This is a genomic window from Corynebacterium sp. Marseille-P8863 (assembly GCF_946902955.1).
In the GTDB taxonomy this organism is placed as follows: Bacteria; Actinomycetota; Actinomycetes; order Mycobacteriales; family Mycobacteriaceae; genus Corynebacterium; species Corynebacterium gottingense.
Window position 1 is genome coordinate 57672 of the sequence record NZ_CAMPQC010000005.1, and the last position, 113177, is coordinate 170848.

The 113177-nt window shown below is 65.8% G+C and carries 108 protein-coding genes and 2 pseudogenes (2 of these 110 cut by a window edge); 72 read left to right on the forward strand and 38 right to left on the reverse strand.

Annotated elements, in window-relative coordinates; all coding sequences use genetic code 11:
• On the forward strand, nt 1-994 hold the end of the coding sequence (locus tag OVO38_RS05150; protein WP_267207917.1) for a hypothetical protein. It extends 3038 nt beyond the left edge of the window; 994 of the gene's 4032 nt are visible here — the last part of the coding sequence; its start codon lies off the left edge, out of view; it ends in the stop codon at nt 992-994.
• 27 nt (nt 995-1021) lie between these two features.
• Here the strand turns inward: OVO38_RS05150 and OVO38_RS05155 are convergent, their stop codons facing one another.
• Complete coding sequence (locus tag OVO38_RS05155) at nt 1022-3334, reverse strand: acyltransferase family protein (RefSeq protein WP_267207918.1); 2313 nt, start codon at nt 3332-3334, stop codon at nt 1022-1024.
• A 357-nt stretch (nt 3335-3691) separates the two neighbouring features.
• Here OVO38_RS05155 and rpsP point away from each other — a divergent pair, with 357 nt between their 5' ends.
• From rpsP to xerA, 12 genes are all read left to right on the forward strand, one after another.
• A complete protein-coding gene (rpsP, locus tag OVO38_RS05160; protein WP_267207919.1) occupies nt 3692-4189 on the forward strand; it encodes a 30S ribosomal protein S16 in 498 nt (165 codons plus the stop codon).
• 162 nt (nt 4190-4351) lie between these two features.
• Nucleotides 4352-4852, forward strand: coding sequence for a ribosome maturation factor RimM (rimM, locus tag OVO38_RS05165; protein ID WP_095547199.1), 501 nt, complete (start codon nt 4352-4354; stop codon nt 4850-4852).
• Nucleotides 4845-6056, forward strand: a complete 1212-nt coding sequence (trmD, locus tag OVO38_RS05170) for a tRNA (guanosine(37)-N1)-methyltransferase TrmD (protein WP_267207920.1) — start codon at nt 4845-4847, stop codon at nt 6054-6056. The genes rimM and trmD overlap by 8 nt, the downstream gene beginning before the upstream one ends.
• Nucleotides 6053-8353: a Tex family protein gene (locus OVO38_RS05175; RefSeq protein ID WP_267207921.1), complete on the forward strand. Its 2301-nt coding sequence runs from the start codon at nt 6053-6055 to the stop codon at nt 8351-8353. The genes trmD and OVO38_RS05175 overlap by 4 nt, the downstream gene beginning before the upstream one ends.
• A 113-nt stretch (nt 8354-8466) precedes the next feature.
• Nucleotides 8467-8814, forward strand: a complete 348-nt coding sequence (gene rplS, locus OVO38_RS05180) for a 50S ribosomal protein L19 (protein ID WP_095277476.1) — start codon at nt 8467-8469, stop codon at nt 8812-8814.
• A gap of 292 nt (nt 8815-9106) precedes the next feature.
• Nucleotides 9107-9796: a signal peptidase I gene (gene lepB, locus OVO38_RS05185; RefSeq protein ID WP_095277473.1), complete on the forward strand. Its 690-nt coding sequence runs from the start codon at nt 9107-9109 to the stop codon at nt 9794-9796.
• Between the two features lie 15 nt (nt 9797-9811).
• The gene (locus tag OVO38_RS05190) at nt 9812-10468 is read left to right on the forward strand and encodes a ribonuclease HII (protein WP_095534816.1); all 657 of its coding nucleotides are present in this window, start codon (nt 9812-9814) and stop codon (nt 10466-10468) included.
• The gene (locus tag OVO38_RS05195) at nt 10465-10773 is read left to right on the forward strand and encodes a DUF2469 domain-containing protein (RefSeq protein ID WP_095277469.1); all 309 of its coding nucleotides are present in this window, start codon (nt 10465-10467) and stop codon (nt 10771-10773) included. Before OVO38_RS05190 ends, OVO38_RS05195 begins: the two co-directional genes overlap by 4 nt.
• Before the next feature lie 199 nt (nt 10774-10972).
• Nucleotides 10973-11398 carry a YraN family protein gene (locus tag OVO38_RS05200; RefSeq protein ID WP_095277467.1) on the forward strand — a complete coding sequence of 142 codons (426 nt, stop codon included), beginning with the start codon at nt 10973-10975 and terminating at the stop codon, nt 11396-11398.
• Complete coding sequence (locus OVO38_RS05205) at nt 11385-12929, forward strand: YifB family Mg chelatase-like AAA ATPase (RefSeq protein ID WP_122086496.1); 1545 nt, start codon at nt 11385-11387, stop codon at nt 12927-12929. The genes OVO38_RS05200 and OVO38_RS05205 overlap by 14 nt, the downstream gene beginning before the upstream one ends.
• On the forward strand, nt 12926-14119 hold the full coding sequence (locus OVO38_RS05210) for a DNA-processing protein DprA (RefSeq protein WP_267207922.1): 1194 nt from the start codon (nt 12926-12928) through the stop codon (nt 14117-14119). The genes OVO38_RS05205 and OVO38_RS05210 overlap by 4 nt, the downstream gene beginning before the upstream one ends.
• 11 nt (nt 14120-14130) lie before the next feature.
• Entirely contained in the window at nt 14131-15030 is a 900-nt protein-coding gene (gene xerA / locus OVO38_RS05215) for a site-specific tyrosine recombinase/integron integrase (protein ID WP_267207923.1), read from the forward strand.
• A 20-nt stretch (nt 15031-15050) separates the two neighbouring features.
• On the opposite strand, the gene OVO38_RS05220 is transcribed toward xerA, so the two are convergent.
• A complete protein-coding gene (locus tag OVO38_RS05220) occupies nt 15051-15560 on the reverse strand; it encodes a M23 family metallopeptidase (protein WP_267207924.1) in 510 nt (169 codons plus the stop codon).
• A gap of 294 nt (nt 15561-15854) precedes the next feature.
• Here OVO38_RS05220 and rpsB point away from each other — a divergent pair, with 294 nt between their 5' ends.
• The 3 genes from rpsB (at nt 15855) to pyrH (ending at nt 18818) form a co-directional block, all read left to right on the forward strand.
• On the forward strand, nt 15855-16814 hold the full coding sequence (gene rpsB / locus OVO38_RS05225; protein ID WP_095534810.1) for a 30S ribosomal protein S2: 960 nt from the start codon (nt 15855-15857) through the stop codon (nt 16812-16814).
• A 259-nt stretch (nt 16815-17073) separates the two neighbouring features.
• Complete coding sequence (gene tsf / locus OVO38_RS05230) at nt 17074-17892, forward strand: translation elongation factor Ts (RefSeq protein WP_095536760.1); 819 nt, start codon at nt 17074-17076, stop codon at nt 17890-17892.
• Nucleotides 17893-18134: 242 nt separating this feature from the next.
• Nucleotides 18135-18818, forward strand: a complete 684-nt coding sequence (gene pyrH / locus OVO38_RS05235) for a UMP kinase (protein ID WP_222428211.1) — start codon at nt 18135-18137, stop codon at nt 18816-18818.
• 192 nt (nt 18819-19010) lie between these two features.
• On the opposite strand, the gene OVO38_RS05240 is transcribed toward pyrH, so the two are convergent.
• Nucleotides 19011-20132: an amidase family protein gene (locus OVO38_RS05240; RefSeq protein WP_267207925.1), complete on the reverse strand. Its 1122-nt coding sequence runs from the start codon at nt 20130-20132 to the stop codon at nt 19011-19013.
• A 71-nt stretch (nt 20133-20203) separates the two neighbouring features.
• Here OVO38_RS05240 and frr point away from each other — a divergent pair, with 71 nt between their 5' ends.
• The 3 genes from frr (at nt 20204) to rlmN (ending at nt 22965) form a co-directional block, all read left to right on the forward strand.
• Nucleotides 20204-20761, forward strand: coding sequence for a ribosome recycling factor (gene frr / locus OVO38_RS05245; RefSeq protein ID WP_095277445.1), 558 nt, complete (start codon nt 20204-20206; stop codon nt 20759-20761).
• A 206-nt stretch (nt 20762-20967) separates the two neighbouring features.
• A complete protein-coding gene (locus OVO38_RS05250; protein WP_243389124.1) occupies nt 20968-21792 on the forward strand; it encodes a phosphatidate cytidylyltransferase in 825 nt (274 codons plus the stop codon).
• A 69-nt stretch (nt 21793-21861) separates the two neighbouring features.
• Complete coding sequence (rlmN, locus tag OVO38_RS05255; protein ID WP_095277440.1) at nt 21862-22965, forward strand: 23S rRNA (adenine(2503)-C(2))-methyltransferase RlmN; 1104 nt, start codon at nt 21862-21864, stop codon at nt 22963-22965.
• A 113-nt stretch (nt 22966-23078) separates the two neighbouring features.
• On the opposite strand, the gene OVO38_RS05260 is transcribed toward rlmN, so the two are convergent.
• Nucleotides 23079-23645 carry a DUF2631 domain-containing protein gene (locus OVO38_RS05260; RefSeq protein ID WP_267207926.1) on the reverse strand — a complete coding sequence of 189 codons (567 nt, stop codon included), beginning with the start codon at nt 23643-23645 and terminating at the stop codon, nt 23079-23081.
• A 229-nt stretch (nt 23646-23874) separates the two neighbouring features.
• Between OVO38_RS05260 and dxr the strand changes: the two genes are divergently transcribed.
• The 5 genes from dxr (at nt 23875) to map (ending at nt 30278) form a co-directional block, all read left to right on the forward strand.
• A complete protein-coding gene (gene dxr / locus OVO38_RS05265) occupies nt 23875-25041 on the forward strand; it encodes a 1-deoxy-D-xylulose-5-phosphate reductoisomerase (RefSeq protein ID WP_267207927.1) in 1167 nt (388 codons plus the stop codon).
• Nucleotides 25042-25053: 12 nt separating this feature from the next.
• Nucleotides 25054-26262 (forward strand): M50 family metallopeptidase, encoded by a 1209-nt coding sequence (locus tag OVO38_RS05270; RefSeq protein ID WP_267207928.1) that lies wholly within the window; start codon nt 25054-25056, stop codon nt 26260-26262.
• A gap of 29 nt (nt 26263-26291) precedes the next feature.
• A complete protein-coding gene (ispG, locus tag OVO38_RS05275) occupies nt 26292-27452 on the forward strand; it encodes a flavodoxin-dependent (E)-4-hydroxy-3-methylbut-2-enyl-diphosphate synthase (protein ID WP_095277430.1) in 1161 nt (386 codons plus the stop codon).
• A gap of 62 nt (nt 27453-27514) precedes the next feature.
• On the forward strand, nt 27515-29326 hold the full coding sequence (locus tag OVO38_RS05280; protein WP_267207929.1) for a penicillin-binding transpeptidase domain-containing protein: 1812 nt from the start codon (nt 27515-27517) through the stop codon (nt 29324-29326).
• A gap of 52 nt (nt 29327-29378) precedes the next feature.
• Nucleotides 29379-30278, forward strand: coding sequence for a type I methionyl aminopeptidase (map, locus tag OVO38_RS05285; protein ID WP_095536754.1), 900 nt, complete (start codon nt 29379-29381; stop codon nt 30276-30278).
• A 268-nt stretch (nt 30279-30546) separates the two neighbouring features.
• On the opposite strand, the gene OVO38_RS05290 is transcribed toward map, so the two are convergent.
• The 4 genes from OVO38_RS05290 to OVO38_RS05305 form a co-directional block, all read right to left on the reverse strand.
• On the reverse strand, nt 30547-31008 hold the full coding sequence (locus tag OVO38_RS05290; protein ID WP_095553980.1) for a hypothetical protein: 462 nt from the start codon (nt 31006-31008) through the stop codon (nt 30547-30549).
• A gap of 54 nt (nt 31009-31062) precedes the next feature.
• Complete coding sequence (locus OVO38_RS05295) at nt 31063-31431, reverse strand: hypothetical protein (RefSeq protein WP_095553981.1); 369 nt, start codon at nt 31429-31431, stop codon at nt 31063-31065.
• 326 nt (nt 31432-31757) lie between these two features.
• Complete coding sequence (gene mtr, locus OVO38_RS05300) at nt 31758-33179, reverse strand: mycothione reductase (RefSeq protein ID WP_267207930.1); 1422 nt, start codon at nt 33177-33179, stop codon at nt 31758-31760.
• A gap of 73 nt (nt 33180-33252) precedes the next feature.
• Nucleotides 33253-34311: an alpha/beta hydrolase gene (locus tag OVO38_RS05305; RefSeq protein ID WP_240510470.1), complete on the reverse strand. Its 1059-nt coding sequence runs from the start codon at nt 34309-34311 to the stop codon at nt 33253-33255.
• 196 nt (nt 34312-34507) lie between these two features.
• Between OVO38_RS05305 and mqo the strand changes: the two genes are divergently transcribed.
• Nucleotides 34508-36010: a malate dehydrogenase (quinone) gene (mqo, locus tag OVO38_RS05310; protein ID WP_095547180.1), complete on the forward strand. Its 1503-nt coding sequence runs from the start codon at nt 34508-34510 to the stop codon at nt 36008-36010.
• A gap of 32 nt (nt 36011-36042) precedes the next feature.
• Here mqo and OVO38_RS05315 read toward each other — a convergent pair whose 3' ends face one another.
• Entirely contained in the window at nt 36043-37296 is a 1254-nt protein-coding gene (locus tag OVO38_RS05315; RefSeq protein ID WP_095547179.1) for a protein adenylyltransferase SelO family protein, read from the reverse strand.
• 24 nt (nt 37297-37320) lie between these two features.
• Here OVO38_RS05315 and cobA point away from each other — a divergent pair, with 24 nt between their 5' ends.
• The 4 genes and pseudogenes from cobA to OVO38_RS05335 all read left to right on the forward strand — a co-directional run.
• Nucleotides 37321-38061 (forward strand): uroporphyrinogen-III C-methyltransferase, encoded by a 741-nt coding sequence (cobA, locus tag OVO38_RS05320; protein WP_122086585.1) that lies wholly within the window; start codon nt 37321-37323, stop codon nt 38059-38061.
• Nucleotides 38045-39007 carry a class I SAM-dependent methyltransferase gene (locus OVO38_RS05325; protein WP_122086587.1) on the forward strand — a complete coding sequence of 321 codons (963 nt, stop codon included), beginning with the start codon at nt 38045-38047 and terminating at the stop codon, nt 39005-39007. The genes cobA and OVO38_RS05325 overlap by 17 nt, the downstream gene beginning before the upstream one ends.
• A 47-nt stretch (nt 39008-39054) precedes the next feature.
• Nucleotides 39055-39306, forward strand: coding sequence for a type II toxin-antitoxin system Phd/YefM family antitoxin (locus OVO38_RS05330; RefSeq protein WP_095553987.1), 252 nt, complete (start codon nt 39055-39057; stop codon nt 39304-39306).
• Between the two features lie 27 nt (nt 39307-39333).
• Nucleotides 39334-39561: pseudogene (locus OVO38_RS05335) on the forward strand (Txe/YoeB family addiction module toxin); the annotation flags it as partial.
• Here the strand turns inward: OVO38_RS05335 and OVO38_RS05340 are convergent.
• From OVO38_RS05340 to OVO38_RS05365, 6 genes and pseudogenes are all read right to left on the reverse strand, one after another.
• Nucleotides 39533-40297, reverse strand: a complete 765-nt coding sequence (locus OVO38_RS05340) for an NAD-dependent deacylase (RefSeq protein WP_267207931.1) — start codon at nt 40295-40297, stop codon at nt 39533-39535. The pseudogene OVO38_RS05335 and the gene OVO38_RS05340 overlap by 29 nt on opposite strands.
• Before the next feature lie 4 nt (nt 40298-40301).
• Nucleotides 40302-40919, reverse strand: coding sequence for a thermonuclease family protein (locus OVO38_RS05345; protein ID WP_095545880.1), 618 nt, complete (start codon nt 40917-40919; stop codon nt 40302-40304).
• Between the two features lie 11 nt (nt 40920-40930).
• Nucleotides 40931-41659, reverse strand: coding sequence for a DUF1648 domain-containing protein (locus OVO38_RS05350; RefSeq protein WP_095545879.1), 729 nt, complete (start codon nt 41657-41659; stop codon nt 40931-40933).
• Between the two features lie 306 nt (nt 41660-41965).
• Nucleotides 41966-42951: pseudogene (locus OVO38_RS05355) on the reverse strand (IS481 family transposase).
• The gene (locus OVO38_RS05360; RefSeq protein WP_095545878.1) at nt 42948-44192 is read right to left on the reverse strand and encodes an MFS transporter; all 1245 of its coding nucleotides are present in this window, start codon (nt 44190-44192) and stop codon (nt 42948-42950) included. The pseudogene OVO38_RS05355 and the gene OVO38_RS05360 overlap by 4 nt, the downstream one beginning before the upstream one ends.
• Nucleotides 44189-45841 carry an ATP-binding cassette domain-containing protein gene (locus OVO38_RS05365; RefSeq protein WP_095545877.1) on the reverse strand — a complete coding sequence of 551 codons (1653 nt, stop codon included), beginning with the start codon at nt 45839-45841 and terminating at the stop codon, nt 44189-44191. The genes OVO38_RS05360 and OVO38_RS05365 overlap by 4 nt, the downstream gene beginning before the upstream one ends.
• Before the next feature lie 345 nt (nt 45842-46186).
• Between OVO38_RS05365 and OVO38_RS05370 the strand changes: the two genes are divergently transcribed.
• Both OVO38_RS05370 and OVO38_RS05375 read left to right on the forward strand, forming a co-directional pair.
• The gene (locus OVO38_RS05370) at nt 46187-46699 is read left to right on the forward strand and encodes a hypothetical protein (protein ID WP_095545876.1); all 513 of its coding nucleotides are present in this window, start codon (nt 46187-46189) and stop codon (nt 46697-46699) included.
• 124 nt (nt 46700-46823) lie between these two features.
• Nucleotides 46824-47114: a hypothetical protein gene (locus OVO38_RS05375; protein ID WP_267207932.1), complete on the forward strand. Its 291-nt coding sequence runs from the start codon at nt 46824-46826 to the stop codon at nt 47112-47114.
• Here the strand turns inward: OVO38_RS05375 and OVO38_RS05380 are convergent.
• Nucleotides 47098-47799: a YaaA family protein gene (locus OVO38_RS05380; RefSeq protein WP_267207933.1), complete on the reverse strand. Its 702-nt coding sequence runs from the start codon at nt 47797-47799 to the stop codon at nt 47098-47100. The genes OVO38_RS05375 and OVO38_RS05380 overlap by 17 nt on opposite strands.
• Before the next feature lie 31 nt (nt 47800-47830).
• Between OVO38_RS05380 and OVO38_RS05385 the strand changes: the two genes are divergently transcribed.
• On the forward strand, nt 47831-49621 hold the full coding sequence (locus OVO38_RS05385) for a proline--tRNA ligase (RefSeq protein WP_267207934.1): 1791 nt from the start codon (nt 47831-47833) through the stop codon (nt 49619-49621).
• A gap of 44 nt (nt 49622-49665) precedes the next feature.
• Here the strand turns inward: OVO38_RS05385 and OVO38_RS05390 are convergent, their stop codons facing one another.
• Entirely contained in the window at nt 49666-50502 is an 837-nt protein-coding gene (locus OVO38_RS05390; protein WP_267207935.1) for a hypothetical protein, read from the reverse strand.
• Nucleotides 50503-50533: 31 nt separating this feature from the next.
• Between OVO38_RS05390 and rimP the strand changes: the two genes are divergently transcribed.
• The 9 genes from rimP (at nt 50534) to OVO38_RS05435 (ending at nt 60124) form a co-directional block, all read left to right on the forward strand.
• Nucleotides 50534-51076, forward strand: coding sequence for a ribosome maturation factor RimP (gene rimP / locus OVO38_RS05395; protein ID WP_095555199.1), 543 nt, complete (start codon nt 50534-50536; stop codon nt 51074-51076).
• A 39-nt stretch (nt 51077-51115) separates the two neighbouring features.
• Nucleotides 51116-52132 carry a transcription termination factor NusA gene (gene nusA, locus OVO38_RS05400; protein ID WP_267207936.1) on the forward strand — a complete coding sequence of 339 codons (1017 nt, stop codon included), beginning with the start codon at nt 51116-51118 and terminating at the stop codon, nt 52130-52132.
• Nucleotides 52133-52341: 209 nt separating this feature from the next.
• Entirely contained in the window at nt 52342-52656 is a 315-nt protein-coding gene (locus OVO38_RS05405) for a YlxR family protein (protein ID WP_267207937.1), read from the forward strand.
• A gap of 121 nt (nt 52657-52777) precedes the next feature.
• Nucleotides 52778-55696 (forward strand): translation initiation factor IF-2, encoded by a 2919-nt coding sequence (gene infB, locus OVO38_RS05410; protein ID WP_267207938.1) that lies wholly within the window; start codon nt 52778-52780, stop codon nt 55694-55696.
• 132 nt (nt 55697-55828) lie between these two features.
• Nucleotides 55829-56278 carry a 30S ribosome-binding factor RbfA gene (rbfA, locus tag OVO38_RS05415; RefSeq protein WP_095545868.1) on the forward strand — a complete coding sequence of 150 codons (450 nt, stop codon included), beginning with the start codon at nt 55829-55831 and terminating at the stop codon, nt 56276-56278.
• Nucleotides 56278-57321 (forward strand): DHH family phosphoesterase, encoded by a 1044-nt coding sequence (locus tag OVO38_RS05420; protein ID WP_239214717.1) that lies wholly within the window; start codon nt 56278-56280, stop codon nt 57319-57321. The genes rbfA and OVO38_RS05420 overlap by 1 nt, the downstream gene beginning before the upstream one ends.
• A gap of 20 nt (nt 57322-57341) precedes the next feature.
• Complete coding sequence (locus OVO38_RS05425) at nt 57342-58673, forward strand: MATE family efflux transporter (protein WP_267207971.1); 1332 nt, start codon at nt 57342-57344, stop codon at nt 58671-58673.
• Entirely contained in the window at nt 58670-59470 is an 801-nt protein-coding gene (locus OVO38_RS05430; protein WP_267207939.1) for a metallophosphoesterase family protein, read from the forward strand. Before OVO38_RS05425 ends, OVO38_RS05430 begins: the two co-directional genes overlap by 4 nt.
• A complete protein-coding gene (locus OVO38_RS05435) occupies nt 59471-60124 on the forward strand; it encodes a 4'-phosphopantetheinyl transferase family protein (RefSeq protein ID WP_267207940.1) in 654 nt (217 codons plus the stop codon).
• 5 nt (nt 60125-60129) lie between these two features.
• Here the strand turns inward: OVO38_RS05435 and truB are convergent, their stop codons facing one another.
• The gene (gene truB, locus OVO38_RS05440) at nt 60130-61026 is read right to left on the reverse strand and encodes a tRNA pseudouridine(55) synthase TruB (protein ID WP_095545864.1); all 897 of its coding nucleotides are present in this window, start codon (nt 61024-61026) and stop codon (nt 60130-60132) included.
• A 30-nt stretch (nt 61027-61056) separates the two neighbouring features.
• Here truB and OVO38_RS05445 point away from each other — a divergent pair, with 30 nt between their 5' ends.
• The 4 genes from OVO38_RS05445 (at nt 61057) to OVO38_RS05460 (ending at nt 65999) form a co-directional block, all read left to right on the forward strand.
• Nucleotides 61057-62031, forward strand: coding sequence for a bifunctional riboflavin kinase/FAD synthetase (locus OVO38_RS05445; RefSeq protein ID WP_267207941.1), 975 nt, complete (start codon nt 61057-61059; stop codon nt 62029-62031).
• A gap of 51 nt (nt 62032-62082) precedes the next feature.
• Nucleotides 62083-63060: a nucleoside hydrolase gene (locus OVO38_RS05450; RefSeq protein ID WP_267207942.1), complete on the forward strand. Its 978-nt coding sequence runs from the start codon at nt 62083-62085 to the stop codon at nt 63058-63060.
• Between the two features lie 148 nt (nt 63061-63208).
• The gene (rpsO, locus tag OVO38_RS05455; protein ID WP_095277357.1) at nt 63209-63478 is read left to right on the forward strand and encodes a 30S ribosomal protein S15; all 270 of its coding nucleotides are present in this window, start codon (nt 63209-63211) and stop codon (nt 63476-63478) included.
• 205 nt (nt 63479-63683) lie between these two features.
• Nucleotides 63684-65999 carry a polyribonucleotide nucleotidyltransferase gene (locus OVO38_RS05460; protein WP_095554293.1) on the forward strand — a complete coding sequence of 772 codons (2316 nt, stop codon included), beginning with the start codon at nt 63684-63686 and terminating at the stop codon, nt 65997-65999.
• A gap of 86 nt (nt 66000-66085) precedes the next feature.
• Here the strand turns inward: OVO38_RS05460 and OVO38_RS05465 are convergent, their stop codons facing one another.
• Both OVO38_RS05465 and OVO38_RS05470 read right to left on the reverse strand, forming a co-directional pair.
• The gene (locus tag OVO38_RS05465) at nt 66086-67669 is read right to left on the reverse strand and encodes a succinic semialdehyde dehydrogenase (RefSeq protein WP_267207943.1); all 1584 of its coding nucleotides are present in this window, start codon (nt 67667-67669) and stop codon (nt 66086-66088) included.
• A gap of 21 nt (nt 67670-67690) precedes the next feature.
• Nucleotides 67691-68731 (reverse strand): oxygenase MpaB family protein, encoded by a 1041-nt coding sequence (locus OVO38_RS05470; protein ID WP_267207944.1) that lies wholly within the window; start codon nt 68729-68731, stop codon nt 67691-67693.
• A 427-nt stretch (nt 68732-69158) separates the two neighbouring features.
• Here OVO38_RS05470 and OVO38_RS05475 point away from each other — a divergent pair, with 427 nt between their 5' ends.
• Both OVO38_RS05475 and OVO38_RS05480 read left to right on the forward strand, forming a co-directional pair.
• Nucleotides 69159-69746, forward strand: a complete 588-nt coding sequence (locus OVO38_RS05475) for a DUF6230 family protein (protein WP_095277348.1) — start codon at nt 69159-69161, stop codon at nt 69744-69746.
• Complete coding sequence (locus OVO38_RS05480; protein WP_267207945.1) at nt 69727-71124, forward strand: DUF6114 domain-containing protein; 1398 nt, start codon at nt 69727-69729, stop codon at nt 71122-71124. The genes OVO38_RS05475 and OVO38_RS05480 overlap by 20 nt, the downstream gene beginning before the upstream one ends.
• A gap of 275 nt (nt 71125-71399) precedes the next feature.
• Here OVO38_RS05480 and OVO38_RS05485 read toward each other — a convergent pair whose 3' ends face one another.
• From OVO38_RS05485 to OVO38_RS05500, 4 genes are all read right to left on the reverse strand, one after another.
• Complete coding sequence (locus OVO38_RS05485) at nt 71400-72329, reverse strand: oxygenase MpaB family protein (protein WP_095534775.1); 930 nt, start codon at nt 72327-72329, stop codon at nt 71400-71402.
• A 20-nt stretch (nt 72330-72349) separates the two neighbouring features.
• Entirely contained in the window at nt 72350-73138 is a 789-nt protein-coding gene (locus OVO38_RS05490) for an NAD(P)-binding protein (RefSeq protein WP_267207946.1), read from the reverse strand.
• 223 nt (nt 73139-73361) lie between these two features.
• Nucleotides 73362-74099, reverse strand: a complete 738-nt coding sequence (locus tag OVO38_RS05495) for a hypothetical protein (protein ID WP_267207947.1) — start codon at nt 74097-74099, stop codon at nt 73362-73364.
• Nucleotides 74100-74138: 39 nt separating this feature from the next.
• Nucleotides 74139-74855, reverse strand: coding sequence for a hypothetical protein (locus OVO38_RS05500; protein WP_267207948.1), 717 nt, complete (start codon nt 74853-74855; stop codon nt 74139-74141).
• A 309-nt stretch (nt 74856-75164) separates the two neighbouring features.
• Here OVO38_RS05500 and dapB point away from each other — a divergent pair, with 309 nt between their 5' ends.
• The 9 genes from dapB (at nt 75165) to OVO38_RS05545 (ending at nt 86341) form a co-directional block, all read left to right on the forward strand.
• Nucleotides 75165-75920, forward strand: a complete 756-nt coding sequence (gene dapB, locus OVO38_RS05505; protein WP_095545855.1) for a 4-hydroxy-tetrahydrodipicolinate reductase — start codon at nt 75165-75167, stop codon at nt 75918-75920.
• A gap of 4 nt (nt 75921-75924) precedes the next feature.
• On the forward strand, nt 75925-76677 hold the full coding sequence (gene thyX / locus OVO38_RS05510) for an FAD-dependent thymidylate synthase (protein ID WP_267207949.1): 753 nt from the start codon (nt 75925-75927) through the stop codon (nt 76675-76677).
• 63 nt (nt 76678-76740) lie between these two features.
• Nucleotides 76741-77649 carry a 4-hydroxy-tetrahydrodipicolinate synthase gene (gene dapA, locus OVO38_RS05515; protein ID WP_095536845.1) on the forward strand — a complete coding sequence of 303 codons (909 nt, stop codon included), beginning with the start codon at nt 76741-76743 and terminating at the stop codon, nt 77647-77649.
• A 2-nt stretch (nt 77650-77651) separates the two neighbouring features.
• Nucleotides 77652-79727, forward strand: coding sequence for a ribonuclease J (locus OVO38_RS05520; protein WP_323746824.1), 2076 nt, complete (start codon nt 77652-77654; stop codon nt 79725-79727).
• A 93-nt stretch (nt 79728-79820) separates the two neighbouring features.
• The gene (locus OVO38_RS05525; RefSeq protein WP_095554283.1) at nt 79821-80264 is read left to right on the forward strand and encodes a hypothetical protein; all 444 of its coding nucleotides are present in this window, start codon (nt 79821-79823) and stop codon (nt 80262-80264) included.
• A gap of 21 nt (nt 80265-80285) precedes the next feature.
• Nucleotides 80286-80918, forward strand: a complete 633-nt coding sequence (locus OVO38_RS05530; RefSeq protein WP_095536844.1) for a TIGR03085 family metal-binding protein — start codon at nt 80286-80288, stop codon at nt 80916-80918.
• A gap of 220 nt (nt 80919-81138) precedes the next feature.
• Nucleotides 81139-84381: a DNA translocase FtsK gene (locus OVO38_RS05535; RefSeq protein ID WP_416358574.1), complete on the forward strand. Its 3243-nt coding sequence runs from the start codon at nt 81139-81141 to the stop codon at nt 84379-84381.
• Nucleotides 84382-84984, forward strand: coding sequence for a DJ-1/PfpI family protein (locus OVO38_RS05540; RefSeq protein ID WP_267207951.1), 603 nt, complete (start codon nt 84382-84384; stop codon nt 84982-84984).
• A 184-nt stretch (nt 84985-85168) separates the two neighbouring features.
• On the forward strand, nt 85169-86341 hold the full coding sequence (locus OVO38_RS05545; RefSeq protein ID WP_095554280.1) for a TerC family protein: 1173 nt from the start codon (nt 85169-85171) through the stop codon (nt 86339-86341).
• Between the two features lie 32 nt (nt 86342-86373).
• Here OVO38_RS05545 and OVO38_RS05550 read toward each other — a convergent pair whose 3' ends face one another.
• Complete coding sequence (locus tag OVO38_RS05550; RefSeq protein WP_267207952.1) at nt 86374-86667, reverse strand: YciI family protein; 294 nt, start codon at nt 86665-86667, stop codon at nt 86374-86376.
• Nucleotides 86668-86713: 46 nt separating this feature from the next.
• On the opposite strand from OVO38_RS05550, the gene pgsA reads away from it, so the two are divergent.
• The 4 genes from pgsA (at nt 86714) to OVO38_RS05570 (ending at nt 89054) form a co-directional block, all read left to right on the forward strand.
• Nucleotides 86714-87253 carry a CDP-diacylglycerol--glycerol-3-phosphate 3-phosphatidyltransferase gene (gene pgsA, locus OVO38_RS05555; protein ID WP_267207953.1) on the forward strand — a complete coding sequence of 180 codons (540 nt, stop codon included), beginning with the start codon at nt 86714-86716 and terminating at the stop codon, nt 87251-87253.
• Nucleotides 87243-87737, forward strand: coding sequence for a CinA family protein (locus OVO38_RS05560; RefSeq protein ID WP_267207954.1), 495 nt, complete (start codon nt 87243-87245; stop codon nt 87735-87737). Before pgsA ends, OVO38_RS05560 begins: the two co-directional genes overlap by 11 nt.
• 8 nt (nt 87738-87745) lie before the next feature.
• Nucleotides 87746-88126 carry a helix-turn-helix domain-containing protein gene (locus OVO38_RS05565; RefSeq protein ID WP_095547147.1) on the forward strand — a complete coding sequence of 127 codons (381 nt, stop codon included), beginning with the start codon at nt 87746-87748 and terminating at the stop codon, nt 88124-88126.
• A 70-nt stretch (nt 88127-88196) separates the two neighbouring features.
• Nucleotides 88197-89054, forward strand: coding sequence for a PspA/IM30 family protein (locus tag OVO38_RS05570; RefSeq protein ID WP_267207955.1), 858 nt, complete (start codon nt 88197-88199; stop codon nt 89052-89054).
• 56 nt (nt 89055-89110) lie between these two features.
• Here OVO38_RS05570 and OVO38_RS05575 read toward each other — a convergent pair whose 3' ends face one another.
• The 3 genes from OVO38_RS05575 to OVO38_RS05585 are packed head-to-tail and all read right to left on the reverse strand — an operon-like array spanning nt 89111 to nt 91004.
• Nucleotides 89111-89722 (reverse strand): energy-coupling factor transporter transmembrane component T family protein, encoded by a 612-nt coding sequence (locus OVO38_RS05575; protein WP_186439377.1) that lies wholly within the window; start codon nt 89720-89722, stop codon nt 89111-89113.
• Nucleotides 89722-90411 carry an energy-coupling factor ABC transporter ATP-binding protein gene (locus OVO38_RS05580; protein ID WP_267207956.1) on the reverse strand — a complete coding sequence of 230 codons (690 nt, stop codon included), beginning with the start codon at nt 90409-90411 and terminating at the stop codon, nt 89722-89724. Before OVO38_RS05580 ends, OVO38_RS05575 begins: the two co-directional genes overlap by 1 nt.
• Entirely contained in the window at nt 90411-91004 is a 594-nt protein-coding gene (locus OVO38_RS05585; RefSeq protein WP_267207957.1) for a biotin transporter BioY, read from the reverse strand. Before OVO38_RS05585 ends, OVO38_RS05580 begins: the two co-directional genes overlap by 1 nt.
• 74 nt (nt 91005-91078) lie before the next feature.
• Here OVO38_RS05585 and OVO38_RS05590 point away from each other — a divergent pair, with 74 nt between their 5' ends.
• The 3 genes from OVO38_RS05590 to recX all read left to right on the forward strand — a co-directional run bounded on the left by OVO38_RS05590 (nt 91079) and on the right by recX (nt 93318).
• The gene (locus OVO38_RS05590) at nt 91079-91294 is read left to right on the forward strand and encodes a DUF3046 domain-containing protein (RefSeq protein ID WP_095545843.1); all 216 of its coding nucleotides are present in this window, start codon (nt 91079-91081) and stop codon (nt 91292-91294) included.
• A gap of 246 nt (nt 91295-91540) precedes the next feature.
• A complete protein-coding gene (gene recA, locus OVO38_RS05595) occupies nt 91541-92695 on the forward strand; it encodes a recombinase RecA (protein ID WP_144717189.1) in 1155 nt (384 codons plus the stop codon).
• Nucleotides 92695-93318 (forward strand): recombination regulator RecX, encoded by a 624-nt coding sequence (gene recX, locus OVO38_RS05600; RefSeq protein WP_267207958.1) that lies wholly within the window; start codon nt 92695-92697, stop codon nt 93316-93318. Before recA ends, recX begins: the two co-directional genes overlap by 1 nt.
• A 39-nt stretch (nt 93319-93357) precedes the next feature.
• Here recX and OVO38_RS05605 read toward each other — a convergent pair whose 3' ends face one another.
• The 4 genes from OVO38_RS05605 to gluA all read right to left on the reverse strand — a co-directional run bounded on the left by OVO38_RS05605 (nt 93358) and on the right by gluA (nt 96708).
• Nucleotides 93358-94296 carry an amino acid ABC transporter permease gene (locus tag OVO38_RS05605; protein WP_267207959.1) on the reverse strand — a complete coding sequence of 313 codons (939 nt, stop codon included), beginning with the start codon at nt 94294-94296 and terminating at the stop codon, nt 93358-93360.
• Nucleotides 94296-94982: a glutamate ABC transporter permease GluC gene (gene gluC / locus OVO38_RS05610; RefSeq protein WP_144717191.1), complete on the reverse strand. Its 687-nt coding sequence runs from the start codon at nt 94980-94982 to the stop codon at nt 94296-94298. Before gluC ends, OVO38_RS05605 begins: the two co-directional genes overlap by 1 nt.
• A gap of 72 nt (nt 94983-95054) precedes the next feature.
• Entirely contained in the window at nt 95055-95930 is an 876-nt protein-coding gene (locus OVO38_RS05615; RefSeq protein ID WP_267207960.1) for a glutamate ABC transporter substrate-binding protein, read from the reverse strand.
• Nucleotides 95931-95979: 49 nt separating this feature from the next.
• Nucleotides 95980-96708 (reverse strand): glutamate ABC transporter ATP-binding protein GluA, encoded by a 729-nt coding sequence (gene gluA, locus OVO38_RS05620; protein WP_165765484.1) that lies wholly within the window; start codon nt 96706-96708, stop codon nt 95980-95982.
• Between the two features lie 135 nt (nt 96709-96843).
• Between gluA and miaB the strand changes: the two genes are divergently transcribed.
• The 3 genes from miaB (at nt 96844) to OVO38_RS05635 (ending at nt 99454) form a co-directional block, all read left to right on the forward strand.
• The gene (gene miaB / locus OVO38_RS05625; protein ID WP_154878377.1) at nt 96844-98451 is read left to right on the forward strand and encodes a tRNA (N6-isopentenyl adenosine(37)-C2)-methylthiotransferase MiaB; all 1608 of its coding nucleotides are present in this window, start codon (nt 96844-96846) and stop codon (nt 98449-98451) included.
• Nucleotides 98452-98496: 45 nt separating this feature from the next.
• Nucleotides 98497-99198: a hypothetical protein gene (locus OVO38_RS05630; protein ID WP_243389120.1), complete on the forward strand. Its 702-nt coding sequence runs from the start codon at nt 98497-98499 to the stop codon at nt 99196-99198.
• A 91-nt stretch (nt 99199-99289) separates the two neighbouring features.
• The gene (locus OVO38_RS05635; protein WP_095277275.1) at nt 99290-99454 is read left to right on the forward strand and encodes a glycerol dehydrogenase; all 165 of its coding nucleotides are present in this window, start codon (nt 99290-99292) and stop codon (nt 99452-99454) included.
• Here the strand turns inward: OVO38_RS05635 and OVO38_RS05640 are convergent.
• Nucleotides 99451-100572 (reverse strand): GNAT family N-acetyltransferase, encoded by a 1122-nt coding sequence (locus OVO38_RS05640; protein ID WP_267207961.1) that lies wholly within the window; start codon nt 100570-100572, stop codon nt 99451-99453. The two genes, OVO38_RS05635 and OVO38_RS05640, sit on opposite strands and share 4 nt — an antisense overlap.
• Entirely contained in the window at nt 100572-101981 is a 1410-nt protein-coding gene (locus OVO38_RS05645; RefSeq protein ID WP_198947166.1) for a DUF349 domain-containing protein, read from the reverse strand. Before OVO38_RS05645 ends, OVO38_RS05640 begins: the two co-directional genes overlap by 1 nt.
• A 195-nt stretch (nt 101982-102176) precedes the next feature.
• Between OVO38_RS05645 and OVO38_RS05650 the strand changes: the two genes are divergently transcribed.
• From OVO38_RS05650 to OVO38_RS05665, 4 genes are read left to right on the forward strand one after another with little or no spacing between them, the layout of a single operon-like run.
• Complete coding sequence (locus tag OVO38_RS05650; protein WP_267207962.1) at nt 102177-102824, forward strand: hypothetical protein; 648 nt, start codon at nt 102177-102179, stop codon at nt 102822-102824.
• Nucleotides 102821-103759 (forward strand): tRNA (adenosine(37)-N6)-dimethylallyltransferase MiaA, encoded by a 939-nt coding sequence (gene miaA / locus OVO38_RS05655; RefSeq protein WP_095554270.1) that lies wholly within the window; start codon nt 102821-102823, stop codon nt 103757-103759. The genes OVO38_RS05650 and miaA overlap by 4 nt, the downstream gene beginning before the upstream one ends.
• A complete protein-coding gene (dapF, locus tag OVO38_RS05660) occupies nt 103756-104622 on the forward strand; it encodes a diaminopimelate epimerase (RefSeq protein WP_267207963.1) in 867 nt (288 codons plus the stop codon). Before miaA ends, dapF begins: the two co-directional genes overlap by 4 nt.
• Nucleotides 104623-104644: 22 nt before the next feature.
• A complete protein-coding gene (locus OVO38_RS05665) occupies nt 104645-105721 on the forward strand; it encodes a hypothetical protein (RefSeq protein WP_267207964.1) in 1077 nt (358 codons plus the stop codon).
• Between the two features lie 612 nt (nt 105722-106333).
• Here the strand turns inward: OVO38_RS05665 and OVO38_RS05670 are convergent.
• A complete protein-coding gene (locus OVO38_RS05670) occupies nt 106334-107125 on the reverse strand; it encodes a hypothetical protein (protein WP_095536698.1) in 792 nt (263 codons plus the stop codon).
• A 196-nt stretch (nt 107126-107321) separates the two neighbouring features.
• Between OVO38_RS05670 and hflX the strand changes: the two genes are divergently transcribed.
• A complete protein-coding gene (gene hflX / locus OVO38_RS05675) occupies nt 107322-108854 on the forward strand; it encodes a GTPase HflX (RefSeq protein ID WP_267207965.1) in 1533 nt (510 codons plus the stop codon).
• 62 nt (nt 108855-108916) lie between these two features.
• The gene (locus OVO38_RS05680) at nt 108917-110194 is read left to right on the forward strand and encodes a uracil-xanthine permease family protein (RefSeq protein WP_267207966.1); all 1278 of its coding nucleotides are present in this window, start codon (nt 108917-108919) and stop codon (nt 110192-110194) included.
• Between the two features lie 95 nt (nt 110195-110289).
• Here OVO38_RS05680 and OVO38_RS05685 read toward each other — a convergent pair whose 3' ends face one another.
• The 3 genes from OVO38_RS05685 to OVO38_RS05695 all read right to left on the reverse strand — a co-directional run.
• On the reverse strand, nt 110290-110559 hold the full coding sequence (locus OVO38_RS05685) for an HPr family phosphocarrier protein (protein WP_095547130.1): 270 nt from the start codon (nt 110557-110559) through the stop codon (nt 110290-110292).
• A 70-nt stretch (nt 110560-110629) separates the two neighbouring features.
• On the reverse strand, nt 110630-112768 hold the full coding sequence (locus OVO38_RS05690; RefSeq protein ID WP_267207967.1) for a PTS fructose transporter subunit IIABC: 2139 nt from the start codon (nt 112766-112768) through the stop codon (nt 110630-110632).
• Between the two features lie 39 nt (nt 112769-112807).
• On the reverse strand, nt 112808-113177 hold the end of the coding sequence (locus OVO38_RS05695) for a 1-phosphofructokinase family hexose kinase (RefSeq protein ID WP_267207968.1). It continues 596 nt past the right edge of the window; only the last 370 of its 966 coding nucleotides appear in the window; its start codon lies beyond the right edge, outside the window; it ends in the stop codon at nt 112808-112810.

Consider the following 113177-nt stretch of genomic DNA (forward strand, 5'->3'; position numbering starts at 1 on the left):
ATGGACCGATGCATCGGTCCGGCACTTCCACCGGATGCACGCGGACACCGCCGAGGACGCACCCGCCGAGCTCAAGGCCTTCTTCTCCGAGCTGCAGCAAGCACATTCTGCACCCGGTGCGATCCGCGGGCGCGCCGGCAACGAGGTCGGGCTTCGCGCGATGACGCGTGCGTGGGTGCCCAAGGCCGCGCTCGACGGAGTCCTCGCGGACATCGTGCGCCTTGCGCCCCAGTATGGGGTCTCGGTCGTGCTCAACGGGGCGCACGTCTTCTACAACGCCACCGGAGGCGAGGAGACGCCGTTCAGCGGATTGACGCTCGGCGCGAACAACACGATCGTCCAGTTCTGGGTCGACGCCACCGTTCCCGCGTTCGCGCAGGGGTTGCAGCTTTTGTCCCGCGCGGACGAGCTCGTGGTCGCGGCCAGCATCACGCTCGACTCGGGCCGTGCGGAGCCAGACCTGCAGTACTACTGGCTCACCATCCGTGAGGCCCCGGGCGGCTATTCGGCCACGTACGAAATCCCAGGCAGCATTGTGTACTCGGTCGAGGGACTCGCGGAACCGGACGTGCTGCACCTCTACGCCACAATGGCGCGGTCGCCGGCTGCGGTGGTCGAAGCGGCCCAGTGGCACAGTGCCACGCGGGCACCGGATGCGCCTTCCCGCTTCCAGATGCAGTCAAACCTCTTCGAGCCCGTGTCTCTCGACCCGGATAACCTGGACGCGCTGCGCCGGGTGGAGTTGCCCACAAAGGGCGACTTCATCCAGGTAATGGATTCCGCGGTGGAGGGCGACTACGTCCTGGTGATCAATGACTGCGGCGCGCTTCGCAGCCGGTTCGTGGTCGGGTGGGGCCACGACTTCGGGCAGATTGAGAACTTCCAGCGCAAGACGAGCAGCCTCGCCGAGGCCCTCGCGCTCGCCGAGCATTACGTTGCGGGCGATCGCCAGGCGTTTGTGGCGCTCGGGTGGAAGCGTCGCAAAGTGCGCTAACGTCCCGAGCGGGCTGCTTATCGACGCCTACTCGCGTCCCAGCATCGGCACCTCCGGTGCCTCCCCGTCGCCGGCGGGGACGTGCGCGTTCGGATCGGGGAACAGCGGCGGGATGACGTACTCCGTGGGTGGCGCGCCTGCTACTCCCTCGCCGTCTTGCCCCGGCTCGGGCTGCGTGTAGGTGATGTCCAGCGTGTCAAAGACTCGGCGCAGCTCCTGCCACACCAGCGGCGTCAGCGTGGCCATGTACGCGTTCGAAATGTGGTTCTGGTCGCGGTAGACGTACACATTGCCGATCTGGGGGCGGCACAGTTCGGCGTCGCAGAACCACCCGGCGGTGTCCACACTGAACTGGTTGCGCGAGCCGTCGAGGTACTCGGCAGCCGGGTCGACGGGGGCGTAGACGTCCTTGGTGGCCATGGAGCACTCTTCCTCGGTGTGACCACTGACAACGCAGATGTTCGGGTCCATGATCTCCCCGAAAATGTCGAAGATCCACGGATTGTCGCGGAATCCCAAGAAGGGAAGGTTGTTGGCGGCGAGCTCGTCCCATAGGTTGAGGTAGGAGTCCGGGACATGGTCCACGGACACCGTCACGTCTCCCGCGTGGCCTTCCGGGCGCGTCGAGGTGGAGACCACCAGATCCGGGTCCAGGTTGACAATTTCGTTGAACGCGTTGACGCTCCACTCCTGGCAGACCTGGGAGACGAGCTCGCCGCTCTCCGCGGCGTCCAGGATGAGCGGGCACGTCTGACGGACGTACGGGATCACCTTGAACCCGTGTTCCTTGCCCAGGCGGTCAAGGGGGATCACGTACGGCTCGATGTGGGAGCCGCCCACCATGACCACCGTCGTGTTCGCCTCCGGGTCGCCGTACACGCAGTCAGGGCGCGGCATGGTGTCCGCGTCCTGGTTCTGGAACACCATGCAGCCGTCGGTACCGGCGGGCGGGTAGACACCGGCGATGAGGTTCGGGTCCGGCTGCGGGGGCACGTCTGGAACGTTCACTCCCGCCAGGGCCAAGGCGCCGGGGTAAAAGGTTTCATTGAGCGGCTTTTCCGCTTCCTCGACCTTCTGGTTCCACAGCGGTTGGATTGTAAAAGTAGCGGCGACTAAGCAAGTGACAACCACGCCTCCGACGGCGCGGGCCGCACCGGCGGGGGTGCGGAGTGACCTGCGGGCGTCGAGAAGCGGAGTGTCCGTGGCGGTCGGGCGCTTCCGGTGCTGGCGGAGTGGCTCTTCAAGCAGCTCGTGGGTGACGTGCGCGAGGGCGAGGGACACGATGATGACGATCGTGCCCACCCAGGCCGGCGGGGTGCCAAAGCCGCCGATGACGGTGACGATGATGAGCAGTGGCCAGTGCCAGAGGTACAGCGAGTAGGCGATGCCACCCAGCCAGGTCATCGGCTTGGACGCGAGGACCGCGGAAATCGGGTTGTCGTTGCCGCTGAGGATCACCAGCGCGGCGCCTACGAGGGGGAGCAGCGCGACCGGGCCCGGGAACGCGAGCGAATTGGCAACCACGGCGCCCGTAATCGTGATGCACACGACGCCAAGCGCCGACGTCAACCAGGCGATGCGTTGCGGGAAGAAGCGCGAACGCGGGACGAACGCGAGGAGCGCGCCGAGCGAGAGCTCCCAGGCGCGGGAGAACGTGGAGTAGTAGTTCGCGCCGGTGCCGATAAACCCGAAGCGGGACGCCCACGCGAAGGAGGCGACGGTGATGAGCGCGAGCACGATCACGGCGCCGCGGCGGGCGAGCGTGCGTGGCAGCTTGCACTTGGTAATCAAGACAGCGACGAGCGTGCCGAAGAGGATGCCAAAGAGATAGAACTGGCCCTGGACCGCCATGGACCACAAATGCTGCAGTGGCGACGTGTCCTGGCTGGCGGCCGCGTAGTCCGCGTCCTGCGCCATGAGCTCCCAGTTCTGGTAGTAGAGCATCGACGCGGTGAACTGGGCCGCGAGCTCGTCGCTCATGAGCTCCGGGGTGAGGTAATGCACCGCGATAAGCACCGCCAGAATGACGACGACGAGCGCAGGGACCAACCTACGAATGGTTCGCCAGAGCGGCCACCATGGATTGAGGTTGGGGTTCGGGCGCAGTGCGTAGCGCAGCTGGCCGCCCAGGAAGAAGTAGCCGGAGAGCAGGAGGAACACGTCCACGCCGCCGGATACGCGGCCGACGAAGACGTGGAAGAGCACGACGAGCGCAATTGCGTATCCGCGAAGGCCGTCGATGTCCACGCGGTAGGACGAGGGGCGCGGGCGGGGGTGCGCGCCAGGAGACTGCTGCGCCTGCCGCGCCGTAAGTGACTGCTGCGCCGTTCCTTCGCCCATAAGCCCGTAAAACCCCTACAACATCATGAAAATTTTGGTACTATCCGGTTCAATTCGCTGAAGACATTACCGGCTCAACTGCCCGATTTGAAAAAACTTGGCCCCGTTGGGCGTGGTACTTCGTTTTGGTGTATGTGACTCAACCGGGTAATGTAAGTGGGGTTGCCTGGTGGTTTGCCGCCCCAGGGGACAGCACAATCTGCGTACGCGCCGGACCCGTCTGGTCCGCGCCCCGGAAGGTCGGGAGCGCGGCGGTCGGCCGGCCAGTCACGCGCAGGGTAAAGAAGAAGGGTTGAACCGGCTCGCCGACAAGTGGCGGGTGTCTGCACTGCCCAGTGACCGAAAAGGAAGTTTTTCATGGCTGTCAAGATCAAGCTGCAGCGTGTGGGTAAGATCCGCAACGCACAGTACCGTGTTGTCATCGCTGACTCCCGCACCCGTCGTGACGGGCGCGTCATCGAGAACATCGGCATCTACCACCCGAAGGAAGAGCCGTCGCTCATCCGCATCGACTCCGAGCGTGCTCAGTACTGGCTGGGCGTCGGCGCGCAGCCGACCGAGCCGGTCCTCGCTCTGCTGAAGGTCACCGGTGACTGGCAGAAGCACAAGGGCGAAGAGGGCGCCGAGGGCACCCTGAAGGTCGCTCCGGAGAAGAAGACCAAGCTCGAGCTGTTCAACGAGGCGCTCGAAGAGGCCAACAACGGCCCGACCGCCGAGGCCATCACCGAGAAGCGCAAGAAGGCGAAGGAAGAGGAGGAAGCCAAGGCTGCTGCCGAGGCTGAGGCCGCTGCCGCCGCCGAGGCTGCGGAGAAGGCTGAATCCGAGGAGAAGGCTGAGGAGTCCGAGGAGAACTAAGCGTCTCTCGCATTGCATGAGCCCCCGCGGCGCCACCTGGCGCGCGGGGGTTTGTTCGTTGCAGTGGGGCAGTGTTGACGCGCGCTCGGTGCTCCGGTGAGGGCGTTGGTGCGCAAACCGGCGACTCTGGTCCACTGAACGCCCGTGTTAGGCTTGCTGATTATGCAGCTCAACATAGGAAAGGTCGTGAAATCCCACGGCATCAAAGGCGAGGTCGCCGTCGAGGTCACGACGGATGATCCGGATGTGCACTTCGCCGTCGGTGAGTCCCTCACCGGCAAGCAGGCCGGGAAGGAACAGCAACTCACCGTCAAGACGATGCGCCCGCACCAGAAGCGGCTCCTGGTCAGCTTCGAGGAGATCCCCGACCGCACCGCTGCCGACAGCCTGCGTGGCATGAAGTTTTACGCCGAACCGCTCGAACACGATGCGGACGAAGACGGCTACTACGACCACGAGCTCACTGGTCTTGAAGTCCGCATGGGCGGAGCGCGTATTGGCGAGGTCACCGGCATCATGGACACTCCGAACCGCAAGATCCTCGAAGTGGACTACCAGGGCAGAGAAGTGCTCATCCCCTTCGTCATGGACATCGTCCCGGAGGTGGACCTGGAGCAGGGCTACCTGACCATCACCCCGCCGGAGGGGCTGCTCGATGTCTAGCCACATCCCGCAGCTGCGCCTGGACGTCATCACCATTTTCCCCGAATACCTGGAACCGCTGCGCCACGCGCTGTTGGGCAAGGCCATCGAGCAAGGAATCCTGCAGATCGGCGTGCACAATCTGCGCGACTGGGGGCAGGGAAATCACAAGTCCGTGGACGCCCCGCCACTTGGCGGAGGCCCCGGCATGGTGATGAAGCCGGACGTGTGGGGGGCGGCGCTCGACGCGGTCGCCGCGGGCACCTCCAATACGGATGAGCTCACGACCGCGGCGACGCACAGGAACGATAAGGCGCGCCACGACCAGCGAAACGACGTCGCCCCGCGGCCGTACGACGCGCGCGACGTCCGCGACGGCGAGGACCCGGACGCCCCGCTGCTGCTCGTGCCCACCCCGGCGGGCACGCCGTTTTCGCAGGCGGATGCCCAGGCGTGGTCGCGCGAGCGCCACATCGTTGTCGCGTGCGGGCGCTACGAGGGCATCGACCAGCGCGTCTTCGAGGACGCAGCAACGCGTTACCGCGTTCGCGAGGTGTCCATCGGAGACTACGTGCTCATCGGTGGCGAGGTCGCCACGCTTGTGATCGCGGAAGCGGTCACCCGGCTCATCCCGGGCGTGCTGGGCAACACCCAGAGCCACGAGGACGACAGCTTCTCCGACGGGCTGCTCGAGGCCCCCAGCTATACCAAGCCGCGCAGCTGGCGCGGGATCGATGCCCCAGAGGTGCTCTTTTCCGGCGATCACGGCAAGGTGGAGCGGTGGCGTCGGCAAGCATCGCTCGCCCGCACGCAGGCGATACGCCCGGACCTTGTCGCCCAAGCCCGCGCGCGCGACGAGCTCACCGACGAGGACACCTTTTACCTCGATTCCCGCCCAGTGATCACCGGCCTCGATGTCCTCCTCGACCCCCGCAGCTGGTCCAAGGTGCGAAAGCGTTTGCGCCGCGAGCTCGCCAAAGCCGGTTACCGCATTGACGACGCCACGCTCACCGAGCGCTCGGGCCCCGTCTGCTTCGAGCCGTCGATGCTCGAGCAGGTCTACGAGCAGGAGCACGGTCGCGCGCCCGCCGAGCCGCTGTGCCAGCTTGAGATCACCGGGCGCACCACGCTGAGTAACGCCGAGGCGACCAAGGCTGTGGTGGCCGCGCTGCCGCGGGGTACCCAGTGGGTGGGCACGACCCGGTCGCTAGACTCACACGAATGACATCTCTCGCAGCGACCATCGCGACAGAACTCAACGTACAACCATCCCAGGTCGAGGCGGCGCTGAAGCTGCTGGCTGAGGGCAACACGGTCCCGTTCATTGCCCGCTACCGCAAGGAGGCCACGGGCGGTCTCGACGACGCTCAACTGCGCCACATCGAGGAACGTCACACGTACCTCGTGGAGCTCGAGGAGCGCAAGCAGGCAGTCATCGAGGCGATCGAGGAGCAGGGCAAGCTCACCGACGAGCTCAAACGCGCCATCCTCGATGCCGACACAAAGGCCCGCGTGGAGGACCTCTACCTCCCGTATAAGAAGCGAAGGAAGACGAAGGCGGACATTGCGCGCGAGGCAGGCCTCGAAGCACTTGAGCAGCAGCTTATCGACGACCCCACCGCCGACCCCGCAACCCTGGCCGAGAAGTTCCTCTGCGAGGGGTTCGAGGACACCAAGTCCGCACTTGACGGGGCCCGCGCCATTTTGGTGGACAGGTTTGCCACCGACGCCGACTTGGTCGGCGAGGTCCGAGAGCGGCTCTACACCACGGGAACGATGCGCTCATCGGTCGTCGAGGGCAAGGAAGCAGAAGGCGCGAAGTTCAAGGACTACTTCGAGTTCAACGAGCCTTTCGAGTCCCTGCCTTCGCACCGCATCCTGGCGCTGCTGCGCGGCGAGAACGAGGGCGTGCTCACGCTCGACCTGGATGCGGGCGACGAGTCTGTCTACGAGGGCATGATCGCCGATCGCTTCGACCTGCCGGTCAAAGACAGCGAGTGGCTGGCTAAGGCCGTGAAGTGGGGCTGGCGCACGAAGCTGCAAGTTTCCGCGAACCTGGATACCCGCGTGCGCTTAAAGGAGAAGGCTGAGGAGGGCGCGCTCGAGATCTTCAAGACGAACCTGCGCGACGTCCTGCTGGCTGCCCCGGCGGGTCAGCGCTCCACCCTCGCCCTGGACCCGGGGTATCGCAACGGCGTGAAGTGCGCGGTCATCGACGGCACCGGCAAGGTCCTGGATACCACGATCGTCTACCCGCACCAGCCGCAGAACCAGTGGCAGCAGGCGGTGCAGGCCCTGTCCACGCTGTGCGCGCAGCACGGCGTGGAGCTCATCGCGGTAGGCAACGGCACCGCGAGCCGCGAGTCCGAAAAGCTCGCCGGCGAGGTCGCGGATCTTATCGCCCAGGCGGGCGGGCAGCGCCCAACCCCGGTGGTGGTCTCGGAGTCAGGCGCGTCCGTCTACTCTGCGAGCCCGATCGCCGCCGAGGAGTTCCCGGACATGGACGTTTCCCTGCGCTCGGCGGTTTCCATCGCGCGCCGCCTGCAGGACCCGCTCGCGGAGCTGGTGAAGGTCGACCCGAAGTCCATCGGCGTGGGCCAGTACCAACACGACGTGAACCAGGCTGCCCTCGCCCGCACGCTGGACGCGGTAGTCGAGGACGCGGTGAACTCGGTCGGCGTGGATCTCAACACGGCATCCGCACCGCTGCTCGAGCGCGTGGCAGGCGTGAGCGCCACCATTGCGAAGAACATCGTGGCCTACCGTGACGAGCACGGCTCCTTCACCTCGCGCAAGGAGCTTGGCAAGGTCCCGCGCCTGGGCCCGAAGGCGTTCGAGCAGTCCGCTGGCTTCCTGCGCGTGCAGGGCGCAGCGAACCCTCTCGACGCGTCGGCGGTGCACCCCGAGGCGTACCCCGTAGTTGAGCGGATCGCCGCGGCGACGGGGCTGGACACCAAGGGGCTCATCGGCAACAGCGCGGTGCTGACCAAGCTCAAGCCCGCCGACTTCGCCGACGAGACCTTCGGCGTGCCCACCGTGACCGACATCATCGCCGAGCTGGACAAGCCGGGCCGCGACCCGCGCCCGGAGTTCAAGACGGCCACGTTTAAGGAAGGTGTGAACAAGGTCAGCGACTTGACCCCCGGCATGATCCTCGAGGGCACCGTCACCAACGTCGCGGCGTTTGGCGCGTTCGTTGACGTCGGCGTGCACCAGGACGGCCTGGTCCACGTCTCCGCGATGAGCAAGCAGTTCGTCTCGGACCCGCACGACGTGGTGCGCTCCGGCGAGGTGGTCAAGGTGAAGGTCATGGAGGTTGACGTTGAGCGTCAGCGCATCGGCCTGAGCTTGAGGCTTGACGACGAACCCGGGCAGGGCCCCAAGCGCGGCGGCGGCAAGCCCGCCGGAAAGCCCGGCGGGAAGCAGCGGCGCGGTGGGAAGGGGCGCGGTGGCGTCGATAAGCGAGGGGCCCAAGGCGGGTCGATGGCGGACGCGCTGAAGCGAGCGGGATTTGGTAAATGACCCGGGCTTATGTAAGCTTTCTCGAGTTGTTGTAGGCGACATGAACCAGCCGAGCGCCCGTTTGGGAGAAGCCGCTAGGGTCCTCTGTCCTTAAACGTAAAGGATTGCTTCATATGAGCAACGGCATTATTGATCTTGTAGACGCAGGTCAGCTGCGCGATGACATCCCGGACTTCCGCGCCGGCGACACGCTTGACGTGCACGTGAAGGTGATCGAGGGTTCGGTGACCCGTACCCAGGTCTTCACTGGCTTCGTTGTGCGTCGCCAGGGTGGCGGCATCCGCGAGACCTTCACCGTGCGTAAGGTCTCCTTCGGTATCGGCGTTGAGCGTACCTTCCCGGTGCACTCTCCGAACATCGAGAAGATCGAGGTCGTCCGCAAGGGTGACGTTCGCCGTGCGAAGCTGTACTACATGCGCGATCTGCGCGGTAAGGCAGCCCGCATCAAGGAGCGTCGCTAGTTTGCGGCACCGGCGCCCCGCCCACCGACACGATTCGGTGGGCGGGGCGTTTTTGTATGTCCGGAGGACCGGCGCTGCTAGAGTATGCGAGGTGACGAACGTGAATGGACCAGTAAGCGGCTCGAACCCAGGCAGGGGAGAGTCGGAGTACCCGCGTGACACGACGGTGCCCTCTGTGCCGGCCGGTTCAGGCGCGCGCGCCGGGGCGGAAGACCGTGCCGCTCAGGGGAAGGCGGGCAAGCCAGGGAAGTCTGGCTCGTCGGATTCGCCGGAATCCTCGGAGTCGAAGGAGATGCCGTGGTACGTGGAAATCCCCATGGTCATCGTGCTGACGCTCGTGTTCATCTTCCTCATCCAGACCTTCATCGGGCGCCTGTACGTGATCCCGTCTGGGTCGATGGAGCCCACCCTGCACGGCGAGAACGGGTCGGGGGACCGCATCTTCGTGGAGAAGCTCACCTACGCCTTTGACGACCCGGAGCCCGGCGACGTGATCGTCTTCAAGGGTACGGACTCGTGGAACACCGGGTTTGAGACCAACCGCTCCGACAACCCGGTGATCCGCGGCGTGCAGGAAGTTGGCTCGTGGGTGGGCCTCGTGCCTAAGGATGAGAACACGCTGGTCAAGCGAATCATCGCCGAGGGCGGGCAGACGGTGTCCTGCCAGGAGGGCGACCCGGCTGTCATGGTGGACGGCCAGCCGATCCAGCAGGACTACATCATGACGCCCTCGTACTACCCGGTGGACCCGTCGACCGGCTCCGACGCGTGCGGTGGACAGTACTTTGGCCCGCTCGAAGTGCCGGAAGACCACTACTTCATGATGGGCGACAACCGCACGAATTCTTCCGACTCTCGCTACCACATGGGCGACGGCGAAGAGGGGACGATTCCGCGTGAGAACATCCGCGGCAAGGTCCTCGGCATCGTCTTCCCGCTGAACCGTTTCGGCGGCGTGGAGAGCCCGGACATCCAGCAGTAGGCTGGTTCGCTGTCGATGGCTCGTGTCCGCAGGCTCAAACAGCTGCGCACCTACGAGGTAGCGCTGGACAACGCCGGGCTGGGCCCGGTAGCTGGTGTGGACGAAGCAGGACGGGGTGCCTGCTTTGGCCCGATTACGATCGCCGCGTGCGTGCTCCCGACGAGCCCGGTAAAGGAGCTCGAGGGCCTGACCGACTCGAAGCGGCTCACGGCGCGCCGCCGCGAGTTGCTCTTCGACCCCATTCGAGAGTGCAGCTTGGCGTACGGGATCGTGCATATCTCGGCTAAGGAGATTGACCACCGCGGCATCCAGGCCGCCAACCTGGACGGCGCGCGCCGCGCCGTAGCCCAACTAGAGATCCAGCCTGGCTACGTGCTCATGGACGGCTTCCGCGTGCCCGGTATGCCGGCCGCGCAACTTCCCGTGATCGGAGGGGACGCCGCGGCTCGGTGCATTGCGGCGGCGAGCATCCTGGCCAAGGTGAGTCGCGATCGGCTCATTACGCAAATGGCGCAGCAGTACCCCGGCTACGGGCTGGAGGGACACAAGGGCTACGGCACGAAGGCGCACATGGATGCGGTGCGCCGCCACGGCGCGACCCCGGAACACCGCTATAGTTATGCAAACGTCAAGCAGGCGATCGAGTGTTACGAAAAAGGGGTGCTTGCATGAGCGCTGAGGAACTGGACAACTACGAGTCTGAGGTGGAGCTGTCGCTGTACCGGGAGTACCGCGACGTAGCCAGCCAGTTCTCCTACGTGGTGGAAACGGACCGCCGTTTCTACCTGGCCAACGCGGTCGAGCTGATCCCACACACCGAGGGCAAAGACGTGTACTACGAGGTCCGCATGTCCGACTGCTGGGTGTGGGATATGTACCGCGCCGTGCGTTTCGTGCGCTACGTCCGCGTCATCACCTACAAGGACGTCAACATTGAGGAGCTGGACAAGCCCGACCTGACCTTCCCAGACCGCTAAACACCACGGTTTCCCGCTTCCTTCATCGGGGGCGACGACCGCGAAGCAACACCGGTGGCGCAGTATCCTGCGCCACTTTTTTCGTTTGTGATGGAACCGCGGCCCCTTTTCCGGAGTCTAACTAAGTACGGGGTTTTACACCCGCACTGAAAGCAACGAACGTTCAGACACAGTAAGACACGGACTCTCAGGAGGGGCCATGCACCATCACACATCACACCACGACCCGCACCAGCGATCCGGGCCGCCGATCGGCCTGAATGACCAGTACGAGCTGGGATATGCGGGGGAGGCGGGCGCGATCGCGTGGTACGAGGAGCTGGGCTACCAGCTGCTCGCGCACCGCGCCCGCGTGAAGGCGGGTGAAATTGACGCGGTGCTTCGCGCGCCGGACGGGACCATCGTGTTCCTTGAGGTCAAAACGCGCCGCGGCACAGCGTTCGGCGCGGCGGAGTCGGTCACACCCCGCAAGCTCGCCACGATGCGGCGCTGCGCCGGGCAGTGGCTGAGCCAGCACCACCTGCCCGAGGCACGGTGGGCGCGCTTCGACGTGGTTGAGGCGGTCTTTGACGGCACCCAGCTGCACTTCCACCGCTTCGAGGGGGTCGAAGATGGCGCTTGCTAGCACCCAAACCGCGACGGTTGAGGGCGTCGTCGCCCACCCGGTCACCGTGGAGGCCAACGTCGGCCCCGGTCTACCCGGCGTCCACATGGTCGGGCTTGGCGACGCCGCCGTGAAGGAATCCCGCGAGCGCATCCGCACCGCTGTCGCCAACGCCTCGCTGCCGTGGCCGCGCACCAAGATCATGGTCTCGCTCTCGCCCGCGCACCTGCCCAAAGCCGGATCGCATTTCGACCTGCCCGTCGCCCTGGCGGTACTGGGCAGTATGGACCCGCGCACCCAGCGCACCATCGGACGCACCCTCTTCCTCGGTGAGCTCGCCCTCGACGGCACCTTGCGCCGGGTCGAAGCGATCCTGCCGATGCTTCTGCAAGCACGCAGCCGCACCGACATCGACACGATCGTCGTCCCCACGGCCAACGCCGATGAGGCGGCACTCATCGCCGATCCCCGCACGTTCACCGCCGATTCGCTCACGCACGTGTGGAGCTGGCTTCTCGACGCCACGCCGCTCCACCCCGTCGCCCCCGTTGCCCCCGGCACCTCAGCGCGCTCGGGGAGCGGGGCGGCTGCGCTCGACTTCGCGGACATCGCCGGCCAGGTCCTTGAGCGGCGGGCGATGGAAGTCGCCGCCGCCGGTGGCCACCACCTGATGATGGTGGGCCCGCCCGGGTCCGGGAAGTCGATGCTGGCGGAGCGGCTGCCGTCGATTATGCCCCCGCTCACCGACGCCGAACGGATCGAATGCACGGCGCTGCACCAGGCCGCGGGTATCGCCAAAGGCGCGCTTGTGCAGGAGCGGCCGTTTATCGCGCCGCACCCGTCGTTGACCAAGGCGGCGTTGCTGGGCGGCGGGGCGCACATCCCGCTGCCGGGAGCGGTGAGCCAGGCTCACCGCGGCGTGCTTTTCCTCGACGAAGCCTCCGAGATCCCCGCCCGCGTTCTGGACGCGCTGCGCATTCCGCTGGAGCAGCGGGAGGTGCAGCTCCAGCGCGGGCGCCGGACCGTGCGGTACCCGGCCGCTTTCCAGCTGATCCTGGCTGCGAACCCGTGCCCCTGCGGCGGGGAGGCAACGCGGTGCCGCTGCACACCGGGGGAGCGGGCGCGGCACCTCGCCAACATCTCCGGCCCGCTGCGCGACAGGCTGGACCTGTACGTGCGCACGACAGCGCAATCGGCGGTGCTCAGCCCGGAGGACGCCGAGCCGTCCGCCGTTATCGCCGACCGCGTCGCCGCGGCGCGGGAACGCGCAGCCAGCCGCTGGGCTCAGGCTGGGGTCGGTGGGGAGGAGGCCGCGACCAATGGCGCGGTGGCGTCGACACTGATCCGGAGGCACTACCCGGCCGATGAGACCGGCATGATCTTCCTCTCCAACAAACTCGGGCACGGCGAGCTGACGCAGCGTGGCGTGGACAAGGTGCTCAAGCTGGCGTGGACGCTCGCCGACCTCGAGGCTGCCGACACGCCTGACATCGACCACGTCGCGCGGGCGGCGGAGATGCACGCGCCCGCGCCAGAAGAGGAGGCAGCATGACACCCAGCAACCTTGAGTCCTGGGCCTACCTCTCCCGAGTAATTGAGGGCCCCTCCCGCCACCTCCAGGAGATGCTGCGCGCCGGCCGCGATGCCGACGAGATCGCCCGCGGCATCCGCACCCGGGCGAGCTGGCTCGGCCCACTGGCTGGCACGACGGAGCGCCGGTACGACTGGGACCGCCCGGTCGCGGACCTGGAGACAGCGCACGAGCACGGCTACCGCTTGCTCACCCCGGAACACGCGGGGTGGCCGAGCGAGCGCATCGAGGAGTCCTTTGTCGCGGGGGCATTGCACAGCCGGGAGAACATGGACTTCGCCATTGCGGACGGGTCGGCCCCGCACACCCTGTGGGTGCGCGGTGCGACCGACCTGGCGGCACTGTTCGCGCAGTCGGTGGCCTTTGTGGGCACGCGAGCGTCGAGTAGCTATGGGCATCAAGCCACGCAGGACCTCGTGGGCTCGGTGGCCAAGCAGCGCTACACCGTTGTCTCTGGCGGGGCAATCGGCATCGACACAGTGGCGCACGAGACCGCGCTCGCGGCGGGCGCGCCGACCATCGCGGTGGCCGCCTGCGGGCCCGGGGTGGTGTACCCGAAGCGCAACGAAAAGCTCTTCCGGCGCATCGTCGCCGCGGGAGGCGCGCTGGTGACGGAATACCCGCCGGGCGTGACGCCGGATCGGCACCGCTTTCTCACGCGCAACCGGCTCGTCGCCGGACTGACGCAGGGCAGCGTGGTGGTCGAGGCGGCGTTTCGCTCCGGCGCGCTGAACACGCTGAAGTGGGCGCGCTACTACAACCGGCAGGCAATGGCGGTGCCGGGGTCAATACTCGGGCCCAACTCGCTCGGCACTAACCTGGCCATCCGCGCCGGGAACGCCACGATGGTGCTCAGCGGAGACCAGATCCACGAGCAGTGCGGTCACATTGGCCAGATTGACGCGGAGGGGCAGCTGGAGATGCAGTTTCAGGCAGACCCGATCCAGCAGCTCAGCCACAACGAACTCCGCGTGTTTGATGCCACCCCGCCCGCCGCCTCAGCGGGGCGCGACGCCGAGCGCATCGCCGCCGACGCCGGGTTGAGCACGGGTCTCACCGTCCACCTCCTCATGGAACTCGAGCGACGCGGCCTGGTCCAGCGTGAGCGCAGGCAGTGGTCCCGCGCGGTGCGCAGCAAGGAGAGTGCGTAAACTCCTGGGGCATGAGTGACTTCAGCGCCGAGTCGCAGTTTCTTGCCGCCGTCGCGGACTTTGCGGACTACGCCCGCGACGTGCGCAACCGTTCCAGCAACACCGTGAAGGCCTACGAGGCGGACCTGCGCAGCCTGTCCAGCTACGTCACCACCTTGGACCAATTCACGCTGGAGACGTTGCGCACCTGGCTTGCCGACGCCTCCCGCGCCGGCAAAGCACGCTCCACTCTCGCCCGGCGGACCGCCACCGCCCGCAGCTTCTCCACGTGGGCGACCAAACAGGGGTTGCTCCCTCGCGACGTCGCGGCGCGCCTGGTCACCTCCCAATCCCAGCGGCCCCTGCCCACGGTGGTGAGCGCCACGCGCGCTGGCGACCTCGTCGAGGCCGACACAACCGACGACGCGCACCCCGCCGAGGCGCTACGCGACCACGCCATCCTCGAATTGCTCTACGCCACCGGCATCCGCGTCGGCGAACTCACCGGCTTGAACACCGCGGACGTCGACTTCGCCCGACAGACGGCAAAGGTCACTGGTAAGGGCAACAAGCAGCGCACCGTGCCCTTTGGCGAGCGGGCCAGCCTGGCCGTGCAGGACTGGCTCGAGCAGGGCCGCGGAGAGCTTGCCGCCGACACCGACGCCCTCTTCGTGGGCAGCCGCGGCGGGCGGATTGACCAGCGTCAGGTCCGGCGCATCGTCGAGCGGGCTGCCGAGCGCGCCGGGATCGCGGACGTCTCACCCCACACGCTTCGCCACACCGCGGCCACCCACATCCTGGAGGGCGGCGCGGACCTGCGTGTGGTGCAGGAGATGCTGGGGCACTCAAGCCTGCAGACCACGCAGATCTACACCCACGTCTCCGCCCAACGGCTGCGCAAGGTCTACGAGCAGGCGCATCCACGGGCGTAGGGGGTTGGCTTCGGGTTGGTTTAGCGGACGGGTTTGAGCCGGATCAACGGGGCCGAGAGGAGCGAAAGCGGGTCAATGTAGCGCTCCTTACCCACGATCGCGCCCCAATGCAGGCCGTCGTGCCGGTTGGGCGCGTTGGCGGGGGAGTAGGCGAGCGCGCCGATGATGTCGCCCTCGCCGACGGGGTCCCCCTTGCGTAGCTCGGTGCGTACGGGTTGGTAGGTTGTGCGGATTCCATCCGCGTGGGCGATGGAGACGACGGGTGTGCCGGCAATCGTGCCCACGTAGTGGACCGTGCCGTCGCCGGCGGCCAGGACGGGATCGCCGGGGCGGGCGGCAAGGTCGACGCCGCGATGGCCGGGCTGCCAGTTCTTCTTCGGGATGTTTGCGGGGCGGGTCACGCGGGAAGCGTGCGCGGTGCCGGTGGTGGGGTCCACCCACGCGAGGGTCGGCGGGCAGGAGATGAGGAGCGCGAGGGTGGCGAGGATGAGGGCGGTGAGGGGTGGGCGCGGCGTCGTGAAGCGATACATGACTCAGTTACATCACAACAAACGGTGCAAAGGAACCCTAAACGAAAAATCTGTGGATAGGTGCTGGGGGTTATCCACAACCGCGCAGCGCAATTAGGATTTTGCGCCTGAGGTGCGTATACTCACTCGGGCAGTCCGCGCCTTGCGTGAGGCTGACTCCGCGCGCCGACAAACGCCAGCCGAGCAACGGTCCCTTGAAAGGGCGCGAGGCGGGCACGGTGCCAGGGTGTGGGATAAAAACCCGCACGTTTGACCAGTATTAACCGAACTATTTTCTCCAAAGGAGACATTCCCATGGCAGTCGTAACCATGCGCGAACTCCTCGACGCAGGTGTGCACTTCGGCCACCAGACGCGTCGTTGGAACCCGAAGATGCGTCGCTTCATCTTCACCGATCGCAACGGCATCTACGTTATCGACCTGCAGCAGACGCTGACCTACATCGACGAGGCATACGAGTTTGTCAAGGAGACCGTTGCGCACGGCGGCACCCTCCTGTTCGTCGGTACCAAGAAGCAGGCACAGGAGCCGATCCAGGAAGAGGCAGAGCGCGTCGGTATGCCGTACGTGACCCACCGCTGGCTCGGTGGCATGCTCACCAACTTCCAGACCGTGTCCAAGCGAATCGCCCGCATGAAGGAACTGCAGGCGATGGACGCAGCCGAGGACGGCTACGCCGGCCGCGGTAAGAAGGAAATCCTCATGCTCACTCGCGAGCGCACCAAGCTCGAGCGCGTCCTCGGCGGCATCTCTGAGATGACCAAGACGCCGTCCGCGCTGTGGATTGTGGATACCAACAAGGAGCACATCGCCGTCAACGAGGCGCAGAAGCTGCGTATCCCCGTTGTCGCTGTGCTGGACACCAACTGTGATCCGGACCTGGTTGACTTCCCGATCCCGGGCAACGACGACGCCATCGGCGCCGTGAAGCTGCTCACCCACATCGTGGGCGAGGCAGTCGTGGCCGGTAAGCAGCAGCGCGAGGAGCGCCAGCTGGCAGCCGCCCGCGACGCAGCAGGCGACAATGACGCCAAGCTGCAGGCCGAGGCATCCGAGGCTGCTGCGAACGCAGCGTCCTCCGACGATGTCTCCGCTGCCGACGCGGCCAAGGCCGCCGCTGCCGCCGAGGCAGCAACGCCGCAGGAGGTCGCACCGGTTGAACAGCCGCACGCAGTGCGCGCCGCTGAGCAGGCAGCCGAGGCTGAGAAGGCCGAGAAGGCTGAGCAGGAGGAGAACTCCGAGAAGGAGTCCTAAGCCGAATCGGCAACCCCCTGACACATGCACCCCGCGTCTTCGGTTCACGTCCGCCCCACTTCACTGGGCCGGGACGCGAGCGAAGCGCGGGGTGTAGTGCATCCAAGGGCTGCTAGCATTTCCTAGCGTGCCGACTCACGCAAAGTCGGCTACCCTTTACACGATTACTTATCACAGCCAATTTTGGTTGCTTGTGGGCGCGTGGGCGCCGATAAGCTGCCCAAAATTGCACAAACCTTACGAGGAGGATCGCCCCAACATGGCGAACTACACTGCAGCAGACGTGAAGAAGCTCCGCGAGATCACCGGCTCCGGCATGATGGACTGCAAGAAGGCACTCCAGGAGACCGACGGCGACTTTGAGAAGGCCGTTGAGAACCTGCGCATTAAGGGCGCAAAGGACGTGGGCAAGCGCGCTGAGCGCAACGCCCTCGAGGGCCTCGTTGCAGTTTCCGGCAACACCATCGTGGAGATCAACGCAGAGACCGACTTCGTGGCCAAGAACCAGGAGTTCAAGGACCTCGCCGCTAAGATCGCCGACGCCGCTGCCGCTGTGAAGGCGAACTCCCAGGAGGAGCTGGCAAACGCTGACGTCGACGGCCAGACCGCGCACGAGGCGCTGCAGGTCCTGTCCGCAAAGATCGGAGAGAAGCTCGAGCTGCGCCGCGCCGCAACCGTCGAGGGCGACAACGTTGCGAAGTACCTGCACCAGCGCTCCGCGGACCTGCCGCCGGCCGTGGGCGTGCTCGTTGCCTACACCGGTGACAACGAGGAGGCCGCTCACCAGGTCGCTCTGCAGATCGCCGCGATGAAGGCTCGCTTCCTCAAGCAGGAGGACATCCCGGCCGAGGTCGTGGAGAAGGAGCGCGCGGTGCAGGAGGAGATCACCCGCAACGAGGGCAAGCCCGAGGCTGCCATCGAGAAGATCGTCCAGGGTCGCATGGGCGGCTTCTACAAGGACGTCGTGCTGCTGGACCAGCCGTCCCTCGCAGACTCCAAGAAGACCGTGAAGCAGTTCACGGAGGAGAGCGGCATCGAGATCACCGACTTCGTGCGCTTCGAGGTCGGCCAGGCGTAAGCAATCTGCTTATCGACGATGCCGTGAGCCCCGTCGAGCCTGTTCCGCTCTAGCGCCCTGCCCCCGGGAAACCGGGGCGGGGCGCTTTCGCGTTCTTTGCAGTGCATTTACCTGGTTACGGGGGAACTGGTTAGAATCGGGGGCGAATACGCAAGCTTTCGATTCACCACCCGGCATTTGTGCATAAGGAGTGTCACACCGTGACTGATTTCGCCCTCAACCGCAACGGATTCAAACGCGTCATGCTCAAGCTTGGCGGTGAGATGTTCGGCGGCGGCAAGGTCGGCATCGACCCGGACGTGGTGGACAGCGTCGCTTCCCAGATCGCCGAGGTGGCCAAGGCGGGCACCGAGGTCGCCGTGGTCATTGGCGGCGGCAACTTCTTCCGCGGAGCGGAGCTGCAGAAGCGCGGCCTGGACCGTGCGCGTTCTGACTACATGGGCATGCTCGGCACCGTCATGAACTGCCTGGCCCTGCAGGACTTCTTGCAGCAGAAGGGCGTGGACTGCCGCGTGCAGACCTCCATCAACATGGCGCAGATCGCTGAGCCGTACCTGCCGCTGCGCGCCGCCCGCCACCTGGAGAAGGGCCGCGTGGTCATCTTTGGCGCCGGCATGGGCATGCCGTACTTCTCCACCGACACCACCGCTGCGCAGCGCGCGCTGGAGATCGGGTGTGAGGTCCTGCTGATGGCCAAGGGTGTCGACGGCGTCTACGACGATGACCCGCGCACCAACCCGGACGCCAACCTGCTCACTGAGATCTCGCCGCGCGAGGTGCTTGAGCAGGGCCTCAAGGTGGCGGATGCCACCGCGTTCTCCCTCTGCATGGACAACAACATGCCGATCCTGGTGTTTAACCTGCTCAAGGAGGGCAACATCGCCCGCGCCGTTGCCGGTGAGCAGATTGGGACCTTGGTGGCCTAGGCGTCTTCTCGGTTTGGGAGTGTGCCCCGGCGGTGTTGACCGCCGGGGCTTCCTTGTTTCCGGGGCGTGTGACAGATTTCCGCAGAAACGATTTACCCAGACCGTCCCACCTGGGGAATTGTCGGCCAGGGCTCGGCGGCCGGGGAAATTTTACGCACTCTCGTCATGTGCGCGCCGCCCCAGGATCACCACTTACCCCTCGCGCCCCAGGAGCCCGTCCACCTGCCAGGCGAGGTTGAGCAGCTCCGTCGCGTTGACGGCGGGGCGCGCCGCGCTCCCGAGTACACCCAGGTGGATGCCTCCGATCGCGATCGCGGCGCTGCCGGTGACGTTGAACACCGAGCACCACGGCGACCAGACCGTCTGCTGGTAGAAGCTCTCCTCGGGAGACAAGGACGGGAAGTACCCCAATCGCGGCGGGTCGAAGGCCAGGGTGGGAGAGAGGACTACGTCGACGTCCCACTGCTGGGCAAGCAGATGCGGGAGCACGTCCAGGTGCTCGCGGACGCCGCGCATCTGGGCGCGGGTGACGCGCGCCCCCTCCTGTGTGAGCCACTGGAGGTACTCGCTGTCCAGCGGGTCAACGCTGGTGAAGGAGCGCTTAATGCGGCGGGAGAAGTGCGCGAAGGTGTCGCCCGCCTGGGCGTAGGCGCGCAACGGGACGACGTCGTGGTGGAGGGAGAGCGCCCCCGCCAGCTGGTCCACCGCGTCCGCGCGGGTGGGTGAGAGATGGGAGGGGGCGAGGAGGGCGTCGAGAAGCACCCCGACCCGCAAGCGTCGCGGATGCGTGGGGCGCATGCCGTAGATGGTGCATTGGTCGGCGACGGTGCGGGTAAGGAAGCCGTGCGCCGCGACGCGGGGCGAGGCGGGCTTGAAGCCGACGATGTCGCACGCCGCGGCGGGCACACGCAGCGAACCGCCCGCGTCCGTTCCGTGCGCCGCGCGGACTTGGCCCTCCGCCACCGCAACCGCGGCACCGGTGGAGGAGCCGCCAGGGGTGCGGCCGGGGAACGCTGGGGACTCGAGCACCGGGACGCCGGGGCGCTCGGCGTAACAGGTGGCGCCCAGCTCGGAGGTGAGTGTTTTGCCGGGGATGGTCGCGCCGGCGTCGAGAAGCATGGGCACGATGGCGTCCGTGCGGCGCGCCACGTAGCTGCGGGCGGGGTTGCCGTTGGTGGTGGGCCAGCCGGCGACGTCAACGGAGTCCTTTACCGGGATGTCCCAGCCCGCGAGTCTGGTGCGGGACGGAGCGGCAGCGGCGTCGACGGGCGGGGGCGCCAGGGGAGCGCGGAAGGAGAACGCCGATTGCTGCATGGCAACAGTGTAGGCGGGGCGAGCGCTGGTAGATTAGTGGGGAACGTTAACGAGCAAAAGGTAGGTAAACCATGATTGATGATGTCCTGTTGGACGCAGAAGAGCGCATGACTTCCTCGGTGGAGCACACCCGCGAGGAGCTGGTCACCATCCGTACCGGCCGCGCCAACCCCGCAATGTTCAACGGCGTCATGGCGGAGTTCTACGGTGCGCCGACCCCGATCAACCAGATGGCCACCATCTCCGTGCCGGAGCCGCGCATGCTGCTGATCAAGCCCTACGACATGTCTACCCTCCAGGAGATTGAGAACGCGATCCGCAACTCCGACCTGGGCGTGAACCCGACCGATGACGGCCAGGTCATCCGCGTCACGGTGCCGCAGCTCACCGAGGAGCGCCGCAAGGACCTGGTCAAGCACGCGAAGCAGAAGGGCGAGGAAGGCAAGATTGCCATCCGCAACGTCCGCCGCCAGGGCATGGACCAGCTGAAGAAGATCCAGAAGGACGGCGACGCCGGCGAGGACGAGGTCAAGACCGCCGAGCAGTCCCTGGACAAGACCACGCAGGGCTACGTCGCGCAGATTGATGAGCTGGTGCAGCGCAAGGAAGACGAGCTGATGGAGGTCTAACCTCCCGCACAGTCGCGCAACTATCCGCCAATTGAGGCACGCCGTGGACATCGCGCCGTGGCGCCGGACGAGACCGAAGCGAGGAGCCAGTGCAACCACACCGCAACGAGCAGAGCGATCTTGACAACCGGAGGGTTGCGGAGAGGTCCAGGTGGCCGTCGTTAAGGCTCAAGGCGCCCACGCCGAAGAACAATGCGGGGCGCGACCTGACCGCTGCGATCACGACAGCGGTGGTGCTCGGCTCGCTGGTAATCGGTGCGCTGTTGGTGGGCCCGTTGGCCTGGTACCCGCTTGTTGCCGTGGCGGTGGCGCTGGCCATGTGGGAAGTGCTCACGCGCCTGCGCGAAGCCGGGTACCAGCAGCCGCGCACGCTCCTGGTCATCCTGGGGCAGATCATGCTGTGGGCCTCTGCCACGTACGAGACGGCCGGCCTGGTCACGGGGTTCGCGTTCACGGTCCTCTTCCTCATGTTCTACCGGCTGTTCCCCAACGGCCGCCACGCCAAGCCCGAGAACTACCTGCGCGATACCGGTGTGGGCATCTTCGTCCTCGTCTGGATCCCGCTCTTCGGGAGTTTCGCCGCGATGATCTCGCTTATCGACGAAGGCGCCCTCCCCGCCAGCCGCTTCATCGCCGCATTCATGCTCTGCGTCGTAGCCAACGACGTCGGCGGCTACGCCGCGGGCGTCATGTTCGGCTCGCACCCGATGGCGCCCGCGATCAGCCCAAACAAGTCGTGGGAGGGCTTCGCCGGCTCCGTGGTGTTTGGCGTGCTCACCGGCATAGCCGTGGTGCACTTCCTCATCCAGGGACCCTGGTGGATGGGCGTGGTGTGGGGCGTTGCGCTCGTCCTCTGCGCCACCATGGGCGACCTCGTGGAGAGCCAGTTCAAGCGCGAGCTGGGAATCAAGGACATGTCGAACTTGCTTCCCGGCCACGGCGGGCTGATGGACCGCTTGGACGGGATGCTGCCCGCCGCCAGCGCGACCTACATGCTGCTCAACGCCGCGGCGATCATGAACCCGCTGTAGCGGCCCTGGCAGCGAACGGGCCGCGTAGATTAGTCAAGACGCGGGTTACGTGCCAAAATAGGGCACACTATGAGCGACGTACCCAAGATCCAACTCCTTTCCCCGAAGCGCGGCATGCCGCCGAAGCACTTTGCGGACCTGACCAAAGAGGAACGCGTCGAGGCCCTCAAGGAGCTCGGGCTGCCGAAGTTCCGCGCGGACCAGATCGCGCGCCACTACTACGGCAAGTTTGAGGCGGACCCGCTGACCATGACGGACCTCCCCGAGGCCCAGCGCCAGCTGGTCAAGGACGCGCTGTTCCCAACCCTGCTCAACCCCGTGCGCACCGTGGAAACCGACGAGGGCGACACCACCAAGACCTTGTGGCGCCTGCACGACGGGATCCTGCTGGAGTCCGTGCTCATGCGCTACCCGGACCGCGCCACGCTGTGCATTTCCTCCCAGGCCGGCTGCGGCATGGCGTGTCCGTTCTGCGCCACCGGCCAGGGCGGTCTGGACCGCAACCTGTCCACCGCGGAGATTGTTGACCAGGTCCGCGCCGCCGCCGCGATGATGGCGGCGGAGGGCTCGCGCCTGTCCAACATCGTCTTCATGGGCATGGGCGAGCCGCTGGCCAACTACAACCGCCTGCTCTCCGCAGTCCGCCAGATCACCCAGCCCAGCCCGGATGGGTTTGGCATCTCGCAGCGCAACATCACCATCTCCACCGTCGGGCTCGCGCCGCAGATCCGTCGCCTCGCCGACGAGGGCCTCTCCGTCACTCTCGCCGTGTCGCTGCACACGCCTGACGACGAGCTGCGTGACACCCTCGTGCCCATCAACAATCGCTTCGCCGTCTCCGAGGTGCTTGACGCCGCGTCGTACTACGCGGATCAGACCGGTCGCCGCGTCTCCATCGAGTACGCGCTGATTCGGGACATCAACGACCAGGACTTCCGCGCGGACATGTTGGGCAAGAAGCTGCACAACGCGCTCGGGTCCCGCGTCCACGTGAACCTGATCCCGTTGAACCCGACGCCGGGTTCCAAGTGGGACGCGTCCCCGCGCGACCGGCAGGACGAGTTTGTCCGCCGAGTGATCGCCCAGGGCGTTACCTGTACCGTGCGCGACACGAAGGGCCAGGAGATCGCCGCAGCCTGCGGCCAGCTCGCTGCCGACGAGCAGGCTGGGTAGGCCGGGTCCGCACGTGTGCGGGCGGCGAATACGCTAGGAGGCTGACCGCCCGCAATCCGAGCATAAAAGGGGCCGATCCCGTCTCCCGGGATCGGCCCTTTGCCTTGTTGCGGCTACTGCGCGGCGTGCTTGCCGCGCGGGGTGACCTCGACAACCTCGACGTCGTGGTCCGCGCGGTTCACGTGGACGGCGCCGTCCTTGCGCACGGATGCGGAGCCGGCCGCGGTGGCGTGGCGGTCACCGGCGGCAACGGCCTGCTGCGGTACGCGCAGGTGCTGGATGCGGGCCGGGTCGATGTTCAGGGCGCGCAGCTGACGCTCGTCCAGGTTGGCGTACGCGCCGGACAGGGTCTTCTGGTCGTAGCACCAGTCCGGTTCGACGTGGCCCTGCGGCTTGTTGTGGGCGGTGACGGTGCGCTTCTGGTTCAGCTTCGGCTGCGTCGCGTGCAGGATCAGACCCAGGGCGATGAGGACGGCAATGGCGATGAGCCAGATGGTCTCAACGTGGCCCTTGTGGTTACCAAAGTTGTAGGCGATGAGCACCAGAACGGACACCCAACCGGCGGCCTGGATCGTGCCGCGGCTCTGCTCGCTCCAACCGAAGCGTGCAGACGGGACGTCTGCCTCGGAAACGCCGTTGTACACCTCAGGTGCCTTTTCGTTCGCGTGGGCCACTGCCATACTCCTTCAAGTCAGCGCTAAATGCTTCGGCCCGCGCCCTTCCGCAGTGCGCTTTGCGCAGCGCAAACGGAATCGCAGCCGGAGCAGGAAACAATTCTGTGGACTATATTGTCATACTTCCGTGGCAATCGGTGACTTTGTACCCCTAATAGGTGCAAACTTTCGTCCGATCTGCCCGCCGTCGGTCCACCCGTCGAGCGGCCGCACCGGGGCGTGCAACAATGGCGGGGTGAAACGAATTGTCATTCTCGGCTCAACCGGATCAATTGGCACCCAGGCGTGCGAGGTTATTCAGGACAACCGCGACGCCTTCCAGGTGGTCGGCATCGCCGCCGGCGGACGCGACCCGCAGGCGATCATCACGCAGGCGAAGGCGTTTGGGCTCCAGCCCGGCCAAGTCGCTGTCCAGCGCGAGGACGCCGCGGCGCAGGTCGGTCGGGCCCTCGGCGGCGCCGTGCTGACCGGTGAGGACGCGGCCCGGCAGCTCACCGAATCACAAGCCGCGGACGTGGTGCTCAACGCGCTTGTTGGGGCGGCGGGGTTGGCGTCGACAATCGCTGCCCTGCGCAGCGACGCCGTGCTGGCGTTGGCAAACAAGGAATCGCTCGTGGCCGGCGGCCAGGTCGTGCTGCGGGAGGCGAAGCCGGGCGCGCTGGTGCCGGTGGATTCGGAGCACTCCGCGATGGCGCAGGCACTGCGCGCGGGCCGCCGAGACGAGGTCGCCCGTTTCGTGCTCACAGCATCCGGCGGCCCGTTCCGCGGCCAGACTCGCGAGCAGATGTGGGGCGTCACGCCGGAACAGGCCGTCACCCACCCCACCTGGTCGATGGGCACGATGAACACGATCAATTCCGCAACCATGGTGAACAAAGGGCTCGAGCTCATCGAGGCGTCCCTGCTCTTTGACGTGGAGCCATCGCTTATCGACGTCACCGTCCACCCCCAATCCATCGTCCACTCCATGGTCACCTTCATCGACGGCGCGACGATCGCGCAAGCCTCGCCGCCGTCGATGAAGATGCCGATCGCGCACGCCCTCGCGTGGCCCGGCCGCGTCGCGGGCGCGCAGCCCTCGCTGGACTTCACAACCGCGTCGGAGTGGACCTTCGAGCCGCTGAACAACGAGGCGTTCCCGGCAGTGGAGCTTGCGCGCCAGGTGGCGAGCGCCGGCGACCCGTACCCGGCGATCTACAACGCCGCGAACGAGGTGGCCGTCGACGCGTTCTTTGATGGGAGGATCCGCTTCCCGCAGATCGTGGACACGATCGACGCCGTGCTTGACGCCGCGGGCAGCTATGCGCACACCCCGACGAGCGTCGAGGAGATCCTCGAGGTGGATGCGCAGGCTCGCCGGAGCGCGGCGGAAACCGCGGACGCGCTTGCGCGCAAACAGTAAGAGGGAACGCCCATGGGCATCATTGGTGTCGTCCTGTTTGCGCTCGGCATTGCTGTGTCGATTGCGCTTCATGAGGCGGGGCATATGGCGGTGGCCCGCGGCTTCGGAATGCGCGTGCGCCGCTACTTCATCGGTTTCGGGCCGACGGTGTGGTCGGTCACCCGCGGGCACACTGAGTACGGCGTAGCCGCCCTGCCGTTCGGCGGCTTTTGCGACATCGCCGGCATGACCGCGCAGGACGAGCTAGCCCCGGACGAGGCCCCGCTGGCCATGTACAAAAAGCCGTGGTGGCAGCGTGTGGCGGTGATGGCCGGCGGCATCGTAATGAACCTGTTCATCGGCGTCATCATCACCTACTTCGTGGCCGTTCTCGCCGCCATCCCGAACCCGTACGCGGATCGCACGCCCACGGTGGGTGAGCTGTCGTGCACCTCCGACCAGATCGACGCGGAGACACTCGCCCCGTGTGAGGGCGACGGCCCCGCCGCGCAAGCCGGCCTCCGCCCGGGGGACAAGCTGCTGGCTGTCAACGGCCAGGACATCGTCGCGTTTACGGAAGTGCGCGATTACGTCATGGAGCGACCCGGCGAAACGGTGGCGCTTGACGTCCTCCGCGACGGCACGGAGCTGACCGTCGACGTGCCCGTTGCGCGCGTGACGCGCATCGACCCCGCCAGTGGGCAGGAGTTTGACGCGGGCGCGATCGGTGTGACGAGTGCGCCGGTCGCGGACGCGATGCGCCAGTTCGGGCCGATTGAGGCGGTCCCGGCGACCGCGAAATTTACCGGTCAAATGTTGCACGCAACCGTCGATGGCATTCTCGCGTTCCCGAGCAAGATCCCGGGCGTCGTGGCATCCATCTTCGGCGCGGAGCGCGACGTCAACGGCCCAGTCAGCGTGATCGGCGCCTCCCGCGCTGGCGGTGAGCTGGTCCAGCAGGACCTGTGGTCCATGTTCTGGATGATGTTGGCCAGCATGAACTTCTTCCTCGCCCTGTTTAACCTCGTGCCGCTGCCTCCGCTGGACGGCGGGCACATCGCGGTGGTGCTGTATGAAAAGGTGCGCGACCTCGTCCGCAGGCTGCGCGGGCTCGGACCCGGCGGTCCGGCGGACTACGAGAAGCTGATGCCAGTGACGTACGCCATGGCTGCGGCGCTGCTTGTGGTGGGGCTCTTCGTCATGGCCGCGGACGTGGTGAACCCGATCCGCCTCGCTGGCTGAGCTTGCGTGCGGTGCTAGAGTTGGGCACTATGAATCTCCCCATCGGATTAGGTATTCCTGAAGGCCCGCCACCGACCCTGGCGGAGCGACGCAAGACCCGCCAGCTGATGGTGGGGAACGTGGGCGTGGGCTCCGAGCACCCGATCTCGGTGCAGTCCATGACCACGACGAAGACGCACGACATTAACGCGACGCTGCAGCAGATCGCGCAGCTGACCACCACCGGTTGTGACATCGTCCGCGTGGCGTGCCCGAAGACGGTGGACGCGGACGCGCTGCCGGCCATTGCGGCGAAGTCCCCGATCCCGGTGATCGCGGACATCCACTTCCAGCCCAAGTACATTTTCGCCGCCATTGATGCCGGTTGCGCTGCGGTCCGCGTGAACCCGGGCAACATCAAGGAGTTCGACGGCCGTGTGAAGGAGGTGGCGAAGGCGGCGGGCGAGGCCGGGATTCCGATCCGCATCGGTGTCAACGGCGGTTCGCTGGACAAGCGCCTGCTGGAGAAGTACGGCAAGGCCACCCCGGAGGCGCTCGTCGAGTCGGCGATTTACGAGGCCGGCCTGTTCGAGGAGTACGGCTTCGGCGACATCGCCATCTCTGTCAAGCACTCCGACCCGGTGCTGATGGTAGAGGCGTACCGTCAGCTGGCGGAGAAGACCGATTACCCGCTGCACCTCGGCGTGACCGAGGCAGGCCCGAAGTTCATGGGCACCATCAAGTCCTCCGTCGCGTTCGGCGCGCTGCTCTCGCAGGGCATCGGCGACACCATTCGTGTGTCCCTCTCCGCCGACCCGGTGGAGGAGATCAAGGTGGGCGACCAGATCCTGCAGTCGCTCAACCTGCGCCCCCGTAAGCTGGAGATCGTGTCCTGCCCGTCGTGCGGCCGCGCGCAGGTGGACGTGTACAAGCTTGCCGAGGAGGTCACCGCGGGTCTGGAGAACCTGGAGTACCCGCTGCGCGTCGCCGTGATGGGGTGCGTTGTCAACGGTCCGGGTGAGGCTCGCGACGCCGACCTGGGCGTCGCCTCCGGCAACGGCAAGGGCCAGATCTTTGTCAAGGGCGAGGTCGTGGAGACCGTCCCCGAGGCCGACATCGTGGAGACCCTGATCCGCCACGCGAACCGAATCGCGGAGGAAGAGGGCATGGAGAAGGGCGACGGCGGCGCCGAGGTCAAGGTCACTAACTAGACCGAAGCTTGCTGTGAGCGTGGCAGCGTCGGGCGAGTGCCCGGCGCTGCTATTTTTATCCCATGCAACGACTCCTCGCCCTGCTCACGGGCGCGGCTGTACTTACCACCGCGCTCGCCGCATGCACCCCGCGCCCCAACGATGCGCAACCCGTGGCGCAGGAGATGCTCGAAGCGATCGCGTCCCGCGAGGTGGGGGAGCTCGATGCGCTTGTCGACGACCCCTCGACCGCCGCCACCTCCATCAACGAGAATTGGGACGGCCTCCAGGCCGAGGCGCTCGACGCCCGGATAACCAGCGTGAGCCAGACAGAAAACCTCGCCACGGCCAACTACTCCATGAACTGGAAGCTGCCCCGCGGCCGCGAGCTCAACTACGACGGCCAGATGACGCTCACGCAGTCGGGTGAGAACTGGCAGGTGCGTTGGCAGCCGAGCGTCCTTCACCCGCGCCTTGGCGCCAACCAGCACCTGGAGCTGCGCTCGATCACGCCGAAGGAGGCGAGCGTCGTGTCTGCCGACGGCGTCGAGCTCCTGCGCCCCGGCGTTGCCTACCGCCTTTTGGTGGACAAGGACGCGATCGGCTCCGTGCCCGACACCGCGTTCAAGATCTCTCAGGCCCTCGCCGCGGGCCACGAGGCGGATCGCGCGGTGCCGCTTCGCGACGCCGGCGAGCTCACCAACGAACTCGAAGGCGCAGGTGGCGTCTACTCCGCCGCCATGATCCCCCAGGCCGCGAAGGGGGTCGTGGAGCACGAGCTCAACGGCATCCCTGGGGTGCGGCTGAACGAAGAGGCGTCGATGGTCAACGCCGACCCCGCGTTCGCCCCGGACATCATGGCGCGGGTCGGCCAGCTGGTCCGCGACGACCTTGAGGGCGACGCGGGTTGGAACGTGAGCGTGGTGAACGAGAACGGGGCGGCCTACGAGGAGCTGGAGCGCGAAGACGCCGCGCCTGCGCCCGCCGTGCACATCAGCCTGGACCACCGGGTGCAGCAGGCAGCCGAGTCTGCGCTGGAGCCGGTTGCGGGCCAGCAGGCGACGATCGTGGCTATCCGCCCGTCCACCGGCGGCATCCTGGCTGTGGCTCAGACCCCCGCTGCCGACGCGGACGGTAACGTCGCGACGATGGGGCAGTACCCGCCGGGTTCGACGTTCAAGATCATTACTGCGGCCGCGGGGATGGAGCGGCAGGGTCTGAATCCCGGTTCAACGGTTCCGTGCCCGGGCACGATGAACCTGTTCGGGAGGACCGTTACCAACTACGCCGGGTTCAGCCTGGGCAACGTCTCGTTGGAGTCCGCGTTCGCGCACTCCTGTAACACCTCGTTTGCCGATATTTCGACCCAGCTTGCCCCCGGAGAGCTGCAGGAGACGGGCAAGCAGTTCGGGCTCGGGCTGGACATGAACATTCCGGGGCTGGACACCATCACTGGGTCGATCCCCGAGGGCGAGGAGCCGTTGGACCGTACCGAGTCCGGCTACGGCCAGGGCTTGGATCTGGCGAGCCCCTTCGGCATGGCTCTGGTTGCGGCCACGGCTGCGCACGGGCAGATGCCGGTCCCGTTCCTCATCCAGGGGAAGGAAACGGAAGTGGACGGCCAGGTGGGCCCGATGGCTCCGGAAGTCGCCGCTCAGCTACAGCAGATGATGGCGGCCGTGACGGCCCCGGGCGGTACGGCGACGGGGATGACCGCCGGCGGGGATATACGCGGGAAGACCGGTGAGGCGGAGATTAACGGCGGCTCACACTCCTGGTTCGCCGGGTACAGGGCCGATGATGACATCGCCTTTGCCACCCTCATCGTGCTTGGCGGAGGCTCCGAAGCGGCGGTCGCGGTGACCGACCGGATGCTGCACAACCTCAACCCGTAACGCGGGTCGGCGCGAATCGGGGTTTGCGCACTTGGGGACTACCATGGGGCGCATGAGTGCAAGAGGAAAGTTGAAGCCAGGAAAGCAGACACCGATCCGCAAGGTGCCCAAGGACATCGAGCGTCCGGAGTACGCGTGGAAGGACGACGTTCAGGAGAACGTGGGCGAGCCGCTCGTGCAGACGGCTGAGACTGTGGAGCGTATGCGCGAGGCGTCGAAAATTGCGGCGAACGCGCTTGCTGTGGCTGGCGCGGCGGTGGAGCCTGGGGTGACTACCGATGAGATCGACCGGATTGCGCACGAGTTCATGTGTGACCACGGCGCGTACCCGTCGACGCTGGGGTACCGCGGGTTTACCAAGTCCTGCTGCGTGTCGCTGAATGAGATCGTGTGCCACGGGATTCCGGATACGACGGTGATTGAGGAAGGCGACATCGTTAACATCGATGTCACGGCGTACAAGAACGGAGTGCACGGGGATACGAATGCGACCTTCCTCGCTGGTGAGGTGTCGCAGGAACACCGGGACCTGGTCGAGCGTACGTACAAGGCGACGATGCGCGGCATCAAGGCGGCAAAGCCTGGCCGCGAGATCAACGTGATCGGCCGCGTGATCGAGTCCTACGCGCAGCGCTTCGGCTACAACGTGGTCACGGACTTTACCGGTCACGGTGTGGGCACTACCTTCCACAACGGTCTGGTTGTGCTGCACTACGACTCCGATACGTACCGTGATGTGCTGGAGCCGGGAATGACGCTCACCGTGGAGCCGATGATCAACCTCGGAGGGCTCGAATACGACATCTGGGACGACGGCTGGACGGTGCAGAACCGAGACGGGGAATTCACGGCGCAGTTCGAGCACACCCTGGTGATCACCGACGACGGCAACGAGATCCTCACCATCCCGGACGAGCAGTACGCCGCCGGTCAGCTCATGCTGGGGAGCTAGGTTGGTTCTTCTCCGTGGCCGCGTCTTGATCTTGACGGCGCGGCTTTGCACATGGCGCTAGCTCCATGTGGTCGGCGGGGAACACCACGACCTGGGGTTTCCTCCGCGGTAGTTCGTACTTGGAGCTAGCGCCATGCACGGGAGCGGACAAAACGTTCGTGTTCCAGGCAGCTGAGACAACCCCCCCAAAGCACACGAAAAAACCTCCCGCACCGAGACGGTGGGGAGGTAATTCTATGCTAGGACCCGAGGCCCTGAGCAGTGCTTCTTACAGCTTGATCAGGCCGTTGTAGGAAGCGAAGTTGAAGCCTGCGATGACCAGGCCAACGAGAGCGCCGATCGCGGAGACGATGGTGCCGTCGATCCAGATGCGAGCCCACTGCGGGAGAGCCTCGGCGTTCTTCTCCTTGCCGAATGCGTCAACGCCGTAGAACGGCTTATCCGCATCGTTGACGTAGTGGGAGGAACCCTTGCCGTTGAAGAGGCCCTCGGTGCCGTCGGAGATGGACTCGTTGAAGGACTTGTCGCCCTCGCGGCCGTCGAAGCCCTTGAATGCGACGGAGTTGTCCTTGTTCTCGGTCTCGGCCTTCGGGCGGACGGCCGGCTTTACGTAGGAAGCCTCGGTGGTCGCCGGGGTCTCCGTGGTCTCAGCGGAGGCGACAGCGACGCCACCGAAAGCGACGGTCAGTGCGGTTGCGGAAGCAACTGCTGCGGTGCGGAAGTTACGCATTGATGTTCCTTCTTTCGAGAAAGTCGTTAGTTGTTGTGTGCGGAATTCCGCGACTTACATGTTCGGGAGGCCGTGGACAACGAAGTTGTAGGCTGGGCCGACAACCAGGCCGACCAGTGCGGAGACAGCGGCGAAGATGGTCGTGGCGTAGAAAGCCTTTGCCCAACCCGGCTGCTCGCCGAAGCCGGTCTTGTCGGAGCCGAAGATGGCCTCGCCGTCGGCGCCAATAGCGTTGCCGTCCTTGTCGTAGGCGTCGAGGGAAGCGCCGATCTTGGTGGAAGCGGACGGCTTCTGGGCGTCTGCCGGGGTCTGGTTGTTGGTCTCCGGGGCGGCAGTCTCTTCAGCTGCGGCAATGGTGGTGGAGCCGAAAGCCAGGGCGACTGCGGTTGCGCCTGCGAGGGCTGCCTTACGGAAATTACGCATGAAACGAAATCCTTCTCTGATAGTACTTGCAAGACGTCCGGGGATTAACGGAGAAAATCCAGGGGCCAAAGCTCCTAGGACCGAATGACAAGCCCGATGGACTCGGATCCCGGTGTCGAAAAACCACACTAATGGATAGACGGCATGAATGCACAAGTGAACCGCGAAAAAATTTCAAGAAACGTGAAAATGGGGCCTCTCGTATCGTGGCTTTTGGGGTTCCTGTTACACAACCATTATCTGACGTGGGTTTTTGCTGCTCGATTCTATGTTTTCCTGGAAAAGTGTTACATCCCCCACAACGGGGGTGGACGAACGGTCTAAAATTAGTAAAAGTCCAGGTCGAGGCCCAAAAGCGCATTCTCCACCACTTCCGGCAACGCCGGGTGGATCCAGTACTGGCGGCGCGGAATTTCACGCAAGTCCAGGTCAAACGCCATGATGGTGACCAATTGCTGGATCAGGGTGGAGGCCTGCGGTCCGATGAGGTGAGCTCCCAGGAGTTTGCCAGACTGGCGGTCGGCGACGAGCTTCACCACACCGGTCGTGTCCTCGAGTGCCCAGCCGTAGGCCACATCGCCGTAATTCTGGACCTTGACGGTGACCTCGTGTCCGGCGTCGCGAGCTTCCCGCTCGGTCAGGCCCACCGACGCGATCTGCGGGTGCGTGAACACGGCGTAAGGTACGTGCTGGTGCGGCATCGGCACGAAGTCGTCGGAACCCTTCATCGCTGCAATGACGTTGTGGGTCACCGCGCGCTGCTCCGCGTTGGCCACGTGCTTGAGCTGGTACGGGGAAGAGGCATCGCCGAGAGCCCAGACGCCGTCGGCGGTGGTTCGGCCGTACTCGTCAACCGCGATGCGCCCGTCCTCGCGGACCTCGACGCCACCGGCGGCGGCGTCGAGTCGGTCACCGTTGGGCACACGCCCGGTGGCGATGAGGAGGGCCTCGGAGGTGATGGCGGTGGCGTCGTCAAGCGTGAGCTCCACCGAGTGCTCGTCGCCGCGTGCGGACGTGACGGTACGGCCGATGTGGGTGGTGAAGCGCTCGGTGGCAAGTGCGTTGAAGCGCTCGTGGATGTCGGCGTCGAGCGCGCGCATGAGCGGCGAGCGATTCACGATGGTCACCTCGCAGCCAAGCGCGTCAAAGATGTGCGCGAACTCCATGGCGATGAAGCCACCGCCCACGATCGTGAGCGACTTCGGCAGCTCCGGCAGGCGCATGATGTCCTCGTTCGTGTGGAACGGCACGCCCTCGGCCCACTCGGGGATGAACGGACGCGCGCCGACGGCCAGGATGATTGTGTCGGCGCTGATTCGCTTCTCTGCGCCCCCTTGCCCCGTCACCAACGTCTTCGGCCCCACGAACCGTGCGTGCATGTCGTACACGGTCACGTTCGGGCACTCGTCGCCGCGTCGGTATGCTTCGCCGCCGGCCGCGATCTGGTCCACGCGATCCCCGAAGACGCGCTGCTGGATGGCCTTCCAGTCGGCACCGCGATATTCCAGATCCACGTTGAGGCGATCGGCCTCGCGGGCCTGGAGTGCAGTATCGGCGGCAAGGACGAACATCTTCGTCGGAATGCAGCCGACGTTGAGGCAGGTGCCACCAAACGTGCCCTCTTCCACGATGGCGACTTTTTTGTCGTCGAAGTCCGGCGTGAGCACGCTGTTGCCGGAGCCGGCGCCGACGATGATGAGGTCATAGTGCTCGGTGTGCTCGGTGTGCTCGGTGTGCTGATCGGTCATGCGATGACTCCTCTATATATACGTCTATGTTGAGTTTGGGACAATTGGGATTTGAGAGGCGTTTTGGGGCGGCTTAGCGGTGCGGCAGCTCGTCCAACCAGGAGGTACACGCCTTGAACGCGGACTCGCGAGCGTATTTCCCGGACAGGAAGACGTCGTGACGCGCCCCGTCGATGGTGGCGATCACGCAGTCCTGAGCAAGGTGCGGCGCCCACGTGCGGATCTGGTCGACGTCCAGCACCGTATCGGCAGTGTCCGCGGCGGGGGAGTACTCCTTGCCCAGGTAGGAGTGGGAGGAAACAAGGGTGAGCAGCGGGACTCCGGTATCCACGTCGTCGGCGTGGATCCGCTCCTGGCCGTCCACAATCGCCTTGAGCCAGCCCGCGTACTTCGTGTGCCCGCCTAACGGCTTCCACTTCGTATTGAAGTCCCACTCGCCGTTGTGGTCCACGTGCAGCGACTCGCCGTAGGTGGAGAGGGACCCTCCCGGCAAAGGCACGCGCGGGAGCACGCCGCCGCCCACCTTGAGGACCGGCTTGACCGTCTTGACCAGCAGGGGAGAGAACTGCATGTCAATCCATGGGCTGTTGAGTATCAGGCCCGCCAGCCGCGCGTGGTCTGCGGGTCGCTCCCGGCGCAGCCAGTCCGCCCACAGCGAGGTGATCAGCCCGCCGGCGGAGTGTGCGAGGGGGACGACCTTCGCGCCCTGGCCGCGCTCGCCGACGATGACGTGCAGCGCGTCCGTGAGCTCGGGGAAGTAGTTGGCAAGGTCCTCGGTGTAGTGCCAGTACTCGCCGTTCTGCCGCGAGCGCCCGCACCTGCGCAGGTCGATGGCGTAAAAGGCGTACCCGGCGGCGGTGAATTCCTCGGCGACGTGAGTCTGGAAGAAGTAGTCGCTCATCCCGTGTACCCAGAGGATCGCGGGTTTTGTCGGATCAACCGCGTCCGCATTGAGGCTCGTTCGCACAATGGTGGCGCGCGTGCCCTTCCCGGTATCAGGGTCCTTGCCCTGCGGGAGGAACGCGGATTCAAATCCGTCACCGAGCACGTCGGGGTACCAGTCGGGGCTCATGCTTGTCGACGTCACGCCGTCCCAAGCGCCTGCGGGGGTGTTCTCCGGGGTCTTTGTCATGTCACTGATCCTAGCGAAGGGGGTGGGGTGCACGGTGGCGTCGAGAAGCGTGAAAGCCGTGCCACGCAGGCCAAACATCGTACCATTATCCGGGGGTATGGGTGGACAATGGCGGAGGCAACTGGCGTATTGTGGATGGGTGACGTGAAGGCGAGGTGCACTCGCAATGAATACACAGTGAATGAGGGAAATCACGATGTCTGATACAGCAGCCAACCGCTACGACGATGAGGTGGACGTCCTCCTCATCGGCACCGGTATCATGTCCGCGACACTCGGCGCTATGCTCCGCCAGCTCGAGCCAAACTGGACCCAGGTGATCTACGAGCGCCTCGAGGGGCCTGCGCAGGAGTCCTCCTACGCGCTGAACAACGCCGGCACCGGCCACTCCGCGCTGTGCGAGCTGAACTACACGCCGGAGAAGAACGGCCGCATCGACGTCTCCAAGGCGATGGCGATTAATGAGAAGTTCCAGGTCTCCCGCCAGTTCTGGTCCCACCAGATCGAGCACGGCGTGCTGGGCGATCCGAGCGAGTTCATCAACCCGGTCCCGCACGTCTCCTTCGCGCAGGGCGACGACCAGATTGACTACCTGCGTCGCCGCTACGACGCGCTATCTGCAAACCACATGTTCCCCAACATGCAGTTCACCGACGACCAGGACGTGTTCGCCGAGAAACTGCCGCTGATGGCCAAGGGCCGCGACTTTGATGCCGAGCCCGTCGCGATCTCCTGGACCGACGCGGGTACGGACATCAACTACGGCGCGCTGTGCAACCAGTTCTTCGACGCAGCCACCCAGGCGGGCACCGAAATCCGCTACGGTCACGAGGTGACCAACCTCAAGCGCGAGGGCAACTTCTGGAAGGTCACCGTGCGCAACGTGCACACGGGTGACAAGAAGGTCACCCGCGCGCGCTTCGTCTTCGTCGGCGCGGGCGGATACGCCCTGGACCTGCTGCGCAAGGCGGGCGTGCCCGAGGTCCGCGGCTACGCCGGCTTCCCCATCTCTGGCATGTGGCTGCGCACCACCAACCAGGAGCTCGTCGCCCAGCACAAGGCAAAGGTCTACGGCAAGGCGAAGGTCGGTGCCCCGCCGATGTCCGTGCCGCACCTGGACCTGCGCGTCATTGACGGCGAGGAGTCTCTGCTCTTCGGCCCGTACGGCGGCTGGACCCCGAAGTTCCTGAAGAAGGGCTCGTACCTGGACCTGTTCAAGTCCATCCGCCCGGACAACATCCCGTCCTACCTGGGCGTTGCGGCCACCAACTTCGGCCTGGTCAAGTACCTGGTGGAGGAGGTCTTCCGCGACTTCGACGGCAAGATGGACGTCCTGCACGAGTACTACCCGGAGGCCGACCCGAAGGACTGGGAGGTCGTCGTCGCGGGCCAGCGCGTGCAGGTGATCAAGCCCGCGCCGGCACCATCCTTCGGCTCCCTCGAGTTCGGCACGGCGCTGGTCAACGACCAGTCCGGCTCCATCGCCGGCATCCTCGGTGCGTCCCCGGGCGCATCCATCACCCCGTCCGCGATGCTCGAGCTGCTCGAGCGCTGCTTCGGTGAGCGGATGATCGAGTGGCGCGAGGAGCTCCACGAGATGTTCCCCACCTACGGCAAGTCCCTCAAGGACAACAAGGAGGCCTACGACAAGCAGTGGGCCTGGACCGAGAAGACGCTGAAGCTCGAGGACAAGAAGTAGTCACCCCACCGGCGTGACCCGGCCGGGGCCGTTTACGTACCGCAGAAGGTACGGAACGGCCCCGGCTTTTCCGGTTGGGCCATCCACTCCTCGCCGGCATCAGGGTTGTAAGGGTCTGTCACTGCGGCAAGCAAGGCGAGGTAGGCGCCGAAGTCGCCGTCGCGCTCCGCGGCGTTGATTGCGTCCTGGAGCATGTGGTTGCGCGGGATATAGATAGGCCCAGGGTAGGGGGAGCCATCGGGGGCGTCGCCATACTCAAACGCGCTGGGCCCGCCGAAGACCATCCCGATTTTTCGGTTAAAGGTGGTGATGTCTTCGGCCAGCGCCAGCTCGTCTGCTACATCACCCACGTAGGTATTCCATGCTGCGTCCCAACGAGTCTGCATCGTGGACAGGAGCTCCTGTGCGCGCTCCTGGCCGAGCTCTGGTAGCAGCGTTTCCGCCAGGCGGACCATGTTCCAGGCCAGGATGCTGGGTTGGTTGCCAAATGCGTAGCGCCGCTGCGCATCGATAGAGGAGAAGGTTGCTGCGCCGTCGAAGCGCTGCGTAAACGCGCACGGCCCGTAGTCGATGGTTTCGCCGGAGAGCGCGACGTTGTCCGTATTCATGACGCCGTGGACAAAGCCGACGGACATCCAACGGCTGACCAGGTCCACCTGCTTATGGATGACCGTGTCCAGTAAGCGTTCGGGGCCATCGAACCCGGCAGCAGCGATGACATCCGCGACGAGGTCGCGCGACTTCTGCGCCGCGTACTGCAGCGACCCGACACGCAGGTGCGAGGACGCGGTGCGCACCACAATGCCCGCGGGTACCTGGCCTTGTTGGCGTACGACTTTCTCTCCGGTGCGGATCACTGCGAGCGCGCGTGTGGTTTTTATGCCGATGGCGTGCATGAATTCGCTGACGAGGTACTCACGGAGCATGGGGCCGATGGCGCCGAGCCCGTCGGAGCCCGGGCGGGAGAACGGGGTGAGCCCGGAGCCCTTGAGCTGTATCTCGCGGCCGTTAATGTCGCCGAGGAGCATCGCGCGACCGTCGCCAAGCACTGGCACGAACTGGCCGAACTGATGGCCCGAGTATGCGGTGGCGTGTCCGCCCGCGGAGCCTGCGAGCCACGCGACGCCGTCGTCACTGCGCAGCCACTCGGGGTCGAGGCCGAGCTGGCGCGCGTGAGGTTCGTTGAGCACAATGAGTTCCGCGTCCGGAAAGTGGGTCCCTGGGACGGGCACTGCCATGTCCGGCAGCGCGTCGGCGAATGTGTGGGCAAGCGTGGGCTGTTCCATGGCCCCAGCCTAGACTAGGGGCCCATGAGCATCGGAGAAGTCACACTCGTCGGAGGGGGCCCGGGCGAATGGGACCTCCTGACCATCCGCGGCCTGCGCGCGCTCGAAGCCGCCGACGTGATCCTCACCGATCATCTCGGCCCCGCCAGCCAGCTTGAGGAGTTCCTGGACGTGTCGAGCAAGGAGCTTATCGACGTCTCCAAGCTCCCCTACGGCAAACAGGTCGCCCAGGAACGTACCAATGAACTGCTGGTGGAACACGCGCTGGCGGGCAAGCGCGTCGTTCGCCTGAAAGGCGGGGACCCGTACGTGTTTGGCCGCGGTTTCGAGGAGCTGCAGGTGTGCGCGGCCGCCGGGGTGCCGTGCCGAGTGGTGCCGGGCGTGACCAGCGCGATCTCAGTACCCGCAGCCGCGGGTGTGCCCGTGACCCAGCGCGGGGTGACGCACTCCTTCACGGTGGTTTCCGGGCACCTCGCGCCGTCGAACCCGAAGTCGCTGGTGGATTGGGAGGCGCTCGCGCGGGTTGGCGGGTCCATCTGCGTGATCATGGGCGTGCGCCACGTCCGCGAAATCGCCGCGGCGCTGGTGGGCGCGGGGCTTCCCCCTTCGACGCCGGCGGTGGCCGTGCAGGAAGGTGAGACTGCCTCGCAGCGCGTCGTGCGCGCAACCGCGTCGACGCTGGCTGATGCGATGGAGTCCGAGGGGATCGCCTCGCCCGCCGTGTACGTGATTGGGGAGGTCGCTGGTCTTGCGAGCGCTGGATAGCCTGATCTGGGACACGGCGCTTGCCGATTGTGCGCCGGATACGTTGCTTATCTGCCACGACCCGACCTTGGATCTGACGCGTCAGGCCGTGCAGGTGGGCGCGCGCGTGGTGTTTCTGGACCCGGACTATGCGCGCAGCCAGGCCGCGTCGGCGCTCGGCGCGGAGATTGCTCGCGACGTGCGGTTGGACGAGCTGCTCGCCGGCCTGGGTTCCGGTGCCGACGTCGCGGTCGGGCTCGGCGAGATGCCGAAGTCCCTGGCCCGCCTGGGCTACCTCGCCCGCAGCATCGCAGGCGCAGGTTTCGCCGAGGCGCGCCTGGTTCTCGGGGCGAACAACAAGCACCTTTCTCGCGGCATGAACTCGGTGCTGGCAGATTCCTTCAATGACGTCCACGGATCGCGGGGGCGCGGCAAGTTCCGGTGCCTGGTGGCGTCGGGGGCGCGCGAGGTCACGTACGAGCCAGTTTCGCAGCGGGGGTTGGTAGCCATCGGCGGCGTCTTCTCCGGCGCCAAGCCGGACCGCGGCGGCGAGCTGCTGCGCTCGTGCCTGCCCGACGCGCCTGGTCGCCTGCTGGACCTCGGTTGCGGCAACGGCTCGGTGAGCAGGGGTTTCGAGGGCGCGGTCGCCACAGATTCTGACGCAGACGCGGTCCTTTCTGCCCGCGCCATCGGCCTAGAGGCCACCTGGGACGACGCCGGCTCGCAGCTGCCGGACGCGTCCTTCGACACCATTGCGCTCAACCCGCCGTTCCACGCGGGCACGACCATCGACGCCACCCTCATCCAGCACCTCCTCGACGCCGGCGCGCGCCTGCTCGCCCCCGGCGGCGATCTGTACGTGGTGCACAACTCGCACCTGCGCTACCGCGGGGAGGTGGAGCGCCGTTTCGGCGAGGTGGAGCAGGTCGCTCGCGACGCGACGTTTACTGTGCTGCGGGCTCGGTAGGGCGATTCAAGGTACCGTAACGTGGTACAACAAGCTGGAGGTGGAAAATGTCTATCAGTGCTTCGGAAGCGCGCCGAACCCTGTTCCCTCTCATTGAGAAGGTGAACCAAGACCGGGACGCGGTCGAGATCGTTTCCCGCAGCGGTAACGCGGTGCTGATGTCCGCGGAGGACTATTCCTCCTGGGTGGAGACCGCGTATCTCTTCCGCTCTCCAGCGAACGCGCGTCGGCTCTTGGAATCCAACGAACAGGCGCGTAGTGGTCAAGCCGTCGCGCATGACATCGACCTGGATGCATGAATGCAGCTCGCCTGAACGCCATACACTTGGGAGGATTACCTCGACTGGCAGCAGAAGGATCGGAAGATCCTGAAACGGGTGAATCAACTGCTCAAAGACATGATGCGTGATCCATTCGAGGGGATTGGTTAGCCGGAGCCGCTGAAATACGGTATTTCCGGAGCGTGGTCACGTCGCATCACCGAAGAGCATCGATTGGTCTACGTCCTTGAAGGCGAAACGCTCATTATTCTGCAAGCCCGGTATCACTACTAATCCGCCCTTCCAAGATCTGCGGCAGCGCCTCCGCCGCCGTCGCCGGCACGACCACGCTGGCCAGGTGCGACAGGTCCGTCGGCTGCGGGGTGACCTCCACGATCGGGATCTCGCGCGCGTGCGCCATCAGCGGCAGTCCCGCGGCGGGGTAGACCACGCCAGAGGTGCCGACGATCAGCAGCGCATCCGCAGTCTTCATGCGCCGCTCCGCCTCGGCCCACTCGTCCTGCGGCAGCGCTTCGCCGAACCAGACCACGCCCGGGCGCACGAGCCCGCCGCACACCGGGCACTCCGGCGGCGCGATGTGCTCGATCGGCTCCTCCGGCAGCGCGATCGGCTCCTCGTACGGGGTGTCGCAGTCGGTGCAACGGAAGGCGAATAGCGAGCCGTGTAGGTGCACGACATCCTCGCTACCTGCTCGTTCGTGCAGGTTGTCGATGTTCTGCGTCGTCACCGTCATGCCCCGCGCCGCCGCAATTGCCCGGTGCCCGGCGTTCGGCTCGGCGCGCTGCGACAGCTGAGCCCGCCAGAGGTACCAGGCGTACATCGTCTCCGGGTCGTCGTGCCATGCGCTTATCGACGCCATCGCCACCGGATCCACACGCTCCCACACCCCAGTTACCGCATCCCGGTACGTGGCGATGCCACTGTCGGCGCTCATGCCGGCGCCGGTGAAGACTTCGACGTGGTTGGCTGCTGTGAGGATCTCGTGGGCGTCGATAAGCATTTGCTCCATGGCCCTAGTCTAGGCTGTCGATGAACTCCAGAGCCTGGCCTTTGTACGTGAAGTTGGGGGTGGCGTTGACAGCGTCGCGCATCACGTCGCGGTAAAACGCCTGGTGCCGCGGATCCTCTTCGTGGAGCTCGTACGCGCGACGGGCCGTATCGGTGGGGAGCAAGCACTCGGTCGGCACCGCGTGCATGCCGAGGTGGGCGCTGCGGGCGCGGGCCTGGGCGGACTCCATGCGCGTGGTGTAGGCGTGATTCGGCTCGTAGGTGACTGCGCGAGCCAAGCCCTCGGCGGCGAGCTGCTCGTTGACGAATATCTCGCCGGCGAAGACAGCGGCAAGCTCGCGGCCGTAGCGGTCCTGGCGCTCCTCGTCGTGCTCGAGGCGCACGCGGGTGCCCGGTGGGGCGAGCTCGGTAAGGCGGTCCGTGGCCTTCTGGTAGAGGCACTCACCCCGTTCAGGAGTGTCGATGTTGAGCAGGCGGACGCGCACGGTCTCCCCGTCGCGGTCGACGTCGAGGGTGTCGCCGTCGACGATCTTGGTCACCGTCGGCTGGTCCTGTCCGGGAAACTGGCAGGCAGTCAGGACAGCGACGGCGAGGACCGTGGCGATGAGGCGGAGCGGGCGCATAGCAGTCTCGCTTACATGACGGCGGCGAAGACGATGCAGGCCACTATGGATGCCGCGAGCGCGATGCCCATCCGCCACAGGTAGCGGCGACTCCGCTCGTGCGCGGTGTTGATCTGGAGCTTGCTTGGGTTGGTGGGGAATACCGCGACCGGTGCCGGATCCTGCGGTTCGCTATAGACGCCCATGCCGCCGGCGTAGCGGAAGTGCTCGTTGCGGGTCTGCTCGTCTTGGTCTGTCGGGAGTGCTTCGACCTGCTTGCTGGCACTGACAGTAAACGCGATGGCGAGCACCACGACGCCGATGGTGAACACGATCCAGACTGCGGGGAGCAGCCAGTTGAACGGCGTGAGGCCGGCTGACGAAAGCGCGCTCAGGCACGTGCACACCGCCATGCCGAAGATGGTTTGGGAGACGAAGGTGGCCGTCTTATCGGTGAGTAGTTCGACACGTGCCGCGTTGGCCTCCGAAAACGGGACCGGGGAAGTGCTCGGTACATCCGTGGTGCGACGAACCATGGCGTGCGGCGGTACGCAGCAGGCAATAGCAACGGACACAGCCGCGCCAATCCACACCAGGGCGGTTGCGCCAAGGAAGGATTTCGGCGTGTAACCGTCCGCGTTGCCGGAGCCATCGAAGTGCACCGGGATCGGATCCGGAACGGTGTCCCATCGCAGCAATACGTACGCCAGCGTGGCGAGGTAGAAAAACGCGGTGGCCGCGTAGTAGTGGCGAGGTTGCATGGGGCGAGCGTAGCAGAGGAATCGGTGGAGGCTGACAGACGGAGCTAGCTCCGTATGTGGGGTGCGGGTTTGGAAAACCCCTGGTGGTGGGTCGGTGTGTCGGGCAGATGGCGCTAGCTCCGTTTGTGGAGAGCCGCGGCCAAAACGCCTGGCGCGGGTTGGCGGTTCAGCTAAACGGAGCTAGCTCCGTTTGCACGATGCCGCCACCAAAACGCCTGGTCGTGAGTTGATGGTTTGGCTAAATGGAGCTAGCGCCATTTGTAGACCGCCGCGGCTAAAACCACAGGTCGCGGTTCGGTGTGTCGGCTAGATGTACTGCTCGGGGACGTTGAGCAATCGTGAGAACGGCGGCTGGTTGTCGCAGGCCGTGTGCGGGCGGTGCTGGTTGTACTGGTGCAGCCAATCCGGCAGGGCGTCGCGTCGTTCTTGCTCGCTGGTGTAGCAGCGGGCGTAGGCCCACCCGTCGGCCATGGTCCGGTGGAAGCGCTCTACCTCGCCGTTGGTCTGCGGCCGGTACGGGCGCGTCCGCTTCGGGGTGATCGAGAGGGCCTCGCGGGTGTCCCGCCATAGGTGCGAGCGATAGGCGCCACCGTTGTCGGACAGCACCCGCTCCACGGCGACGCCGCGATCGGCAAACCACGCCACAGCCCGATGCAGGACCCCGACCGCGGTGACGGCGGTCTCGTCGGCGTGGAACTCGGTGTACGTGACGCGGGAGTGGTCGTCAATGACGGTGTGCACGAACGCGTACCCGAGCCTGGGGTTGTGCCCCTTGCTCTTCGGCTTACCCGGTGTCGCCGTTCGGTTGTGGTCGCCCTGGCGGCGGCCGACGTAGCGCCAGCCGCCGCCGCCGGGGATGTTCCCGAGCTTCTTCACGTTCACGTGGACCAGGGAGCCGGGGTGGGGGTGTTCGTACCGGCGGATCGGTTCGCCAGTCTCGCGGTCCACGTAGGAGAGCCGGTTCAGTCGGGCACCGGCCAAGATGCGGTGGACGGTCGAGGGCGCGATGCCGAGTCGGGCGGCGAGCTGCACGGGCCCTCACGCAGCCGTATCCGCAGGCTGACGCACCGCTTCGTCGTCGCCTTGTCCGTCTTGTTCGGTGAGGTCTTCGGTCGGGACGAGCGATCCTGCATCGACTCGCCGGCGCGATAGCGGTCGACCCACCTCTTCACGGTCGGCCAGGAGACCTGGAAGCGGGCGGCGACTTCGCTGATGGGCCAACCGTCGTCGACGACGAGCTGGGTCACCTTGAACCGATGGCGAGGTGTCAGGGTGGCGTTGGCGTGCATCACTCCTCACCTGCTGCGACGGGCGTCGTCCGCGGCGTTCGGAGTTGCCCCAGGACTGCAAGGAGGATCGTCGTGGCGAGCGGCACGAGTCCGGCGGCGATGAACAAGCTGGCAGCGGCGATGTGTCGGCTGAGGAGTCCGGTGAGTGCGATGGACAGTGGCATGAAGGCGATGGAGATGAAGAAGTCGAGGCTGGCGACTCGGCCGAGCATCTCCAGCGGTACGTGTTCCTGCAGGACCGTGCCCCAGATGACCATCCCGACTCCGATCGACGCACCGTAGACCGCGAGTCCGGCGCTGATGATCCACGGATTGTTGGTGAGCGCGGGGATGGCCAGTGGAAGGCAGCCGAGTGCCCATGCGCTGACCATTACGGGCAGGAAGTGTGAGGGGGTGGGCCATGAGCCGGCGACGAGGGAACCCACCAGACCGCCGACGCCCAGAGCTCCGAGGACGACTCCGTACACAGCCGGACCGTTGTCATGGGTCGAGCGTATGAGCGCGGGCAGGAGAACATCCAGCGGGCCGGTCACGGCCAGGCCCATGGCGGCCGCCAACAGCACGCTGGAGCGAACCCAGCGCGTGCGGGCGACGTAGCCGAACCCGTCGAGCAGATCCCGCAGCGCAGAGGTGGCCGGAGCTTCGGCGTCGGTCTCGGCTGAGCAAGGGGCAGGAAGCCGCAGGGCGGCGATCAGGGCGAGTCCGAGCGCGCCGGCGATGAGGTACCCGCCCGCGGCGGGCACGCTCGCGCCGATGACGGCACCGACGACGCCGGGGGCGAGGGTCTGTCCTACCAGCGGCCGGGTGGTCCCTTCGAGCCCGTTGACGGCCATCAGGTCGTCGCTTCCCACGAGGACGGGCACGAGCGCGGTGTAGGCCGGGAAGAAGAAGGCGGTCGAGACGCCGATGACGAACGCGGACACTGCCAGCATCCAGAAAGTGGCCGCGTCGAAGATGGCGGCGGTGGAGGTCGTCGTCGAGGCGGCGAGGTTGACAGTGAGGACGCCGACGATGATGGACTTCTTGGCGACGCGATCCGCAAGTACCCCGGCGGGCAAGGATCCTGCGAGCAGGCCGATGCCGCTCCACGCCACGACACTCGACAAAGTGGCCGCCGTGGCGCCCAGGTCGAGGGTCTGCATGGCTAAGTAGAGGGCCCAGGCGCCCTGGGCGAAGACGGTGAGCACCATCGCTGCAAACAGCGGTCGGTAGCCGGGGACGGACAAGGGGCGAAGGGGGTTCATGGCAGGTCCTTTGGGGCAAGGCTGAGGTGGGGCCAGTCAGTGAGGTCGTTGAGCATCTGCCGGTCGTGCGTGGCGACGATCGTGGCGCAGGAGGTACGCAGGAGCTCGGTGGTGATGTCGTCGACGAGGCTCGATGACAGATGGTTGGTGGGCTCGTCCAGGAGCAACAAGTCCGGGTCCACCGCCAGGCACATGGCCAGATGGAGACGGCGTTGTTGCCCTTGCGACAGGTGCCCCACGAGTGTGCGGGTTGCCGCGGGCTCAAGCAGCCCGAGTGAGCCGAGGGAGGGTGCCTGTGATCGGCGGCCCTGCGTGGCCAGGTACGTCTCGTAGACCACGTGTGCGGGGAGGGCGTCGTCCCAGTCAGGGACCTCTTGAGACAACAGGGCGACGCGCACCCTCGGGTTCACCCGCAGCTGACCTGTACTTGGGGCCAGTCGCCGACCGAGAAGCCCCAACAGTGTGGACTTCCCAGCACCGTTCGGCCCGGTGACCACCAACCGGTCTCCACCGCTGATGTCCACCGAGACCGGGGTGGTCAACTGGCCAGTCACGGTGAGCATGGAGCCGTTGACGATGTTCTGACCGGTCCGCGCTGTCGATATGGGCCATGCCAACCGCAGCGGTGGCTCTGGCACGTCGATCTGATGACGCTCCAGGTCCACGATGCGGCGGTTGAAAGCCTGGACCACCCCGGCAGCGCGCGTGGCCCGTTGGTGCTTGCCCGTTCCCTTGTCGGGTCGCCAACCGCCTTGCGACAGGCGGGAGCGTGCGTCGGCGGCGGCGCGGGTCAGTTCCTGATGCCGGGCGACCTGGGCGGCATGGTCTTGCTCCCAGGCGGCCCGTTCTCGTTGCCGCCCTTCGATCCAGCCCTCGTAACCGCCCGCGTAGGTGCGCGGAAGGCCATCGCGGGTCGGGTCGAGGTCCAGGAAGCTGGTCGCCACATCGCGCAGCAGGGCGCGGTCGTGGCTGACTAAGGCCAGGCCACCGGGGTGGTCCCGCAGGCGCTCAGTCAGGAAGGACAGCCCTGCAGCGTCCAGGTGGTTGGTGGGCTCATCCAGCAGCAACAGGTCAGGGGACGATCCGAGGGCGACCGCCAGCCGTACCCGGTACCGCTGGCCGACCGACAAGGTCGACAGGACCCGATCGCGGTCGCTACAGGCGTTCAGGCCCGCCAGGGCGATGTCAACACGGCGGTCTGCATCCCAGGCTTCCAGTCGCGTGGCCGCCTCGAGTGCGGCGGAATAGGCGTCGGCCGCGTCATCGCCCGCGGCCAGCGCCGCGGTAGCCACGTCGAGGGCCTGCAGTGCGGCTCTGGATTGGGTGGTCGCCTCGGCAATGAGGTCACCGACCGTGCGATCGCCCTCGGTGGCCATGTCCTGCTTGACCAGGACGAGGGAACCCACCCGGGTCACCACTCCCGAGTCTGGTTTCAAGATCCCCGCCAGTATATGGAGCAAGGTGGTCTTGCCCCGGCCGTTGTCGCCGACGATCGCCAGTCGCGACCCGGTGGAGACGGTGACGTCAGTCTCCCTCAGCAGCGGCCTGTCGCCGAGTGTCAGGTGGAGTGATTCAGCGCGGATGTGTGCAGCGGGCCCTTGGGATGTCCCGATCCAGGCACATGACTTTAAAGGTTCTGTGGTTGGCATTGCGTACTCTCAGCTCGTCATGGAGCCGGGCACCACGAAGCGGCCGCCCGGCAGATGGACAGGACGGCAGACGAGAGGTCATAAGGGGTCCCGCCGCCGTCAGCGGACGGAACGCAGCTTCATCGAGGCGATTCCTGAGTACATGCGGCTGAGCATACAGAGCCCGGGCGATGCCACGCAAGTCAACTAACGTCCCCGGTCAGTACAGCCGGATGGCGCTAGCTCCGTTTGCAGGACGCCGCGACCAAAACGCCTGGTCGCGAGTCGGCGGCGCAGCCAGATGGAGCTAGCGCCATTTGCAGCGCACCGAAACACACAACCCCAAACCGATAGACGAAATAAGCGATGTCTGCTAAAAACAACAGTATGGATTCGGGGAGGAAGCAAGAGCTGGCGAACAAGCTCATGGACAGAAAGTGCGAACAAGATTGGCTCGCGTACCGCAGGTGCCCGGCTGCGTTTCGTAAGGTCTCAACGCGTTTTTTCATCAATGTGGCTGAATGGAAGCAGCTGCGCTATCACGAAAAACGATGGCTGGCGGCTTACGCGGTCGGTTGTACTGTGCCGAAAGCCGTGTTGTCCGGGCGATCGGCGGCGCGCATTCTCGGTATCTGGGTGATTGCGACGACGCCGGAACAAGTAGAGCTGGTATCGCAGCGAGGGAAGGCACCTTCTCGGAAGCAGTGGCCGTCGGGCGTGGTGTACCGGGATAGGTCGCCAGGAAATGCTGCACCTCGCAGCTTCGATCGTCTCCGCACGACGGACCTGATGACAACCGTGTTCGAGATCGCCCTGCGCCACGGCTTCGCAGAAGGGCTCGTTGCGATGGACTGGCTGCTCCGCGAGGGGAGGCCGTAGCCGGGCTGGGCCCTTTCCGCGGCATCGGGACGCTGCACCGCGTTATCGTGCACGCGGTTGATAAATCGCTGTCGCCGTACGAGTCCTATGCCCGCGCGCTCCTGGTGCAGGCGGGCTTCGGCAGTTGGCAGGTCAACGCGCGCATCGCGGTTCCCCAAAAATCTACTTCGTGGACTTGCTGCGTGGCCGCCTCGTCGTCGAGACCGTTGGGGCGCAGAAATACGACGGGACCACCTTCGCCCCGACCGACACGGCGATCCGCGAGGAACGGGAGCGCGAGAAGCACCTACAGAACGCCGGCTACCTGGTGGTGCGCGTCTCCCCCGAGCAGCTGCGTGAGAACGCCTCAGCGTTCCTCGCCACCGTCACCCGCATGCTCGAGCTCGCGGAACTGTATGTCACACGACCAGCGTGACCACGGCACCGTTGACCTCCGCGGTCATGCCGGCGGCGTCGGCAACGTGGGCGACGTCGTCGGGGGAGGTGACGGTGGTGTCGTGAAGCGCGAGGGCTCGGGCGAGCTCGCCCTTGTACTGCTTGTTGAAGTGGCTGACCACCTTGCGCGACCCGTCGGGCTGCACGGATTCGACGCGCACTGTGGCAGCGCCGGGAACGGGGCCGAGCTTCTGGTACGTGCCGGAGCGGAGGTCGACAACGAAGGGGAAGTCTGCGAGGACGTCGGTAATCGCGGTGCCCCAGCGCGACTTCAGCGTGGCGCCGCCGAGTCGGGCGTCGCCGGAGAGCCGGTAACGGGGGATCATATCGCCAGCGCGCACGACGCCAAAGAGCGCGGAGCCCACCGCCAAGCGCTCCAGGCAGGGGGTGGGGAGAGTGGGGGCGGACAGGGCGTCGAAAAGCACGCCCGTGTAGCGGAAGATGGCAGGCATCACAGGAGCCTGCGCCAACCCCAGGTTTTCCTCCGCCTCCGCGCGCTTCGACGCGGGGATTTTCAGCTCGGCCATCATCTCCTCGACCGGGAGCGCCGCGAGGTCGCGAATGAGGCCGGTGCGAATTGGGTCGAGCGCCGGAAAGGACACGCTCATCGGCGCATCCTGGCCGCCGGGCGCCTTGGTCTCTGAAGGCGGGAGGACGATAAGCATGGCTCACAACCTTAGCGCTAGGATAAGCGCCATGATTACACGCCTCTCTCAGCTGTTCCTGCGCACCCTGCGCGAAGACCCCGCCGACGCCGAAGTCCCCAGCCACAAGCTGCTCGTTCGCGCCGGCTACATCCGCCGTGCCGCGCCGGGCGTGTACTCGTGGCTGCCGCTGGGCCTGCGCACGATGCGCAAGATCGAAGGCGTCGTGCGAGAGGAAATGGACGCGATGGGCGGCCAGGAGCTGCTCTTCCCCGCGCTGCTGCCGAAGGAGCCCTACGAAGCGACCAACCGCTGGGACGAGTACGGCGACGATCTGTTCCGCCTCAAGGACCGCAAGGGCGCCGACATGCTGCTCGGACCCACGCACGAGGAAATGTTCACGCAGACGGTCAAGGACCTGTACTCCAGCTACAAGGACTTCCCGGTCACGCTGTACCAGATCCAGACCAAGTACCGCGATGAGGCGCGTCCGCGCGCCGGCATCCTGCGCGGCCGCGAGTTTGTGATGAAGGACAGCTACTCCTTCGACATGTCGGACGAGGGCCTGGACGCGTCGTACGCGAAGCACCGCGCGACCTACCAGCGCATCTTCGGCCGAGTGGGCATCCGCTACGAAATCTGTAAGGCCACCTCCGGCGCGATGGGCGGCTCGGCGTCCGAGGAGTTCCTCGCGTACAGCGAAAACGGCGAGGACACCTTCGTCGTCTCCTCCGAGGGCGACTACGCCGCAAACGTGGAGGCCGTCATCACGGTCCCGCCGGCCGCGACCCCGATCGAGGGCCAGCCGGAGGCGAAGGAGTACGACACCCCGGCCGCCGAGACCATCGACGCGCTCGTCGAGTGGGCCAACAAGGAGCAGGTGCTTATCGACGGCGCGCCCACCCAAGCTTCTGACACCCTCAAGTGCATGATGATCAAGGTCGACGACCCCCGCGCGGTGGACGAGGACGGCAACAAGGTCGGCCCGCAGCTCACCGGCGTCCTGCTGCCCGGTGACCGCGAGCTGGATGAGAAGCGCCTGGAGGCAGCCCTCGAGCCGGCAACCTTCGAGCTGGCCAGCGACGAAGACTTCAAGAACTCCGATTTCCTGGTCAAGGGCTACGTCGGCCCGCGCGCGCTGCAGGCCAACGGGGTGCGCGTGCTCGCGGACCCGCGCGTGGTCGAGGGGTCCAGCTGGATCACCGGCGCGGACGCCCCGCAGAAGCACGTGGTGGGCCTGGTCGCCGGCCGCGACTTCACCGTCGACGCCTTCGTCGAGGCCGCCGAGGTCCGCGAGGGCGACCCGGCGCCGGAGGGCAACGGCACCGTGCGGCTGGCGCGCGGCATCGAGCTGGGCCACATCTTCCAGCTGGGCCGCAAGTACACCGAGGCCATGGACGTCCAGATCCTGGACGAGAACGGCAAGCGCGCCGTGCCGACCATGGGCTCCTACGGCATCGGCGTGTCCCGCATGATGGCGGTCGTGGCCGAACAGCGCCACGACGACAAGGGCTTGGTCTGGCCGGTCGCGATCGCGCCGTACCAGGTACACGTGGCAGTGGCCAACAAGGATAAGGCCGCGCTCGAGGCCGGCGATCAGATCGCCGCGGAGCTCTCGGACGCGGGCCTCGAGGTGCTTTTCGACGATCGCCCCAAGGTCTCCCCGGGCGTGAAGTTCAAGGACGCCGAGCTCCTGGGCATGCCGTTCATTGTGATCCTGGGCCGCGCGTTCGCCGACGGCAACGTGGAGCTGCGCATCCGCGGCGGCGAAACCCTCGAGGTGCCGGCCGGCGAGATCGTGGCGAAGGTCCGCGAGCTGGTCGCGGAGCAGCTGGCGCAGTAGCGCCCTCCGGGCGTGGCTGCCCCGCGGGCGCCGCGCGCCTGCGGCTACGCCCCCTGCGCCTCCGCGGCGAGCTGAATAGACAGGCGGCGGAACTGGGGGCTCTCGGCGTTGGCGGCGGTGGCGCGCCACTGATCCACAAGCGCCTGCTGCTGGGTCTGCGTGTAGGCGCCGGCGGAGGCGACGTCGGCAGGCGCCGGGACGCCCTCGAATGCGTAGCCCGGGGCGGCCTCCGGGACGTCGCCGCTGGGCTCGAGCGCGGTGACGAGGGCGCGCACACGCTCGTCGGAGGCGTCGCGCAGCGCCTCGAGGCGCTGGTCAAGCGCGTCGTCCGCGTACGCAGTGGCCATGGAAAAGCCGTACTGCGCCGCGTACTCCCGGCGCAGCATCTCGCGGGCGGCGTCCAGGTCAGCCTCGTTGGTGATCTCGGAGTCCGCGCCGTCTGCGCTGTCTGCGTCTGCAGCGGGCTCCGTTCCAGCTGCCACGCGTAGATCGATCGCCTGGGCGGTCACCAGCGCGACGGATTCCTCCGGCACGTCCGCGGCTGCCTCCGTGAGCGCGTCCGCCGCGTGGTCGGCCGCGGACACCTCGTCGGGGTTGCCCGCCGACTCGCCGGGCGTGCGTTCCACCTTGCAGGTGCTCGGCAACTCGCCGGACTCGGTGGTGCCGCAGAGGCGCTCAACCTCGTCGAACAGCTGCTGTGCCTGCATGGCGCGGGTGTGGGCGAGCGGGGCGTCGCCAAGCGCCTGCTCATCGGCGATTGCCTGCTGGGCGAGCGCGACGAGGTCGGCGTTGGGGCGCGGCCCGACCACATCGAGTGCGTCGCAGGATGCGAGTGAAAGCGCGACGGGGGCGGACATTGCGAGGGCGACGAGTTTCTTCACCCGCAAAACCGTACACGATAGGGTGGGGGCCATGGCTTTTCCTACACCCGAGCAGCTCGAGGACATTGTCGCCCCGATCGCGCGCAATCACGACCTGGACGTTGAGCAGATCCGCGCCGTGCGCGCCGGCAAGAAATCTCAGGTGGTCATCGCCCTCGACGGCGACGAGCACCCCACCTTGGACGAGCTGGAGGTCGTCTCCAACGAGCTCAGCGAGCTTTTCGACGCCCACGAGTCCGCCGGAGACCTCAACTTCGGCGCCGGCTACACCCTGGAAGTGACCACGCCCGGGGTGGACATGCCGCTGACCGCGCCGCGGCACTGGCGCCGGAACCGTGGCCGCGCCGTCGCCCTGCTGGACGCCGACGGAAAGAAGGAGACGTGGCGCATCGGTGCGCTCAACGATGCTGAGGATCGTGTCGTGCTCATCGAGCGCGGCGCCAAGCAGCCGCGCGTGGAAACCCGCCTGGTTTCCGAAATGCCGAAGGCAGTGGTAGAAATTGAGTTCAAAGCGCCACCGGCTGCCGAGCAGGAGCTGGTCGACGCGGCATACGAAGAAGCAGGAGACGAGTAAGCTCCGGGGCTCACCCGGCTTACCTGGAAGGGATAACAAGTGAATATTGACTTGAACGCGCTCAAAGTGATTGAGGACAAGCAGGGCATCGCTGTCGATGACCTGCTCACCACCATCGCGAGCGCGCTTTTGTTTGCGTACCTGGATTACCGCGACGGGAAGCCGGACGAAAACACCAAGTCTCGCGTGGACATCGACCCGGACACCGGCGATGTGCACGTCATGGTCAGCGAGCTGGACGAGGACGGCGAGGTCGTCTCTGAGTATGACAGCACGCCGGTCAATTTCTCCCGTATTGGCGCCCCGGCGGTGCGCGACGCCATCAAGCGCCGCCTGCGCGAAGCGGTGGCAGGACGTGTCTACACCGCCTACTCCGAGTTCGAGGGCCACGTCGTCTCCGGCGTGGTGCAGCGCGACGCCAACGCGGAGGCACGCGGCCTGACCATCGTCCAGCTGGGCACCGAGGCGGATCCACAGGACGGCATTCTCCTGCCCGCTGAGCAGATCCCGGGAGAGCGCCTCACCCACGGCGACCGCGTCAAGGCGTATGTGGTGGGCGTGAACAAGGGTGGGCGCAATGTGCAGGTCAACCTGTCGCGCACGCACCCGGAGTTGGTGCGCGGCCTGTTCGCGCTCGAGGTGCCCGAGGTTGAGGACGGTTCCGTGGAGATCATCGCGATCGCTCGCGAGGCCGGCCACCGCTCCAAGGTCGCGGTGCGCGCTACCGTCAAGGGCGTCAACGCAAAGGGTGCCTGCATCGGCCCGCGGGGGGCGCGCGTGACCAACATCATGAAGGAGCTGGGCGGGGAGAAGATCGACATCATCGACTACTCCGAGAACCCGGCCACCTACGTGGGCAACTCGCTGGCGCCGTCCAAGGTGGTCAAGGTGGACATCCTGGACCGCGACGCGCAGATGGCCCGGGTGACCGTGCCGGACTACCAGCTGTCGCTGGCCATCGGCAAGGAGGGCCAGAACGCCCGTCTGGCAGCGCGACTCACGGGGTGGAAGATTGACATCCACTCCGACGCCGATACCGACGCAGCCGCGGAGTAGCGGGGGCGTAGCTGGGGAGCGCGTGAGCGTCGACAAGCAATGCCCCGGGGCCGGCAGGAACCCTGCTGACCGCCGTAAGTATTGTTTAGCGCCGCAATGGCGTAGGCTAGGACGCGGCTTATTTCCCGTGCGCCGAGACGTGTCGCGTTCCCGGTCGCAGTAGTTGGGTGTGGGCAGGACTGTACGTCAAGCAACAGGAAGGGTTGTGGATGAGCGTTACGCGCAAGCGTCCCATCCGTACTCGTACCTGCATTGCTACCCGCGACGTGCTGCCCGACACCGAGCTACTGCGACTCGTTCAGGACCCCGATGCGCCCGGCCGGATCCTCGCCGACCCGCGCCGGTCATTGCCCGGCAGGGGAGCGTGGATCACGCCGACGTGGGAAGCAGTCGAGCTGGCGGAGCAACGCCGTGCCTTCGGTAGGGCGTTCCGTCTGTCCGCTCCGGCGGACCTAGGTCATGTACACACGTACCTCGCCAATCTGGCGAACGACCCAACGCAAGTAAGGAAGACCGAACACTGATGAGTACACAACCGTGAAGCAGCATCAGCGATGAAAGTCAATGACCACGTCTAGGGGTCGGTAGCCGCACGAGCCACGGGTTCGGCGGGCACCGTCTCCTAGCACAACAACAAGGAGACACGTGCCCGGAAAGTTACGCGTACACGAGCTTGCCAAGAAGCTTGGCGTTACTAGCAAGGAACTGCTCGCCACGTTGAAGGAACAAGGCGAGTTTGTAAAGACCGCTTCGTCGACCATTGAGTCGCCAGTGGTGAAGAAGATGACGGCCTACTACCAGGAGAAGGAATCCGGTGGGAAGGCCGAGGGCGACAGCGGTGCGAAGGCCGCTCCGAAGCCCGGTGCCCCCAAGCCGGGGGCTGCGAAGCCTGCCGCAAAGAAGCCTGGTGCCCCGAAGCCGGGCGCGCCGAAGCCTGCAGCGAAGAAGCCAGGCCAGGGCGCTCCGGCTGCGCAGGGCGGCGCTCCGAAGCCGGGGGCTGCGAAGCCGGCGGCGAACAAGCCTGGCGCCCCGAAACCGGGTGCGCCGAAGCCTGCGGCGAAGAAGCCGGTCCAGGGCGCTGCGGCTGCGCAGGGTGGTGCTCCGAAGCCGGGTGCTCCCAAGCCTGGTGCACCGAAGCCTGCGGCGAACAAGCCTGGCGCCCCGAAGCCGGGCGCGCCGAAGCCTGCGGCGAAGAAGCCGGGCCAGGGCGCAGCGCCGACGCCGGGTTCGATGCCGCGACCGGTGGCAAAGCCGGGCGGTCGTCCGAAGGTGGCGAACAACCCGTTCTCGTCCAACACCTCCGCTCCGCGCCCGGCGCCGCGCCCCGGTGGCGGCCGTGGCGGCCAGGGCCAGGGCAACCAAGGCGGTGGCCGTGGTCGCGGCCAGGGCGGACAGCGCCCGGGTCAGGGTGGCCAGGGTCAGGGCGGTCAGCGCCAGGGCGGCAATCGTGCTGGTGGCGGCCGTCGTCCGTCGCCCGCTGATATGGCTGCAGCTCCGTCGCCGAAGCAGATGCCGGCGAAGGCTGCCGGTACCCGCGGTGGACGCGGCAACGGTGGCGGCGGTCGCGGACGCGGTGGTGGCCCGGGCGGCCCGAACCGTGGCGGCGGCGGTGGCTTCCGCGGACGCGGCGGTCGTCGCGGTGGCACCGCGGGCGCATTCGGGCGTCCGGGTGGCGCACCGGGGCGTCGTCGCAAGTCCAAGGGCCAGAAGAGGGCCGAATACGAGGAGATGCACAAGCCGAACGTCATCGGTGGCGTTCGTCTCCCGGACGGCGACGGCAAGACCGTGCGCCTGCGCCAGGGCGCGACCCTGTCCGACTTTGCGGAGAAGATCAACGCGGAGGCGTCGGCACTCGTGCAGGCGCTGTTCAACCTCGGTGAGATGGTCACGGCGACCCAGTCGGTGCCGGAGGAGACCCTCCAGCTCCTGGGCGCGGAGATCAACTACGAGGTGAAGATCGTCTCGCCTGAGGACGAGGACCGCGAGCTGCTCGAGTCCTTCGACCTGCAGTTCGGCGAGGACGAAGGCGACGACGAGGATCTCCAGCAGCGTCCTCCGGTCGTGTCCGTGATGGGCCACGTCGACCATGGTAAGACTCGCCTGCTGGACTCGATCCGCAAGGCGAACGTGGGTCGCGGCGAGGCAGGCGGCATCACCCAGGGCATCGGCGCGTACCAGACCGAGGTCACCCTCGAGGACGAGCCGCGCAAGATCACGTTCCTGGATACCCCGGGTCACGAGGCGTTTACCGCCATGCGTGCCCGCGGTGCGAAGTCGACCGACTTGGCCATCCTGGTCGTCGCTGCGGACGACGGCGTCATGCCGCAGACCGTTGAGGCGATCAACCACGCCAAGGCGGCGGACTTGCCCATCGTGGTTGCCGTGAACAAGGTGGATAAGCCGGAGGCACAGCCGGATAAGATCCGCGGCCAGCTCACCGAGTACGGCCTCATCCCCGAGGAGTACGGCGGCGACACCATGTTCATCGACATCTCTGCGAAGCAGGGCACGGGTATCGACGACCTCCTGGAGGCCGTCCTGCTCACCGCCGACGCTGCGCTGGAGCTGACCGCCAACCCGGACATGGACGCGCAGGGCGTGGCCATCGAGTCCCACCTGGACCGCGGACGCGGCCCGGTGTCCACCGTGATCGTGCAGCGCGGTACGTTGCGCGTCGGCGACTCCATCGTCGTCGGTGGCAACTTCGGCCGCGTGCGCCGCATGGTCGACGAGTGGGGCAACGACGTGCAGGAAGCCGAGCCGTCTCGTCCAGTGCAGGTGCAGGGCCTCAACGGCGTTCCCGGCCCGGGCGACAACCTGCTCGTGGTGGAGGACGACCGCGTGGCGCGCCAGATTGCGGCGCAGCGCGACGCCCGCCACCGCGCAGCGATGCAGGCGCGCACGAAGAAGCGTGTCTCCCTGGAGAACCTGGACCAGGCGCTCAAGGAGACGAGCCAGCTCAACCTCATCCTCAAGGGCGACAACGCCGGTTCGGTGGAAGCCCTGGAGGAGGCGTTGCTCAAGATCGAGGTGGACGACGAGGTCGAGGTGAACATCATCGACCGCGGTGTTGGTGCCGTCACCCAGACGAACGTGGTCCTGGCTGCCGCGTCCGACGCGGTCATCGTCGCCTTCAACGTTCGCGCTGAGGGCAAGGCGACCGAGGAGGCCAACAACGAGGGCGTGGAGATCCGCTACTACTCGGTGATCTACGAGGTCATCGACCAGGTGGAGGCCGCGCTCAAGGGCATGCTCAAGCCGATCTACGAGGAGCGCGAGGTTGGTGCCGCGGAGATCCGCCAGATCTTCAAGGCATCCTCCGTCGGCCTCATCGCCGGCTGCATGGTCACCGAGGGCCACGTCAAGCGCGGCGCGAAGCTGCGCCTCGTGCGCGACGGCAACGTCATCACCCCGGATGCAACGATCGAGTCGCTGCGTCGCGAGAAAGACGATGTCACCGAGGTGGCCAAGGGCTACGAATGCGGTATGGTCCTGTCCTACCCGGACATCCAGGTGGACGACCAGATCCAGGTCTACGAGATGGTCGAGGTTCCCCGCGACTAGCGCATAACGCGCAGAAAGAGGGAAGCACGCTGCCCGGCCCCGGCATGACGCTGGAGTGCGGGCAGCGTGGCGTCGATAAGCACATGCGAGCGTCTAGACTAGAGACGCTTACGCGAAGAAGGAGATGATGACATGGCTGAAAACCCGCGCGCACAGCGCCTTGCCAAGCAGATTCACGCGATCGTGGCGTCTGCGATTGAGCGAGAGGTCAAAGATCGGCGTCTGGAGCTGGTCACCATCACCGACGTTCGCGTTACCGGTGACCTGCACGACGCGACTGTGTACTACACAGTGCGTGGTCGCGACATCGACGAGGAGCCGGACTTCGACGCGGCGGCGGAGGCACTCCACCGCGCCCGCGGCCAGCTGCGCAAGAAGGTCGGCGACCAGCTCGCCGTGCGCTTCACGCCGACGCTCGCGTTCGAGCTCGACACCGTGCCGGAGGCCTCCGCGCGCATGGAGGAGCTGTTGAACCGGGCGCGCGCCCGCGACGCGGAGACCGCGCGTCTGCGCGCCAACGCGACTCCGGCCGGGGACGGTAACCCGTACAAGACCAGCGGCGACGCAGAGTCCGGTCAGTAATGGGCGGACTGTTCGCGGACACCCCGGCAGTCGGGGAGCAGCTGGCGCAGGTCGCCGAGGTGCTGCGCGGCGCGGAGCGCATCTCCGTCGTGGCGCACATCAAGCCGGATGCCGACGCAGTCGGCTCCGCGTGCGGCCTGGCGGCGGGGCTGCGCAAGCTGGGCAAGGACGCCCGTGTCTACATCGGGCAGACCTATCCGCACCCGGGCAACCTGCGAACTGTGCCTGGTGTGGACGACATCACCTACGGGTCGCACCTGCCCGCAGACGGCCTCATCGTCACCGTGGACTGCGCGTCCGTGGACCGCACCGGCCTGCTGCGCGAGCAGATCGACGCCGAGCGCGACCGGGTCGTGGTGATCGACCACCACGAGACCAACCCGGGTTTCGGTGCCCACAACCTCATCGCAGATGCTGAGTCCACCACGACCATTATCCGCGCGCTGTTCACGCACCTTGGCGTGGAGCTGGATTCTGAGATCGCGTACTGCCTGTACGCCGGGCTGGTCACCGACACGGGCAGCTTCCGCTGGGGGACACCGCGAATGCACACGCTTGCCGCCGAGCTCATGGAATACGGCCTGGACACCCGGCAACTCACCATGGACTTAATCGATAAAGCGAGCCCCCGCGACCTGCAGATCATGGGCGGAGTGCTGGCGGACCTGCAGAACTTCCGCCAGGAGGGACTCGTTGTCAGCGTGTTCACCATCCCGGCGGAGGCGCTGGCTCGCATGAGCCAGACCACGGTGGAAACCATCATTGATTACGCCCGCGTGCTGGAAGGCTCCGACGTGGGTATGGTGCTCAAGCAGAACGGCCCGAAGCACTGGGCGGTGTCGCTGCGCTCGACTGTGATCGACGTATCCAAGCTGGCCCAGGCCCTTGGGGGCGGCGGGCACATCCCGGCCGCGGGGTACACGGCGTACGGATCGCAGGACATGGTTGTGCGGGACCTGATCGCTGCGCTGCCTACGCGCGAAGAGCGCGCTGCCTCCCAACACGAGCCAGCAGCCCAAAACTTCCCGAACGCTAACCGATAAGGAGAGTGCACGCTGCCGTGATGGCGCAACGCAACGACGCGACGGTCACCCCTGGCAAGATTCTCGCCCTGGCCCTGCCGGCACTGGGTGTGCTGGCGGCCAACCCCCTCTACCTGCTGCTGGACACCGCCGTGGTCGGTCGGCTGGGCACCGCGGAGCTGGCGGCCCTCGCCGCAGGCACCACGATCCAGTCCACGGTGACCACCCAGCTCACGTTCTTGTCCTACGGTACGACCGCGCGCAGCTCCCGCCTGTTCGGCGCGGGGAAGCGCGAGGCCGCCGTGGCGGAAGGCGTGCAGGCCACGTGGGTGGCGCTCGGCGTCGGCTTCGCGCTCGCCACCATCATCTGGTTGTTCGCGCAGCCGATCGCGCTGGCCCTGACTAACGACGCGGCCACGGCCCAGGAGTCCGCGCGGTGGATGCATGTCTCCGCGTTTGCCATCCCGCTTACGCTCATCATCATGGCGGGCAACGGCTGGATGCGCGGTGTGCAAAACACGCGGCTTCCGTTCCTTCTCACACTGTGCGGACTCATTCCGGGCGCGATCGCGCTGCCCATCTTGGTGGGAAAGTTCGGCCTGATCGGCTCCGCGATGGCCAACCTGCTGGGCATGGGGATCACGGCCGCGCTTTTCCTCACCATGCTGCTCCGCGAGCACGCCGGCAGCTGGGGGCCGCGCTGGCGCGTGATGCGTGAGCAGCTCGTCTTGGGGCGCGACCTGATCCTGCGCTCCCTGTCCTTCCAGATCTCGTTTCTCGCCGCGGCGGCGGTGGCCGGCCGGTTTGGCGTCGCGACGCTTGCCGCGCACCAGATCCTCCTGCAGCTGTGGAACTTCCTCACGCTCGTCCTCGACTCGATGGCCATCGCCGCGCAAACGCTCACCGGGGCTTCGCTGGGCAAGGGTCGCGTCGCCGAGGCTCGCTCCGTCGGCGCGCAGGCCACCAGGTTCTCCGTCGGCTTCGGCGTGGTCTTGGCGTTGGTCTTCACGCTTTTCGACGCCCCCCTGCAGTCCATTTTCACCCAGGACCCAGCCGTCCACGACGCCCTCACCATCCCGTGGTGGTTGCTCATCGCCATGATTGTCACCGGCGGCGTCGTCTTCGCCCTGGACGGGGTGCTGCTCGGGGCCGGCGACGCGGCGTACCTTCGCAACATCACCATCGCCTCCGTACTCGGCGCCTTCCTCCCGCTCACGCTGCTGTCGGTGGCGTTCGGGTGGGGCTTGGTCGGCATCTGGGCCGGACACCTCGCCTCGGTGCTGCTGCGCCTGGTCGGTGTAGTCATCCGCTTCCGGGGCGACGACTGGGCACAGACAGGAGCAGAGCGCAAGACCCGAAAGGCGAGCACATGACCACCACCCTCTGGGCAGTGAGCGACCTGCACGCAGCGGTGAAGCGGAATGGGCCGAAGATCGCGCAGATCCAGCCCGCGGACCCGTCGGACTGGCTGATTGTGGCCGGAGACGTGGCGGAACGCCACGAGTTGATCGTGCAGGTGATGGCGGAGCTGGCCGGAAGGTTCGACACGGTGATCTGGGTGCCGGGCAACCACGAGCTGTTCGCCCGCAGCGCGGACCGCTACCGCGGCCGCGATAAGTACACCGCGCTGGTGCAGTCCATGCGCGAGCTGGGCGTGGTCACCCCAGAGGATCAGTTCCCAGTCTTCGGCGGCATTACCGTCGCCCCGCTGTTCACGCTGTACGACTACTCATTCCGTGGCCCCGGAATGACGGTCGAGGAGGCCATCGAGGCGGCGAAGGAAAAGAACATCGTGATGACGGACCAGTACGCCATCGCCCCGTTTGTGGACGTGCGCGCGTGGTGCTGGGATCGTCTCGCGTACACCACGAAGCGGCTCTCACGAATCAGCGGGCCCACCATCATGGTGAACCACTGGCCGCTGGTGCAGGAGCCGACGCTGCGGATGCAGTGGTCCGAGATTGCGCTGTGGTGCGGGACGAGGCATACGCGATCTTGGCCAAAGCGCTACAACGCCCGCGCAGTGGTGTACGGGCACCTGCACATGCCCGGCGTCGTGGAGGTGGACGGCGTGGACCACATCGAGGTCTCGCTCGGGTACCCGCGCGAGTGGCAGCGCCACCCTGCAGGGGTGCAGTTCCCGTACCCGGTCATGGAACTGGGGGCCTAGATGCAGAACCTGGCATTGTTTCCCCCCGAGGCCCGGTTTGTGTACCTGCGCACGGATGAGCGCAGAGACCTGACCCACTACGAGGATCTCCACCCCAGCGAACGAGAGCTTGTCAGCCGCGCCGTGGACAAGCGCAAGGGCGAGTTCGGCGACGCGCGCTGGTGCGCCCACGAGGCGCTCAAGGAGCTGGGCTGCACCGACGCGGGCGTGATTCTGCGCGGCGAGCGCGGGATGCCGCTGTGGCCGCACGGCTACACCGGGTCGCTCACGCATACAACCGGCTTTCGCGCGGCGGTGGCGGCACCGACACGGCACGTACGGTCCATGGGACTCGACGCCGAGCCCGCGGTCCCGCTGCCGAGCGAGGTGGTGCCCCGCATCGCCAGGCCCACCGAGCGGGCGATGCTGCGCGAGCTGGAGGAAGAAGGCTTCGAGTGGGCCAGCAAGCTCCTCTTCTGCGCCAAGGAGGCGACGTACAAGTGCTGGTTTCCCATGACGCGCCGCTGGCTCGGATTCGAGGACGCCGACATCGTGTTGCGCACCGACGGCACGTTTTCGTCCTACATCCTGGCCCGCCCCACCCCGGCACCGCTGTTTGAGGGACGCTGGGTGGTCGGCGACGGCTACATCATCGCCTCCGTCTTCGTGGAGTAGGCGATTTAGCCCAGGGTTGCCGGGCGAGCCACGAACTCCGTGGACAGGCGCTTGCCCTTCTCCTTGACCAGGGCCACGACGCGCCCGTCCGGCCCCTGGGCGGCGTGCACGCCCTGCAGCCCGCGCGGTTCGAGCCATTTCCCCAGCGCGAGTGCCTGGTACTCGTCGTCGCTGACCGGGAGCACCGGCCAGGCGCGAGTGAGCGCCTCGTCCAGGGTGAGCGAAAGGGCGGGGGAGTCTTGGAGGACGGGGAGCGGCGTGGCGTCGGCAAGCGAAAATGCTCCAACGCTGGTGCGGCGGAGTTGCGTGAGGTGACCGCCGACGCCGAGCGCGGCGCCCAGGTCGCGGGCGAGGGCGCGGATGTAGGTGCCGGAGGAGCAGTGGACGGTCACGGTGACGTCGATAAGCGAGCCCTGCCTGCTGACCTCGTGGGTGTCGAAGGCGAAGATGGTGACCGGGCGGGCGGGGATGTCGACGTCTTTGCCCTCGCGGACCAGCTCGTGCGCGCGCTTGCCGTTGATTTTGATGGCGGAGACCGCGGTGGGTTTTTGCATGATGTCGCCGGTCAGGGCAGTGATCTCGGCGGCAATCTGCCCGTCGGTGATGGCTGCTGCGTCATGCTCCGCAGTGAGCTCGCCCTCCGCGTCATCGGTGGTGGTGGACTGGCCGAGCCTGATGGTGGCCTCGTAGCGCTTGTCGTGCGCGACGAGGTGGGCGAGCAGCTTGGTGCCGCGCTCGATCCCGGCGACAAGCACGCCGGTGGCCATCGGGTCGAGCGTGCCGGCGTGCCCCACCTTGCGGGTGGAAAACGCGCGGCGCAGCTTCGCTACAACATCGTGGCTTGTCATGCCCGCGGGCTTGTCTACCACGACGATTCCAGAGGTTGCGAGGGGATCGGTCATGGTTTTCCAGTATGCCGTACGCTATTGCGCGTGGATATTTTGCACGGGCTTGGAAGCGTCCCAGCACATCTGAAGGCGGACGGCGGTTGCGTGGTCACCATCGGCGTGTTCGACGGCGTGCACCGCGGGCACCAGCTGCTCATCAGCACCGCCGTGGACAGGGCGCGCAAGCGTGGCGTGCCGTGCGTGGTGATGACGTTCGACCCGCACCCGGTGAGTATTTTCGCCCCCGATCGTGCCCCCGTCGCCCTGCTTCCCATTGAGGAGCGTGCCCGGCAGATCGCGGAGCTTGGCGTGGACTACCTCCTGGTCATCGACTTCCGCGAGGAGCTGGCAGGCGACAGTCCTGAGCACTACGTCACCGAAGTGCTGCAGGGGCGGCTCGGCGCCCTCGAGGTGGTCGTGGGCGAAAACTTCACCTTTGGCAAGGACGCCGCCGGCACCGCGCAGACGATGGCGCAGCTGGGCGAGCGCCACGGCCTCGAGGTGACCATCGTGCAGTTGCTCAACGAGGGCGACGTGCGCATCTGCTCGACCGCCATCCGCGACGAGCTTACGGCGGGAAATATCGGCTTGGCCACGGACTACATGGGCCGGCCGTTCTCGGTGATCTCCATCATCGAGCGCGGCGCGGGCCGGGGTGGGCGCGAGCTGGGGTACCCCACGGCGAATCAGTACGTCGAGGAGATGTCGGCGCTGCCCGGAGATGGTGTCTACGCCGGCTGGGTCACCATCATTGATGACGCCCCCATCGACGGCGACATCGAGCCCGGGGTGCGCTACCCGGCGGCGATTTCGGTGGGCACCAACCCGACCTTTGGTGATACCCGCCGCAGCGTCGAGTCCTACATTCTGGATCGCGACGCCGATCTGTACGGACGGATGGCGCGCGTGGAGTTTGTGGACAAGGTCCGCGACATGGTGAAGTTCAACTCGGTGGACGAGCTGCTGGAGAATATGGCCCGCGACGTCGCCCGTACCCGGGAGATCCTCGCCGCAGAGTAGGGCGCGCTATTGTCGGGGGCACGACAGTCTCCCCAGCGAAAGGACCCAACCATGGCACGCAAGCTCATCCTGGACGTGGACACCGGCATCGACGATGCGCTGGCGATTGGGTACGCACTCGGCTCCGAGGATCTTGACCTCATCGGCGTGACGGGGACCTACGGCAACGTGCTGGTCCCCACCGGAACGAGGAACTCGCTGGCCATCCTGGAGCTGTTCGGCCGCACCGACATCCCGGTCTACGCGGGGCCGGACCACGCGCGCGCCCGCGATTCCTTCGAGGTCATGGAAATCTCCGAGTTCATCCACGGCAAGAACGGTATCGGCGAGGCCCAGATTCCGGACGCCTCGCGTGCGGTGGAGGAGCAGTCCGCCGTGGAGTTCATGGTGGAGTCTGTGCGCCAGCACGGCGACGAGTTGGTGATCGTGCCTGTGGGTCCTCTCACCACGGTGGCCGCGGCGATGGAGGCGGACCCGACGTTTGCGGACAACGCGCACATCGTGATCATGGGTGGCGCGCTCACCGTGCCCGGCAACGTGACGCAGTGGTCCGAGGCCAACATTAACCAGGACCCCGAGGCCGCTGACCTGGTGTTCCGCAACGCGAAGGACGTTACGATGGTTGGGCTGGACGTGACGCTGCAAACGCTGCTGACATCCAAGGAGACCGCGGAGTGGAAGGCGCTGGGCACGACCGGCGGCGACTTCCTGGCCACCGCGACGGACTACTACATCAAGGCTTATGAGACCACCGCGCCGTACCTGGGTGGGTGCGGACTCCACGACCCGCTCGCCGTGGCGGTGGCGGCGGACCCGACCCTGGTGGAGACGTTGGACATCAACTTGAAGACGGACACGGAGGGCGAGACGCGGGGGCGCACGATTGGCGACGAAGCCCGGCTCAACGACGCGGCGAAGACCGGGCACGTGGCGGTGGGCGTGGACGTCGAGCGCTTCCTCGCCGAGTTCATGCGCCGGCTGACCGGGCTTGCGCAGCGGACCCCGGGGAGTGACGCGGCCGCCAGGTAGCGCGATTTGGGGAGGGCGGTAGCGCTCTGGTAGTATGTTCCGCTGGCCCTGTCACCGGAGCGTTCCGGGGCACAGACTGTGGTTCGCAGCAGTCTTGCAGGGCACAAGAACACTGAAGAATGCGGACTGAAATATAAGGAGTATACTCATGGCACTGTCCACTGAGAAGAAGGCCGAAATCCTCAAGGAGTACGGCGTCCACGAGACCGACACCGGTTCCCCGGAGGCGCAGGTTGCGCTGCTGACCGAGCGCATCAACAACCTGACCGAGCACCTGAAGGATCACAAGCACGATCACCACTCCCGCCGTGGTCTGCTGCTGCTGGTCGGCCGTCGCCGCAGCCTGCTGAAGTACCTGCGCGAGAACAACGTTGAGCGCTACCGCGACCTCATCGCTCGCCTGGGCCTGCGCCGCTAAGCACAGCTGAGAGCCCGCCCGGTGTTACCGGGCGGAGATGCACCAACCCGCCGCTTTCGAATCGGGACGCTGTCCGCCGACACGTTCCCGGGACGAGATGGCGGGTTTTGTGCGCGGTGGGGAGGTGCAGAGAAGCGTGCCTTGCACGGTCGAGCTGGTATGATGTTTGCCGTTGTAGATGAACGCATACGAACCGGCGGCACCGATGACCGCCACGACGAGACTCGAGGAGAGAGATCTTTTGAGCACCTTTACGCCCAAGAACTCGTACGACATTCACGTGGACGAGGAGTTCGGGATTACTGAGGCGGTTGCCACGCTGGACAATGGCGACTTTGGCTCCCGCACCATTCGTTTTGAGACCGGTCAGCTCGCCCGCCAGGCGGACGGGTCGGTGACCACCTACCTGGACGATGACACGATGATGCTGGCCACCACCACCGCGTCGAACCAGCCGCGCGAGGGCTTCGACTTCTTCCCCCTGACGGTCGACGTGGAGGAGCGCATGTACGCCGCCGGCCGTATCCCGGGCTCGTTCTTCCGCCGCGAGGGCCGTCCGACCACGCAGGCGATCCTGGCTTGCCGCCTGATCGACCGCCCGCTGCGCCCGACGTTTGCCAAGGGGCTGCGCAACGAAGTGCAGTGCGTGATCACTGTCATGTCCATGGCGCCTGACGAGTACTACGACGTGGTGGCCATCAACGGTGCCTCCGCGGCAACGCAGCTGTCCGGGCTGCCGGTCTCCGGTGCCGTCGGCGGTGTGCGCATGGCGCTGATTGCGGATGATAAGCACCCGGAGGGACAGTGGGTAGCCTTCCCCAACGCTGCGCAGCACGAGCGCGCGCTGTTTGAGATGGTCGTGGCAGGCCGCATGGTGGAGCGCAAGCGCGGTAAGAAGACCGAGGAAGACGTTGCCATCATGATGGTGGAGGCCGGCGCTGGCGTGAACGTCGTGCAGCTGGTCAAGGACGGCTACCCGGCGCCCAAGGAGTCCACGGTTGCTGAGGGTCTCGAGGCAGCGAAGCCGTACATTCAGACGCTGGCGAAGGCGCAGGCCGACCTGGCTCAGGAAGTGGGCAAGGAGACTAAGGAGTTCCCGCTCTTCCCTCCGTACACCGACAAGGTCTACGCGCAGGTGGAGAAGAAGGCCGCGAAGAAGCTGGCCAAGATCATGACCATCAAGTCCAAGGCCGAGCGCGAGGACGCCTCCAACGAGTACATGGAGGAGATCGAGGAGGCGCTCCTGGACAAGTTTGACGTGGACGACGATGACGCCGAGGTCACCGCCATGTCCAAGGAGATCCGCGCCGCGTACAACGCAGTTCAGAAGAAGATCGTGCGCGAGAAGATCCTCACCGAGGGCTTCCGTATCGACGGCCGCGGGGTCACCGACATCCGCGACCTCGAGGTGGAGGTCGAGCTGGTACCGCGCGCACACGGCTCCGCGCTGTTCGAGCGCGGCGAGACCCAGATCCTCGGCGTGACCACGCTGGACATGCTGAAGATGGAGCAGCATATCGACTCGCTGCACCCGGAGGATACGAAGCGCTACATCCACCACTACAACTTCCCGCCGTACTCCACGGGCGAAACGGGCCGCGTCGGCTCCCCGAAGCGCCGCGAGATCGGCCACGGTGCGCTGGCCGAGCGCGCGCTGCTGCCGGTCATCCCGTCCAAGGATGACTTCCCGTACACGATTCGCCAGGTCTCCGAGGCGCTGGGCTCCAACGGCTCGACGTCGATGGGCTCCGTGTGCGCGTCGACCCTGTCGCTGTACAACGCGGGCGTGCCGCTGGCGGCGCCGGTGGCAGGCATCGCCATGGGCCTGGTGTCCGGCGAGGTTGACGGCGAGACCGAGTACGTCACCCTGACGGACATCCTGGGTGCGGAGGACGCGTTCGGCGACATGGACTTCAAGGTCGCCGGCACCAGCGAATTCATCACTGCCCTGCAGCTGGACACCAAGCTGGACGGCATCCCGTCTGACGTCCTCGCCGGCGCGCTGGAGCAGGCCTACGAGGCCCGCGAGACCATCCTGGACACCATGTCCGAGGTCATCGAGGGCCCCGACGAGATGAACCCGCTCGCCCCGAAGATCACGACGGTGACCGTCCCGGTGAAGAAGATCGGCGAGGTCATCGGGCCGAAGGGCAAGACGATCAACTCCATCACGGAGGAAACCGGCGCGGAGATCACCATCGAGGACGACGGCACCATCTACGTGTCTGCGACCGAGGGCTCGGCTGCCGACGCCGCGATTGAGAAGATCAACGCGATTGCGAACCCGCAGATGCCGAAGGTGGGCGAGCGCTACCTGGGCACCGTGGTGAAGACGGTTGCCTTCGGCGCCTTCGTGTCCATCCTGCCGGGCACCGACGGCCTGATCCACATCTCCAACCTGGGCGGCAACACCCGCATTGAGAACGTCGAAGACGTGATCAACGTCGGCGACAAGGTTGAGGTGGAGATCCGCGACATTGACAACCGCGGCAAGATCTCCCTGGTCCCCGTCGAGGAGTAGGTCGACCCCGCGACGGCAAACGCCTCCCCGAACCGGCTGCGCGCTGGTGGGGAGGCATTTTTGCGTCGATAAGCGGAATGCGAACGCTAGGGGAGGAACCGTAGCTTCTTGCCCAGGTTGAGCGCTGTGGTGAGCAGTGTGCCGTAGTAGCGGCGGGGGAGCTGCGCGGGGCCGCGCATCGGCATGATTCGCTGCTGGGAGATGTTCTTCGGTTCCGTGTACTTGGTCAGGCCCTCGGGGCCGTGGCGGCGGGCTAGGCCGGATTCTTTCACACCGCCGAGCGGGGTGGAGATGGAGGCCCAGGTGGAGGCGTAACCGTCGTTGATGGTCACGCTGCCGGACTCGATGCGTTGGGCGAGGGCCCACGCCGTCTTCGGCGCGCCGAAGACGGCGGCGTTCAGGCCGTAGGAGGTTGCGTTGGACAGCTTGACGGCCTCGTCCATATCGCGCACGCGCTGGACGTATACGACCGGGCCGAAGACTTCCTGGGTGGCCAGGTCGGTGCCCTCGCCGAGGCCGGTGAGGATGGTTGGTTCGAAGTGGAAGGGACCGATGTCCGGGCGCGCCTTGCCACCGGTCACTACGGTTGCGCCTTTGGCCAACGCATCGTCCACGAATGCTTGCACGCGGTCGAGCTGGGCCTGGTTGATGAGCGAGCCCATCTCGTAATCCCAGTTCAGTCCCTTGCCCAGGGTGATGGACTCCGCGGCGCGCCGGAATGCGGCGATGAAGCGGTCGAAGAGCGCGTCGGGCACGTAGATGCGCTCGATGGACACGCAGAGTTGGCCGGAGTTGGAGAAGCAGGCGGTGGCGATCGTGTCAATATGCTTATCGACGTCAGCGTCCGGGGCTATCAGCATCGGATTCTTGCCCCCGAGCTCTGCCGAGAACCCGACGAGCCGCTCGCCGACCGTCCTGCCCAGCAGCTTGCCGGTCTTGGTGGAGCCGGTGAACATGAGGTAGTCGCACTGCGCGGCGATCGCGCCGCCGACCACTTCGCCGGAGCCGGTGACGATCTGGAAGAGGTCGCGCGGCAGGCCCGCCTGGATGAGCAGGTGGAGCGAGATGAGGTTGGAGAACGGGGTCTGCCAGTCCGGCTTTGCCACGACGCCGTTGCCGGCGATGAGGGCGGCCACCGCGTCTGAGACGCCGAGCGCGAGCGGGTAGTTCCACGGGCTGATTTGGCCGACGACGCCTTTTGGCACGCGCTGCTCGGCCGTCTTGGTAATCAGGGGGAACGCGCCCGCCCGGCTTGACGTGGTGAGCAGGCGCTCCGCAGTGTTGGCGTAGTAGCGGGCGTTGTTCATGACGTCGAGGACTTCGTCGAACGCGGCGGTACGGTCCTTGCCGGTCTCAAGCTGGACGATGTCCGCGAGCAGCTCCCGCTCGCGGTACACCAGGTCGTGGAAGCGCTCGAGCACAGCGACCCGGTCTGCGATGTCGCGCGCGGCCCACTCCCGTTGGGCGGTGCGGGCGCGGCGGAACGCTTCATCTACGTCCGCGGCGGTGCCGGCTCCGACCCAGCCGATGGGCTGGTCGACGAAGGGGGACGTGACATCTTGGCGCTCGCTGGCGTCGAGCGAGCCCGTCGCGCGGTTGGTGGTCAAGTTGAGCAGCATTTCCAGGAAATGTTCCGGGAGCGGCTGTTCCTTCAAACGATGAATTGGCATGAAGTTTGCGCTCACTCCTGGTTAGAACGGGCAGCCGGCTGCGCGGCGGGCGGCGACGGCGTCGGCATCGTCGTCAAGCGAGCTGCGCTGCTTGTGTGCGGACACGGTGATGCCGTCTGCGGCCTTGAGCTCTGCTTCCGGGTCCTCGTCGCCGTTGCCCTGGTATGGGCGGATGTTCTTCGGCTCCTTGTACTCGCCGGAGATCATGCCGTGCTTGATCATCTGGGACCGGCCCGGCTCCATGTAGCGCTTGTCCTCCGGGAGGATGTCAAAGACCTTCTTCACCAGTTTGGCAATGCGGTCGAAGCGCTTTTGATCCTTTGCGGACCAGTCGAGCTCGAGGATGGCGCGCTCCTTGGCGGGGATGGTGCCGTAAGTGAGCCAGATGACGCTGCGCATGATCGGCTTCCAAATGACTTTCCACACCTTCGGGGAGACGCCGTCCGGCGGGGCGATCATCTCGTCGCGGGCGGTGCGCAGAGCGAAGTCGACGGTTTCGTTGCGCTCGAGGACGGTGTCGGCCATCTCGTCCATGTATGCCACGAGGTCATCGTAGTTGTCGATGACCGGGCGCTCAGACATGCCGTAGTGGTCCCACCAGGTCACGCCCTCGCGAACGATCTGGTCCTTCTCCTCGTGGGTGAAGGGGGTGCCGAAGAGCTCCTGGGCGTAGATGACGCGGTAGACAAACGTAGCGTGCGCCCACCAGAAGGTTTCGGGGTTCATGGAGTGGTAGCGCTCGCCGTTGCGCAGGGTGCCCTTGATGGTGGTGTGGTAGTCGCGGATCTGCTTGCCCAGGTCGCCGTCATCGTAGATGGACATGATGATCTGCGGGGTGGAGCGCTCCAGACGGGCGAACGGCTCGTCGAAAAACTTGGAGTGGTCCAGCAGCGACTGGCCGATGGCTGGGTGCATGTTCTGCATGACGCCGGTGTACCCGCGCAGGAGCTGGATGCGCTGGTCAGAACCCCACTTCCACAGGAGCGAGTCCGGGCCGAGTGGGGAGCGGCGGAGCTCGCGCTTACCGCCCTTGGAGGAGTTGGCGGAAACTGGCGTGGACATCAGTTGCCTCATTTCATGTGCTTGTAGACATCTCGGTTGATATGTGAACGGTAGCACACGATCGCGGTTGACTGGGTGGGGGTCACATTATTTTTGGGCCCTAAGGATTTGGCTGTGTAGAGGCGCCGGTTGAAACGTGGGCGTTCTGTGGCTGTGGTGGCGGGGATCTGGTGTGGGTGCCTACCTCATGTGCGGGTAACGGTTCGCGGTGTGACTGTGGGGGTGTCCGGTATTTTCAACTTTGGTTGTATGTGGCGGACGTCATGGGATTCGGTTTGGTCTGGGCCACCGCAGCCGTGATAATGTGTGGCAACTCATACAAGAGCGTGTCGTTTTGGCGGAAGTCTCAGGCTCAACCTCAGCACTTCCCGCATCACTCGAGGGTGCATTGGTCAAAACGGTTGCACAACGATGAAAGGTTGCCCCCATGGGGAAATTCAACTGGAAGAAGACCGCGGTCGCGCTGACTACCGGTCTCTTGGCGTTCGGGGCCACTGGCGTCGCTGTCGCGCAGGGAGGCCTGACCGCAAACCTGGCGCTTTCGGGCACCTTCTTCAAGGTCAGCATGACGCACCTGGATGGCGAGGACTTCTCGCTGTTTGTGGATAGCGAGCCGATGAAAGAGGACGACACCATCCCGGTCGCGCGCCTGAAGTTTGGCCACGCGTACGCTTCCAACCTGTGCCTTTCCGCCACGCTGCCGGACCTTCCGATGGTCGGCGAGGGCACGCTCGCGCTTCGCGCCAACGGCGACAACAGCGTCGAGGTTCGCAACCTCGTTGTGGGCGCGAACGACATCAAGGGCGCACTCCAGCTCACCGACGCAAGTGTGGGCATCGACGCCCAGCAGGTCAACGCGCAGGCCGCGCCTGGAACCTGGGGCCTGCACTCCAACAAGGTCTCGCTCAGCGCCGACGACATCACCACTACGTCCATCGGCGCCGAGTACCTCTCCGCGTCAGGCGTTGGTGTGACCGTGGTGAAGGGGAGTGACAATGCCTGCGGTCTCAAGTAACGACGAGGAGCACACGCTTATCGACGCCCACGACACCGCCACTCACGACACACCGGGCCCGGCACACCGCTTCAACCAGTGGCGGAAGAACCGTCCGTTCATTCCGGGCCTGCTCATGATGATTTCCGGATTCGTCATCGCGGCACCGGCATACATCACGGTTGAGGTCTCCGACATCCTGGTGATGATCTCCACCGTCTCCGGTGTGTCCACCTTGCTCATCGGCGTGCTGATGTTCATGTTTGGCCTCGGATGCTGGTTGCAGCCTGCCACCGCGGTGTATCTGGGTGTGCTAGCCATCATCGTGTCGGTGATCTCCCTGCCGACCTCGAACCTGGGCGGCTTCGTTGTGGGCGCGCTGTTTGGCATTGTCGGCGGCGCCCTTGCGCTGGGCTGGGAGCCGGGCGAGAAGAGTGCGAAGAAGCGCAAAGGGAAGCACACGAAACGTGCGTCGGCTGCCGACGCACCGGAGCAGCCGGAGGACTTCGATCCGTTCGCCGAGGACGCCTTCGATGAGTCCGAACCCGAGGAATCCGAGACCGAACAGCGCGGGGGAAGCTCGAAGTGGAGTGGAGGTTCCACGCTGAACTCGGTCGTGGCCGTCGCTGCTGCGAGCGCGGTCCTCGCACTGCTGCTCGGCGACACTGGGGTCGTGTCTGCACAGGAACCGGCGGCTCCCGCAGCACCGCAGCTCCCGCAGGTGGAGCTGCCAAAGCTTCCGGCCCCGGAACTCCAGTTGCCGGAGATTCCGGAGTTGCCAGCGCCGTCGGTCCCCGACGTTCCCGGTCTGCCGGCGCCGGCGCAGCCCGCCCCGGAGAGTTCGGCCCCTGCGGCCCCGGCGGCTCCGGGGGTGGGCGAGGGGGCGTCGATAGGCGCGAGCGCTATTCCCTCGGGGCTGGCCCCGGCTGCGGCGCCGAGTACTGTCACTGCGGACAAGGTCACGCTGACTGGCAATGTGCACGCGACGCTGGACTACGTCAACGTGGGAGGACAGCAGCAACGAGCGCTGGTGCTGAGCGGCGATCGGCTGGTCGGGCACAATCTGGGTCTTAAGATTCCCGGCATGGGCGGCGGGAACCTGACCACGGGAAACGTTGATACGACCGTAACGAATGGGCCGGTGAAAGTCGTGGCTACAGGCTTGACTGCGACGCCCGCTGTGCGTGATCTCCCGACCATCCCCGTGACGGTCGACCTCAGCGGTGACATCAACTCGGTCCTCGATCAGCTCGGTGTACCCGAGAAGCGTCCCGTTCCCAATGTAGAAGTGCCCGACATGTTGATGAATGAGATCTCGCTGAACAACGTGACCATGCAGATGGTGACGCTCTACGGACAAGGGTTTAATGCGCCGTCGGTTCGCCTGACAGTTCCGTAGATTGGGCGAGCAGAGAGTTTTGACTGGGCTCTGAATTTTCCGCCTGTGCGGAATTTTTCGGGCCCGGCTTTTCCGCCCGTGCGGAATTTTTGATCGCACGGAGTACACGAGGTCGGGAGGTCCGGGGACGGCTTTTCCGCGTGTGCGGAATTTCGGCCATACTTTGAGCCACCACACGGATACATAGCGATAATGCTCGCGTCCAGTCGCTGTGCATAAAGAAAGCGCCAGGTCTCGGGAAGAAACCTGGCGCACTCTCGTTGCGGTGGCAGCGGTTAGTAGCGGAAGCCACCTTCGGCTTCGGCTTTCTCGTACGCGCGGGATGCGATCGGTACCATGCGCGCCTTGCGCGGGAGGACTGAGAATACAGCGCGTGTGCCCGTAGAAAGCAGCTTGAGGCGACGGGCATCCTTCTTGGTCCACTCCCAGCCGAGCTTGTCACGAAGCTTGTCGGGGATCATGCCGATAGCCACCCAGAGGAGGAGCTTGGAGGCGAAGGGGGCGACCGGCTTCCACGCCCATTTCGGCACCGATGGGTCCGGTGTGTCGAGCGTCAGACCATTGATGATGCGGGAGCGCTCGATCGTCTCACTGGGGCCGAGCTCGTCGATCATGCGGTCCATGTATTCGACATACTCGTCGTACGTCTTCGGTGCGCTTTCGGGTTCGGCGACGCCGTAGAAGCTGTACCAGGTTCGACACTCCTGGAAGAGCTGATCCTTCTCCGCCTTGGTCATATCCGGCATGAAGTTGCCGGCAAGCTGGTACGGCATCGCGGCAAACGTCGCGTGCGCCCAGTAGTAGACCTCCGGGTTCAGCGAGTGGTAGCGCGAGCCATCCGGATGGGTGCCCTTAATGTCCTTGTGGAAGTCGCGGATCATTGATCCAACCTCGGGCCCTTCGTACACTGCGCGGATGATTGGGAATGCGGAGCGAACTAGGCGTGCGACCTCGTTATCAAACACGTTGGATTGCTGGACTAGGGAACGGCTGATGTCCCGGTGCGCGATCTGCAGCACGCCTGCGGCCAGGGCGACGAATGCGGAGCGCCAGTCGCCAAAACGGTCCCAAAGGATGGAATCCGGGCCGAGCTCGGGCAGGCCGGGTTGCGGCTCGGCGACGTGGCCCTGAGCCGCTTCCTGCGCTGCGTTGAGCCCCGCGTCGGCAGCGGACTCGTTCTTCGTCGACGGGTGGACGGTAGTCATGGTGTCTCCTTCGGGCTTGATTAGTGTGCCGCTGCGGTGGCTCGGGCGGTTCGGCGGGCGTCGTCGGCATAGTGAGAGGCGCGCTTGAACTGATGGACGGTCGCATCGAACTCGGATAGCTTCGAGCGAATGCCGCGGACGGCGCCGGGTTGCACGAGCCACTTGTCGCGCTTGACGGTCAGCGCACCGGGCCCGCGGATTTCTAGCTGTCGGGCGTAGCGGCGGGCGTAGTCGCCACGTGCTTCGAACACGGCCAAGGGGTGACGCTTGAGGCTTGAATCGGTGGGGTATGGGCCGTCGACAAACAGCGCGTTCGGCAGACCGACAACTTCCACGCCGTGGTGCAGGTAGAGGTCATCGACCGAGATGTTTGGGCGGCCGGGGACTGCGATCCACGGCGATGCCTCGCCGGTGGCGCGGACGAGAATGTCAAAGCGCTCAGTGTGCTCGCCGCCTTGTGCATCGATGAAGGTCACCTCCCACTGGCCTTCGCCTTCATCAAACGCAGCACCGGTGACCGTGGTGTGCGGGCGGAATTCCGCGCAGCCCGCCTGCACTGCCGCGGCGAGGTGGCGCGCGGCGGCAGCAGCAGAACCGTCCACCTTGGTCACCTTGAGGTACGGCGTGCGGTAGTGGAGACGCTTGGATACAGGTTCCGCATCGGGTGCCGCCAGGTGGCCGCCGATTGCTTCGCGCTTGTCAAAGAGGGCGGTGTCAAAGCCGGAGAATGCGCATTCTGCGGCAGCGGTAGCGCCAGCAGGGCCGGCGCCGATGACGGCCACTGTGGGGCGTCTGTAGGGATCAAACATTGTTGGGTGCCTTTCACAGCTGGCGACGTATGCGCCAACGAGAAGATCGATTCATGGAATTGTTCTAGATCATACAGAACGATACGGGGTAATAGTGCTCTCTCGCAAGAAAAAGTGTGTTGCAGATAACTCGGGCGACCTCCCCTCGCCCGACTACCAACAGTGCACATGCAAAAGCGGGCACCCGATGGAGGGGTGCCCGCGGATGAAGGGGGAGGTGTGCCTACTTGGGAAAGTCGAGCACTACGCGCGTCGGGTTCTCAAGCATTTGGAACGTGAAGTCGCGCTCGGAGTCCAGACCCACGTAGAAGAGCGAATCGCCTTCCGTGCCCACAGAGTTGAATGCATCAAGAATGTTGCCGGCTGCCACGCCTAAACTGCCGTGACCAACAAACTGGCGCCCCTCGGGTGTATCAACCACTGCCACCCGTCGCAGCGCAACTGGAAGGAACGCATTTCCCTTGACGGGTTCAATGTCTCCGGTGCCTTGCTGGTCCGGGGCATCTTTATACGTCATAGCTCTCTCGACAACCTCCGGGTTCCCCGAAAACTCAAAGACCAGCCGGTCGAACCCCTCATGCTCTGCCGCTCGAACGTCACGGAGGAGGACCTCGGGCATGCCCGGGTTCCAGTACCCACTTCCCGGAATGTCTCCGCCGGCCGCCTGGGCGGGCTGGTGCACCGGTGCCACCGCTGACGGTGTGACCAGCACTTTGGTCAGCGGCGTAAGCGCTACCTTGTCGCCGGGCCTGCCGGTTGTAGCCACCACACTCGCGTCGGGATCGTGGGTCTGCGCATCCGAGTCCCCCGTGACCTGTGTCGTCGATTGGATGGTAGCGGTCTCCGAGCCGCTGTCGCCCTCGTTGGCGCAACCGGCGAGTAGGAGGGAAGTCGCGGCAATGCTCGCGACGGTTCCGCGTGCCGAGCGTGTAGGCAGGCGAATGATAGGAAACGATGACATAACTGCCAGTATTTGCTTCCTGTAGCGCCCCCGCCCCGCTTACCGGGCAATATCGACCACGACGCGCGTCGGGTTCTCAAGCGTGTAGATCTTGTACCCGCGCTGGCTGTCCAGCCCGATAAAGAACTGGGAGTCGGCCTCAAAGATCGAACCCAGGTACACGTCCGCGATGTTGCCCGCCGCGACGCCCTTACTGCCCATCGCCGTGATCGGCGCGTCGGTGCGCATCATATCCCCGGCCGTACCCTGCACATTCACTTCGAGGTGCGCCGCGCCCGGCACCTCCATCACGTTCCCAGAGGCCTGTTGCCGCGGCGTATCGACGTACCCCGCCACGTAGCTTGGCAAGCCCGTCCCCGCGTACTCAAAGACGACGCGGTCAATATCGCCGTGGGAGCCCGCGCGCACATCCTGCAGTTGTAGGTCAGCCGGCTGCGGCTGCGTGACCCGGACTTGCTCCGTGCTGAACTGCCCGCCATCGCTCGCCGCGGACAGCTTCTGCGCCGGAGTCTCAGCCCGAGTTTCAGGCTGCGTCTTAGGCACCGTGCTTACCGACGCCCCCACGTCCCCCTCCGGGCGTTCGCTGGAAGCAACCTCTGCCGCAGACGTCGGAGTGGCTGCGCTCGAGGGGGTGGGAGCCTCATCGGATGACTCCGGCGAGCAGGCGGTCAGCGCGAGAGTGCAGGCGAGGGCGGCGCTGGCGACTGCGGCGGCGTGGGAGACATGGGGCGCGTGGTGCTGACGTGACTGTTGCATGGTGCCAGTATATGGGGAAGGGGAGGGTGTGGGCGTCGAGAAGCGAAATGCTACGCGCCCTCGATGAGCTGGATGTAATGGCCGTTTTGGTCGTCGAACACTGCGGCCTTGACCTCGTCTGTCGGTGGCGACGTCATCCGCGCTGAACTGGGTAAAGGGCAGGCCGTCGCGGTAGAACTCGAGCGCGCGCTGCTGGTCCTGAACACAGCGAGCAAGGACTGAAATACGCATACCCGCCAGTGTGCCCGGGCTTGGCCGCGCGGGCTAGAGTTGCGAGGGAACAATGCAAGCGGAAACGAGGAGGCCAGCATGGCGGACAAGGTGATCAAGGTCGGAGTGCTCGGAGCGAAGGGGCGCGTGGGTACCGCTGTGGTGGCCGGCGTGAACAAGGCCGAGGACCTGGAGCTGGTTGCAGAGGTCGGCAGCGGCGACTCGCTCGAGGTTCTCGCCGAGCGCGGCGCGGAGATCATCGTGGACTTCACCACGCCAGCGTCCGTGATGGATAACCTTGAGTACTGCATCAATCACGGCATCCACTGCGTGGTGGGCACGACCGGCTTTGATGACGCCCGGTACGAGCAGGTGCGCGCTTGGTGCGCCGACAACCCCGGGGTGGGCGTGCTCGTTGCGCCCAACTTTGCAATTTCCGCGGTGCTGACCATGGCGTTCGCTCGCCAGGCGGCCCGGTTCTTCGATTCGGCCGAGGTCGTCGAGCTGCACCACCCGAACAAACTCGACGCGCCCTCCGGCACTGCGCTGAAGACGGCGCAGGGCATTGCTGACGCCCGCCGCGACGCCGGTCTGGGCGCCATGCCGGACGCCACCGAGCAGCAGCTCGATGGTGCCCGCGGCGCCGACGTCGATGGTGTGAAGGTCCACGCGGTGCGCATGCAGGGTATGGTCGCGCACGAGGAAGTCATTTTCGGCACGACCGATCAGTCGCTGACCATCCGCCAGGACTCCTACGGGCGCGAATCCTTCGTGCCTGGCGTGCTTACCGGCGTGCGTGGCGTCGCAGACCGTCCCGGTCTGACCATCGGTCTGGACGACTACCTGGGGCTGTAGTGACATGGCCGTTTCCTCGCACTTGGATGTCCAGCTCATCGCTGCCTCCCAGTTCCGCGCCCCCGAGGGCGTGGCGTGGGAGGCCGACCCCACGGCCACAGACGCGGAATCGCTCGTGGAGTTTGCGGGCCGGGCCTGCTACGAGTCCTTTGACCGTCCCAACCCGCACACGGCGGCGAACGACGCCTACCTGCACCACATCCTGGACGTCGGGCACGACGCGCTGCTCGAACACGCCACCGCGACCCTGTACATCCGCGGCCTGTCACGCGCGGCGGGCAACGAGCTGCTCCGTCACCGGCACTTTTCCTTCTCCCAGCTGTCGCAGCGATTCGTGCATAGCGACGACAACGAGGTTGTCGTCCCCGACATCATCGCGGACGACGAGGAACTTTCGCGCATGTTCCTGCGCGCGGTGGACGACTCACGCTTTGTATACGACGAGCTGCTGCAGGCCCTGGAAGAAAACATGGCCTCGGAGCCGAACGCGTTGCTGCGCAAGAAGAAGGCCCGCCAAGCCGCGCGCGCGATCCTGCCCAACGCGACCGAAACCAGGTTCGTCGTCACCGGAAACTACCGCGCGTGGCGCGGGTTCATCGCCTCACGGGCGTCCGAGCACGCGGACGTGGAGATCCGCACGCTCGCCGTCGAGTGCCTGCAGCTGCTGCGCGGTCAGGCACCAGTGTTATTCAGTGACTTTTTGATCAGCGAGCTTGCCGACGGCACGCGGATGGCTACCAGCCCCTACGTGCGGTAGGGGCGGGGTTGCAGAGGGCGTCGATAAGCACTTGCGGTGACGAAGAGGGTAGTCTGTGTGCTCATGGGCACATCTATGAAAGCTAACCTCGGTGCAGAAGTCTTTGGCACCGTCTGCGTCGCAATGGTCACGCCGTTCGATTCCAACGGAGAACTTGACTGCGATGCAGGCCGAAAGTTGGCAGCCCACCTTGTAGATCATGGAATCGACTCGCTTGTCCTCGCAGGCACAACCGGCGAATCCCCGACCACCACGGTGGAGGAAAAGCTGGCCCTGCTCAAGGCGGTCAAGGAAGAGGTGGGTGACTCCGCAACGCTGATTGCGGGAGCCGGCACAAACAACACGAAAACCTCGATCGCGCTGGCGCAGGCCTCGCGCGATGCCGGGGCGGACGCACTGCTGGTAGTCACCCCGTACTACTCCAAGCCCTCCCAAGCAGGCGTAAAGGCCCACTTCACCGCCGTGGCCAAAGCGACCGACCTGCCGATCTGCCTGTACGACATTCCCGGCCGCTCCGGAATCCCCATTGCTGGGGAGACCATTGCTGAGCTGGCTGAACTCGAGACAGTGCAGGCGGTAAAGGACGCGAAAGGCAACTTCTTTGAGGCCGCCCCGCTCATTCAGAGCACAGGCCTGGCCTGGTACTCCGGGGACGACCCGCTCAACCTGCCCTGGCTGTCCGTTGGCGCGACCGGAATGATCTCCGTCGTGGCGCACGCGGCTCCGCAGGCAATGCGTGACATGGTGACAAGCTTCGAGGAAGGCGACCTCGCCCGCGCGCGGGAAATCAACGCCAACACCCTGACCGTGCTTGCTCGACAGCAAGCAGCGCTCGGCGGTGCAACATTTGCAAAGGCAGCCCTGCGACTGCAGGGCATCAACGTAGGGGCGCCGCGCCTGCCGGTGGTTGATGCAACCCCGGCGCAGCTTGAGGCGCTCCGTGAAGATATGGAAAAGGCTGGAGTTCTCTAAGTATGAACGAACCCCGTAATCGCTCCCGCAAGGTGACCCGCAAGGCGGGCCCGCCGGAGCCTGCTGAGCAGCAGCCCGCGTTCAAGGCGCCGTCCCAGCAGACCCCCAACAACGAGTCCCACGGCGACGGTCACAACGACGCCGACCACGGAAGCGGCAACGGCAAGAACGGCGGTGGTCGCGACGGTGGCCACGCCAAGAACGGCGGCAATGGCAACGGCAATGGCAACCAGGGCAACGGCCGTGGCGGCAACGGCCGCGGCAGGCGCCGTCGCGGCCGTGGTGGCGGCGGTGGCGGTGGCCGCCGCAACCCGGTGAAGTCCATGCAGGGCGCAGACCTGACGAAGCGCCTGCCCGCCCCGCCGAAGCCGGCGAAGGACACGCTGCGCATCTACGCGCTTGGCGGCATTTCTGAGATCGGCCGCAACATGACGGTCTTTGAGTACAACGGCAAGCTGCTCATCGTGGACTGTGGCGTGCTCTTCCCCAATTCCGGCGAGCCGGGTGTGGACCTGGTCCTGCCGGACTTCGGCCCCATCGAAAACAAGCTGGACAAGGTCGAGGGTCTCGTGGTCACGCACGGGCACGAGGACCACATCGGCGCCATCCCGTGGCTGCTCAAGCTGCGCCCGGACATCCCGATCTACTCCTCGCGCTTTACCAACGCGCTCATCGCCGCGAAGACGAAGGAGCACCGCCAGCGCCCGAAGCTGCACGAGGTGAACAAGGACTCCGAGGTGACCCTCGGCCAGTTCCGCCTGCGTTTCTGGCACGTCGGCCACTCCATCCCGGAGTGCCTGGGCGTGTCCATCAAGACCGGCGCCGGCCACGTCGTCATGACCGGCGACGTCAAGGTGGATCAGACCCCGTACGACGGCAAGCCCACCGACATCCCCGCGCTGTCGAGGCTTGGCGACGAAGGCGTGGACCTCTTCCTCTGTGACTCCACCAACGCAACGATCCCGGGTATCTCCGCTTCGGAGGCCGGCATTGAGGACACCCTGACCCGCCTCGTTGCACAGGCGAAGCAGCGCGTGGTCATCGCGTCCTTCGCGTCCAACGTGTCGCGCGTGCAGATGGCGGTCAATGCCGCTGTGGCGAACAACCGCAAGGTCGCGTTTAACGGCCGCTCCATGCTGCGCAACATGGAGATCGCGGAGAAGATGAGCCTGCTCAAGGCCCCGAAGGGGACCATCATCCCGATCGAAGAGGCCGCCAAGATGGCGCCGCACAAGACGGTGCTCATCACCACCGGCACGCAGGGCGAACCGATGGCTGCGCTGTCGCGCATGTCGCGCCGCGAGCACCGCCAGATCACGGTCCGCGACGGAGACACGATCATCCTGTCTTCCTCTCTGATCCCGGGCAACGAGGAAGCCGTCTTTGCCGTGATCAACAACCTTGCGCAGATTGGCGCGAAGGTGATCACCAACAGCGAGGCGCACGTCCACGCGTCCGGTCACGGCTACGCCGGTGAGCTCCTGCAGCTCTACAATGCGGCGCGTCCGAAGAACGCGATGCCGGTACACGGCGAGTGGCGCCACATGCGCGCAAACAAGGAGCTCGCGATCTCCACCGGTGTCCGCCCGGAGCACACCGCGCTGGCGCAGAACGGCGTGGTGGTGGACATGCACGCTGGCAAGATCAAGGTGGTCGGCCAGTACCAGGTCGGTCAGCTCTACGTTGACGGCGAGACCATGGGCGACGTCGACCCGGACGTGCTGGCAGACCGCAGCTCGCTCGCATCCGGCGGCGTTGTGTCCATCACCTGCGTGATCGATGACCGCACCGGTCAGCTGCTGGAGGCCCCGCGCGTGTCCACCACCGGTTTCTCCGACGACGACCGCGACTTCAATAAGAAGCTCGTCGAGCGCGTCGAGGGCGTGATGGGCGACCTCGCTGCAGAGGGCGAGAACGACCCGTACCGCATGGTGCAGCAGCTGCGTCGCAAGGTCTCCCGCGCGATTGAGCAGAAGTACAAGCGCGAGCCGGTCATTCTGCCGACCGTTGTGCCGATGGCCGCAGATAACCTGCCGGTTGAGGACGACGACATCGAGCTCACCCGCGAATCGCTGTAGCCGCAATTCGCTTAGCGACGCCAACCCCCTCGGCCTACAAGTTCGGACCGAGGGGGTTGCGGCGTTCCTGACAGGTGTGTATAAAAATGGTCTATGACGACCTTCACAAAGACCACCGCCGCAATGATCGCCGCCACAATTCTGCTCGCGCCCGCTGCCCACGCCGATGACGCTGACGTCGACACGGACTGGACCGGCGGACACCCGCTGCCCGAGGGCACCGAGGTGCCGCACGAGCCGGGGTATGGCTCGGCCTGGAGGATGTACGACGTGATCAAGTTCGGAGACCCGAATTTCCGCAACAGCGAGGTCCGGGGAGTGCGCGTCATCGGTGACTTTGATGCGGACCAGATGCTGTGCTCCATGAACTTCAAAGGTGGTGTGGGTACCTGCTACGTCGACGGCCAGCAGGTGACCGACTTGGGCTGGGCCACGGGCGGCAAACTCGTTACCGCTGACGCCAAGATCGCACCGTTTACTCCCATCATTCAGACGTTCGCCAGCCTCGAGCACCGGCTCTCTAGTTCTGCGAGCTAAAAGAACGCTAGGGTGGGCACCATGTCTTTAGCTTCTCGTGAACGTGAAAACCTTGGCGCCCTCCTTTTGCAGTTGGGTCCCGACGCCCCGACGCTGCTCGATGGCTGGACCACCCGCGACCTTGCTGCGCACCTGTACGTGCGTGAGCACCGCCTTCCGTGGGGGCTTGGCAACTTCTTCTCGCCGTTGGCCAAGAGGCTGGGCAAGGAGATGGACAAGGCTCGGAACCGTCCGTACGAGGACAACATTCAGGATTGGCTCGCCGGTCCGAGCAAATTCGCCGCGCCCCTTTTTGCGCCGCTGAACACGGGCGAAAACTTTGTCCACCACGAGGACGTCCGCCGCGCGCAGGGCACCGATGTGCAACCGAGGGAGCTCAGCGCCGCCGCGCAGGAGCGCCTGCTCAAGTCCGCGACCAGCTACGGCAAGGTGACGCTGCGCAAGGCGCCGGTCCCGGTGATTCTCACGCCGGAGCACCTGCCGCCCGTCACGCTGGGCGACAAGTCCGGTGTCTCGGACCAGGGCGATCGTGTCGTCCGCGTCTTCGGTGACCCGAGCGAGCTACTGCTGTGGGTCGTCGGCCGTGCCGCAGTGGCAAAGGTGCGGGTGGACAACGAGGAACTGCTCGAGGGCTACGAGATGTCCGTCGGATAGTCGGTTTCTTAAGGGGCCAATGGGGGAGTGGCTCCCCTCGATGTGGCGAGGTTTTTCCGCGCCACCCCGAGTTGCCTATGGGAAGTATGTGACTCGAGGTATTAGAGTGACAGCCATGTCTGTCAAAAATTCCGCACCACGCTCAACGCGTCCCCGCTCGAGCGGGTCGTCGACGCGGCGCAATGGCCCCGTGTCGCTGACGCACCCGCCGACATCATCAATGGTGGCCGCGGAAACTGCCGACGAGCGCGTCGGCTCGGCCACCAGCGTGGTCGGTCGCTCCATCGGCGCGGCAGCAAGCTCTGCGGCGCGCGGGGTGAGGGGCGTGTTCGGGGGCCTGTCCCGTCGCGTCAGCGGTGGCCGTGATGGCCGCGGAAGTCGCAGTGGTCGCTACGCCACCGACGAAGAACTCGACGACAGCTTTGACCCGTTTGATGATGAAGAGGAGCACGTGCAACAACGCACCCGTACGAGGAGCGCAAAGCGATCCGCCCGCCGCGGCGACGACCATAACGACTACGCCGACCACAACGACTACGACGATTATGACGATCGCGGTGAGCAGGCCGAACTCGGAGACGACGGCAAGGGGCTTCCGCGGCGCGGTCGCGACAGCATTGCTGAGCACGCGGATGCGTGGGGGCTACTCCTTATCGGCCTTGCTGCGGTCATCGGTGCATCGGTGTGGTTGGACATCGCCGGTCCGATTGGCGAGCTCATCGCCACAGTAACCCACTGGGTAATCGGCGCTGGCGCGCTCATCCTGCCGGTCCTCCTCGTCGGGATCGCCATCGCGTTGATGCTCAATGTGCGCACGCCGCGGGATGTCCGAAACCGGGTCTCGCTGGGCCTGGGCATTATCGCGGTTGCCATGCTCGGACTCGTCCACGTCTTCGCCGGCAACCCCGCTGACTGGGAGACGCGCCGCATCGCCGGCGGCGTCATCGGCGCATACACGGGCGGTCTCCTGGCCAAGGGCTTCTCCTCGTACGTTGCGATCCCGCTCCTCGCACTCGTGATCGTGTACGGCGCGCTGAAAACCACCGGTATTACCGTGCGCCAGGCGTACGACTACGTCGTCGCGCGCATTTCCGAGCTTTTCGACGCCACCAGAAACCCAAGCGATGACGACGTTGACGATGAGGACGCTGACGGCTTGGACGACGATTTGTACGGCCACGTCGAACGGGACCTGGACGACATCGCCGAAGGACGCGAGCGCCGCTACAACCGTCGGCCCGCGCAGCGACGGGAACGCCCCGCCCGATCTGACCGCGCTGACCGGTCCGACCGCGAGGAGGCGCGCCGAGAGCGTCTGCGCCGAACCCGCCCGCGCCGCCGCACGCCGATGGACAACTACCCGACGGACGAGCAGCACTCCGATCCGACCGAGGCGTTCGACCGACAGCGGGTGGACGACTTCGGCGAACCGGTCGCGGAGGCCTTCGACGCTCCTGCCGAGCCCGAGGTGCACGACGATCCTTCCCCGGCGTCTTCGAAGCGCGGCACCACCCGCGCACGCAAACACAGTGACGACGGGGAGACCAAGGTCCTGAAGCGCACCGCGGAAGCCGCGGGCGGCGTTGCGGGCGCTGCAGCCGGGGCCGCAGGCGCGGCGAAGGCTGCAGGGGCCGCAGGTTCCACTGCGGCGGCGGGCGCTGCTGCTGGCGCGGGCGCTTCCGCGGCGGGTGCCGCCGCTGAGGCAGCCGGTGACGCAGTGAGCAACTCCCGCGAAGCCGTGCGCAAGGCGATCGTCGCTCGCTCCGGTGTCGACGCGTCCGCAGTTCCGGCCTCGACCCCGAAGTCCGAGGTGGAGGCCGCGAGCGTCGACCCGGCGCAGCAGCGCGCGCGCAAGATTCAGCGCAACTCGGACTACGCGCTGCCATCGACGGACTTGCTTATCCAGGGCAGCGCTCCGAAGACGCGGACCGAGGCGAATGACCGCATGATCGAGGCGATTACGGACGTCTTCGAGGAGTTCAAGGTCAACGCCCAGGTCACCGGATTTTCGCGCGGCCCGACGGTGACGCGCTACGAGGTCGAGCTCGGCCCAGGCGTGAAAGTCTCCAAGATCACCAACCTGCAGTCCAACCTGGCGTACGCGGTAGCGACGGACAACGTACGCCTGCTGACCCCGATCCCGGGCAAGTCCGCCGTGGGCATCGAAGTACCGAACCGCGACCGCGAGATGGTCCGACTGCGCGACGTGCTCGACGCGCCGAAGGTGGCCACCGACGAGGACCCGATGCTTATCGGCCTGGGCAAGGACATCGAGGGCGACTTCATCGCGTCCTCGGTGCAGAAGATGCCGCACCTGCTGGTGGCCGGCTCGACCGGTTCCGGTAAGTCCGCCTTCGTCAACTCGATGCTGGTGTCGCTGCTCACCCGCGCGACCCCGGAGGACGTCCGCCTGATCCTCGTGGATCCCAAGATGGTCGAGCTGACTCCGTACGAGGGCATCCCGCACCTGATCACCCCGATCATTACGCAGCCGAAGAAGGCCGCGGCGGCGCTCCAGTGGCTGGTCGAGGAGATGGAGCAGCGCTACCTGGACATGAAGCAGGCGCGCGTGCGCCACATCAAGGACTTCAACCGGAAGGTCCGCAGCGGCGACATCCAGGCACCGCCCGGCTCGGAGCGCGAGATGCGCCCGTACCCGTTCATCGTGTGCGTGGTCGACGAGCTCGCCGACCTGATGATGACCGCGCCCAAGGAGATCGAGGAGTCGATCGTGCGCATCACGCAGAAGGCGCGTGCAGCCGGCATCCACCTGGTGCTCGCGACGCAGCGCCCCTCCGTGGACGTCGTCACCGGTCTGATCAAGACCAACGTGCCTTCGCGCCTCGCGTTCGCCACCTCCTCGTTGACTGACTCACGCGTCATCCTGGACCAGGGCGGCGCCGAGAAGCTCATCGGTATGGGCGACGGCCTGTTTATCCCGCAGGGTGCCGGCAAGCCGCAACGCATGCAGGGCGCCTTCGTCACCGACGAGGAAATTCAGGCAGTGGTCGACGCCGCGAAGTCCCAGGACGAGCCCGACTACGTCGAGGGTGTCACCGAGGAGAAGCAGGCAGAGAAGAAGGTCATCGACGACGACATTGGAAAGGACCTCGACGACCTGCTCGAGGCCGTCGAGCTGGTTGTCACCTCCCAGCTCGGCTCGACGTCGATGCTGCAGCGCAAGCTGCGCATCGGCTTTGCCAAGGCGGGCCGCCTCATGGACCTCATGGAGTCCCGCGGCGTCGTTGGCCCGTCCGAGGGCTCGAAGGCCCGCGAAGTGTTGGTCAAGCCCGAGGAGCTGGAGACCATCATTTGGATGATCAAGGGCGCGGACCCCGCGGAGGCACCCAAGGAGCAGTCGCTTGACGACGACGCGCCGTCGCCAAGCGACGCCCCAGACGCATCGGGCGACGACACCCGCACGGTGGAGGCGACCTACAACCCGACTGGCGGCGCGTTCTAGATGTCACACCGTAGCTCAAGGAGATTCTCGATCGTCCTTTTCGAGGAGTTCGAGCTCCTCGACGTGGCCGGGCCGTTGGAGATTCTGTCCAAGGTTGAAGGGTGGGACACCGAGCTACTCTCACCAGATGGGAGACCGGTGGGCGCGTCCCAGGGCGTGCGATTCGAGGTCGATGGCTCCTACGCGCAGAAAAGCGGCGACGTGCTCTTTATCCCCGGAGGGCTCGGGACGCGAACGCTTGCCCGTGACGAAGAATTTCTTCGAAGTCTCACCTCGATGGCGAACGGCGCGAGTGTCCTCATGTCGGTGTGTACGGGCTCGGCCTTGCTCGCCGCAGCGGGACTCCTTGAGGGATATAAGGCAACCAGTAACAAGCGGGCATTTACATGGGCCACTGGCTTCGGGCACGAAATCGACTGGCGCAAATCTGCCCGGTGGGTGCATGACCGCGACCGATGGACGTCTTCTGGAGTGTCGGCCGGGACGGATATGGCGGCGGCATTCGTCGCAGCCGAGTGTGGAGTGGATGTGGCGCGCGAGGTTGCTTCCGCTATCGAGCTCCGCCTGAACCTTGACGCTGACGAGGACCCGTTCGCTGTGTAGCCGTGACTCGCGCGGCGCACAGGGTGGTGTATTGTTGGACGAGCTTGGAGGGGAGTACCCCGTAAGCGCCTGGACCGTCAACACGGAAGCGTCGGTAAGCGATTGCCCCGGTCTGGGCCGCCCCGCGCTGGGTGGGGGAGACCTCCGGTCATCTTTGTTCGAACTCTGACCGGAGGATATGTCTATGCATGTGCCCCTGTATATCTGGCTCATCACCTCAGCGGTGATTCTCGGCTTCTTCGTCTTTGACTTCGTCTCGCATGTGCGAAATGCGCACGAGCCCACGATGAAAGAGTCCGGAGGTTGGGCCGCCTTCTACATGACGATGGCCGCAATCTTTGGCGGCATCGTTTGGTGGCTCTGGGACGCCGAGCACGGCGTGCAGTTCTTCACGGGCTACATCACCGAGCTTTCACTGTCGGTGGATAACCTGTTCGTGTTCGCCTTGATTATGGGCGCGTTTAAAATCCCTCGGGCGTACCAGCAAAAGGTGCTGCTGATCGGCATCGTCATGGCGCTGGTCTTCCGCCTCCTGTTCATCCTGCTGGGCGCGGTGATCATCGAGGCCTGGTCGGATGTGTTCTACCTGTTCGCAGCTTTCCTGATTTATACGGCGATCAAACTCGTCTACGACGAGGCGACAGACCAGCCCGACGAAGACCCGAATGACATGTTGGTGGTGAAGACGCTGCGTAAGGTCATTCCGGTGACCAAGTCGTATCACGGCGACCGACTCGTGTCGAAGACTGAGGCGGGGAAGAAGGCAGTGACCCCACTGTTTGTGGCGCTGCTGTCCATCGGTTTTATCGACGTGATGTTCGCGTTCGACTCCATTCCGGCTATCTTCGGTATCACTCAGGAGTCGTTCCTGGTCTTCACCGCGAACGCCTTCGCGCTGCTGGGCCTGCGTCAGCTGTACTTCTTGCTCAATGGCCTGCTGGACAAGCTCGTGTACCTGCCGTACGGGCTCGCGATCATCCTGGGCTTCATCGGTGCAAAGCTGCTCCTGCATGCACTGCACGAGAACAACTTGCCGTTCATTAACGGGGGCGAGGGCCTCTCAGTACCGGAGGTTGGCACCGTCACCTCGCTGGTGGTGATTGTGGGCGTGCTCGTGGTCACTGCGGTGGCTTCAATCCTCAAGGATCGGGCCGACGTGAAGGCCGGCAAGGTGGATCCGAACGAGATGAGCTACCACATCGACTATGACGACCATGGCAACCGCCGCAAGGTGGACAAGCACGGTCACCACGTCGAGTGGGTCGATGATCCGGCTACCTCCGGCAAGGGAGATCACACTGCCACGGGTTCGCGGGAGACGGATCACCTGCACGTCGCCCGCGGCGGTAAGAAGTAGGGACGAGGGGCGTCCCGGGCGGAAACGCCGGCTTACTTCTCGGCGAAGATATTGCTCACCGGGTTCCACTCGTGGACCTCGCGGGACGCGAGCGCGGACTTCTCGGTGTAGGGGTCCGCGTCCATAATTTCCTCGGCGTCCGCGACCGTGGCGGTGTCCGGCAGCTGCAGGATGATGAGTGTCTGCTCGCCGCCCGCGTACGGGCCGGAGCCGACGATCCGCCCCAGCGACAGCTGGCTGGCGATGAATTCGCGGTGGGCGGGGCGGGTGGCGTCGACAAGCGCCGTGTCCTCGCCGTAGGTATAGGTAAACGCAAAATACTTCATGGGTGGCAGTCTAGGCCACGGCGAATGGGTAGGTAGGCTGGTTTTTGTGAAGACTCAGTCCAATTGGAATCTGCCGAACGCTCTGACGTCGCTGCGAATTCTGTTTATCCCCGTGTTCGCGTGGCTTGTGCTCACGCAACATTGGTGGTGGGCCTTTTGCCTGTTCGTGGCGCTCATGATCACGGACAAGCTCGACGGTGACATCGCCCGCGCGCGCAATATTGTCACCGACTTTGGCAAGATCGCGGACCCGATCGCGGACAAGGCGCTGATGATCACTGCGCTGGTGACGCTCAACATCGCGAGCTCCTTGCCCGTCTGGATCACGGTGGTCATCATCGTCCGCGAGCTTGGCATCACGTTCTGGCGCATGTGGATGCTGCGCAAGGGCCACGTCGTTCCAGCTTCCAAGGGCGGCAAGCTCAAGACGGTGCTGCAGACCGTCGGCGTGGGCATGTACCTGTGCCCGCTGCCCGGATGGATGGACATCCCGACGCTTACGGTCATGCTCATCGCCGTCGTGGTTACCGTGGTCACGGGCGTGCAGTACCTCGTGGACGCGCGAAAGGCCAACAATGGAGCGTGAGCTCGTCGCATTGCTTATCGACGCCCCCGCCACCCTCGCCTTCTGTGAATCCCTCACCGCAGGCCTCGCGGCCGCGACCGTGGCGCAGGTGCCGGGCGCTTCCGCAGTGTTGCGGGGCGGCCTGGTCACCTACGCGACGGACCTGAAGGAGTCGCTGGCTGGGGTACCGCACGCGGTGCTGGAAGCGAACGGCCCCGTTAGCCCCGTTACGGCGCGCGCCATGGCCGAAGGCGCGCGCCGAGTCTGTGGTTCGGACTACGGCGTCGCGCTGACTGGCGTTGCCGGACCCGACCCGCAGGACGGGCACCCGGTTGGCGAGGTGTGGGTCGGCATCGCGGGTCCGCGACGGAGCTTCGCCCTGGCCGCGGGTGGCACCGAGCCGCTTCGCGGTTCACGCCAGGAAATCCGCGAGGCGGCAGTGGGCGCGGCGCTGTCGGCCCTGTACAACGAAGTCCGGGAACAAACACAAGGGGAGGACCGTTAGTACTCGTGATGGCAACTACAACTCTCGTACATGAATCACCGATGATCCGGCCCGCCGTGCTCGACGGCGCGGCTGGGCGCTCCCTCGCCCCGGAGGTGCAGGAGCGCGAGCCGCTGCTGCGCGAGGCCCTCGGCATGTCGCTGCGCGCCTACCGCGCCGATAAGGGCGTGACGCTGCGCGAGCTGGCAAAGCAGGCGCGTGTGTCCTCTGGCTACCTCTCGGAGCTGGAGCGCGGCCGCAAGGAAGTCTCTTCTGAGTTGCTCGCGGCCATCTGCACCGCGCTGGACACGTCGGTGGCGGAGCTGCTGATGGAGGTTGTGGCGAACATGTCGCTGCACTCCATTCAGGAGGAATTGGCAACAACTTCACCGGCCGCAGCGGAAGCATAACTCGGCCCAGCACACTAGAGTGTTGGATTATTAGTGTGACTGACAGGTAACGAAAGGTTCTTGAAGTATTATGGCTAACCCGTTTGCGAAGTTCTGGAACTACCTCATGGCGCTCTTTGACAACAAGATCGAGGAGAACGCCGATCCGAAGGTGCAGATCGAGCAGGCCATCGGTGAGGCACAGCGCCAGCACCAGGCGCTGTCGCAGCAGGCTGCGGCGGTGATTGGTAACCAGCGCCAGATCGAGATGCAGCTGAACCGCCGCCTGGAAGAGGTGGAGAAGCTGCAGGCGAACACCAAGCAGGCACTGCAGCTGGCGGACAAGGCCCGCGAGGGTGGAGACACCCAGAAGGCCCAGGAGTACGAGAATGCGGCCGAGGCCTTCGCCGCGCAGCTGGTCACCGCGGAGCAGAGCATCGAGGAAACGAAGCAGCTGCACGACCAGGCGCTGCAGCAGGCCACCCAGGCCAAGCAGGCGGTTGAGCGCAACGCTGCGCACCTGCAACAGCAGGTGGCAGAGCGCTCCAAGCTGCTCAGCCAGCTGGAGCAGGCGAAGATGCAGGAGAAGGTCTCGGAGACCATGCAGTCCATGAACTCCATCACCGCCTCCGGACCGAACCTGGATCAGGTGCGCGACAAGATCGAGCGCCGCTACGCAAAGGCACTCGGCTCCGCCGAGCTGGCAGAGAACTCCGTCCAGGGCCGTATGGCCGAGGTCGAGCGCGCCGGCATCCAGATGGCGGGTCACGGCCGCCTCGAGCAGATCCGCGCGGAGATGTCCGGCGAACTGTCTTCCGGCTCCAAGCCTGCCATCGAGCAGAACGCGCAGGGCGCAGCCGGCAACGCGCAGGGTGCAGCCGGTAACGGCGCGAACGTCAGCGACGACGCTGTCGCGCAGCGCATGCGTGAGCTTCGCGGCGAGAGCTAAGGGGGCGCCGGCGCGAGAGCGTGGCGCAAACGTCCCCATTGATGGCCCGGGCGCGGTTAATCTACCGCGCCGCGGGCCATCAGTGCTTCTCCGATCATGCGCGCTCGCAAGACGGCACGAATCACCAGAGGAATGCCAAACGCGGTGACGGAGAGCCCGAGCCCACGCGCCTTGCGCGCTTCCAGGACCTCATTGGCTGTAGCCAGCATGAGCGGGACGAGCCTGATCGTCAACGCGATGGCGAGGCTGATTGTGTTTACGGGGACTCCGAAGCGCTGGAGTGGCGCAAGGTTGCGATCAAGCGCGTCTAAAAGCGCCTCCACCGTGGTGGTGAGCGTGAGTAGATTCGCTGCGGCGATTGTGGACAAGAGCCCGAAGAACGTGGCGGCAGCTGAGGCGAGACCGTTTTGCCACCAGAGAAACGCGGAGAGGAACGCCAACAGGGGGAGCACTGGCAGCGCCTGCTCCGCTGCAATGCGCGGCGGGATGGCCGCCACGGCGTAGAGGGCGACCACAAGCCCGAGCGCGGCGAGTGCGTGCCACGGGCGCGTGGGGAGCAAGGTGACGGCGATGATGAAGACCAGCAGCGCGACGAACTTCGCCGTCGGATGCGCGCGGTGCAGCACCGAGTCGCCGGGGACGTAGACGCCGAGGGGGAGCGTACGGATCACGATGTCTGCTCCATGAGCTCGGTGTAGAAAGCGATCGCTTCGTCGGGGTTCCCGTCGTACGCCAGCTCGCCGTCATTGATGCAGATGACTCGGTCGAAGCCGCGCAGCATGTCCAGGTCGTGGGTGACGACGATCAGCTGCTGGTCCAGCGCGTCGAGCTCCCTGATGATGCGGCGTCGGTTCCGCAGGTCCAGGAGGGTCGTTGGCTCGTCGGCGATGATCGTCTCCGGGCGGATTACCAAGACCGATGCCAGTGCGAGAAGCTGCTTTTCGCCGCCGGAGAGTGTGTGCGGGGACGCCTCAGCCTTGTCGCTCAGCCCGAATCGCTCGAGTGCTGCGTCGACGCGGTCGCGCACTTCCTGCCGGGGAAGTTTGAAGCGGCGAAGGGAAAATGCGACGTCGTCGCGCACACGAGGCATGACGATCTGCGACTCCGCGTCGGAGAACACAAAGCCGACGCGTTTGCGAATGGCTTTGCCGTCGGTGGAGGGCGACATGGCGTCGAAAAGCACCTGCCCCTCGGACGGCGTGATAAGGCCGTTGATGAGGCGGACGGTAGTGGATTTGCCGGATCCGTTGGAGCCAATGATGCCGATGCGGCGTTCCGTGAGCGTGAGGTTGAGGGGCGCGAGCACTGTGCGGCCGTCGTAGGAGACGGCGGCGCCGCGGAATTCGATGGTGGGCATTAGCGGCGGCGCATGTCGGGGAATGCGGCGTGGACGGCGAGCGCGATGATGACCATGACGGCGATCTTCGCGGCATCGGCGGGCAGGAAGGGGACCTGGGCGAGCCATGCGGCACCGAAGGAAAGGTCGGCGCGGAGCATGAGTCCGAAGACGCCGAAGAGGTACTGCAGGGCGAGCCCGAGGTAGCCGGCGACGAGGAAGAGGATGACTCGTCCGGCTTTGGATGAGCGGAGCGCGGAGTAGGCGATCGCCCCGGCGACGGCCGCGGAGATAATGTAACCGACGAGGTATCCCGCCGTGGGGGATCCGAGGGCGTAGAGGGTGGTGCGACCACCCGCGAGGACCGGGAACGCGAGCCCGATGAGCAGGATGAGGACGACGGAGGCGGTGCCGCGGCGAGCGCCGAGGACCAGGCCGGTGAGGATTGCGACGGCGTTTTGCAGGACGATCGGCACGCCTGCGGTGCCGACGGGAATGGAGACAAAACCGAGGATCCAGAAGATGGCCGCGAAGACGGCGATGTAGGCAATGTCGACGGCGGTGATACCGGGCTTGGACCCCGCAGTGGCTGCCGGGGTGGTGTGTGTACTCATGGGTGAAACCTTAGTGAACGCTGTTCAACTCGTGCGATGCGGGGAGGGAGCGGTGCGCGTGTAGGTTAGACGGCATGCGTTTGACGGAATTTCGGCAGTTGGTGGAAGACGAATTCGGCTCGGATCGCGCCGGTTGGATTATCCAGTCCCAGGTGCTTTCCGTGGAGGGCGAAACGGCTGCAGAGATGATCGAAAGCGGGGTCGATCCGAAGGTGGCGTGGGAGCGACTGTGTGACTCCTTTGACGTGCCGCAGGAGCGCCGCCTGGGCGTAGACCGGCCTGGGAAGTAGCGCGCGGCCCTTTGTCTGCGGCGCGCTGTGTAGGGGTGGACCCACTTGTGTGTCGCGACGTGTACTCGAACACCTATGCGTGTATAGTCGTTGCGTGTCCGCGCCCTGCCGTAGAGTGCCAATCAGCGCCACAGGAGAAAAAGATTGGTGGCAGAGGGAACCGCACCCCTATGGTCGTGCGTCTAATAGATAAAGGGCGGCCATGGTGCCGCGTGCGAACCTACGAAAGACATAAAGGAGAACAACATGGCTGCGAAGAAGAAGGCTGCCGCGAATAGCGGCAACGAACGTCAAAACGCGCTCGATGCGGCGATGGCTCGGATTGAGAAGGACTTTGGCAAGGGCGCGATTATGCGTCTTGGAGACGATAACCGTCCGCCAATCCAGTCCATTTCTTCGGGCAATACTGCGATTGACGTCGCCCTCGGCATCGGAGGCTGGCCCCGCGGCCGTGTCGTAGAGATCTACGGGCCAGAATCTTCCGGTAAGACGACGGTGGCGCTGCACGCAATCGCGTCCGCCCAGCGCGCCGGCGGTATTGCCGCGTTCATTGATGCGGAGCACGCACTTGACCCGGAGTACGCGCGCAAGCTCGGTGTGGACACCGATAACCTGCTGGTTTCCCAACCGGATACCGGTGAGCAGGCCCTGGAGATTGCGGACATGCTGGTGCGCTCCGGCGCCATCGACATCATCGTGATTGACTCCGTCGCGGCGCTGACGCCGAAGGCGGAAATCGAGGGCGAGATGGGCGACTCCCACGTCGGCCTCCAGGCCCGCCTGATGTCGCAGGCGCTGCGCAAAATGACCGGTGCGCTGTACAACTCCGGCACCACCGCGATCTTTATTAACCAGCTGCGCGAGAAGATCGGTGTGATGTTCGGCTCGCCGGAGACTACCACCGGCGGTAAGGCGCTGAAGTTCTACGCCTCCGTGCGTTGTGACGTGCGTCGAATCCAGACCCTGAAGGACGGCCAGGATTCCATTGGTAACCGCACCAAGATGAAGATTGTGAAGAACAAGGTCTCGCCGCCGTTCAAGATCGCCGAGTTCGACATCATGTACGGCGAGGGCATCTCCCGCGAGTCCTCCATCATTGACCTCGGCGTGGACAACGGCATCGTCAAGAAGTCCGGCTCCTGGTTTACCTATGAGGGCGACCAGCTCGGCCAGGGCAAGGAGAAGGCTCGCAACTTCCTCAAGGACAACCCGGACCTGGCCAACGAGATCGAGGACAAGATCTTCCAGGCCCTCGGCGTCGGCGCGTACGCCAAGTCCAACAACAGCGAGGGCGATGAGCTTAGCGACGATCCCGTGGACATGGTCCCCAACGTCGACTTCGACGACGACGAAGTCGGCGACGGCACCCCGGCCGGTGCGTCCGCCGCTGACGCGAAGTAGTGGCGGGCCCACGCGATCGGGGGCCGACCCAGCCTGACCCGGAAAAGCTTGAGCGGCTCAAGGAGGCCGTCGAGGCCTACGAACGCGGCGAGGGGAGCAACCAGCTCTTCGACCGCACTCGGGAGGAGGCCCTGGCCCCAGTGCGAAAGCGGGCGCTGGGGCTGCTCGACCAGCGGGCGCGCTCCCGCGACGAGCTGCGCTCCCGCCTCCTGCGCGCGGAGTTCGAGCCACAGCTCGTTGAGGACGTTCTTGATGAATTCGAGGGGTCCGGGCTGCTCAACGACGCGGCGTTCGCCCACGAGTGGGTGCGGCAGCGCGCGAAACGGCGCGGGAAGTCATCGCGGTTCCTGGACAGGGAGTTGCAGCAAAAGGGCGTGGCTCAGGCCGATCGTGCCGAGGCCCTAGCGCAGCTCAGTGAAGCAGACGAGGAGGCCACCGCGCGTGCGGTGGCAGAGAAGAAGGCCCGCCAGGTGAGGCACCGCCCCGACGAGCGGGCCGAGTACGACAAGGTGTTGCGACGCATCGTCGGCGCGATGGCGCGCCGTGGCTTCCCCGAGGGGATGGCGCTGCGCCTGGGCCGCGAGGTGCTTGAGCAGCGTCTCGCGGAGCTCGAGGGGGAGTAGGTGGCGTGGGGCGTGGCGTCGAGAGGCGATGCCCCGCGCCTACTGGTCAGGGTTGGCAATCTTGGTGTAGTTGGGGTTGTGCCAGTCCACGTTGACGTTGTCTTTGGTTTCCAGGCCCTGGTTGTGCTGCTCGGGAACTTTGGCAAAGGGGTTGCGGCGCGCGCGACCTGCGCGAAGCTGGTGCTCAACGCGTGACGCCAAGCGGGTGAGCAGGAAGTTGATGGCGATCATGATGATTGCCACGACGATGAGCGCAGGGATGTAGTTCTTGTTCGCGGACGCGACCTGGGTGCCCGAACGGACAACTTCGATGTAGCCGATCTGGTAGCCCAGTGCCGAGTCCTTCAGTGCAATGACCATCTGAGAGATGAGCGCCGGCAGCATTGCGGCGACGGACTGGGGGAGCAGGATCTGCCACATGGTCTGCCAGTGCGACATGCCCAGGGCCTGCGCTGCCTCCGACTGCCCGCGCGGGAGCGACTTGATGCCGGCGCGGAGGATCTCGGCGATGACGGCGCCGTTGTAGAGCGTCAGCGCGATGACGACGGCCCAGAACGCGAGCCCTTTCGGAGGAACGATCTTGAATACCGCGAAGAGCTGGTACAGGAAGATCATGAGCATGAGCACTGGGATGGCGCGGAAGAACTCGATGATCACGCCGCACAACCAGCGCACCACCTTGGTTTGGGCGAGTCGGCCGAGGCCGAAGATCACGCCGAAGACGATGGCGAAGACGATGGAGAGCGCGGCTGCCTTCAGTGTGCCGAGGAGTCCAGGCAGGATGTAGGTGGTCCAGGTGTTGGCCTGGACAAAGGGGGTCCACTTTGCGGCCTCGAGCTGGCCGTTGCTGGCGAGCGTGCTCATCACCCACCACGCGGCCGCAGCGAGGACGGCGATGGTGACGGCGGTGTAGATGTAGTTGCGTTTGACGGCGTTGGGGCCGGGGGCGTCGTAAAGAACTGTTGCGCGTACGGACATTAGCGCTTCACCGCCAATCGGTCAGAAAGCCAGCCGAGGGCGAGGCCCATCGGCAGGGTGAGGATGAGGAACCCGGCGGCGAAGACGCCGAAGACGACGAAGAGCTCGTTGGCATGGAACTCGATCGTGGACTTCATCAGCAGCGATGCCTCGGCGACACCGATGACTGACGCGATGGTCGTATTCTTGGTCAGCGCGATCAGCGTGTTGCCCAGTGGCACGATCGCCGCGCGGACGGCCTGCGGGAAAATAATGAGCGAGAATATTTGCCCGAAGCTCAAGCCCAATGAGCGGGCAGCTTCGGCCTGGCCGAAGTGGACGGTGTTGATGCCGCTTCGGAGCGACTCGGCGACGAAACAGCTGGTGTACAGGATGAAGCCGAGCACCGCCAGGCGGAAGTTCTGGTCCGCGATGAACGTCGAGGAGTCCCTGCTGGCCAGTTCAAGCCCGAGGTTTTGGAACAGACCGAACGAGCAGAAGAGCACAACCAGGGTGAGTGGGGTGTTTCGCACCGTTTCGATGTAGGTGGTGGCGAGCCCGCGCAGCACACCGACCGGCGAGACGCGCATTGCCGTCAGCAGCGTGCCCAAGAGCATCGCGCCGATGGCCGAATAGACAGTGAGCCGGATTGTGGTGAAAAATGCGGGCCAAAGCTTTGGCAGCAGGTCGGCCCATAGGGCGTCCATAGTTGACTCCTCGGTGCAGTGCGGTGAATAGATTGGGGGCTGGCGCGGGGCGCGCAGGCGCGTGGGGAGCGCCTACTGCTCCAGGAAGGACAGGTCGCCCGGCTTGTCCTGCTCGACACCTACGCCGCCCTCGAGGTTTTCGTCGACGAACGTGTCAAAGGAGCCGTCCTCGTACATTGCCTTGAGCGCGGTATTGATGGCGTCGACGGTTTCGGTGTCGTCCTTGGTCACGCCGATGCCGTAGTGCTCGTTGGTAAAGTGCTCGCCGTCCTTTTCCAGCTCCACGACCTTGAAGTCACCCGGGGACTGGGCCGCGTAGCCGCCCAAAATAGTGTTGTCTGTGGTCAGCGCGTCGACGTTGCCGTTGCGCAGAGCCTCGACGCACGAAGAGTAAGTGTCGTACTCCTGGAGCTGCACGCCGGGGAGCGCGTCCTTGACCTTCTGCGCCGGGGTGGAGCCGGTGACGGAGCACAGGATGCGGCCGTCCAGGTCATCCAGGCCGTTGATGTCATTACCCTCGCTGCGCACGAGCAGGCCCTGGTGGGTGAGCAGGTAGGGGCCGCCGAAGCTCACGGCCTCTGCACGAGAGGAGTTGATGGAGTAGGTTGCGCCAATGGCGGCGACCTCGCCGTTTTGGATCAGGGTTTCGCGCTGCGCTGATGGGGTTTCGCGCCAGGTGATCTCGGGATGCTCCCAGCCGTTCGCATCGGCGATGGAATTGACCACGTAGGTCATGATTTCCACGTCCAGGCCGGTCATAGAGCCGTCTGCCTCGCGCAGGCCGAGGCCCGGCTGGTCATACTTGGTGCCCAGGGTGACGTTGCCCGCCTCAATTTGGGCGAGTAGGCCGTCGCCGCTCGCGCTCGAGGCGCCGCCGCACGCGACGAGCATGGTGGCGGTGAGTGCTGCGATGGACGTGGTTGCCAGGGCGCGGAAGATGCGGTTCATGAGTGGTCTCCTTTGGGATTGGGATGAGGGGGAGGGAAGGGCGTAGGGGTTAGTGCGGGAGGATCTTGGCCAGGAAGTCCTTGGCACGATCCGACTGCGGGTTGGTAAAGAAGGATTCTGGGTCGGAGTCCTCCACAATCTCGCCGTCAGCCATGAAGAGGATCCGGTCCGCCACTTTGCGGGCGAAGCCCATTTCGTGTGTGACTACGACCATGGTCATGCCGGATGCAGCGAGTTCGCTCATGACGTCCAGGACTTCTCCCACCATCTCGGGGTCGAGGGCGGACGTGGGTTCGTCGAAAAGCATGACCTTCGGGTCCATGGCCAGGGCACGCGCGATAGCGACGCGCTGCTGCTGACCGCCGGATAGCTGCGCCGGGTACTTGCCTGACTGGTTGCCAATGCCAACCCGGTCGAGCAACTCGTTCGCGCGGTTGACTGCGTCCGATTTGCTGTACTTGCGCACCTTGATAGGGCCGATCGTGACGTTGTCACGGATAGTCAGGTGCGGGAACAGGTTGAACTGTTGGAACACCATGCCCACGTCGGCGCGCAGCTTGGCAAGGTCTTTCCCTTCCTCAGGAAGGAGCTTGCCGTCGATGTGGATCGAGCCTTCCTCGATGGTTTCGAGGCGGTTGATCGTGCGACACAGGGTTGACTTGCCGGACCCGGATGGGCCAAGCACAACGACAACCTCGCCTCTGGGAACGGTGAGATTGATGTCAGTCAGGGCGTGGAAGTCACCGAAATACTTCTGCACGCCCTCCATGAGAATCATGGGTTCAGTAGCCTGTGTCATGCATATAACATTTAGCCGATCCAAGTGATCTGTGACATGGTTTTGTGAAACTTTGTGTAAACCTCCCCCAAACTGTGGGTAACTTGAGCGGCGCGGGCGGCGGAATTCCCGGTTATGCTGCGGGCGTTGGCGGCGATACACTGTGCAACCGTGACGCAGCAACAGAATCTTCAGGGGCAAGAAGTGACCAGCGGTGGAGCCGGTCGCACCTACGAGGTGCGCACCTTCGGCTGCCAGATGAACGTGCATGACTCGGAGCGGCTTTCCGGCATGCTTGAACGCGCCGGATACGTCGCCGCGGAGCAGGAGACCGAAGCCGACCTCGTGGTCTTTAACACGTGCGCGGTGCGCGAAAACGCGGACAAGCGCCTCTATGGCACGCTCGGCCAGTTGAAGAAGACCAAGGAAGCGCACCCCGGCATGCAGATCGCTGTCGGTGGCTGCCTGGCGCAAAAGGATCGGGACACGGTCCTGGAAAAGGCCCCCTGGGTCGATGCCGTGTTTGGCACTCACAACCTGTCGGCGCTGCCCGCGCTGCTGGACCGCGCTCGTGTGGAAGACGAGGCGCAGGTGGAGATCGTTGAGTCCCTCGAGGTCTTCCCGTCCGTGCTGCCCGCGAAGCGCGAGTCCTCCTACGCGGGCTGGGTGTCCGTGTCCGTCGGCTGCAACAACACGTGCACCTTCTGTATCGTGCCGAGCCTGCGCGGCAAGGAAGCGGACCGCCGACCCGGCGACATCCTGGCAGAGGTCCAGGCGCTGGTGGACCAGGGGGTGTCCGAAATTACGCTCCTGGGCCAGAACGTGAATGCGTACGGCGTGAACTTTGTTGATGAGGACCTGGAGCGTGACCGTTCCGCGTTTTCCAAGCTCCTGCGCGCCTGCGGCGACATTGAGGGGCTCGAGCGCGTGCGCTTCACCTCTCCGCACCCAGCCGAGTTCACCTCTGATGTCATCGACGCAATGGCGGAGACGCCGAACGTGTGCCCGCAGCTGCACATGCCTCTGCAGTCCGGCTCGGACAAGGTGCTCAAGGACATGCGCCGCTCCTACCGCACCAAGAAGTTCCTCGGAATTCTCGACGAGGTGCGTGAAAAGCTCCCGCACGCGGCGATCACCACCGACATCATCGTCGGCTTCCCCGGCGAGACCGAAGAGGACTTCCAGGGCACCCTCGACGTGGTGGAGCAGGCGCGCTTCAGCTCGGCGTTTACCTTCCAGTACTCGCCGCGGCCCGGGACCCCGGCCGCCGAGATGGAGGACCAGGTGCCGAAGGAGGTCGTGCAGGACCGGTTCGAGCGCCTCGTCGCCCTGCAGGAGCGTATTAGCGAGGAGGAGAACGCGAAGCTGGTGGGCACCGACCAGGAGCTGCTCGTCCAGGCCGACGGCGGCCGCAAGAACGACCGTACCCATCGCATGTCCGGCCGCGCCCGTGACGGCCGACTCGTGCACTTCACACCCGAGGGCAACATCGACGGCGAGATCCGCCCGGGAGACATCGTCCACGTGACCGTGACTGACTCCAAGCCCCACTTCCTCATCGCGGATTCGGGTGTGCGCTCGCACCGCCGCACCAAGGCGGGCGATAACTCGGCCGCAGGTGAGGTGCCCACCACGGCGCCGGTCGGGGTGGGCCTGGGCTTGCCGACGATCGGCCGCCCCGCCACTAACGCGGACCCCGCAACCGGCACCGCCGCAGCGGGCGGCGCGTGCGGCTGCAACTAGACTCACTGCCCGAACCACTTCCACGCACACTCATTGGAGGCCACCATGGCGCAGGCACCACACCCGGAGGACAATCGGCTCGCGGAGCAGAGCGCGGCCGCCCACACCTACAAGGGCGGCGATGCCAAGCAGGCCGCGCGCGCCGAGAAGGCGGCTGGCGCGACCATCCCGGTCAACGCGGGGTTCTGGGTGCTTGCCGGCTGCGTCGTGGTGTACCTCATTGCACTCTTCCTCCCGTTTGCGGGCGGGGTGAGCGGCTGGCAGTTCGTGGGGGTTACGGAGGCGTCGGCAAGCGTTCAGGCGAAGCTCACGGAGACCGTGTTCCTGTGGCTGTCGCTGGCCGGGCTGGGCGTGCTCACGACGGTGGCGCTGGCTACCCGCCGCTTCGTCTTCGCTGCGCCCGCGTGGATGCTCACGACGGTCGCACTGTTTGCGTCTGTGCTCGCGCTGTGGCTTCGCCGCACAAGCGATGCGTTTGACCAGGGATTTCACCACGGCCCGGGCAGCTACCTGGCCATCCTCGCGGTTGCAGTGGCCACGTTCGCCTTCATCCCGGTGATCACCCGCCGCGACGCAGCCCAGCGGGCGGCCGGTGAGCGCCGCGCGCTGCTCGACGACACCGACGACGTGGCCAAGGCCCAGCAGGAAGCCACCCGCCAGGCCCAGGGATACGCCGAGAACCCGCTGCTTATCGACGATCGCCGCGCCCGGGCCGCCGAACGCCACCGCCAGCACCCCTCGGACTAGGTGGACTGACCGGGGCCGACCCGCGCGGAGCGGAGAATCGGTACGGTGGAGGGCCAGACTTTACCTGCTCCCCACATGGAAGGACTTGTGTATGCGTTGGGTTGTTTCGATCGGCGGCGCCGTCGTCGGTGCCCTCTTCTTCGGGTGGCTGTTGCAGATGCTGGGCATCACCGGCATTCTCTACACCATTCTGGTGCTGGTCGGCTCGGCGGCAACGTCGTCCGCCGCGAACGCACTCTACCGGCCGCGCAGCTAATCCGTCTCCTCGAGCTTCTGCCAAGCTGTCGTGGCGGAGGCAGGCTCCGCGGAGAGCGCCCGCATGATGGATCCCGCAGCTGCGGAACCGGCGGGGTACGAGCAGTAAGCGGTCTCCAGGTCCTCCCACACATCCCGCGCGTGCTCGAGCGTGGCGCGAATGAGCCCCGCGCCGAGGCCGCGACCGCGATGCTCGGGCAGCACGTAGACGAGCCCAAGCTCACAGACCTTCGGGTCATCAGAAAGGTAGCGGACAACCTCGCACAGACCGGCGATCTCGCCCGCGACACGGACGATCCCGGTGAGCTGCAAACCGCCGCGGTCGGTCAGCCTGGCGCCCGCGTCAGTGATGCGCTGGAGGTCCCACTCGATGGTGTCCAGGCGCAGGTCGCCGCGCGGGTAGTCGCGTGAGGCTGCGGTAAGCAACCGGCCGAATTGCTGCGCCTCGCCCGGCGCGCCGGTGCGGTTCGTGCGGAAGCCGGGGCCCTCCACGACCTGGATGTCACCGGCCGGAGCGGGGAGTGCCGAGATGTGCTCGACCGGAAACGTCGCCTGATCCTCGCGGAACGCGGGCGCGTAGCCGAACTCCTCGGCGGTCGGAGGGGTAAATTCGCCCGGCGCGTGGGTCACCCAGATGTGTCTAGTGGGGCGCTCGAGTTGGGTCGACAGGGCGTCGACAAGCGAGAGTGCGGCACGCCAAGGTTCGTCCGGGACGGGTTCTCCTGGCAGGGGTGCGATCGCGGCGTCGAGGGTGATGTTTGCCTCGATGACGGTGAGGTCCTCGAGGAGCGGCAGGGAGACGAAGACCCACGCCTGGACGTGCTCGAGGTCGGCTGCGAACAACTCGGGGTATCCGAGGTCGGTGACGGGGCGCGGTGCGCGCGCATCCGTGAGCGCGAAGAGGTACGCAGTCGACTCAGCCGACGGCTCCAGGCGTTTCGCTATGTGTGACGCGGTGACGCCTGAGGTGGCCATGCCAGTGATGTCCTGGATGGCAAGGGTGGCGGAAAAGGCGTACGCCCCGACGACGGCGGCCGCCGCGTCGTGTGCCGCGTTGTCTGCGGCAGCGTGCGGAGTGTGGGCGTCGGGGCGGGGCGCGAAGAGTTGCGGGGCGAGCACTAGTTGTCGTTGACCGCCTTGGACGCCACGTCGGCGAACTCCTGCCATTGGGCGGCCTGCTCGCGCAGCTCTGTGGCCTTTTTCGCGTTGCCCTGTTGTTCTGCAGCCTCAGCCTGCTTGGTCAGGTCATCTGCCTTGACCTGGAACTGGTTTGCCTTGGCCTGCGCTGCCGGGTCGGTTTTGCGCCAGCGGGATTCCTCCGCATCTGCGACGCGCTGCTCAAGCGCGCTGATCTTGTCCTCGTACTCGCGGACCTTTCCGCGGGGGACGTAGCCAATCTCATCCCACTTGTCCTGCAGCTCGCGTAGCTTCGCCTTTGCGCCGCCGAGGCCCTTCGACGGGTCAATGAGCGGCTCGTACTCTGCGATCAGCGCGTCCTTGGCCTGCGCGTTCGCTGCAAACTCGCGGTCACGTTCGGCGTTGACGGCGTCGCGGGCGCCGAAGAACTTGTCTTGTGCCGCCCGGAACTTGGCCCACAGCTTGTCGTCGGCGTCGCGCGGGGCGCGTCCGGCCGCCTTCCACTCCTTCATGAGGTCGCGGTACGCGCGCGCGGTCTCGTTCCAATCGGTGGAGTCCTGCAGGGCCTCGGCGCGCACGACCAGTTCCTCCTTGGCGCGCTTGGCGGCGGCGCGGTTGCGGTCCAGCTCGGCGAAGTGGGAGCCGCGGCGACGGTTGAACGCGTCGCGGGCGCGCGAGTAGCGCTTCCACAGCTGGTCGTCCGTCTTGTGGTCGATGCCGCGAATGGTGCGCCACTCTTCGAGGATGGCGCGGATGCGATCGCCCGCGGCCTTCCACTCATTGGAGTTTTCGGCGAGCTCCTCCGCCTCCGCGGCGAGCGCTTCCTTCCTGGCGATGGCGTCGGCGCGGCGCTGCGCCTTCGCCTCTTGGGCCTGTTGGCCGGCGACGTCCGATGCCGCGATGACCGCGTCCAGGCGCGCGTCCAGGGCGTCCAGGTCGCCGATGACCGCCTGCTCGTCCAGCGTCGACTTCAGTGCCTCGGCCCGCTGGCGAAGCTGCGCGGCGTCGTCCGGGTGGGCTGCCAGGCGGGATTCGATCAGCTCGACCTCGGTGACCAGGTCGTCGAAGCGCTGGCCGTAGTGCGCCAGGCCTTCCTCCGGCGTCCCTGCCTGCCAGGAGCCGATCTGGCGCTCCGTGCCACCGCGCGTGACAAAGACCGCGCCGTGCTCATCGATGCGACCAAACTTGGAGGGGTCAGCGGTGGGCACCGCAGGCGTCTTCGGCGGGACGGGGGACGGGGTGGCAGCCTGCGGGTTTGCGGAACCAGGCACGGGACCGGGCTTGGGCGAGCGGTTCGGCATCGCGGCCGGTGATGGTTTCACGCCCGGCTTCGGAGCGGGGGTCGCCCCGGGCTTCGGAGCTGGCTTCGGTGTCTGGTCCGAGGTGGTCATTGCAGGTCCTTTCCCTACGTTCAAAGTGCCGCGCGACGCGGCTGCCAGTGCCACGCGGCGTCCGTTGTAGGGCGCTGCGTGGCGAGTGCTTCCTCAAACTTTACAGGGGTACCGGCAGCTGCGCGGCCAAACCTTGCTCCGGGAGCGGACCTCCCACCCGGTTGCGCGCCGAGCGCGCCAACTAGAGTGGTGCGGGTGAAACACAGCGCACAGGTCCTCATCATGCCGGGGTCGCCGGCCCTGGTTGACTCCCTCGCCGGGGCCCACGAACCCTCCCGGCGGGTGCTCGGCGCGATCGGCACGGCGGTTGGGCAGGCGGTAGACGCCCTCGGCGCCTCAGGTGCCCGAGAAACAGCGGCGACCATTGACATTGTCTGCCCGCGCAACCAGCAGCACTACACCGCCCATACTGGCTCCTTCGCCGCGTGGGGCGCACCGCAAGTCAGCGTCGGCGAGGGAAACTACCTGCCGGAGCTCGTCGCCCGCTACGCGCTCGCGCAACCCTCGCTGGCCGGCCGGAGCACCCGCGTGCGTGAGGTGCGCAGCCACGTGGGAGCACCTGACCCAGGCGTGCTCACCATCGTCGTGGCGGACGGGTCGGCGGGCCTGACCGAGCGCGCGCCGCTCGCGCTCATGCAGGGTGCCCCGGAACTGCACCGCGCAATGGGGCGTTTCGCCGACGGCGAGGATGTCGCGCTGCCCGAAAACTTGGAGGAGCTTGGCGTGCTCGAGCCGGAGCTGTGGTTCGAACTCGCCCGGCTCAACCGGGTGAGCAGCCAGTTGGTTGATTCGGACGCGTCGCTTGGCGTCGGCCGCTACGTTGCGCTGTGGGAGGTGGCATGACTCACGCACCCGAGAGCTCGGTCAGCCCGATCGCTGTCGTTGGCCCCACGGCGTCCGGAAAGTCCGACCTGGGCATCGCGCTCGCCTCGCACGTCGGCGGGGAGGTGGTCAACGTCGACTCCATGCAGCTCTACCGGGGTATGGACATCGGCACCGCCAAGCTCGCCCCCGACGAGCGCGGCGGCATCCCGCACCACTTGCTGGACATCTGGCCCGTCACCAAGTCCGCGTCCGTGGCCGAGTATCAGGCACTCGCCGTCGCCACCGTTGAGGAGATCATGGCGCGCGGCAAGGTCCCCGTCCTCGTCGGTGGTTCGATGCTGTACGTGCAGTCGCTTATCGACGCCTGGACGTTCCCGCCCACCGACCCCGCAGTTCGCCAAAAGTACGAGGACCGCAGGCTCGCCATCGGCACCGACGCGCTGCACGACGAGCTCGCCGCGATCGACCCCGAAGCCGCCCGCGTCATCGAGGACAAGGACCCGCGACGCACGGTGCGCGCGCTCGAGGTCATCGAGCTGACCGGGAAGCCCTTCCAGGCGTCCCAGCCGCCAAAGGACGCGCCGCCGCGCTGGGGGACACGCATCGTGGGGCTGCGCACGAACGCCGAGTGGCTCAACCCACGCGTGGAACAACGCGCGCACCTCATGTTCGAGCGCGGCCTCATCGACGAGGTCGAATCGCTCATCGGTGACGGGCTCGTCCGCGACTCCACCGCCGGGCGCGCCATCGGCTACGCCCAGGTCCTTGACATGATGGCAGGCAAGCTTTCCCACGACGAGGCCGTCGAGTGCACGGTGACCGGCACGCGCCGCTACGTGCGCCGCCAGCGCTCGTGGTTCAACCGGGACCACCGCATCGCGTGGCTCGACGCCGCGTCGGGAGAGACGCTCGAACAGGCGCTGGCCGCGCTGCGTCTAGACTCGCAACCATGACCCAGCCGCAACAGTTCATCAAAGCCCACGCGACAGAGAATGACTTTGTCGTACTCATTGACGTCGACGATCAGCTCGACCTCGCCCCCGAGCAGGTTGCCTGGCTGTGCAACCGACGTGCCGGGATCGGCGGCGACGGCCTGCTGCGCGTCGTGCGTATCGACGGCACCTGGTTCATGGACTACCGCAACGCCGACGGCTCGATCGCCGAGATGTGCGGCAACGGCATCCGCGCATTCGCCCACGTGCTCAAGGCCGAGGGCCTCGAACCCGCCGACGACTTTGACGTGCACACCCGCGCAGGAGTGAAGCGCATCCACGTCGTGCGCTTTGACGAGCGCGACGCCGTCGTTGCCGTGGGCATGGGCACCGTGCGCGCTGGGGCTGACTCGTGGGCGACCATCGGATCGCACACCTTTGAAGGCGTCGCCGTCGATGTGGGAAACCCGCACCTCGCCGCGGTCGTGCCCGGCATGACCCCTGAGGAGCTCGCAGCCATGGAGCTGTCCGCTCCCGAGTTTGACGCTGCCGTGTTCCCGGAGGGCGTCAACGTGGAGCTCCTCACCGAGGCGCGCGACGGGCAGTGTTCCATGCGCGTCTGGGAGCGTGGCGTAGGAGAGACCCGCTCCTGCGGGACTGGCACCGTCGCCGCCGCGGCCGCCGCGCTGCGTGCCGCAGGCGAGGCGGCTGGGACCGTCACTGTGCGCGTCCCCGGCGGTGCGGTGGAAGTTGCAATCAGCGAAGACTCAGTAAATTCGGAGCAAACCGCGCGCATGACGGGCCCCTCGCGTATCGTGGCGCATGGAGATGTCATCCTTCCCTGTCCTGCTGCGGACGCCCATTCTCCCTCCGGCGCGCAGTAGATGCTCCTTGAAAGTAGCCGCAATGCACCTCGCAGCCTCGTTCGCCCGTCCGCTTCACGACGATCACCGGGACACCAAGCGACCCAGTTCCCGGCGGCTCGCCAGCGCGGCGGCCCCGATGGCCGCAGTGGTTGCAGTGGCCGCAGTGGCGCCACCCGCGAACGCCGCCGATGTCGGCCCGCTGGAGGACTCAGGGCTGCTGGGCGCGCAGTCTTGCTTTGTCAGCCTCACCGAAGACGAGGCCAAGGCGTACGCGCTGTATGACACCGTGGCGTTGGAGCGGCTCTTCATCGTTGCGAGTAAAACCACGCTCACACCCGAACAACTCAAGCGCCTCGATGCGTTAGCAGCAAACGAGTCCGTGGTAGAGACCTTGATCAGCTACGAAAACTTTACCGACGTCGCCCCAGACGTCGAAGCAGAGTACGAACGCGAAGTTGCGTCGCTCGAGGACGCATACGGCCCCGATACGGCCGGAACAATCACGGACATCGTCGCAGCGCAAGCCCGAACCGACGCGTACCTGCAACGTGTGGAGTCCGGGAGGGCGAATTCCTGGGAGTTTGAGCTCTTCCCGGGAGAGACCGCAAACGCAGCGTGGGCCGAAATGGGCTACGAAGGATGGGATGAGTTCGCCCAGAACCCGGGCAAGGTTTTCTCCGCCAATGAACAGCTGGACCTGACGCAGGACCAGATCAGGAGGTTTAACGAGGAAGCACCGCGCGTCGTCGACCTCCCCGCAGCCATCGCCTACGAGCGCGCAAACGTCGCCGCGACGAAGCAGGCAGACAAGGCGTGCGCGCAGGGCGGCAACGTAACGGTCAGCTTCCCCACGGAAGCGGACGTGAACCAGCAAGGAGGCGTCGGCACGCGTCACGGCGACGGCCCTGCACCCGCAGGTGAGCCCCTGGCCGACACCGCGGCGCCCCCAGCGGTCCCGGCGAGAGCAGAAAACACGGAGCAGGCCAGCTCGGCGGGAAAGGCAGTTGCCATCGCACTTGGGGTGCTCGCCGCGCTGGGGTTCCTCGTCGGCGGCGCAGTCGCAGTCGCGCCTCGGCTGGGTATCACACTGCCGTCGCAGCTGCAGCAGTTGCTGTAGGTGGTTGCGCTCGCAGCGCTACGCGGGCCCGATTTGGCGCGCGACGCGCCGGGCGTCGTCCCACGCTTCGGAAAGCTCGAGCGCGCGCTCGTCGGCAATGCCAATGAGCTTTTCTAGCTGGAAGCGGTCAATGTCCGGGGATTCCAGGTAGCCGTCAATGCGCGCGATGAAGCGGCGCGCCGAGGAGGTGCGCAGCAGGAACTCGCTGATGGCGTGCTGCGAGACGTCGCCGTTGGCTAGCGCCGGGTAGTGCAGCGTGCGATCTGCGACGGACTGCGTGGACGTGCCGTACTTGAGATCGTCGTAGCTTTGGGATCTCCTCCATGTCGTCGCGCGCGATGCGCAGCGACGCCTTCAGCGACGCGATCTCCGGATTCGTGTCGTACCGGCGGTGTATCGCGAGCGCGAGCGGGATGAGGAGCAGCGTGAGCATGAGCCCTGGGAGCCGGAGGAAGATCACCAGCAGGACCGCCACTGCGAACAACAGAGCGCCCCACAAGGCGCGGAGTAAGTCTTTTCGTGATGGATCCACGTGCGGTCACCTCCTCGATCGGCGTGTGGGGACCATGTCAACGGGGTCAACGGGGTCACCGGAGCCGAGCGTCTGTATCCCTAGTGCCCACCGCAGCCACAGGAACCGCCACAGCCGCCACACCCGCCGCCGCTCGGAGCGGGGATGGAGCCGGCGAGCACCGCGGTACCGGCGATGACGGAGTCGCGTTGCGGGAGCTCGCCGTCCGGCAGGCACACGTCGAAGGGGAAGGCGCCATCCACGGACGCGTGGATGAAGCGCTGGCCGGTCAGCTCGGAGGTGCGGTATTCCGCGTCGAGGACGCGTGCGGAAAGCTGCGCCGCTGCGTCGGGGGTGGTGGCCGCGCCGTTGCCCACGGCTTCCGCGCCAGGGGAAGTCACGGCGCCGAGGACGGCACCCGGGTTGGCCGCCAGGTACGCGTCGGTGGAATCGAAACGCTGCTGGTCCAACATCAGTGCGGTGATGCCCAGCTCCTGCCACTGGAGCGTCGGCTCGTCGACGATCAGCGGACCCTGCGCCAGATTCACGGTAACGGAGGAAATGGTGTTACCGTGCGGATCAACAACGTCGGCCAGTGCGACGACGTCATTGAGCGGGGTGATGTGCGCAAACGTGCGCGTTTGCGACGCAAAGCCAGCGAAGGTGGCAAACGGCTCAACAGCCAGGATGTTGAGCTGCGCGCCCGACGGGTCGCCGTACTGAATCAGCTGCCCGCCACGGACCTCGCCCGTGACTTCGAGGCGGTTGGTGGCGATTGCCTGCTCGACTGCTTCCTGCCACTTGGAAAAACCGAGGCCGATCGCAGCAAGGTCCTGGTGGGCGCCGTTGCTCGCGGTGGCCGCTTGGGCTCGGGTACTCAGAGTTTCGCTCATGGAGCACAGCCTAGTCGGCGAATGCACCGGGGTGAGAACTGCGGGGTCGCGGTGGCGTCGCAAAGCACTGTGCGCACGGAATGATCCGCATGCACACGGTGTTGGAAGAAACACGTAAACTACAACGTAAGCATTCCTCGGAATGCGCTGGGCGCGCGAACCCACGCGGCCCGGAAGTTCTGACCAGAAGGACTGAATGACCTCAACGTTCTACACCCAGGGTGCTCAGGGAGCACAGGACGACCAGAGCGAGCAGGATGCGGCGCGTGATGCGCTGCTCGAGCGGGCGTTCCGGCACAACTCGCCGCAGCCCGGGGCTGACGCCCCGACGACTGGCGCGCTCGACTTGGAGGAGCGCAACTCGTTCCGCAGGGTGACACAACACACCGAGATTCGGACTGACGAGCTCGAAGACGACTACGAAGTTGAGTACCGCAAGCTGCGTCTTGAGCGAGTGATCCTCGTTGGCGCGTGGCTCGAGGGCACGACTGCGGAGATGGAAGCGAACATGCGTGAGCTCGCCGCGCTGTCGGAGACGGCGGGCGCGGAAGTCGTGGAGATGATCTACCAAAAGCGCGACAAGCCCGACCCGGGCACCTACATCGGTGCCGGCAAGGTCGGGGAGCTGCGCGAGATCGTGCAGGCATCCGGCGCGGACACGGTGGTTTTTGACGGTGAGCTCTCGCCCTCGCAGATCGTGGCGCTGGAGGAGGCGCTGAAGACCAAGGTCATCGACCGCACCATGCTCATCCTGGACATCTTCGCCCAGCACGCGAAGAGCCGAGAGGGTAAGGCACAGGTCTCGCTGGCGCAGATGGAATACCTGTTCTCGCGCACCCGTGGTTGGGGCGGCAACCTGTCCCGCCAGGCGGGCGGCCGCGCCGGCTCCAACGGGGGCGTGGGCCTCCGCGGCCCTGGTGAGACTCGCATTGAGGCAGACCGTCGCCGCCTGCGCGCGGACATGGCGCGCTTGCGCCACGAGCTGAAGGGGATGAAGACGGCGCGCGAGGTAAAGCGCGCGCGGCGCCAGCGTTCCACCACGCCCAAGATTGCCATCGCTGGCTACACCAACGCGGGCAAGTCCTCGTTGATTAACGCGATGACGGACGCGGGCGTGCTGGTGGAGGACGCGCTGTTTGCCACCCTGGACCCCTCGACGCGGCGTGCCCAGCTGGCGGACGGCCGCAATGTTGTCCTCACCGATACCGTCGGTTTCGTGCGCCACCTGCCCACGCAACTGGTCGAGGCGTTCAAGTCCACGCTGGAAGAGGTCACGAACGCGGATCTCTTGCTGCACGTGGTGGACGGCTCGGACCCGTTCCCGCTGAAGCAGATCAAGGCGGTCAACGAGGTCCTGGCAGAGATTACGCGCGAATCCGGCGAGGAAATCCCGCCGGAGATCGTCGTGGTGAACAAGATCGACGAGGCTGACCCGCTTGTGCTTGCAGAGCTGCGCCACGCCTTCGATTCCTCCGGCCACGATGTTGTCTTCGTCTCCGCCCTTACCGGCGAGGGCATCCCCGAGCTGGAAGGCAAAGTCGAGTTGTTCCTCAACACCCTCGACGCCCACGTGGAGATGCTCGTCCCGTACACCCGCGGCGACGTCGTCTCGCACGTCCACGAGGAGGGCACCGTGCGCCGCGAGGAGTACGAGGAGCAGGGCACGCGTATCGACGTCCGTCTGCCCCAGGTGCTCGCCGACCAGTACGCGGAATTCGTAGTCGCGTAAGCGGGCGAGTGCCTGCGTAAACGATTGGGACCAGCTAGGTACACCTGCCTAGACTGCCAGGCGTGAATACTTCGTATGGTTGGTCCCTGCACGGCGACGGCCGCACCGTGAAACCCGGTGCCGTCGTCGCACCCGACGAACGGCTGAGCTGGCCGCGCACCATCGGCATCGGCATGCAACACGTCGTGGCTATGTTCGGCGCGACCCTGCTCGTGCCGACCCTGACCGGGTTCCCCGTCAACACGACACTGCTCTTTTCCGGGTTGGGCACGATCCTCTTCCTGCTGATCACCCAGAACAGGCTGCCCAGCTACCTTGGCTCCTCGTTCGCCTTCATCGCGCCGCTGTCCGCCTCCCAGCAGTACGGCATCGGCGCGCAGCTGGGCGGGGTGCTGGTGACAGGCTTGCTCCTCATCGCCGTCGGCGCGGTCGTGCACGTGGCCGGCAAGCGCGTGATCGACGCGGTCATGCCGCCCACCGTCACCGGCGCTATCGTCGCCCTCATCGGCTTCAACCTCGCGCCGACCGCGGTGAGCAACGTCCAAGCACAGCCGGCCGTCGCTGGCGTGACCCTCGCGGCGATCGTGCTGATCACCGTGGCGACCCGCGGGATGATCTCGCGCCTGAGCATCCTGATCGGCGTGATCGTGGGCTGGGCCTACGCCGCAGCCACGGGCGGGCTTGCCGACGACGCCCTGGACACCATCGCCGACGCGCCCCTTATCGGCCTGCCGCAGTTCCACTCGCCGGAATTCCACCTTTCTGCCATCCTGGTCACGCTGCCCGTGATGGTGGTGCTCATCGCCGAAAACGTCGGGCACGTCAAGGCGGTCTCCGAGATGACCCACCGAGACCTGGATAACCTGCAGGGCAGGGCGCTTATCGGCGACGGCATTGCCACCACCCTCGCCGGCGGTTTCGGCGGCTCCGGAACGACCACGTACGCCGAAAACATCGGCGTGATGGCGGCGACGAAGGTGTACTCCACGGCGGCGTACTGGGTGGCAGCGTGCTTTGCCATCGCGCTGGCGTTCGTGCCCAAGTTCGGCGCCATCATCTTCACGATTCCCGTCGGCGTTCTCGGCGGCGCGTGCCTGGTCCTGTATGGGCTCATCGGCATGCTGGGCGTGCGCATCTGGCAGGACAACAACGTGGACTTCACCAACCCGGTCAACCTCACTGCCGCCGCGGTCGCGCTGATCGTGGGCATTGGCAACCTGTCCTTCACCGTCGGCTCCGTGACGCTCGAGGGGATCGCCATCGGGTCTGTGGGCATCATCGTCGGCTACCCACTCATGCGGTGGCTGTACAACTCGGTCGGGGAGGGCCAGTACCGGTAAGGAGGGGATTACGGGGGCGTCGATAAGCACGAAAGAGCCCCTGGGCCTTCACGGGGAAGGTGCCAGGGGCCTGAAGTTGTGCGATCGCGCGGAGGCTACTCCTCGTCGAGGTTCTGCTCGATCAGCGCGGCGATCTTCTCAACGGCGTCGGCGTTGTCGGAGGTGATGGTGACCTCGTCGCCGTGCTCCGCGCCCATCGCCATAATCATGAGGGAGGACGCGGCGTCAGTCTCGTCGTCCTCGTCGCCACCGACGAGGGTCAGGATGATCTCGTCATCAAACTCGCCTGCGGCGTCGGAGATGATCGTTGCCGGGCGTGCGTGCAGTCCGACGGTGGAGCCAACCTTGACGGTCTTGGAAGCCATAATGAGGTCCTTTCGAAAATACTTTGGTTGAGTGCTGATTTACTGGGTACCAGTGTAGGCACCGGGTTGGTTATGCCGCTACCTGCTGCGCGCCCGCCGAAGCGGTGTTTTCCTGCGCAGCCTTGTCAACAGCGGCCTTCTGGATTTCCTTGTTGGGCCAGAAACGCTTGATGGCAATTACGGCCAACGTGGCCACGAGTACGCCCGCGGCCAGCGCGATCACCATGCCCCACCACGGGTCGTAGGCGAAGATGACAAACACGCCGCCGTGCGGCGCCTGGCATCCCACGCCCAGGCCCATGGAGACCGCGCCCGCGGTAGCGCCACCCAGCATCATCGCGGGGATGACGCGGAACGGGTCAGCTGCTGCGAACGGGATCGCTCCCTCCGAGACGAAGGACAGGCCCAGGAGCCACGCGGACTTGCCGTTCTCCTGCTCGGCCGGGGTGAACAGCTCCTTGCGCAGGAAGGTCGCGATGGACAGCGCGATCGGCGGTACCATACCGGAGATCATGACGGTCGCCATGATCTCGAAGCTGGCGTCCGTGCCAGCGGACAGGCCCGCGGTACCGAACAGGTACGCCGCCTTGTTCACCGGGCCACCAAGGTCAAAGCACATCATCAGGCCGATGATGATGCCAAGCAGTATTGCCGACGACCCCGTCATGGACGACAGCCAGTCGGTCAGCCCCAGCATGAGCGCCTCGAGCGGGCGGCCCAGCAGGAGGAACATCAGCAGGCCGACGATCAGGGAGGTCAGCAGCGGGATGATCACAACCGGCATGAGCGAGCCGAGCCAGCGCGGCACCTTCCAGGTCTGGATCCAGTACGCGATCACGCCGGCGAGCAGGCCGGTGACCAGGCCGCCGATGAATCCGGCACCAACCATGACGGAGATGGCGCCGCCGATGAAGCCCGGTGCGATACCGGGGCGCCCTGCCAAGCCGTAGCCGATGTAGCCGGAGAGGGCCGGCACGACGAACTGCATGCCCATCTGGCCCGTGGCAAAGAGGACGGCGCCGAGGTAGAGCGCCCACCCGGAGCGCTCAAAGGTTGCCGTGACACCGTCAACCGTCACCTCGTGGCCCGGCAGATCCCACGGCGTGAACTGGGTGACCAGCGCCTGCCAGCCGTTGGCCATGTCGTAGCCGCCGAGCAGGAAGCCGAGCGCGAGCAGGAGACCGCCCGCGGCGACGAACGGCACCATGTAGGACACGCCGGTCATGATCGCCTGCTGCAGGCGCTTTGGCCAGCTTTCGCCGGAGGAACCGGTTGCGGAGTCCTCGCCGGCGGACTCGGAGGCGGCCGCGACGCGAGGGGCCTTCGGGTCCTTCGCCGCGGCGATGGCCTCGTCGATCATCGCATCCGGTTCGTTCACGCCGCGCTTGACCGGGGAATCCACGACCGGCTTGCCGGCAAAGCGGCCCTTGTTTCGCACGGCCACGTCGTGGGCGAAGATGACTGCGTCGGCGCTGTCAATGAAGGACTGCTCGAGCGGGTCGCCGCCGGACGACCCCTGCGGCTCCACAATGAGCTCGACGTTGTCGCGTTTTTCGGCTGCCTGGGTGAGCGCGTCAGCTGCCATGTAGGTGTGGGCAATGCCGGTCGCACACGAGGTGACCGCAGCGATGCGGATGACGTCCTGCTTCGCGCCGGAAGTGCCCGCGGTACCTGCAGCGCCCGCGGTGACGGCCGTGCTGCTGGCGGCTGCGGCGCCATCGGTTGTGGCCGGTTTCGGCTTCTTCTTTTTCGGTTCGGCGTTGACGACCTCCAGCACGGCGTCGACAAGCTCCTGCTCGGTGCTGGCGTTGCGAAGCTTCTCCACAAAGTCACCGCGGACCAGCGCGCGGGCCAGCTTGGACAGGATTTTCAGGTGTTCCTTGCCGCCGTCCTCGGGGGCGCCGATGAGGAAGACCAGCTCGGCATCGCCGTCGGGGCCGGAGAAATCAACCGGATTGGACAGGCGCGCGAAGGCAAGGGTGGGCTCGTTGACCGTAGCGACGCGGCAGTGCGGGATGGCCACACGGCCGTTGACACCGGTGCCGGCCTTCGCTTCGCGGGCAGTCGCCGCTTCAGCGATGGGGCCTGCGTCGGTCGCGCGCCCGGTGGCTTCTATGAGCCCGGCAAGGTGTTGGATGACGTCCGCGGGCGAGGAGCCGAAGTCCACGTCCAGCCTGACCAGGTCAGGTGTGATGAGTGGGGAGTTCATAGGAGTTCCTACTCTGTAGCGAAGGATATGGGTATTGAATTAGTTGGAAAGACTGAAGACTTTGGTGCGCTCGACGTCCAGGTCGGACGGGGAAGGAATCCCCGTGCCCGGCATCGAGGCAGCGGCCGAGCCGTAGGCCACGGCCCGGCGGAGGCAATCCGCGGGCTCGAGGCCCTCGACTCGCGCCATCACGTAGCCGGCGAGCGAGCTGTCGCCCGCGCCAACGGTGGAGCGAACGGTGATCGGGGGAGCGGAGGCCGCCCACGCGCCGTTGGCCGTGACCAGGCACGCGCCGGCGCCACCGAGCGTGACCAGCACCTCCTGCACACCTCGTTTCACGAGGGCGCGCGCTGCGGCGATGATGGCATCGTACTCGCCGCGCTCGGCGGCGGCCTCGAGCTCGTGCCCG

Coding starts and splice junctions, on each gene's coding strand:
- rpsB (WP_095534810.1), top strand. CDS start 15,855: ATGGCAGTCGTAACCATGCGCGAACTCCTCGACGCAGGTGTGCACTTC.
- OVO38_RS05460 (WP_095554293.1), top strand. CDS start 63,684: ATGACCGCCACGACGAGACTCGAGGAGAGAGATCTTTTGAGCACCTTT.
- OVO38_RS05470 (WP_267207944.1), bottom strand. CDS start 68,731: ATGTCCACGCCAGTTTCCGCCAACTCCTCCAAGGGCGGTAAGCGCGAG.
- hflX (WP_267207965.1), top strand. CDS start 107,322: ATGACCTCAACGTTCTACACCCAGGGTGCTCAGGGAGCACAGGACGAC.
- OVO38_RS05465 (WP_267207943.1), bottom strand. CDS start 67,669: ATGCCAATTCATCGTTTGAAGGAACAGCCGCTCCCGGAACATTTCCTG.
- OVO38_RS05340 (WP_267207931.1), bottom strand. CDS start 40,297: ATGGAGCAAATGCTTATCGACGCCCACGAGATCCTCACAGCAGCCAAC.
- OVO38_RS05430 (WP_267207939.1), top strand. CDS start 58,670: ATGACCACCACCCTCTGGGCAGTGAGCGACCTGCACGCAGCGGTGAAG.
- OVO38_RS05270 (WP_267207928.1), top strand. CDS start 25,054: ATGGGCATCATTGGTGTCGTCCTGTTTGCGCTCGGCATTGCTGTGTCG.
- OVO38_RS05240 (WP_267207925.1), bottom strand. CDS start 20,132: ATGCAGCAATCGGCGTTCTCCTTCCGCGCTCCCCTGGCGCCCCCGCCC.
- OVO38_RS05530 (WP_095536844.1), top strand. CDS start 80,286: ATGTCTTTAGCTTCTCGTGAACGTGAAAACCTTGGCGCCCTCCTTTTG.
- OVO38_RS05520 (WP_323746824.1), top strand. CDS start 77,652: ATGAACGAACCCCGTAATCGCTCCCGCAAGGTGACCCGCAAGGCGGGC.
- OVO38_RS05315 (WP_095547179.1), bottom strand. CDS start 37,296: ATGGAACAGCCCACGCTTGCCCACACATTCGCCGACGCGCTGCCGGAC.
- OVO38_RS05540 (WP_267207951.1), top strand. CDS start 84,382: ATGTCACACCGTAGCTCAAGGAGATTCTCGATCGTCCTTTTCGAGGAG.
- OVO38_RS05560 (WP_267207954.1), top strand. CDS start 87,243: ATGGAGCGTGAGCTCGTCGCATTGCTTATCGACGCCCCCGCCACCCTC.
- OVO38_RS05155 (WP_267207918.1), bottom strand. CDS start 3,334: ATGGGCGAAGGAACGGCGCAGCAGTCACTTACGGCGCGGCAGGCGCAG.
- pyrH (WP_222428211.1), top strand. CDS start 18,135: ATGCTCAAGCTTGGCGGTGAGATGTTCGGCGGCGGCAAGGTCGGCATC.
- truB (WP_095545864.1), bottom strand. CDS start 61,026: ATGACCGATCCCCTCGCAACCTCTGGAATCGTCGTGGTAGACAAGCCC.
- recA (WP_144717189.1), top strand. CDS start 91,541: ATGGCTGCGAAGAAGAAGGCTGCCGCGAATAGCGGCAACGAACGTCAA.
- OVO38_RS05405 (WP_267207937.1), top strand. CDS start 52,342: ATGAGCGTTACGCGCAAGCGTCCCATCCGTACTCGTACCTGCATTGCT.
- OVO38_RS05380 (WP_267207933.1), bottom strand. CDS start 47,799: ATGCTTATCGTCCTCCCGCCTTCAGAGACCAAGGCGCCCGGCGGCCAG.
- OVO38_RS05345 (WP_095545880.1), bottom strand. CDS start 40,919: ATGCGCCCGCTCCGCCTCATCGCCACGGTCCTCGCCGTCGCTGTCCTG.
- OVO38_RS05435 (WP_267207940.1), top strand. CDS start 59,471: ATGCAGAACCTGGCATTGTTTCCCCCCGAGGCCCGGTTTGTGTACCTG.
- cobA (WP_122086585.1), top strand. CDS start 37,321: ATGAGCATCGGAGAAGTCACACTCGTCGGAGGGGGCCCGGGCGAATGG.
- miaA (WP_095554270.1), top strand. CDS start 102,821: ATGACTCACGCACCCGAGAGCTCGGTCAGCCCGATCGCTGTCGTTGGC.
- OVO38_RS05630 (WP_243389120.1), top strand. CDS start 98,497: ATGGCGCAGGCACCACACCCGGAGGACAATCGGCTCGCGGAGCAGAGC.
- OVO38_RS05370 (WP_095545876.1), top strand. CDS start 46,187: ATGTCTGCTAAAAACAACAGTATGGATTCGGGGAGGAAGCAAGAGCTG.
- OVO38_RS05475 (WP_095277348.1), top strand. CDS start 69,159: ATGGGGAAATTCAACTGGAAGAAGACCGCGGTCGCGCTGACTACCGGT.
- OVO38_RS05585 (WP_267207957.1), bottom strand. CDS start 91,004: ATGAGTACACACACCACCCCGGCAGCCACTGCGGGGTCCAAGCCCGGT.
- xerA (WP_267207923.1), top strand. CDS start 14,131: ATGAGTGACTTCAGCGCCGAGTCGCAGTTTCTTGCCGCCGTCGCGGAC.
- mqo (WP_095547180.1), top strand. CDS start 34,508: ATGTCTGATACAGCAGCCAACCGCTACGACGATGAGGTGGACGTCCTC.
- OVO38_RS05500 (WP_267207948.1), bottom strand. CDS start 74,855: ATGCAACAGTCACGTCAGCACCACGCGCCCCATGTCTCCCACGCCGCC.
- OVO38_RS05220 (WP_267207924.1), bottom strand. CDS start 15,560: ATGTATCGCTTCACGACGCCGCGCCCACCCCTCACCGCCCTCATCCTC.
- OVO38_RS05190 (WP_095534816.1), top strand. CDS start 9,812: ATGGCTCGTGTCCGCAGGCTCAAACAGCTGCGCACCTACGAGGTAGCG.
- frr (WP_095277445.1), top strand. CDS start 20,204: ATGATTGATGATGTCCTGTTGGACGCAGAAGAGCGCATGACTTCCTCG.
- dapA (WP_095536845.1), top strand. CDS start 76,741: ATGGGCACATCTATGAAAGCTAACCTCGGTGCAGAAGTCTTTGGCACC.
- lepB (WP_095277473.1), top strand. CDS start 9,107: ATGCCGTGGTACGTGGAAATCCCCATGGTCATCGTGCTGACGCTCGTG.
- OVO38_RS05290 (WP_095553980.1), bottom strand. CDS start 31,008: ATGCGTAACTTCCGCACCGCAGCAGTTGCTTCCGCAACCGCACTGACC.
- OVO38_RS05210 (WP_267207922.1), top strand. CDS start 12,926: ATGACACCCAGCAACCTTGAGTCCTGGGCCTACCTCTCCCGAGTAATT.
- rimP (WP_095555199.1), top strand. CDS start 50,534: ATGGCTTTTCCTACACCCGAGCAGCTCGAGGACATTGTCGCCCCGATC.
- OVO38_RS05525 (WP_095554283.1), top strand. CDS start 79,821: ATGACGACCTTCACAAAGACCACCGCCGCAATGATCGCCGCCACAATT.
- OVO38_RS05330 (WP_095553987.1), top strand. CDS start 39,055: ATGTCTATCAGTGCTTCGGAAGCGCGCCGAACCCTGTTCCCTCTCATT.
- OVO38_RS05385 (WP_267207934.1), top strand. CDS start 47,831: ATGATTACACGCCTCTCTCAGCTGTTCCTGCGCACCCTGCGCGAAGAC.
- dapF (WP_267207963.1), top strand. CDS start 103,756: ATGACCCAGCCGCAACAGTTCATCAAAGCCCACGCGACAGAGAATGAC.
- trmD (WP_267207920.1), top strand. CDS start 4,845: ATGTCTAGCCACATCCCGCAGCTGCGCCTGGACGTCATCACCATTTTC.
- OVO38_RS05590 (WP_095545843.1), top strand. CDS start 91,079: ATGCGTTTGACGGAATTTCGGCAGTTGGTGGAAGACGAATTCGGCTCG.
- rpsO (WP_095277357.1), top strand. CDS start 63,209: ATGGCACTGTCCACTGAGAAGAAGGCCGAAATCCTCAAGGAGTACGGC.
- OVO38_RS05605 (WP_267207959.1), bottom strand. CDS start 94,296: ATGTCCGTACGCGCAACAGTTCTTTACGACGCCCCCGGCCCCAACGCC.
- OVO38_RS05635 (WP_095277275.1), top strand. CDS start 99,290: ATGCGTTGGGTTGTTTCGATCGGCGGCGCCGTCGTCGGTGCCCTCTTC.
- OVO38_RS05670 (WP_095536698.1), bottom strand. CDS start 107,125: ATGAGCGAAACTCTGAGTACCCGAGCCCAAGCGGCCACCGCGAGCAAC.
- OVO38_RS05260 (WP_267207926.1), bottom strand. CDS start 23,645: ATGGCAGTGGCCCACGCGAACGAAAAGGCACCTGAGGTGTACAACGGC.
- OVO38_RS05545 (WP_095554280.1), top strand. CDS start 85,169: ATGCATGTGCCCCTGTATATCTGGCTCATCACCTCAGCGGTGATTCTC.
- OVO38_RS05550 (WP_267207952.1), bottom strand. CDS start 86,667: ATGAAGTATTTTGCGTTTACCTATACCTACGGCGAGGACACGGCGCTT.
- OVO38_RS05295 (WP_095553981.1), bottom strand. CDS start 31,431: ATGCGTAATTTCCGTAAGGCAGCCCTCGCAGGCGCAACCGCAGTCGCC.
- mtr (WP_267207930.1), bottom strand. CDS start 33,179: ATGACCGATCAGCACACCGAGCACACCGAGCACACCGAGCACTATGAC.
- OVO38_RS05305 (WP_240510470.1), bottom strand. CDS start 34,311: ATGACAAAGACCCCGGAGAACACCCCCGCAGGCGCTTGGGACGGCGTG.
- OVO38_RS05645 (WP_198947166.1), bottom strand. CDS start 101,981: ATGACCACCTCGGACCAGACACCGAAGCCAGCTCCGAAGCCCGGGGCG.
- OVO38_RS05535 (WP_416358574.1), top strand. CDS start 81,139: ATGGTGGCCGCGGAAACTGCCGACGAGCGCGTCGGCTCGGCCACCAGC.
- OVO38_RS05480 (WP_267207945.1), top strand. CDS start 69,727: ATGCCTGCGGTCTCAAGTAACGACGAGGAGCACACGCTTATCGACGCC.
- rbfA (WP_095545868.1), top strand. CDS start 55,829: ATGGCTGAAAACCCGCGCGCACAGCGCCTTGCCAAGCAGATTCACGCG.
- OVO38_RS05425 (WP_267207971.1), top strand. CDS start 57,342: ATGGCGCAACGCAACGACGCGACGGTCACCCCTGGCAAGATTCTCGCC.
- OVO38_RS05365 (WP_095545877.1), bottom strand. CDS start 45,841: ATGCCAACCACAGAACCTTTAAAGTCATGTGCCTGGATCGGGACATCC.
- OVO38_RS05195 (WP_095277469.1), top strand. CDS start 10,465: ATGAGCGCTGAGGAACTGGACAACTACGAGTCTGAGGTGGAGCTGTCG.
- ispG (WP_095277430.1), top strand. CDS start 26,292: ATGAATCTCCCCATCGGATTAGGTATTCCTGAAGGCCCGCCACCGACC.
- OVO38_RS05350 (WP_095545879.1), bottom strand. CDS start 41,659: ATGCAACCTCGCCACTACTACGCGGCCACCGCGTTTTTCTACCTCGCC.
- rpsP (WP_267207919.1), top strand. CDS start 3,692: ATGGCTGTCAAGATCAAGCTGCAGCGTGTGGGTAAGATCCGCAACGCA.
- OVO38_RS05360 (WP_095545878.1), bottom strand. CDS start 44,192: ATGAACCCCCTTCGCCCCTTGTCCGTCCCCGGCTACCGACCGCTGTTT.
- OVO38_RS05685 (WP_095547130.1), bottom strand. CDS start 110,559: ATGGCTTCCAAGACCGTCAAGGTTGGCTCCACCGTCGGACTGCACGCA.
- gluC (WP_144717191.1), bottom strand. CDS start 94,982: ATGGACGCCCTATGGGCCGACCTGCTGCCAAAGCTTTGGCCCGCATTT.
- gluA (WP_165765484.1), bottom strand. CDS start 96,708: ATGATTCTCATGGAGGGCGTGCAGAAGTATTTCGGTGACTTCCACGCC.
- rimM (WP_095547199.1), top strand. CDS start 4,352: ATGCAGCTCAACATAGGAAAGGTCGTGAAATCCCACGGCATCAAAGGC.
- OVO38_RS05565 (WP_095547147.1), top strand. CDS start 87,746: ATGGCAACTACAACTCTCGTACATGAATCACCGATGATCCGGCCCGCC.
- thyX (WP_267207949.1), top strand. CDS start 75,925: ATGGCCGTTTCCTCGCACTTGGATGTCCAGCTCATCGCTGCCTCCCAG.
- tsf (WP_095536760.1), top strand. CDS start 17,074: ATGGCGAACTACACTGCAGCAGACGTGAAGAAGCTCCGCGAGATCACC.
- map (WP_095536754.1), top strand. CDS start 29,379: ATGAGTGCAAGAGGAAAGTTGAAGCCAGGAAAGCAGACACCGATCCGC.
- OVO38_RS05495 (WP_267207947.1), bottom strand. CDS start 74,099: ATGTCATCGTTTCCTATCATTCGCCTGCCTACACGCTCGGCACGCGGA.
- OVO38_RS05665 (WP_267207964.1), top strand. CDS start 104,645: ATGCACCTCGCAGCCTCGTTCGCCCGTCCGCTTCACGACGATCACCGG.
- OVO38_RS05615 (WP_267207960.1), bottom strand. CDS start 95,930: ATGAACCGCATCTTCCGCGCCCTGGCAACCACGTCCATCGCAGCACTC.
- OVO38_RS05280 (WP_267207929.1), top strand. CDS start 27,515: ATGCAACGACTCCTCGCCCTGCTCACGGGCGCGGCTGTACTTACCACC.
- dapB (WP_095545855.1), top strand. CDS start 75,165: ATGGCGGACAAGGTGATCAAGGTCGGAGTGCTCGGAGCGAAGGGGCGC.
- rplS (WP_095277476.1), top strand. CDS start 8,467: ATGAGCAACGGCATTATTGATCTTGTAGACGCAGGTCAGCTGCGCGAT.
- OVO38_RS05420 (WP_239214717.1), top strand. CDS start 56,278: ATGGGCGGACTGTTCGCGGACACCCCGGCAGTCGGGGAGCAGCTGGCG.
- miaB (WP_154878377.1), top strand. CDS start 96,844: ATGCTGCGGGCGTTGGCGGCGATACACTGTGCAACCGTGACGCAGCAA.
- OVO38_RS05450 (WP_267207942.1), top strand. CDS start 62,083: ATGGCACGCAAGCTCATCCTGGACGTGGACACCGGCATCGACGATGCG.
- OVO38_RS05570 (WP_267207955.1), top strand. CDS start 88,197: ATGGCTAACCCGTTTGCGAAGTTCTGGAACTACCTCATGGCGCTCTTT.
- OVO38_RS05490 (WP_267207946.1), bottom strand. CDS start 73,138: ATGTTTGATCCCTACAGACGCCCCACAGTGGCCGTCATCGGCGCCGGC.
- rlmN (WP_095277440.1), top strand. CDS start 21,862: ATGAGCGACGTACCCAAGATCCAACTCCTTTCCCCGAAGCGCGGCATG.
- OVO38_RS05690 (WP_267207967.1), bottom strand. CDS start 112,768: ATGAACTCCCCACTCATCACACCTGACCTGGTCAGGCTGGACGTGGAC.
- OVO38_RS05485 (WP_095534775.1), bottom strand. CDS start 72,329: ATGACTACCGTCCACCCGTCGACGAAGAACGAGTCCGCTGCCGACGCG.
- OVO38_RS05580 (WP_267207956.1), bottom strand. CDS start 90,411: ATGCCCACCATCGAATTCCGCGGCGCCGCCGTCTCCTACGACGGCCGC.
- OVO38_RS05200 (WP_095277467.1), top strand. CDS start 10,973: ATGCACCATCACACATCACACCACGACCCGCACCAGCGATCCGGGCCG.
- OVO38_RS05175 (WP_267207921.1), top strand. CDS start 6,053: ATGACATCTCTCGCAGCGACCATCGCGACAGAACTCAACGTACAACCA.
- OVO38_RS05205 (WP_122086496.1), top strand. CDS start 11,385: ATGGCGCTTGCTAGCACCCAAACCGCGACGGTTGAGGGCGTCGTCGCC.